General features: G+C 64.1%; 85 protein-coding genes and 5 pseudogenes (1 of these 90 cut by a window edge). 33 read left to right on the forward strand and 57 right to left on the reverse strand.

What is annotated here, in order from left to right:
* The 3 genes and pseudogenes from LRS11_RS21870 to LRS11_RS21880 all read right to left on the reverse strand — a co-directional run.
* Positions 1-533, reverse strand: a pseudogene (locus LRS11_RS21870) (IS3 family transposase) (its annotated part extends 191 nt beyond the left edge of the window); the annotation flags it as partial.
* 690 nt (positions 534-1,223) lie between these two features.
* The gene (locus LRS11_RS21875) at positions 1,224-2,594 is read right to left on the reverse strand and encodes a DUF1329 domain-containing protein (RefSeq protein WP_260494920.1); all 1,371 of its coding nucleotides are present in this window, start codon (positions 2,592-2,594) and stop codon (positions 1,224-1,226) included.
* Between the two features lie 266 nt (positions 2,595-2,860).
* Positions 2,861-3,157 carry a hypothetical protein gene (locus tag LRS11_RS21880; RefSeq protein ID WP_260494921.1) on the reverse strand — a complete coding sequence of 99 codons (297 nt, stop codon included), beginning with the start codon at positions 3,155-3,157 and terminating at the stop codon, positions 2,861-2,863.
* Positions 3,158-3,296: 139 nt separating this feature from the next.
* On the opposite strand from LRS11_RS21880, the gene LRS11_RS21885 reads away from it, so the two are divergent.
* Positions 3,297-3,839, forward strand: coding sequence for a winged helix-turn-helix transcriptional regulator (locus LRS11_RS21885; RefSeq protein ID WP_260494922.1), 543 nt, complete (start codon positions 3,297-3,299; stop codon positions 3,837-3,839).
* 212 nt (positions 3,840-4,051) lie between these two features.
* Here LRS11_RS21885 and LRS11_RS21890 read toward each other — a convergent pair.
* Positions 4,052-4,159: pseudogene (locus LRS11_RS21890) on the reverse strand (inovirus Gp2 family protein); the annotation flags it as partial.
* 397 nt (positions 4,160-4,556) lie between these two features.
* Here LRS11_RS21890 and LRS11_RS21895 point away from each other — a divergent pair.
* Positions 4,557-5,666: a MoxR family ATPase gene (locus LRS11_RS21895; RefSeq protein WP_260494923.1), complete on the forward strand. Its 1,110-nt coding sequence runs from the start codon at positions 4,557-4,559 to the stop codon at positions 5,664-5,666.
* 37 nt (positions 5,667-5,703) lie between these two features.
* The gene (locus LRS11_RS21900) at positions 5,704-7,035 is read left to right on the forward strand and encodes a DUF58 domain-containing protein (protein ID WP_260494924.1); all 1,332 of its coding nucleotides are present in this window, start codon (positions 5,704-5,706) and stop codon (positions 7,033-7,035) included.
* Between the two features lie 178 nt (positions 7,036-7,213).
* On the opposite strand, the gene LRS11_RS21905 is transcribed toward LRS11_RS21900, so the two are convergent.
* Together LRS11_RS21905 and erdR are read right to left on the reverse strand one after the other, a co-directional pair.
* Positions 7,214-7,579 carry a diacylglycerol kinase gene (locus LRS11_RS21905; protein WP_260494925.1) on the reverse strand — a complete coding sequence of 122 codons (366 nt, stop codon included), beginning with the start codon at positions 7,577-7,579 and terminating at the stop codon, positions 7,214-7,216.
* Between the two features lie 215 nt (positions 7,580-7,794).
* Positions 7,795-8,445 (reverse strand): response regulator transcription factor ErdR, encoded by a 651-nt coding sequence (erdR, locus tag LRS11_RS21910; protein ID WP_260494926.1) that lies wholly within the window; start codon positions 8,443-8,445, stop codon positions 7,795-7,797.
* 119 nt (positions 8,446-8,564) lie between these two features.
* Between erdR and LRS11_RS21915 the strand changes: the two genes are divergently transcribed.
* A complete protein-coding gene (locus LRS11_RS21915) occupies positions 8,565-9,455 on the forward strand; it encodes a DMT family transporter (RefSeq protein WP_260494927.1) in 891 nt (296 codons plus the stop codon).
* 140 nt (positions 9,456-9,595) lie between these two features.
* Here LRS11_RS21915 and LRS11_RS21920 read toward each other — a convergent pair whose 3' ends face one another.
* Positions 9,596-10,306: a tRNA-uridine aminocarboxypropyltransferase gene (locus LRS11_RS21920; protein ID WP_260494928.1), complete on the reverse strand. Its 711-nt coding sequence runs from the start codon at positions 10,304-10,306 to the stop codon at positions 9,596-9,598.
* 118 nt (positions 10,307-10,424) lie between these two features.
* Here LRS11_RS21920 and LRS11_RS21925 point away from each other — a divergent pair, with 118 nt between their 5' ends.
* Positions 10,425-10,826 carry a quorum-sensing-regulated virulence factor family protein gene (locus tag LRS11_RS21925; RefSeq protein WP_260494929.1) on the forward strand — a complete coding sequence of 134 codons (402 nt, stop codon included), beginning with the start codon at positions 10,425-10,427 and terminating at the stop codon, positions 10,824-10,826.
* Positions 10,827-10,835: 9 nt separating this feature from the next.
* Here the strand turns inward: LRS11_RS21925 and LRS11_RS21930 are convergent, their stop codons facing one another.
* Both LRS11_RS21930 and LRS11_RS21935 read right to left on the reverse strand, forming a co-directional pair.
* Complete coding sequence (locus LRS11_RS21930) at positions 10,836-11,030, reverse strand: hypothetical protein (protein ID WP_260494930.1); 195 nt, start codon at positions 11,028-11,030, stop codon at positions 10,836-10,838.
* A gap of 55 nt (positions 11,031-11,085) precedes the next feature.
* Complete coding sequence (locus LRS11_RS21935; protein WP_260494931.1) at positions 11,086-13,491, reverse strand: xylulose 5-phosphate 3-epimerase; 2,406 nt, start codon at positions 13,489-13,491, stop codon at positions 11,086-11,088.
* A gap of 123 nt (positions 13,492-13,614) precedes the next feature.
* Between LRS11_RS21935 and LRS11_RS21940 the strand changes: the two genes are divergently transcribed.
* Both LRS11_RS21940 and LRS11_RS21945 read left to right on the forward strand, forming a co-directional pair.
* Positions 13,615-15,018 (forward strand): MBL fold metallo-hydrolase RNA specificity domain-containing protein, encoded by a 1,404-nt coding sequence (locus LRS11_RS21940; protein ID WP_260494932.1) that lies wholly within the window; start codon positions 13,615-13,617, stop codon positions 15,016-15,018.
* A 205-nt stretch (positions 15,019-15,223) separates the two neighbouring features.
* Positions 15,224-16,303 (forward strand): LOG family protein, encoded by a 1,080-nt coding sequence (locus LRS11_RS21945; RefSeq protein WP_260494933.1) that lies wholly within the window; start codon positions 15,224-15,226, stop codon positions 16,301-16,303.
* A gap of 96 nt (positions 16,304-16,399) precedes the next feature.
* On the opposite strand, the gene recX is transcribed toward LRS11_RS21945, so the two are convergent.
* The 3 genes from recX to LRS11_RS21960 all read right to left on the reverse strand — a co-directional run bounded on the left by recX (position 16,400) and on the right by LRS11_RS21960 (position 18,528).
* Complete coding sequence (gene recX / locus LRS11_RS21950) at positions 16,400-16,858, reverse strand: recombination regulator RecX (protein WP_260494934.1); 459 nt, start codon at positions 16,856-16,858, stop codon at positions 16,400-16,402.
* 30 nt (positions 16,859-16,888) lie between these two features.
* On the reverse strand, positions 16,889-17,941 hold the full coding sequence (gene recA / locus LRS11_RS21955) for a recombinase RecA (RefSeq protein ID WP_260494935.1): 1,053 nt from the start codon (positions 17,939-17,941) through the stop codon (positions 16,889-16,891).
* Between the two features lie 95 nt (positions 17,942-18,036).
* Entirely contained in the window at positions 18,037-18,528 is a 492-nt protein-coding gene (locus LRS11_RS21960) for a CinA family protein (protein ID WP_260494936.1), read from the reverse strand.
* 78 nt (positions 18,529-18,606) lie between these two features.
* Between LRS11_RS21960 and mutS the strand changes: the two genes are divergently transcribed.
* Complete coding sequence (gene mutS, locus LRS11_RS21965; RefSeq protein WP_260494937.1) at positions 18,607-21,174, forward strand: DNA mismatch repair protein MutS; 2,568 nt, start codon at positions 18,607-18,609, stop codon at positions 21,172-21,174.
* 140 nt (positions 21,175-21,314) lie between these two features.
* Positions 21,315-21,637: pseudogene (fdxA, locus tag LRS11_RS21970) on the forward strand (ferredoxin FdxA).
* A gap of 457 nt (positions 21,638-22,094) precedes the next feature.
* On the opposite strand, the gene rpoS reads toward fdxA, so the two are convergent.
* The 9 genes from rpoS to LRS11_RS22015 form a co-directional block, all read right to left on the reverse strand.
* Positions 22,095-23,102, reverse strand: coding sequence for an RNA polymerase sigma factor RpoS (rpoS, locus tag LRS11_RS21975; protein WP_260494938.1), 1,008 nt, complete (start codon positions 23,100-23,102; stop codon positions 22,095-22,097).
* A gap of 195 nt (positions 23,103-23,297) precedes the next feature.
* Positions 23,298-24,224, reverse strand: a complete 927-nt coding sequence (locus tag LRS11_RS21980; protein WP_260494939.1) for a peptidoglycan DD-metalloendopeptidase family protein — start codon at positions 24,222-24,224, stop codon at positions 23,298-23,300.
* Positions 24,225-25,163, reverse strand: a complete 939-nt coding sequence (locus LRS11_RS21985) for a DUF368 domain-containing protein (protein ID WP_260494940.1) — start codon at positions 25,161-25,163, stop codon at positions 24,225-24,227.
* Positions 25,164-25,184: 21 nt separating this feature from the next.
* Positions 25,185-25,820, reverse strand: coding sequence for a protein-L-isoaspartate(D-aspartate) O-methyltransferase (locus LRS11_RS21990; RefSeq protein ID WP_260496976.1), 636 nt, complete (start codon positions 25,818-25,820; stop codon positions 25,185-25,187).
* 38 nt (positions 25,821-25,858) lie between these two features.
* Entirely contained in the window at positions 25,859-26,608 is a 750-nt protein-coding gene (surE, locus tag LRS11_RS21995) for a 5'/3'-nucleotidase SurE (protein ID WP_260494941.1), read from the reverse strand.
* The gene (gene truD, locus LRS11_RS22000; RefSeq protein WP_260494942.1) at positions 26,596-27,654 is read right to left on the reverse strand and encodes a tRNA pseudouridine(13) synthase TruD; all 1,059 of its coding nucleotides are present in this window, start codon (positions 27,652-27,654) and stop codon (positions 26,596-26,598) included. Before truD ends, surE begins: the two co-directional genes overlap by 13 nt.
* Entirely contained in the window at positions 27,651-28,124 is a 474-nt protein-coding gene (gene ispF / locus LRS11_RS22005) for a 2-C-methyl-D-erythritol 2,4-cyclodiphosphate synthase (protein ID WP_260494943.1), read from the reverse strand. Before ispF ends, truD begins: the two co-directional genes overlap by 4 nt.
* Positions 28,125-28,224: 100 nt before the next feature.
* Positions 28,225-29,079 carry an S-formylglutathione hydrolase gene (gene fghA / locus LRS11_RS22010; RefSeq protein ID WP_260496977.1) on the reverse strand — a complete coding sequence of 285 codons (855 nt, stop codon included), beginning with the start codon at positions 29,077-29,079 and terminating at the stop codon, positions 28,225-28,227.
* Positions 29,080-29,127: 48 nt separating this feature from the next.
* Positions 29,128-30,240, reverse strand: coding sequence for an S-(hydroxymethyl)glutathione dehydrogenase/class III alcohol dehydrogenase (locus LRS11_RS22015; RefSeq protein ID WP_260494944.1), 1,113 nt, complete (start codon positions 30,238-30,240; stop codon positions 29,128-29,130).
* A gap of 113 nt (positions 30,241-30,353) precedes the next feature.
* Between LRS11_RS22015 and LRS11_RS22020 the strand changes: the two genes are divergently transcribed.
* A complete protein-coding gene (locus LRS11_RS22020; RefSeq protein ID WP_260494945.1) occupies positions 30,354-31,250 on the forward strand; it encodes a LysR family transcriptional regulator in 897 nt (298 codons plus the stop codon).
* Between the two features lie 109 nt (positions 31,251-31,359).
* Here LRS11_RS22020 and LRS11_RS22025 read toward each other — a convergent pair whose 3' ends face one another.
* From LRS11_RS22025 to LRS11_RS22035, 3 genes are all read right to left on the reverse strand, one after another.
* Positions 31,360-31,977 carry an SOS response-associated peptidase gene (locus LRS11_RS22025; protein ID WP_173208908.1) on the reverse strand — a complete coding sequence of 206 codons (618 nt, stop codon included), beginning with the start codon at positions 31,975-31,977 and terminating at the stop codon, positions 31,360-31,362.
* A 70-nt stretch (positions 31,978-32,047) separates the two neighbouring features.
* On the reverse strand, positions 32,048-32,308 hold the full coding sequence (locus LRS11_RS22030; RefSeq protein WP_260494946.1) for a putative signal transducing protein: 261 nt from the start codon (positions 32,306-32,308) through the stop codon (positions 32,048-32,050).
* A complete protein-coding gene (locus LRS11_RS22035; RefSeq protein WP_182834173.1) occupies positions 32,308-32,490 on the reverse strand; it encodes a CPXCG motif-containing cysteine-rich protein in 183 nt (60 codons plus the stop codon). Before LRS11_RS22035 ends, LRS11_RS22030 begins: the two co-directional genes overlap by 1 nt.
* A 92-nt stretch (positions 32,491-32,582) precedes the next feature.
* Between LRS11_RS22035 and LRS11_RS22040 the strand changes: the two genes are divergently transcribed.
* Together LRS11_RS22040 and fabB are read left to right on the forward strand one after the other, a co-directional pair.
* On the forward strand, positions 32,583-33,749 hold the full coding sequence (locus LRS11_RS22040; RefSeq protein WP_260494947.1) for a 1-acyl-sn-glycerol-3-phosphate acyltransferase: 1,167 nt from the start codon (positions 32,583-32,585) through the stop codon (positions 33,747-33,749).
* A 415-nt stretch (positions 33,750-34,164) separates the two neighbouring features.
* Positions 34,165-35,388, forward strand: a complete 1,224-nt coding sequence (fabB, locus tag LRS11_RS22045) for a beta-ketoacyl-ACP synthase I (protein ID WP_260494948.1) — start codon at positions 34,165-34,167, stop codon at positions 35,386-35,388.
* A 51-nt stretch (positions 35,389-35,439) separates the two neighbouring features.
* Here fabB and LRS11_RS22050 read toward each other — a convergent pair whose 3' ends face one another.
* The 17 genes from LRS11_RS22050 to LRS11_RS22130 form a co-directional block, all read right to left on the reverse strand.
* On the reverse strand, positions 35,440-36,201 hold the full coding sequence (locus tag LRS11_RS22050) for an SDR family oxidoreductase (RefSeq protein WP_260494949.1): 762 nt from the start codon (positions 36,199-36,201) through the stop codon (positions 35,440-35,442).
* Between the two features lie 235 nt (positions 36,202-36,436).
* Positions 36,437-37,762 carry an FtsX-like permease family protein gene (locus tag LRS11_RS22055; RefSeq protein WP_260494950.1) on the reverse strand — a complete coding sequence of 442 codons (1,326 nt, stop codon included), beginning with the start codon at positions 37,760-37,762 and terminating at the stop codon, positions 36,437-36,439.
* Positions 37,759-38,478, reverse strand: a complete 720-nt coding sequence (locus LRS11_RS22060) for a hypothetical protein (RefSeq protein WP_260494951.1) — start codon at positions 38,476-38,478, stop codon at positions 37,759-37,761. Before LRS11_RS22060 ends, LRS11_RS22055 begins: the two co-directional genes overlap by 4 nt.
* Entirely contained in the window at positions 38,471-39,169 is a 699-nt protein-coding gene (locus LRS11_RS22065; RefSeq protein ID WP_182834547.1) for an ABC transporter ATP-binding protein, read from the reverse strand. Before LRS11_RS22065 ends, LRS11_RS22060 begins: the two co-directional genes overlap by 8 nt.
* 81 nt (positions 39,170-39,250) lie before the next feature.
* Positions 39,251-40,360 (reverse strand): hypothetical protein, encoded by a 1,110-nt coding sequence (locus LRS11_RS22070; RefSeq protein ID WP_260494952.1) that lies wholly within the window; start codon positions 40,358-40,360, stop codon positions 39,251-39,253.
* Positions 40,361-40,387: 27 nt separating this feature from the next.
* Positions 40,388-41,632: a beta-ketoacyl synthase N-terminal-like domain-containing protein gene (locus LRS11_RS22075; protein WP_260494953.1), complete on the reverse strand. Its 1,245-nt coding sequence runs from the start codon at positions 41,630-41,632 to the stop codon at positions 40,388-40,390.
* Positions 41,625-44,174 (reverse strand): beta-ketoacyl-[acyl-carrier-protein] synthase family protein, encoded by a 2,550-nt coding sequence (locus LRS11_RS22080; protein ID WP_260494954.1) that lies wholly within the window; start codon positions 44,172-44,174, stop codon positions 41,625-41,627. Before LRS11_RS22080 ends, LRS11_RS22075 begins: the two co-directional genes overlap by 8 nt.
* A gap of 104 nt (positions 44,175-44,278) precedes the next feature.
* A complete protein-coding gene (locus LRS11_RS22085) occupies positions 44,279-45,427 on the reverse strand; it encodes an aminomethyltransferase family protein (protein WP_260494955.1) in 1,149 nt (382 codons plus the stop codon).
* 47 nt (positions 45,428-45,474) lie between these two features.
* Complete coding sequence (locus LRS11_RS22090) at positions 45,475-45,768, reverse strand: acyl carrier protein (protein ID WP_260494956.1); 294 nt, start codon at positions 45,766-45,768, stop codon at positions 45,475-45,477.
* Between the two features lie 43 nt (positions 45,769-45,811).
* Positions 45,812-46,393 (reverse strand): 3-hydroxyacyl-ACP dehydratase FabZ family protein, encoded by a 582-nt coding sequence (locus tag LRS11_RS22095; protein ID WP_409519769.1) that lies wholly within the window; start codon positions 46,391-46,393, stop codon positions 45,812-45,814.
* A gap of 9 nt (positions 46,394-46,402) precedes the next feature.
* Complete coding sequence (gene fabG / locus LRS11_RS22100; protein ID WP_260494957.1) at positions 46,403-47,158, reverse strand: 3-oxoacyl-ACP reductase FabG; 756 nt, start codon at positions 47,156-47,158, stop codon at positions 46,403-46,405.
* A gap of 26 nt (positions 47,159-47,184) precedes the next feature.
* Positions 47,185-47,553: a holo-ACP synthase gene (gene acpS / locus LRS11_RS22105; RefSeq protein WP_260494958.1), complete on the reverse strand. Its 369-nt coding sequence runs from the start codon at positions 47,551-47,553 to the stop codon at positions 47,185-47,187.
* A 2-nt stretch (positions 47,554-47,555) separates the two neighbouring features.
* Positions 47,556-48,605: a hypothetical protein gene (locus LRS11_RS22110; RefSeq protein WP_260494959.1), complete on the reverse strand. Its 1,050-nt coding sequence runs from the start codon at positions 48,603-48,605 to the stop codon at positions 47,556-47,558.
* Positions 48,606-48,636: 31 nt separating this feature from the next.
* On the reverse strand, positions 48,637-49,608 hold the full coding sequence (locus LRS11_RS22115) for an ACP S-malonyltransferase (RefSeq protein ID WP_260494960.1): 972 nt from the start codon (positions 49,606-49,608) through the stop codon (positions 48,637-48,639).
* Positions 49,583-50,953 (reverse strand): hypothetical protein, encoded by a 1,371-nt coding sequence (locus LRS11_RS22120; RefSeq protein ID WP_260494961.1) that lies wholly within the window; start codon positions 50,951-50,953, stop codon positions 49,583-49,585. Before LRS11_RS22120 ends, LRS11_RS22115 begins: the two co-directional genes overlap by 26 nt.
* A 17-nt stretch (positions 50,954-50,970) precedes the next feature.
* Positions 50,971-51,798, reverse strand: a complete 828-nt coding sequence (locus tag LRS11_RS22125) for an outer membrane lipoprotein-sorting protein (protein WP_260494962.1) — start codon at positions 51,796-51,798, stop codon at positions 50,971-50,973.
* Between the two features lie 618 nt (positions 51,799-52,416).
* Positions 52,417-52,701 (reverse strand): hypothetical protein, encoded by a 285-nt coding sequence (locus LRS11_RS22130; RefSeq protein WP_260494963.1) that lies wholly within the window; start codon positions 52,699-52,701, stop codon positions 52,417-52,419.
* Positions 52,702-52,968: 267 nt separating this feature from the next.
* Between LRS11_RS22130 and LRS11_RS22135 the strand changes: the two genes are divergently transcribed.
* Positions 52,969-53,181, forward strand: coding sequence for a hypothetical protein (locus LRS11_RS22135; RefSeq protein WP_260494964.1), 213 nt, complete (start codon positions 52,969-52,971; stop codon positions 53,179-53,181).
* Positions 53,182-53,238: 57 nt separating this feature from the next.
* Here the strand turns inward: LRS11_RS22135 and LRS11_RS22140 are convergent, their stop codons facing one another.
* Complete coding sequence (locus tag LRS11_RS22140) at positions 53,239-53,823, reverse strand: YajG family lipoprotein (protein WP_260494965.1); 585 nt, start codon at positions 53,821-53,823, stop codon at positions 53,239-53,241.
* A 167-nt stretch (positions 53,824-53,990) separates the two neighbouring features.
* On the opposite strand from LRS11_RS22140, the gene LRS11_RS22145 reads away from it, so the two are divergent.
* A complete protein-coding gene (locus tag LRS11_RS22145; RefSeq protein ID WP_260494966.1) occupies positions 53,991-54,224 on the forward strand; it encodes a hypothetical protein in 234 nt (77 codons plus the stop codon).
* Positions 54,225-54,269: 45 nt separating this feature from the next.
* Here LRS11_RS22145 and mqo read toward each other — a convergent pair whose 3' ends face one another.
* The gene (gene mqo / locus LRS11_RS22150; RefSeq protein WP_260494967.1) at positions 54,270-55,760 is read right to left on the reverse strand and encodes a malate dehydrogenase (quinone); all 1,491 of its coding nucleotides are present in this window, start codon (positions 55,758-55,760) and stop codon (positions 54,270-54,272) included.
* A gap of 391 nt (positions 55,761-56,151) precedes the next feature.
* Positions 56,152-56,439: a PA4642 family protein gene (locus LRS11_RS22155; protein ID WP_260494968.1), complete on the reverse strand. Its 288-nt coding sequence runs from the start codon at positions 56,437-56,439 to the stop codon at positions 56,152-56,154.
* Positions 56,440-56,585: 146 nt separating this feature from the next.
* Between LRS11_RS22155 and dauA the strand changes: the two genes are divergently transcribed.
* Positions 56,586-58,307 carry a C4-dicarboxylic acid transporter DauA gene (dauA, locus tag LRS11_RS22160; RefSeq protein ID WP_260494969.1) on the forward strand — a complete coding sequence of 574 codons (1,722 nt, stop codon included), beginning with the start codon at positions 56,586-56,588 and terminating at the stop codon, positions 58,305-58,307.
* 62 nt (positions 58,308-58,369) lie between these two features.
* Here the strand turns inward: dauA and LRS11_RS22165 are convergent, their stop codons facing one another.
* Positions 58,370-58,843, reverse strand: a complete 474-nt coding sequence (locus tag LRS11_RS22165) for a WbuC family cupin fold metalloprotein (RefSeq protein WP_260494970.1) — start codon at positions 58,841-58,843, stop codon at positions 58,370-58,372.
* 143 nt (positions 58,844-58,986) lie between these two features.
* Complete coding sequence (locus LRS11_RS22170; RefSeq protein WP_182834195.1) at positions 58,987-59,544, reverse strand: hypoxanthine-guanine phosphoribosyltransferase; 558 nt, start codon at positions 59,542-59,544, stop codon at positions 58,987-58,989.
* A gap of 273 nt (positions 59,545-59,817) precedes the next feature.
* Between LRS11_RS22170 and upp the strand changes: the two genes are divergently transcribed.
* Together upp and LRS11_RS22180 are read left to right on the forward strand one after the other, a co-directional pair.
* A complete protein-coding gene (upp, locus tag LRS11_RS22175; RefSeq protein ID WP_260494971.1) occupies positions 59,818-60,456 on the forward strand; it encodes a uracil phosphoribosyltransferase in 639 nt (212 codons plus the stop codon).
* A gap of 2 nt (positions 60,457-60,458) precedes the next feature.
* Positions 60,459-61,724, forward strand: a complete 1,266-nt coding sequence (locus LRS11_RS22180; RefSeq protein WP_260494972.1) for a uracil-xanthine permease family protein — start codon at positions 60,459-60,461, stop codon at positions 61,722-61,724.
* Positions 61,725-61,860: 136 nt separating this feature from the next.
* On the opposite strand, the gene ppk2 is transcribed toward LRS11_RS22180, so the two are convergent.
* Positions 61,861-62,688 (reverse strand): polyphosphate kinase 2, encoded by an 828-nt coding sequence (gene ppk2 / locus LRS11_RS22185; protein ID WP_260494973.1) that lies wholly within the window; start codon positions 62,686-62,688, stop codon positions 61,861-61,863.
* 164 nt (positions 62,689-62,852) lie between these two features.
* Here ppk2 and LRS11_RS22190 point away from each other — a divergent pair, with 164 nt between their 5' ends.
* A complete protein-coding gene (locus LRS11_RS22190) occupies positions 62,853-64,781 on the forward strand; it encodes an ATP-dependent DNA helicase RecQ (protein WP_260494974.1) in 1,929 nt (642 codons plus the stop codon).
* A 137-nt stretch (positions 64,782-64,918) separates the two neighbouring features.
* Here LRS11_RS22190 and LRS11_RS22195 read toward each other — a convergent pair whose 3' ends face one another.
* The 3 genes from LRS11_RS22195 to pbpC all read right to left on the reverse strand — a co-directional run bounded on the left by LRS11_RS22195 (position 64,919) and on the right by pbpC (position 70,387).
* Positions 64,919-67,270 carry a bifunctional diguanylate cyclase/phosphodiesterase gene (locus tag LRS11_RS22195; RefSeq protein WP_260494975.1) on the reverse strand — a complete coding sequence of 784 codons (2,352 nt, stop codon included), beginning with the start codon at positions 67,268-67,270 and terminating at the stop codon, positions 64,919-64,921.
* Positions 67,267-67,914: a methylamine utilization protein gene (locus tag LRS11_RS22200; protein ID WP_260494976.1), complete on the reverse strand. Its 648-nt coding sequence runs from the start codon at positions 67,912-67,914 to the stop codon at positions 67,267-67,269. The genes LRS11_RS22195 and LRS11_RS22200 overlap by 4 nt, the downstream gene beginning before the upstream one ends.
* A gap of 127 nt (positions 67,915-68,041) precedes the next feature.
* Complete coding sequence (gene pbpC, locus LRS11_RS22205) at positions 68,042-70,387, reverse strand: peptidoglycan glycosyltransferase PbpC (RefSeq protein ID WP_260494977.1); 2,346 nt, start codon at positions 70,385-70,387, stop codon at positions 68,042-68,044.
* A 92-nt stretch (positions 70,388-70,479) separates the two neighbouring features.
* Between pbpC and LRS11_RS22210 the strand changes: the two genes are divergently transcribed.
* A complete protein-coding gene (locus LRS11_RS22210; RefSeq protein WP_173211600.1) occupies positions 70,480-70,773 on the forward strand; it encodes a hypothetical protein in 294 nt (97 codons plus the stop codon).
* Positions 70,774-70,958: 185 nt separating this feature from the next.
* Here the strand turns inward: LRS11_RS22210 and LRS11_RS22215 are convergent, their stop codons facing one another.
* From LRS11_RS22215 to LRS11_RS22225, 3 genes and pseudogenes are all read right to left on the reverse strand, one after another.
* On the reverse strand, positions 70,959-71,342 hold the full coding sequence (locus LRS11_RS22215) for an endonuclease domain-containing protein (RefSeq protein ID WP_260494978.1): 384 nt from the start codon (positions 71,340-71,342) through the stop codon (positions 70,959-70,961).
* Between the two features lie 144 nt (positions 71,343-71,486).
* A pseudogene (locus LRS11_RS22220) lies at positions 71,487-76,387 on the reverse strand (alpha-2-macroglobulin family protein).
* A 166-nt stretch (positions 76,388-76,553) separates the two neighbouring features.
* Positions 76,554-77,018, reverse strand: a complete 465-nt coding sequence (locus LRS11_RS22225; RefSeq protein ID WP_260494979.1) for an aminoacyl-tRNA deacylase — start codon at positions 77,016-77,018, stop codon at positions 76,554-76,556.
* 189 nt (positions 77,019-77,207) lie between these two features.
* Here LRS11_RS22225 and LRS11_RS22230 point away from each other — a divergent pair, with 189 nt between their 5' ends.
* Genes LRS11_RS22230 through LRS11_RS22240 form a run of 3 tightly spaced genes read left to right on the forward strand, consistent with a single transcriptional unit; the run spans position 77,208 to position 80,061 of the window.
* The gene (locus LRS11_RS22230) at positions 77,208-78,554 is read left to right on the forward strand and encodes an MATE family efflux transporter (RefSeq protein WP_260494980.1); all 1,347 of its coding nucleotides are present in this window, start codon (positions 77,208-77,210) and stop codon (positions 78,552-78,554) included.
* A gap of 12 nt (positions 78,555-78,566) precedes the next feature.
* Positions 78,567-79,595 carry a sensor domain-containing diguanylate cyclase gene (locus tag LRS11_RS22235; RefSeq protein WP_260494981.1) on the forward strand — a complete coding sequence of 343 codons (1,029 nt, stop codon included), beginning with the start codon at positions 78,567-78,569 and terminating at the stop codon, positions 79,593-79,595.
* A gap of 19 nt (positions 79,596-79,614) precedes the next feature.
* A complete protein-coding gene (locus tag LRS11_RS22240; protein ID WP_260494982.1) occupies positions 79,615-80,061 on the forward strand; it encodes a DUF2214 family protein in 447 nt (148 codons plus the stop codon).
* Between the two features lie 110 nt (positions 80,062-80,171).
* On the opposite strand, the gene speA is transcribed toward LRS11_RS22240, so the two are convergent.
* The 4 genes from speA to LRS11_RS22260 form a co-directional block, all read right to left on the reverse strand.
* Entirely contained in the window at positions 80,172-82,085 is a 1,914-nt protein-coding gene (speA, locus tag LRS11_RS22245; RefSeq protein ID WP_260494983.1) for an arginine decarboxylase, read from the reverse strand.
* A gap of 119 nt (positions 82,086-82,204) precedes the next feature.
* The gene (locus LRS11_RS22250) at positions 82,205-82,576 is read right to left on the reverse strand and encodes a translation initiation factor Sui1 (RefSeq protein WP_260494984.1); all 372 of its coding nucleotides are present in this window, start codon (positions 82,574-82,576) and stop codon (positions 82,205-82,207) included.
* A 342-nt stretch (positions 82,577-82,918) separates the two neighbouring features.
* Positions 82,919-83,452: an NUDIX hydrolase gene (locus tag LRS11_RS22255; protein ID WP_260494985.1), complete on the reverse strand. Its 534-nt coding sequence runs from the start codon at positions 83,450-83,452 to the stop codon at positions 82,919-82,921.
* A gap of 72 nt (positions 83,453-83,524) precedes the next feature.
* Positions 83,525-84,592, reverse strand: coding sequence for a DUF2333 family protein (locus LRS11_RS22260; protein ID WP_260494986.1), 1,068 nt, complete (start codon positions 84,590-84,592; stop codon positions 83,525-83,527).
* Positions 84,593-84,843: 251 nt separating this feature from the next.
* On the opposite strand from LRS11_RS22260, the gene LRS11_RS22265 reads away from it, so the two are divergent.
* The 11 genes and pseudogenes from LRS11_RS22265 to purH all read left to right on the forward strand — a co-directional run.
* Positions 84,844-86,460: a PleD family two-component system response regulator gene (locus tag LRS11_RS22265; RefSeq protein WP_260494987.1), complete on the forward strand. Its 1,617-nt coding sequence runs from the start codon at positions 84,844-84,846 to the stop codon at positions 86,458-86,460.
* 1,168 nt (positions 86,461-87,628) lie between these two features.
* Positions 87,629-88,522, forward strand: a complete 894-nt coding sequence (locus tag LRS11_RS22635) for a methyl-accepting chemotaxis protein (RefSeq protein WP_409519830.1) — start codon at positions 87,629-87,631, stop codon at positions 88,520-88,522.
* A 339-nt stretch (positions 88,523-88,861) separates the two neighbouring features.
* Positions 88,862-90,670, forward strand: a complete 1,809-nt coding sequence (gene dsbD / locus LRS11_RS22275; RefSeq protein WP_260494989.1) for a protein-disulfide reductase DsbD — start codon at positions 88,862-88,864, stop codon at positions 90,668-90,670.
* 115 nt (positions 90,671-90,785) lie between these two features.
* Positions 90,786-91,229 (forward strand): type II 3-dehydroquinate dehydratase, encoded by a 444-nt coding sequence (aroQ, locus tag LRS11_RS22280; RefSeq protein ID WP_173203788.1) that lies wholly within the window; start codon positions 90,786-90,788, stop codon positions 91,227-91,229.
* A 27-nt stretch (positions 91,230-91,256) separates the two neighbouring features.
* A complete protein-coding gene (gene accB, locus LRS11_RS22285) occupies positions 91,257-91,715 on the forward strand; it encodes an acetyl-CoA carboxylase biotin carboxyl carrier protein (protein WP_260494990.1) in 459 nt (152 codons plus the stop codon).
* 17 nt (positions 91,716-91,732) lie between these two features.
* The gene (gene accC, locus LRS11_RS22290) at positions 91,733-93,088 is read left to right on the forward strand and encodes an acetyl-CoA carboxylase biotin carboxylase subunit (RefSeq protein ID WP_260494991.1); all 1,356 of its coding nucleotides are present in this window, start codon (positions 91,733-91,735) and stop codon (positions 93,086-93,088) included.
* Between the two features lie 317 nt (positions 93,089-93,405).
* Positions 93,406-94,284, forward strand: coding sequence for a 50S ribosomal protein L11 methyltransferase (gene prmA, locus LRS11_RS22295; RefSeq protein WP_260494992.1), 879 nt, complete (start codon positions 93,406-93,408; stop codon positions 94,282-94,284).
* A gap of 54 nt (positions 94,285-94,338) precedes the next feature.
* Positions 94,339-95,670: a DUF3426 domain-containing protein gene (locus LRS11_RS22300; RefSeq protein ID WP_260494993.1), complete on the forward strand. Its 1,332-nt coding sequence runs from the start codon at positions 94,339-94,341 to the stop codon at positions 95,668-95,670.
* A 214-nt stretch (positions 95,671-95,884) separates the two neighbouring features.
* Positions 95,885-96,883: a tRNA dihydrouridine synthase DusB gene (dusB, locus tag LRS11_RS22305; RefSeq protein WP_260494994.1), complete on the forward strand. Its 999-nt coding sequence runs from the start codon at positions 95,885-95,887 to the stop codon at positions 96,881-96,883.
* Positions 96,880-97,215 carry a DNA-binding transcriptional regulator Fis gene (fis, locus tag LRS11_RS22310; RefSeq protein WP_173203763.1) on the forward strand — a complete coding sequence of 112 codons (336 nt, stop codon included), beginning with the start codon at positions 96,880-96,882 and terminating at the stop codon, positions 97,213-97,215. The genes dusB and fis overlap by 4 nt, the downstream gene beginning before the upstream one ends.
* A 90-nt stretch (positions 97,216-97,305) precedes the next feature.
* Positions 97,306-98,241 (forward strand): annotated as a pseudogene (gene purH / locus LRS11_RS22315) (bifunctional phosphoribosylaminoimidazolecarboxamide formyltransferase/IMP cyclohydrolase); the annotation flags it as partial.

A 98,241-nucleotide genomic window follows, 5' to 3' on the forward strand; every position in this document is an offset into this window, starting at 1 on the left:
GGTGAGTTATCCCAGCAGTTGTCCCGGCGGCTCATGTTCTGCTCCATCCGATATCGCCACAACCGCTGCTGAAACAGTCGGCTGGCGTATTGGATGCCCTGATCGGAATGAAACAGCATCTGCTGTGGTTTGCCACACTGTTCCTACGCCAAATCAATGCCTTGATGGCCAGCTCAGCATCCGGCTTGGCAGAAAGCGCCCAGCCGACAATTCGTCGTGTATGCAGATCCAACACCACCGCCCAGTAATGCCAGCAGCCTGCTGCCCAGATGCAGGTGATGTCGCCGCACCACGCCTGGTTGGGGCGTTCGGTGCTGAACTGGCGGCTCAGCCGGTCGGGATATCTGGCCGCTCAATCGTAGCCTACTTGTAAGCGTGCGAGCCTGGTTGCTTGCTGACCAGACCCAACTCGCGCATCAATCGACGCACACGAAAACGGCCAATGCTTACGCCAGCCTCACGCAGCTATCCAGAATGCTGCAGTTGCCAGCAGAGCCACGACTCTGGTTGAACTGCAAATTGACCTGACTGCGGATTTCGGTGAATAGGGCCGGTCATTTTGGTAACAACGTGACCAATATTCCGCCTGCTCCGAAGCAGGCGGTCGCTGTACATTGCACACCGCTTGTGCGTAGACACATGCGCCGTACCTGGCACTGGCAACCTCTTCGCCCTGTCGCTTGAGCTTTCGGCCGGGCAGATTAGCCGTCTCAAGACCGTGAGCAGTTTGGAGCCCTCAGAACCGGCCAAAACACCCGTTCCCTGGGCGGTCGGCGAGTCGCGGCCTGATCTAGTGGTGACACCGCGCAAACATCTGCAGCACAGGGAGGAGAGTCAGCCATCCCTCGATCGCCTCCACCAACTCGGCTGACTCGTCCCGTCGCACAGTCATACCCTCAACTGCTCCACTCAAATCGCCACGAGCAAGGCGCCGAGCGACCGGTAGGGTTTCATGCCAAGGTGCGACGATTAAGTAGCGAATGATCAACGAGGCCAACAGTGTCGAAGTGACGATAATTAAAGCACTCAACGCCTGTAGGAGCATGAGCGGACGACCGCGTTTACTGATCTATACTTGCGTCGCAGCGACAATTTACTCGACCTGCCGAATGCCCCAAAGGCACACCCAGCAGTGCTAAATGTAGAGTTCGCACCGTATTGCACGACGCATTTCTTCCGAAGATGGGGCCCCCGACTGAGGCGCCCCTGACAACCCGTCTATCCTATCGAATCCCTGCCAGGCGCAAAGCTGCCGGCGTATAGTCAGCTGACGAAGCCGGGCGGCCGAAGTCGTAGGATTGCTTCTCTTCGTTCTTCATGCCGAATGCTAGATAACGACCAGACTGCAGATCATACAATGCTTCCAGTGTGTACCACGGCACTTGCTTGTTGTAGTAGTACTGGGCATGCCCCTCCCCCACTCGCCACAGAGTGCCACGACCATCGTAATGGTCGACAACCGCGACCTGCCAGGTGTCCTCGTCGATATAGAAGTCGCGCTTGGCATAGATGTGCCGCGCGCCAGCCTTCAGGGTCGCAGTCACGTGCCAGACGCGGTGCAGCTCATAACGAGTCAGGTCCTGGTTGATATGTCCCGCCTTGATGATGTCGGAGTATTTCAGCTGCGGCGAATCGAGCTTGTAGCTGTTGTAGGCAATATACATTTCCTTCTTGCCGTTCAGCTTCCACTCGTAACGGTCGGGAGCGCCGTTGTACAGATCGTAGTTGTCGGAAGTGCGCAGGCCGTCGGATGCAGTGCCCGGGCTGTCGTAGGCCACCTGCGGGGCGCGGCGCACCCTACGTTGACCGGCGTTGTACTGCCAAGCCATACGCGGCTCCTTGATCTGGTTGATAGTCTCATGCACCAGCAGCACGTTACCGGACAGGCGCGAGGGCGCGGTAACACGCTGCATGAAATAATACGATACGTTGCCTTTCTTACTCGGATCGAAATCGGCGAGGTTGACGAGCCAGGCAAAGTCGTCCTGGAAGTGCACCATGCTATAGGCGCCGTTCGCCTGCGGAGTAGCCTGTGTCAGCAGACGCTTCGCGCTGCCACCGCGATAACGGCTGATGTGGTTCCAGATCACCTCCACACCGTTCTGCGGGATCGGGAAGGGGTTAGCGACCTGGTTGTAGCCCTGCAGACCGTTGCCGTCTTCTACCAGCTTGGTGGCGATGGCATTGGCCTTGGTCCCGGCAAACACATCGGCCGACAGAGTGGCAGTGCGATGAGTCGGATACACCGGCAAACGGTAAGTGTCTGGATAGCGCTTGAACATTGCCTGCTGCCCGGGTGATAGCTTGTCCTTGTATTGCTCCATGTTCTGCGCAGTGATGGTGAACAGCGGCTTTTCATTGGCAAAGGGGTCAGCAAGAAAGCCCTTGGCGTCGACCGCGCCGGCATTCTGAGGCAGACCACCAGTCCATTCGGGAATGCTGCCGTCGGCATTCCCGACCTTCTCGGCGCCGATTGGGGTCAGCGAGGCACCCAACTTGGCTGCCTCGCCTGGAGAGACAGCAGCCATTACGCCGGCAGCCAGCAGGGACAGCGCCAGGACGCCGGTTTGCAGCAGGTATTTAGTTGTTTTCATATACATAGTCTTCCTCAAAAATCCTTTCCATTTAGAAGTTCACTCCAAAGCCGTGTGCAATAAAGTCACAGTTTTCAATGATGCTGTACTTGCTGTCAGAAAACTTGGTGCCGGCTAGGCTGATCGTATACACCACTCACTCCCAGCAAGTGTTTAACCATCTGAATTACCAGACATCTAAGCATCAAGAGGAGAGATTTTCCGCAAGCGCTGAGACACCTTCGGCCATGCCGGAATCACCAAGTTAGATTGGTATTTAATTTATCTTAAGCATCTTTTCGGCCAGCCAATTTGAGCTTTTGCTCAATCTCACCCAACTGTTGCTCCGCAGAAGTAGAACCAAGCCTCCGTGCCTGTAGGAACCAGCTATAAGCATACTCAAGGGCTGGTATACCCTCAGGCCCATCGACGGCACCAGCTAAATGGCATTCCCCGATAGCAAGGGCAAAATCGGTCGTTATTGAAACGCTGTCCAATTCACTCGTAATGCATGAGCCGTTGTACTCAGCCTGCGCTGTACCGGCTACCAAGAGGGCCGTTGCGGCCAGGAGCTGCTTGATCATAGGTAGACCTCTTTAGGATAAGCTCTCATTAGGTTCTATAACAGAACCTCACAGAAGCCAAAATAGGTGCTATGATGGAACCTGTCAACGGATTTTTACTAGGCGCTGGCAAGCGCCCATTTGCTTGGGGGTTCTCGTAATGGAAAGGCTTTCCTTTATGGATCGAAATTGCTCCATCGCGCGTTCAGCGGATGTACTTGGAGATTGGTGGAATATCCTAATCGTGCGTGAGTCGCTATGGGGTACGACAAAGTTCGATGAGTACCAGCGCAATCTAGATATATCAAAGGGGATTTTGTCAAAAAGACTTAAATTACTTCAAGACCATGAAATCTTAGTGAAAACATCCATCGGAACTAGTACCGAATACTCCCTTACAGAAAAAGGACGCGCACTTCAAGTTATAATTGTTGCCATGTTGCAATGGGGAGACAAATGGAACCCACTACCAACAGGAGCACCCGTCATCCCAATAGATAGAAGAACTGGAGCACCAATCCCCCCTGTAAGTTTAATAGACATTAATGGTGAAAAATTGGAAGAAAACCATTTGGGACTACTCCCCGGCCCCGGCGCAGACGATGCGACTAGGAACAAGCTGGAAACTGCATCCAAGAGGCGTAAAGATCGAGCTACAACAGACACTTCAGGACGAGCAAGATCGCCTTCTATTTCTGTTTAGATAGAATCTAAGTCTTCTTGAACCGAAGACATTCCCCCCTTCTGGATATTCCTTAACGAGAGCCCTTTGAGGTACCCGATTTCCAGATAAAAAAGGGGGGTGGGGCGAGCATGCCCTACTATCGAAGTAGCTCACCAACGATTTGAAAGCTGCTTGACCTGAGGACTCACGGCTGCCGATCTCAATCAAGCCGTGCGTCAGTGCGTCAGGATCTATCCCCTGTTGATGTCGAATCCTCGCAGCCTATCCCCATATGACTTAGTAGCCGCCTTGCACAGATAGCTGGCTCGGTGGAGCAGCATTGCCAGCTCATACACCACGCCCAGGACAGGTTCCGCATTCACATGCGGCCGGCCAGCAGCGTCCTGTAACGCAACCAGCCGAGCTCCTACAAGATATCGAGGACGTCAACACCTTGTTCCAGGATATCCGCCGGCGCAGGGGTTAAGTGGCAGCCTGATCCGGAGCTGCCTGGTTGGGCGTTAACCCACTTACCGTTTATAGATTCTTGCCCAAATTCACAGTTGTTCTGCCCGGCCCTAGTTAACGGCACCCTGTCGTGGTTTACACTGGCGCCACCCCCTAGAAAGAAGATCGCTACTGCGGTCTGACCTCTACTGCTGGCGAGTACTGGACTGACTGCCAATCGTGCAGAGCAATAATCACTCGTTGCGCACAAAAAACCCAAAAAAGTTAAACAAGGTAAATGGTTGATTTATGGAAGATAAATCACAAGTAACAGTTAGCAAGGCTCCGGAACCTACGAGCGAACACACGCCGGAACAACCTACGCCCGCTCCTGCCGCTGCACCGACAGCCCCAGCAGCCCCTGTCACGCCGCCGGCCAGCCCGGCCAGCAACCCGGCCAGTCAGCGCCAGCGTGCCAGCCAGATGCTCCAGGCCCTGCGCTTGGAACTGCAGAAGGCCGTGATCGGCCAGACCGCCGTGGTCGACGATGTGCTGACCGCGCTGATCGCCGGCGGCCATGTGCTGGTCGAAGGTGTGCCCGGCCTGGGCAAGACCTTGCTGGTACGTGCCCTGGCCCGCTGCTTCGGCGGTGAGTTCGCGCGCATCCAGTTCACCCCCGACCTGATGCCCAGCGACGTCACCGGCCACGCCGTGTACGACCTGCAGAGCGAGCAGTTCAAGCTGCGCAAGGGCCCGGCCTTCACCAACCTGCTGCTCGCCGACGAAATCAACCGCGCCCCGGCCAAGACCCAGGCAGCCCTGCTGGAAGTCATGCAGGAGCGCCAGATCACCCTCGAAGGTCGGGCCATGGCGGTGCCACAACCCTTCATGGTGCTGGCCACGCAGAACCCCATCGAGCAGGAAGGCACCTACCCGCTGCCGGAAGCCGAGCTCGACCGCTTCATGCTCAAGCTGCGCATGGACTATCCGCAGGCCGATGAAGAAATGACTCTGGTGCGCCAGGTCACCCGCTCGGCCAAGGCCGACATGCTCGAAGTGGCGCCGCTGCGTACCCTGCTGCAAGCCAAGGACGTACTGGCCCTGCAGAAGATCGCCAGCGACCTGGCCATCGACGAGCAGGTGCTCGACTACGCCGTGCGCCTGGCCCGCGCCACCCGCACCTGGCCGGGCCTGGCCATGGGTGCCGGGCCACGTGCCTCGATCGCCCTGGTGCGCGGCGGCCGTGCCCGTGCCCTGCTGCGTGGCGGCGATTTTGTCCTGCCGGACGACGTCAAGGGTTGCGCCCTGGCGGTGCTGCGCCACCGCGTACGTCTGGCCCCGGAGCTGGACATCGAGGGACTGTCGGTCGACCAGGTGCTGCAGCAACTGCTCGACCAAGTGCCGGCGCCGCGCCTGTGATGCAACGCCAACCGCTCGCCCGAGGCGCATACCCGGCATGAAACCTTCGCGCCTCCTGCTCAGCCTGCTCGGTGCGCTGCTGACCCTGGCCATCGTCCTGGGCACGCTGCCGCTGCTCAAGGTCAAGCTGCCGGAAACCCTGCAGCCCCTCTGGTGGGGCCTGCTGCTGGCTCTCTTGCTGCTCGCCGCGGTCGATGCCCTGTGGCTGCGCCGCCAGCCCTCACCGCGCCTGGAGCGCCAGCTGCCGGGCAACCTGCCGCTGGGGCGCTGGAGCGAGGTGCAGCTGACCCTGCATCACGATTACCCCCAGCCGCTGAGCATCGAGCTGTTCGACCACGTGCCCGAGCGCATGGACTTCGAATACCTGCCGCAACGCGTCGAGCTGCGCCCCGGCGAACAGACCCAGTGCGGCTACCGCGTGCGCCCGTTGCTGCGCGGGCACTTCCGCTTTACCCGCTGCGAACTCAACCTGCCCAGCCCGCTGCGCCTGTGGCAAGGCCGGCGCTACCTGGAGCTGCCGGGGGAAACCCGCGTCTACCCGGATTTCGCCCGCCTCTATGGCGCCCAGCTGATGGCCGTGGATGACTGGCTCAGCCAGCTCGGTGTGCGCCAGCGCCCGCGCCGCGGCCTGGGCCTGGAATTCCACCAGCTGCGCGAGTTCCGTGACGGCGACACGCTGCGCCAGATCGACTGGAAAGCCACCGCACGCAAGCGCACGCCGATCGCCCGCGAATACCAGGACGAACGCGACCAGCAGATCGTCTTCCTGCTCGATTGCGGGCGGCGCATGCGCAGCCAGGACGGCGATCTGTCGCACTTCGACCATGCCCTCAATGCCAGCCTGCTGCTCAGCTACGTGGCCCTGCGCCAGGGCGATGCGGTGGGCCTGGCGACCTTCGCCGGCGACCAGGACCAGTACCTGCCGCCGGTCAAGGGCCAGGCGCAGATCAGCACTCTGCTCAACGCCGTGTACGCCCTGGACAGCACCCGGCGCCCGGCCGATTACGCCACGGCGATCAATAACCTGCTGGTACGCCAGCGCCGCCGCGCCCTGGTGGTGCTAGTGACCAACCTGCGCGACGAGGACGATGAAGAGTTGCTCGGCGCGGTGAAGCGCCTCAGCCGCCAGCACCGTGTGCTGATCGCCAGCCTGCGTGAGGAAGTCCTCGACCAGTTGCGCCACACCCCGGTGCAGAGTTACGAACAGGCGCTCGGCTACTGCGGCACGGTGAACTACCTGAATGCCCGCGCCGGCCTGCACGAACGCCTGCTGGCCCATGGCATCCCAGTGCTCGACGCCCGTCCGGGCGAGCTGGGGCCGGAACTGGTCGGGCGCTATCTGGCCTGGAAAAAGGCTGGGGTGCTCTGATCGCGGCCTGGCAAGAGCCGGCCCGGTAGATTCTGCGCCGTAGTCGCAGAGCACATCACTACGTAGGAGCCAGCTTGCTGGCGATCTTGGCAGGTCAAAAGCATCGCCAGCAAGCTGGCTCCTACAGAGTTTGCTGCGCGACAGCACTCCGTCGAAGATGGCGGGCAATCTCCTACATTCAGCCGATCAGGATAATCGACCAGACCAGTGCAATCAGGCTGAGCGAAACGAACTGCGCGGCGCTGCCCATGTCCTTGGCATTCTTCGACAAGGGGTGGCGATCCAGGGAGATGCGATCGATCGCCGCCTCCACCGCCGAGTTGAACAGCTCGACGATCAGCGACAACAGGCCCACCGCCACCATCAGCGCGCGCTCTACCGGGCTGACATCCAGCCAGAAGGCCAGAGGCACCAGCACCACGTTGAGCAGTACCAGCTGACGGAATGCAGCTTCACCGGCGAAGGCGGCGCGCAGGCCGTCCAGCGAGTAGCCGGCGGCATTGAGGATACGTTTCAGACCGGTCTGGCCCTTGAATGGCGACATTGCGTGACTACCTGAGAAAGACTGCGCCAAAGCCTAGGGCCGGGGCCGTCAAAAATACGTGAAGGGCAGCGTTCAGAACCTGTTTACGACCTTCTGAATTAGAGTCAGACAAGGCAAAAATGGCTGAGGAAGCGGAGTTTACGAGTTGTAAATGAGCATTCCGAGGCCATTTTTAACGCAGTATGACCGACAGTCAGGAGATCGTAGACAGGTTCTCACTGCCCCGGAATCGATTCCATCTGCTGCAGCAACAGCGCCGCCTGGGTCCGGGTACGCACCCCGAGCTTGCGGAAGATGGCGGTGACGTGGGCCTTGATGGTTGCCTCGGAAACACTCAGCTCATAGGCGATCTGCTTGTTCAGCAAGCCCTCGCAGACCATGGTCAGCACCCGGAACTGCTGCGGGGTGAGGCTGGCCAGGCCGGCGCTGGCCGCCTTGGCCTCGGCCGACACGCTGGCCGCTTCGGCCGTCAACGCCGGCCACCAGACATCGCCGTCGAGCACCTGGCGCACGGCCTGCTGGATGGTTTCCAGCGAGCTGGACTTGGGAATGAAGCCACTGGCGCCGAACTCGCGCGAACGCACTATCACTGCCGGTTCTTCCTGCGCCGAGACCATCACCACCGGCACCTGCGGGTACTGCCCGCGCAGCAGCACCAGGCCGGAAAAACCGTAGGCACCGGGCATGTTGAGGTCGAGCAGGACCAGGTCCCAGTCGCTCTTCTCACCCAGGCGGGTTTCCAGTTCGGCAATGCTGGCCGCTTCCACCAGCCGCACATCCGGGCCCAGGCCCAGGCTCAACGCCTGTTGCAGGGCGCTGCGGAACAAGGGGTGATCGTCAGCGATAAGGATTTCGTAAACGGCCATGGAATTCCCTGTTGTTGTGGGCCTGGCAGCAAGCGGCGCCAAGCATGCCCAGCCCTGACGGGGTGGTCAAGTCGCGCGCTTTGCGGCAAAGTCGCGGCTTTTTACTGTCGAGACCGACCATGCGAAGCCAAGCCCTGCGCGCCGACCTGCTGATGTTACTGACCGCCATGATCTGGGGCTCGGCCTTCGTGGCGCAACGCCTGGGTATGGATGCCATCGGTCCCTTCCTCTATACCGGCCTGCGCTTCGCCCTGGCCAGCGTGGTGCTGTTGCCGCTGGTTGTGCTGCTGAGCCGCCGTGGCGGCGAAAAAGCGCCAGAACCGATCAACCGCAGCCTGCTGCTCGCCGGTCTGATCATGGGCCTGGCCCTGTCGCTGGGCATCAACCTGCAACAGGTCGGCCTGCTGTTCACCAGCGTCACCAACTCCGGCTTCATCACCGGCCTGTACGTCATCGTGGTGCCGCTGCTTGGCCTGTTCATCGGCCACAAGACCGGCATGGGCACCTGGCTGGGCGCCGGCCTGGCGGTGGCGGGGATGTTCCTGTTGAGCGTAGGCGAAGGTTTTCAGGTCGCCTCCGGTGACTGGCTGCAGCTGGCCGGCGCCTTTGTCTGGGGTGTGCATGTGTTGCTGGTCAGCTTCTTCGCCAGCCGCCATGACCCGCTGCGCCTGGCACTGCTGCAGTTCGCCACCTGCGCAGTGATCAGCCTGGTACTGGCCCTGGTCCTCGAAGAGATCAAGCTCGACGCCATCCTCGCCGCCGGCCCGGCGATTCTCTACGGCGGCCTGTTCGGCGTGGCCGTCGGCTTCACCCTGCAGGTGGTGGCGCAGAAGCATGCCATCGCCTCGCACGCGGCGATCATCCTGTCTCTGGAGGCGGTATTTGCCGCCATCGCCGGCGCGCTGTTCCTCAGCGAGGCCCTGGCGCTGAAGGGCTATTTTGGCTGCGCCCTGATGTTCGCCGGCATGCTGCTGGCCCAGCTATGGCCGAAGAAGGCCCTGACGAACTAGCAGGTTGTTGAAAAACTACCTGCGTTGCCATCGCGGCGTTAAAAACAGGCTCAAAATGCTCATTTACAGCTCGTAAACTGCGCTTTTTCTCCTGTTTTTGCCTTGCGCTGGCTGCCTCGCCAACGCTTTTCAACAGCCCGCTAGAGAAAGGCTTTGACGGCCAGGTGCGCGGGGCTGTTCTCGTCCACCGGCCAGCGGTGCTTGGCTCCCAGGTAGCGCTCGGTGAACAGGTCCAGCCAGGCATCCAGCGCACCCGCCGCCTGGCCGTCGCCGGCCTGTTCCAGGCACAGGGCGGCGACTTCGGCGGTACACAAGTGCTCGTCACGCTTGGAGCGGCGCAGGCGGTAGCGCGACAGCTGCTCCGGCTGCAGGCTGAGCACCGGCAGGTTGTCCAGGTAGGGGCTCTTGCGGAACATCTTGCGCGCCTCGGTCCAGGTCGCATCGAGCAGGATGAACAGCGGGCGCTTGCCGCTGTCTGCCGGCAGTTCGCCGATGACCCGCTGTGGCTCGGCATACTCTCCGGGGAACACCACATAGGGCTGCCACTGCGGATCGGCCAGCAAGGCCAGCAGGGCCGGATCGACCGTCGTACGCTGCCAGCCGAAGGCGAAGGTATCGGCCACCAGATCGGCAATCAGCCAGCCGGTGTTGCTCGGCTTCAGCGCTTCCACGTCGTACATCAGCAGGCACACCCCCGCCCGCGCCTCGACCTGCGGCAGCCAGGCACACAGGCAATGACTGCCCAGTACCCTGCAGCGCGGGCAGCGCGGTGCCCGCGAGCCGCGCGCCACGAAAGGCTTGAGGCTGCGTGCCAGACGTTCGGCGCGCAGCCGGGCAACGGCGTGAGTCATGGAGAAACCTGCGGAGTGAAGAGCAAAGGGCGCGCAAGTCTAGAGTAAGATGGGCAACGACTGAACCCGCCAGCTGCCGGCCGGTCGAAGGATTCCGTCTTATTTAAGGAGATCGTCCATGCTGCGCCCCGCCATCCTGCTCGTCCTCAGCCTTGTCCTGCCCACCGCCCAGGCGGCTTCACTGCAGGAATACGAGCTGGCCCGCATGCTCGGCCAGGTGGCCAAGGACAGCAGCGTCGGTACGCCGCGGGCGATCAACGAGGACATCCTCGACCAGGGCTACACGGTGCAAGGCAACGAACTGATCAACCACCTCAGCGTGCGCAGCGGACACGCGGCGCAAATGCGCGGCAACCCGGACGCGGTGCGCCAGCAACTGGCGAAGAGCGTCTGCAGCAATACCGGCTATCGCCAGCTGTTGGCCCGCGGCGCCGTACTGCGTTACGAGTTCAGCGAGTACCAGAGCAATCGCCCGGTCACTACCGAGCGTTTCGCCAAGGCCGATTGCGGCCTGCAATAGGCCGCGCGCTCAATGGCCTTCGGCGCGTTTCTGCTCGTCGTCGGCGCGCAGTTCGGCAAGCAACGCCTCCATGTAGCGTGAGCGCCGCGCACCGCCCTCCAGGCGTCGGCGGCACTCGTCTTCCAGGCTCAGACCATTGGTGCGCGAGGCCTGCACCAGCAGGCGATACAGCTCCAGATCCAGCTCCAGCGTCAACTTGGGCATACCTGCCACTCCCTATGCCGTCCTCATGTCATCCCTGGGAGCCTGCCAACCTGCCTCAACGCAAGCTCAGGGGATCTCCTTCACCACAGACCGCAGCCCACTCCTCAGCACTGAGCAGCTGCAGCGGGCTCATTTCCAGCAGCTCAGCCGCTGCCTGCAACACATGCGCCCAACTGGCCCGATTGGCAAACAGCATGCCGGCCTCGTCCAGTGTCCCGCCGCGGTTCTGGTAACCCAGCACACGCTGCCAGCGGGCATCGCCCAAAATCGGCCAGAGATGCCCGCGGGCCACTTCGGGGCGCATGTGGGTCAACAGTATCCGGCGACCACAGGCCGCCGGGAACAGCTCCTCGAGCAGCGCTGCCGGGGCCACGCTCATGGCCTCCCAGACATCACGCGGGGCGCGGAAACGCCCCGGTTCCTGCAAGTAAATCAGACGCCAGGCGCAGCCTGCCGCGCTCAGACGAACGGCGGCGCGACGCATCTCGGTCAACTGATAACTGCCGGTAGCAATCAACAGCAGCGGCTCAGCGCCCGGCGCCTGATCCAGCAGGATGGCGCCATCGCGGGCCAGGCGTTCGGCCTGCTGCTGATCGAAGACCGCTGGCCGCTCGCGCTTGGGTGCCACCACACAGGCCAATTGCCCGCGCGCCTGGTAGATCGCCGGCAGCAGGGCCAGCAACGCGTTGTGATCGGCCGGAAACAGCACCCGCAGCATGTCGTTCATCTCGCCGAGCAGGGCCTCGCAGAACGTGGTGTCCTGGTGCGACTGCTGGTTCTTGCCGTTCTCCCAGGTGTGCGAAGTCGCCACCAGCGGCCAGCCCAGCCAGCCCGCCGGGCGCCCCACTTCCTTCTGCTGACGGGCGAAGATCAGGCTCTGGCGCACGGCGCCGAGCATCTTCACGCAGAAGGCTTCGTAACTGGCGACCAGATTCAGCCCGCCCTGATTGGCCAGGCAGGCAGAGACCACGGCCTCCTCATTGAGCGCGGTGATGATCGCGCCGTGCAACGACTCCTGCTCGCTTTCCGGGCTGCTGACCCGGTGCTTGAGCGCCTTGAGCACGCCGCCCAGGCGGTTGCTGGCCAGCTCGTCGGGATTGCCGACCCGTGGCCGCAGGCCCGGATTGGCGCCCACCAGATCGACGAAGAAGCGATCCAGGGCCGCCATAGGCGAACAGGCAGTGGACTGATAGTGCAGCTCGGGTAATTGCGGTGTCGCTGGCTGACGTACTGCCAGAACATGCTCACGCTCGGCCGGGCGCGCGCGGCGTGAAGTGATGAACAGCGCACAGGCCTGCGCCAGTTCGTGCGGCGCCACCCACAAGGGCGCCGCGTGCTGATTGAACAGCGCCCGCACGGCCGCATCGTCATGCGGATTGCCCGGCAGTGGCAGGTTGTGCGCCGCGTTGCTGCCGGCACCATAGAAACCAAAGCCCTTTTGCGTTTCGGCAATGCCGTAGGGCATCGGCAGCGGATAGTGCAAAATCTGGTTGTGCAGCTCCTGCACACGGTGTTCCAGGCGCTGCTCCATTTCCCAGAGGGCGCAGGCAAACGCCGCCGGGTCGCGGCCATCGAAACTCAGCGGGTCGAAGCCGCAGCCACCCAGGTGCTGGCGAAAGCCGTCCAGTCCTGCATGGGTGCCCAGCTCGGTACGCTGCTCGATGCGCCGGCCATTGGCGATCATAACCGGCAGCGCCACCCCGCAATCCTCGGCGCGCCACCAGCGCGGCATCCAGTCGCTGCCACGCTGCTCTTCGGCCGCACCATCGGAAAGGAAGGCCACCAGCTTCTCCCCCGGCAGCGGCATGTGCGCATACTGCAACTCGGCAAAGCCCAGGTAACCGCCCTCGGCAATACCGCCGCCGGTGTGCGGATTGACGTGGCTGCCCAGCGGCACGCCCGGGCCGCCATCCGGAGCCTGCGCATAGCTGTAGAAATCCGCCACCAGGCGACTCATCCCGGCTTCGTCGCGCGTGTAGCGCTGCGCCTGCTGCGGATACTGGTTGGCCGTAAGCAGGTTGAGCGCTTCGATGGCCGCCACGCAGTGCCCCTGACCCATCAGCCAGCCGCGGGTTTCACCTGTCAGCGCGTTGAGCGCCAGATAGCCGGCATAGGCCGGCACCATATTCAGCGCGCCACCGGTATGCCCTTCCGGCTGCACCTTGAAGTCCTCGGTCTGCAAGGCCGTACCGTCCAGAGGCACGTGCCGGGCATAGGTCATGTGCACCACCAGCCACAGGCCGGCAGCATTCAGGCGATCCAGAGCCCAGAAGAATCGATAGACGCTGGCCAGATCCGGCTGCCGACCGCTTTGCACCAGTTGATGGGCCAGGCGGAACACGGCCGCCTGGGTCTCTGGACTATGCTGCACAGGACCGTAACCGCACCGCCATTCGGCAAAACGGCTCTCGGCAGCGGCATGGGCGTCCAGCTCAGCGGCACTCGGGAAGATCTGCGACATGGCTCTGCTCCTGGGGTTTAGCGCAGTCTAGGTCAGCTAATCCATGCCTCTGCTGACCTGTATCAAGACCCGTGGCCAGCGCTCGCGGCAACCTGCAGTCATTCAACCTGCAAGGACACCTCCATGGCTCTGCTCAGCTTTCTCGGCGCTATCCAGCAAGTCACCGGCTCCTGCTACCTGATCGAAAGCCGCGATGGCGCCCGGGTACTGCTGGAGTGCGGCCTGCGCCAGGGCCACCGGGAAGAGGAAGGCGGCAATCGCGCGCCCTTCCCCTTCGATCCGCTCAGCCTGGATGCGGTGGTGATTTCCCATGCCCACCTCGACCACACCGGCCTGCTGCCCAAGCTGAGCGCCGCCGGTTACCGTGGGCCGATCTTCGCCACCGAGGCCACTTGTGAGCTGATGGAGCTGATGCTGCTGGATGCCGCACATATCCAGGAACACGACGCCGAGTGGGAGAACAAGTGGCGCGCGCGCCTGGGCAAGGCACCGATCAGCCCGCTGTATACCAGCCTCGATGCGGAACAGGTACTGCGCCAACGGCGGCCACTGGCCTATGGAGCCGCACACGAGGTGGCCAAGGGCGTGCAGGTGACCTTCCATGAGGCCGGGCATATTCTCGGTTCGGCCATCGTCGAGATGGTTGTGCAGGACCATCACCTGAGCCGCCGCCTGGTGTTCTCCGGCGACCTGGGCAATACCTGCTCACCACTGATGCGCGACCCCACTACCCTCGACCGCGCCGACCTGGTGCTGCTCGAATCCACCTACGGCGACCGCGACCACCGCTGCAGCAGCGACACCCTCGACGAGCTCGCCGCCATTCTGCAGCAGGCCCATCGTGATGGCGGCAATGTGCTGATCCCCTCCTTCGCCGTCGGCCGCACCCAGGACCTGATCTACTACCTCGGACGCTTCTATCAGGAAGGCCGTCTGCCGCAGCAGGCGGTGTTCCTCGACAGCCCCATGGCCATTCGCGCCAACGCCATCTACTCGCGCTACCAAGACCAGTTCGACCCGGCGGATCGTGCCGCCCTGAAGAGCAAAAACAGCAAGCGCATCGAGGACTGGCTGCCGATCCTGCGCTGCACCCCGCAGCCGGAAGACTCCATGGCGATCAACCGGATCCGCAGCGGCGCCATCATCATCGCCGGCAGCGGCATGTGCACCGGCGGGCGCATCGTCCACCACTTCAAGCACAACCTCTGGCGCAGCGAGTGCCACCTGGTATTTCCCGGTTTCCAGGCCAAGGGCACCCTGGGCCGTGCCATCGTCGATGGCGCCAGCACGGTCAAGGTGCTGCACCAGCGCCTGGCGGTGAAAGCCAAGGTCCACACCCTCGGCGGCTTCTCTGCCCACGCCGGGCAATCGCAGCTGATCGACTGGGTCAGTCACTTCGACCATCGCCCGGAGTTGTACCTGGTGCATGGCGAGCTGGAGAAGATGCAAGCCTTGCAGCAAGCCCTGCACGACCAGCTCAACTGGATCGCCAATATCCCCGAACCGGGCGAGCAGATCGCTCTCTGAGGGGCTCCCGACTTCCGCCGAGGTCAGCCAACAGGCTGGCCTGCCGGCCCCGGCCGATCAATCCGGTTACAAAAGCCTGGCTGCCGCGCTGCAACCCGCCTCTCGTTTGCCTCTCAAAGCGCCATGGCCCAGCCATACTCTCTACAGGGTCGGGCGTTTCAAGGATGTGGAATGACCCGGTCCGTATCAGAAAAGGAGAAGTTGTATGCCTTATGAACCGGACGACTATCTGTCTCGGCACTTTCAGACCAGCGGGATCGACCTGAGCAGCAAGGTGGCCGAACTCGCCAGCCTGGTGGTACCGCCCGCCAGCCCCAATCTGCCGCTGTACCAGGAAATGCTCACCACGGTAGTGCGCATGGCCCAGGCCGACCGCAATCGCTGGGACGCCAAGATCATGCTGCAAACCCTGCGGGAAATGGAGCACGCCTTCAGCTCTCTCGAACAGTTCAAACGCCGGCGCAAGGTCACCGTGTTCGGCTCCGCGCGCACTCCAGCCGACCATCCGACCTACCGCCTGGCCCGCGAACTGGGCCAGACCCTGGCCCGCCTGGATCTGATGGTGATCACCGGTGCCGGCGGCGGCATCATGGCCGCCGCCCATGAAGGTGCCGGCCTGGAAAACAGCCTCGGCTTCAATATCACCCTGCCCTTCGAACAGGGTGCCAATGCCACCGTGCAAGGCAGCGGCAACCTGCTGTCCTTCCACTTTTTCTTCCTGCGCAAACTGTTCTTCGTCAAAGAAGCCGATGCCCTGGTGCTCTGCCCGGGCGGCTTCGGCACACTGGACGAAGCACTGGAAGTCCTGACCCTGGTGCAGACCGGCAAGAGCCCACTGGTGCCCATCGTGCTGCTGGATGAACCGGGCAGCAACTACTGGGAAGAAGCCCTGCGCTATATCCGCGAACAGTTGCTGGAGCGCCACTACATCCTGCCCAGCGACATGCACCTGATGCGCGTGGCGCACAGCGCCGAGGAAGCCGGCCAGGAGATCGCCCGCTTCTACCGCAACTTCCACTCGACGCGCTGGCTCAAGGGCAGCTTCCTGATTCGTATGAACCACCCGCTCAATGCCGCAGCCCTGAAGACCCTGGACAAGGAGTTCGCCGATCTGTGCCTGAGCGGTGGCTATCTGCAACAGGAACACTGCGAGGCGGAAAGTGACGAACCGGAGTTCTGCGAGCTGACCCGCCTGGCCTTCCACTTCAACGCCCGCGACCACGGCCGCCTGCGCGAACTGGTGGACTTCATCAACCTGCCACAGAACTGGGCGCAGAACGGCTGAGACACACGGCACTAACCACAGGCACAGCGCTGCAACAGATGCAAAGCACAGATAAAAGAAAGCCCGGAAGTGAGGACTCCGGGCTTAAAGGGGAATTCAGTCCAGGTCGGCGCCGCGTAGCAGGCGACCGATCTGTTCCTGGGAAAAACCGCGGTAGGCGAGGAAACGTCCTTGCTTGGCCCGCTCACGCACATCCGTGGGTAGACCAGCGGAAAACTTGCGCTGCCAGAGTTCACGCAACTGCGCCGACCAGTCGATATCCGCGGCGGCCAGTGCCTGCTCAATCGCTGCACGCGGCAAACCGCGCTGGGCCAGTTCCTCGCGGATACGCAGCGGCCCATAACCGGAACGCGCCTTGCTGCTGACGAAGCTGTCGAGATAACGCGACTCCGACAGCAGCCCCTCTTCCGCCAGGCGGTCGAGGGCGCTGTCAATCAGCTCCGCCGGGGCGCCGCGCTGACGCAGCTTGCGCGTCAGCTCCACGCGTCCATGCTCACGGCGCGCCAGCAGATCCATCGCGGTACGCCGCACCGCAACCAGGGTATCGAGCATCATGGACGACTACCGGCGATCAGGCGGTGGCGATCAGGCGTCGATATCGGCCAGGTCGTCAGCATCGGCCGTCGACTCCGCACGAGCGGCCGGGCCGGAGGCCACCAGCAGCTTCTCGCGGATGATTTTCTCGATGGCGCCGCCTACTTCCGGGTTGTCTTCCAGGTACTTGGCCGAGTTGGCTTTGCCCTGGCCGATCTTGTTGCCCTGGTAGCTGTACCAGGCGCCCGACTTCTCGATCAGACCGAGCTGCACGCCGAGGTCGATGACTTCGCCGGTGCGGTAGATGCCCTTGCCGTAGAGAATCTGGAATTCGGCCTGACGGAACGGCGGGGCTACCTTGTTCTTCACCACCTTGACCCGGGTTTCGCTGCCGACCACTTCGTCGCCTTCCTTGACCGCGCCGGTACGGCGGATGTCCAGGCGCACCGAGGCGTAGAACTTGAGGGCGTTACCACCAGTGGTGGTTTCCGGGCTGCCGAACATCACGCCGATCTTCATGCGGATCTGGTTGATGAAGATCACCAGGCAGTTGGCGTTCTTGATGTTGCCGGTGATCTTGCGCAGGGCCTGGCTCATCAGGCGGGCCTGCAGGCCGACGTGCATGTCGCCCATCTCGCCTTCGATTTCGGCCTTGGGTACCAGGGCGGCCACGGAGTCGACGATGATCACGTCGACGGCGTTGGAGCGCACCAGCATGTCGGTGATTTCCAGGGCCTGCTCGCCGGTATCCGGCTGCGACACCAGCAGGTCGTCGACATTCACGCCGAGCTTGCCGGCGTAGTCCGGGTCGAGGGCGTGTTCGGCGTCGACGAAGGCGCAGGTGGCGCCCATCTTCTGCGCTTCGGCGATCACCGACAGGGTCAGGGTGGTTTTACCCGAGGACTCCGGGCCGTAGATCTCGACGATCCGGCCTTTCGGCAGGCCGCCAATGCCGAGGGCGATGTCGAGACCCAGGGAGCCGGTGGAAATGGCCGGAATGGCTTGGCGCTCATGGTCGCCCATGCGCATCACTGCGCCTTTGCCGAATTGCTTTTCGATCTGGCCCAGGGCCGCCGCCAAAGCACGCTTCTTGTTGTCGTCCATTTCCATCCTCACGTATTCAAGAGGGCCAATCGCCCACTAACAACTGTATAAGTAGACAGTAGTATTCCATAAGGCAAGTCGCTCGCCTACCCCCGTCAGGGTTTTTCTCCTGCCGTCAGTCGGAGCAGCCCCTGCAGTGCGCGCTCGACCGTCTGCCGGCGTACTTCGCTGCGGTCGCCGGCAAACTGACAGCGCTGGCTGTACAGCTGTTCGGCGTCCCCCCAGGCCAGCCAGACCGTACCCACCGGCTTCTCCGGCGAACCACCACCCGGGCCGGCCACGCCGCTGACCGCCACGGCGAAGCGTGCCCCACTGCGCTGCCGGGCACCGTGCACCATGGCCTCGACCACCTCCTGGCTGACCGCACCGACGCGCTCGAACAGTTCGGCCGGCACCCCCAGCTGGGCGGTCTTCTGTGCATTGGAATAGGTGATATAGCCGGCCTCGAACCAGGCCGAGCTGCCGGCAATGCGGGTGATTGCCTCAGCAATCCCGCCGCCGGTACAGGACTCGGCGGTACTGATCTGGGCGTGCGCGGCTTGCAGGCCTTGCCCCAGGCGGGCAGCCAAAGCTGTAAGGGAATCCATATGCGCTCCGGGGTTAAGCGGGTTCGGCGGATACCGTACACTACGCGACTTTGTGAATTAAGCCGGACAGCCAGAACCATGAGTGATCTCTCCGCCCACACGCCAATGATGCAGCAGTACTGGAAGCTGAAGAACCAGCATCCGGACCAGCTGATGTTCTACCGCATGGGCGACTTCTACGAGATTTTCTACGAAGACGCGAAGAAAGCCGCAGCGCTGCTGGATATCACCCTGACCGCGCGCGGCTCGTCAGCCGGCCAGGCAATCCCGATGTGCGGCATTCCGCACCACTCGGCCGAGGGCTACCTGGCCAAGCTGGTCAAGCTCGGCGAGTCGGTGGTGATCTGCGAGCAGATCGGCGACCCGGCCACCAGCAAGGGCCCGGTCGAACGCCAGGTGGTGCGCATCATCACCCCCGGCACCATCAGCGACGAAGCCCTGCTCGACGAGCGCCGCGACAACCTGCTGGCCGCCGTACTCGGCGACGAGCGCCTGTTCGGCCTGGCCACCCTGGACATCACCAGCGGCCGCTTCACCGTGCAGGAACTCAAGGGCTGGGAAAATCTGCTGGCCGAGCTGGAGCGCCTGAGCCCGGCCGAGCTACTGATCCCGGACGACTGGCCGCAGGGCCTGCCGGTGGACAAGCGCCGCGGCACCCGCCGCCGCGCGCCCTGGGACTTCGATCGCGACACGGCGCGCAAGAGCCTGTGCCAACAGTTCGCCACCCAGGATCTGAAAGGCTTCGGCTGCGAGAACCTGAGCCTGGCCATCGGCGCCGCCGGCTGCCTGCTCGGCTATGCCAAGGAGACCCAGCGCACCGCCCTGCCGCACCTGCGCAGCCTGCGCCACGAGCGCCTGGACGACACGGTGATCCTCGATGGCGCCAGCCGGCGTAACCTGGAGCTGGACACCAACCTCGCCGGAGGGCGCGACAACACCCTGCAATCGGTGGTCGACCGTTGCCAGACCGCCATGGGTTCGCGCCTGCTGACCCGCTGGCTGAACCGTCCGCTGCGCGATCGTGCCGTGCTGGAAGGCCGCCAGGACTCCATCGCCTGCCTGCTGGACCGCTACCAGTTCGAACTGATCCAGCCGCAGCTCAAGGACATCGGCGACCTCGAGCGCATCCTCGCCCGCATCGGCCTGCGCAACGCCCGCCCACGCGACCTGGCGCGCCTGCGCGACGCCCTGGCCGCCCTGCCGCAGCTGCAAAACGGCATGGCTCAGCTGGATACTCCGCACCTAACCGAGCTGGCGACCAGCATTCGCACCTACCCGGAACTGGCCGACCTGCTGGCCCGCGCCATCATCGACAACCCGCCGGCGGTGATCCGCGACGGCGGCGTGCTGAAGACCGGCTACGACGCCGAGCTGGATGAACTGCAGTCGCTGAGCGAGAACGCCGGCCAGTACCTGATGGATCTGGAAGTGCGCGAGAAGGCCCGTACCGGCCTGGCCAACCTCAAGGTCGGCTACAACCGCGTGCACGGCTACTTCATCGAGCTGCCGAGCAAACAGGCCGAATCGGCGCCCGCCGACTACATCCGCCGGCAGACCCTGAAAGGCGCCGAGCGCTTCATCACCCCGGAGCTCAAGGAGTTCGAGGACAAGGCCCTGTCGGCCAAGAGCCGCGCCCTGGCTCGCGAGAAACTGCTGTACGACGAACTGCTGGAGCACCTGATCGGCCACCTGGCGCCGCTGCAGGACACCGCGGCAGCCCTCGCCGAACTGGACGTGCTGAGCAACCTGGCCGAACGCGCGCTGAACCTCGACCTCAATCGCCCGCGCTTCGTCGAAGAACCCTGCATGCGCATCAGCCAGGGCCGCCATCCGGTAGTCGAGCAGGTGCTGGATACGCCGTTCGTAGCCAACGACCTGGGTCTGGACGACAACACCCGCATGCTGATCATCACCGGCCCGAACATGGGCGGTAAGTCGACCTACATGCGCCAGACCGCGCTGATCGTGCTGCTCGCCCATATCGGCAGCTTTGTCCCGGCAGCCAGCTGCGAGCTGTCGCTGGTCGATCGCATCTTCACCCGCATCGGCTCCAGCGACGACCTGGCCGGCGGCCGTTCGACCTTCATGGTCGAGATGAGCGAAACCGCCAACATCCTGCACAACGCCAGCGAGCGCAGCCTGGTGCTGATGGACGAAGTCGGCCGCGGCACCAGCACCTTCGACGGTCTGTCGCTGGCCTGGTCGGCCGCCGAACAGCTGGCCAGCCTGCGCGCCTGGACGCTGTTCGCCACCCACTACTTCGAGCTGACCGTGCTGCCGGAAAGTGAGCCAGTGGTCGCCAACGTGCACCTCAACGCCACCGAGCACAACGAGCGCATCGTCTTCCTGCACCACGTGCTGCCCGGTCCGGCCAGCCAGAGCTATGGCCTGGCCGTGGCGCAGCTGGCCGGCGTGCCGGCGCCGGTGATCGCCCGCGCCCGCGAGCACCTGGCGCGCCTGGAAACCACCAGCCTGCCCCACGAAACACCGCACAGTGCACCTGGCCAACCGGCAGCACCACTGCAGAACGACCTGTTTGCCAGCCTGCCGCACCCCGTGCTGGAGGAATTGGCCAAGATCAATCCCGATGATCTGACACCGCGTCGTGCCCTGGAGCTGTTATATACATGGAAGACGCGCATCTAACGCCCAGCGCCGCAAGCTGATAGAATCGCGCGCAATTTTACGACTGCCCGGTTTACAGCCTGAGCCGCGGCCAATTACAGAGCACCTGCAAGCCCTACGCAGAAAGGGATCAGGCCGCCGCCCGAGGAGAGAATCGAACCATGACCTTCGTCGTTACCGACAATTGCATCAAGTGCAAATACACCGACTGCGTGGAAGTCTGCCCGGTTGACTGCTTCTATGAGGGCCCGAACTTCCTGGTGATCCACCCGGACGAGTGCATCGACTGCGCCCTGTGCGAGCCGGAATGCCCGGCCCAGGCGATCTTCTCCGAAGACGAGGTGCCGGAAGACCAGCAGGAGTTCATCGAGCTGAACGCCGACCTGGCCGAAGTCTGGCCGAACATCACCGAGAAAAAGAAGCCCTGGCGGACGCCGAAGAGTGGGATGGCGTGAAGGACAAGCTGCAGCACCTGGAGCGCTAAGCACTAAGCGCTTTCGCTGCAACGCAAAAGGCCCGCACGACGCGGGCCTTTTGCTGTGTGCAGCTTTTCTACGGGCAAAAAAAGGGGCGGTGATTAACCGCCCGCTCTTTTTTCCCTACTCCCTCTGTCTCCTGCTCATCATCCTGATGAACCGCATCCTGCGGTGGTTCCTGACCTTCTTCCCTGAGGGCCTGTGCTTTTCCCTTTGCACGGGGTTCATATTAGCGTTTTGCCCCGACTGAACAAGGCCACCACTCAGCGCAAAAGAAGCCAATGACGGCCATAACCTAAGAAGAAGTCTTTATTTTTCAATTGGTTAAATTTTATCGACGTAGGAGAAAGGCCCATCACCCGCGCTAGCCACCTGCAATTTCCTACAGCCTCTGTAAGCAATCACTTACAACGCCAACAATAAAAAACCCGGCCGAAGCCGGGTTTCTCATGCACCCAGAAGTGCTTACTGGAACAACGCGTCACTCGACAAGCCATTCTTCTCGAGAATCTCGCGCAGACGCTTGAGCGCTTCGACCTGGATCTGCCGAACCCGCTCGCGGGTCAGGCCGATTTCCTGGCCAACTTCCTCCAGCGTGCAGCTCTCGTGACCACGCAGACCGAAGCGGCGGATCACCACCTCACGCTGCTTGTCGGTGAGTTCCGACAGCCACTGGTCGATGCTCTGCGAAAGGTCGTCATCCTGCAGCAGCTCGCAGGGGTCGGTCGGCTTTTCGTCGGTCAGGGTATCGAGCAGGGTCTTGTCCGAATCCGGCCCCAAAGACACATCCACCGAAGTCACCCGCTCGTTGAGGCCAAGCATGCGCTTGACCTCGCCCACGGGTTTTTCCAGCAGGTTGGCGATCTCCTCGGCCGACGGTTCGTGATCGAGTTTCTGCGTCAGCTCGCGCGCGGCGCGCAGGTAGACGTTGAGCTCCTTGACCACATGGATCGGCAAACGAATCGTGCGGGTCTGATTCATGATCGCCCGTTCGATGGTCTGACGAATCCACCAGGTGGCATAGGTCGAAAAGCGAAAGCCACGTTCCGGGTCGAATTTTTCCACTGCGCGGATCAGCCCGAGGTTGCCCTCTTCGATCAGATCCAACAGGGAAAGACCCCGATTGACGTAGCGCCGGGCGATTTTCACCACCAGTCGCAGGTTGCTTTCGATCATGCGTTTGCGACCCGCAGGATCACCCTTCTGCGCCAGACGCGCGAAGTGCACTTCTTCCTGAGGAGTCAGTAGAGGGGAAAAGCCGATTTCATTGAGATAGAGCTGAGTGGCGTCGAGCGCCCGGGTGTAATCGATGTATTTGTGCTGCTTGAGACTAGTGGTCGAGTTTCTGGATTTGGCGCTGGAAAGCGGTAGCTCGGAATCCTCGCTTAACACATCTTCCAGGACGATGCCGGGCTCCATGAGCAGCACTTCATCGTCGACGTCAAACTCCGGCGCTTCTTTATTGAGTGCCATTGTTGTTGTCCTTTGCTGAGTTCGACAACAAGCCCTGGCGGCGCCCATTCCAGTTTCACTTCAGGGAGAACCGGCCCCCCACGCCTGCCGAAACAGACCTGCTGCCGTTCACTTCGCACCTGAAATAAAGCTGAATTCACTCCCTGGCAACACCCGAGCCCGTTCCTCCTACTCTGGAACAGACTGGTAGCAAGGTCAGCGACGTGGCAGATATTGCAGCGGATCCACAGGTTTGCCCTGACGGCGAATCTCGAAGTGGAGTTTCACCCGGTCGGTTCCCGTGGAACCCATCTCGGCGATATTCTGTCCGGCTTTGACCTGCTGCCCCTCCCGCACCAGTAGTCTACGGTTATGTCCGTAAGCACTTACGTAGGTATCGCTGTGCTTGATGATCACCAGTTCGCCGTAGCCCCGTAACCCACTTCCGGCGTACACAACGGAACCATCAGACGCAGCCAAAACAGGCTGGCCCAATTCACCGGCGATATCAATTCCTTTATTCAAACTGCCGTTTGACGAGAATTTTCCGATCAGCACGCCATTCGCCGGCCAGGCCCAGCCTTTCGCCGAGCGGGTTACCGGCTGCACTTTGCCGGGTACAACCGGGGCCGTTACCGGCGGCTTGCTGGCCTGAACCGGGGGCGGCGCAGCCTGTACCGGCGGTTGCTGTGGCGCACGCGTAACCGGCTGCTGAGCCACAACCACAGGGGCGCTAGTCGACTTGCTGACCTGGGCCACGGCCGGTGCGCTGCCCTGGGGGGAGTCGAAACGGATGATCTGCCCTGGGCGAATTACATAGGGCGCTGGGATATTGTTGCGCGCTGCCAGCCCCTTCCAGTCCCAGCCAAAACGGAACGCAATCGAATACAGGGTATCGCCGCGCTGCACGATGTACTGGCCACCGCTGGCCTGGGGGCGCGGCTGCTGGCCGCCGGCATGATTGCGATCAACCACCTGCACCGGCGTAGTCGGAGAGCTGCCACAACCGCTGAGCAAGGCGGCGAAAAGCAATGCACCAAGGCCGGCTCGACCGGCAAGGCCATTTCGCTGCTGTTTGGTTGTGACTGTCACCCCGAGCTCCCTATGCAGGTGTTTCTTGTAAGAGCGGCTATTGTGCCGCATTTATTCGGAGGAGCCAGCCGTTTGCTGTTTGCGCCCAGCCAGCCACTCCAGACCCAGAATCAGGATCACACCCGCAATGGCCAGAAGAATAGCCAGCCAGAGCTGGGCATCCTGGCCATTGAGCTGAGCGAACTGCGCCGGCAGCAGGTTGTCCTGCAGCAGGGGTGTCTGCTGACCATGGCTGTCGGTGCGCCAGGTCAGGGTCTGTTTCCACGGCCAGACCTTGTTCAGCGAACCAAGCATCAGGCCAACCAGGAACGCCAGGGTCAGATCACGCCAGCGCGCCAGCAGCCAGCTGAGCAGACGGGCAAAGCTCAGAATGCCGACCAGGCAGCCGGCAGCGAAGACCGCCAGCACGGCGATATCCAGGGTTTTCACCGCGCCCAGCACGACCGCATACAAGCCCATCAGCACCAGCAGGAAACTGCCGGAAATGCCCGGCAGGATCATCGCGCAGATGGCAATGGCGCCGGCCATAAACAGGCTCAAAGGATCGCTGCCCCACTGCACCGGCGAGGCCACGGTGATCCACCAGGCGAAAGCAATGCCCAGCACGAAGCTGGCGAAACGTGTCCAGTTCCAGCGCGTGATCTCACGTGCCACCAGGTGGCTGGACACCAGGATCAGACCGAAGAAGAACGACCAGACCGGTATAGGATGTTCGTCCAGCAGCCAGGTGATCAGCCGCGCCAGGCTGAAAATGCTGGTCAGAATGCCGCTCAGCAGCACCAGCAGGAAAGTGGCATTGGCCGTTTGCCAGGCCTTGACGATGCGCCCGCGCAGCAGCTGCAACAGGGCTTCCGGCACGCTGGCTATCGAGCGCAGCAGCTCATCGTAAATGCCGCTGATAAAGGCCACGGTGCCACCGGAAACGCCCGGCACCACATCAGCCGCACCCATCGCAATGCCCTTGGCGAAGAGCAGCAGATAATTCTTCATGCAGCTTCCTTGGCAGATCGGTCAGGCCACTGGCCCGTTGAGCAGCGGCACGAAACGCACCGCATCCAGCACATGCCGGGAGTAACCGTCTTCTTCGCGGACGATCAGCAGCAGTTCCTGCACATCGCCGGCGCCGACCGGAATCACCAGGCGGCCACCCAGAGCCAGCTGCTCGAGCAGCGCCTGCGGTACTTCGGCGGCGGCCGCAGTGACGATGATGCCGTTGTAGGGCCCCAGCGCATTCCAGCCTTCCCAGCCATCGCCCCAGCGAAACACCACATTGCGTAGCTTGAGCTCGGCCAGACGCTCCTTGGCGCGATCCTGCAGACTCTGGATGCGCTCGACCGAGAACACCCGCTCGACCAGTTGCGCCAGCACAGCGGTCTGGTAGCCGGAACCGGTGCCGATCTCCAGCACTTTGTCCAGCGGCCCGGCGGACAGCAGCAGCTCGGTCATCCGTCCGACCATGTACGGCTGGGAGATGGTCTGGTTGTGCCCGATCGGCAGCGCGGTGTCTTCGTAGGCGCGATGCGCCAATGCCTCATCGACGAACAAGTGGCGCGGCGTACGGCGGATGACTTCCAGCACGTGCGGATTGGACAGGCCTTCTTCGTACAGGCGCTCGATCAGGCGCTCGCGGGTACGCTGCGAAGTCATGCCGACGCCCTGGCGCTGCAGATGATCCTGGCCACGCATCAGAGCAAGCCCTCCAGCCAGCCTTCGAGGCTGGCGAAGGCATCGTTGAAGGTACGATCGAGCTGCAGCGGGGTGATCGACACGTAGCCCTGCATCACCGCATGGAAGTCGGTACCCGGGCCACCATCCTCAGCATCGCCGGAGATCGAGATCCAGTAGCCTTCCTTGCCGCGCGGGTTGACCACCTTAACCGGCGCCGCCGCACGGGCGCGATGACCGAGACGGGTCAACTGGATGCCACGGATGCGCTCCAGCGGCAGGTTGGGCACGTTGACGTTGAGCACGCTGCGCGGCGGCAGATCGAGCTGCTCGTGAGCCTCGACCAGTTTGCGGGCGAAATAGGCGGCGGTCGGCAGGTTTTCGGTCTGCCGCGACAACAGCGAGAAGGCGAATGCCGGGTGATTGAGGAAACGCCCTTCCAGCGCGGCCGCCACGGTGCCGGAATACAGCACATCGTCGCCCAGGTTGGCGCCCAGGTTGATCCCTGACACCACCATGTCCGGCACCTGCTCGAACAGGCCATTAAGGCCCAGGTGCACGCAGTCAGTCGGCGTACCGTTGAGGCTGATATAGCCGTTGGGCAAACGCGTCGGGTGCAGCGGACGGTCGAGGGTCAGCGAGCTGCTGGCGCCGCTCTTGTCCTCGGCCGGGGCAACGATGACGCAGTCGGCGTAGTCGGCCAGCGCGCCATGCAGCGCGGCGATACCGGGCGCCATCACCCCATCGTCGTTGGAAATCAGAATTCGCATGGATTATCCGTCTGCCCTGCCGGCAGTAGATCGACCAGTTCGCGCACCACCACGGTGGCGAAGCATCCGGCCGGCAGGACGAAGTGCAGTTGCAGAATGTCAGGCTCAGGATAATGCCACGACAAGCCGCCGATGGGGAGGCGCAGGATACGCCGTTCGTGCGCCATGCCCGCTTCGACCAGCCAGTCCGCCAATGCCTGCTCGCTCGTCGCCACGCCTTGCTCCAGCGCGTGCGCCGCACCGGCTGCCGGTGACGGCCCACTGCCCCACAGCGGGCCGGTGGGATGCAGGTCGAGAATGGCCAGGCGCGGATCGCTACACTCGGCTTCGCCGGCCATGAAGAAGCTGCGACTGTCGGTGAACGCCAGCAGATCGCCGACCGCCACCTGGCTCCAGCTGCCCGCCGCCACCCGTTCGGCCAGCAGACGATTGAACAGGTAGCTACGCGCCGCCGAGAGCAGGCGCGAGCGCAGGTTGCGCTGCTCCGGCAGCTCGTGGCGTTCGGCAAACTGGCGCGCTTCGAATACGTTGCCGCCCTGGAAGCCGAAGCGCTGCAGGCCGTAATAGTTGGGCACGCCCTGGGCCTGGATCTGCTGCAGGCGTTGTTCCAGGACTTCCCTGTCACCGTCGAGCTGGGTCAGGCGCAGGGTGAAGCCGTTGGCCGAATGGGCGCCACGCTGCAGCTTGCGCGAATGCCGTGCGCTCTTGAGGATACTCAGGCTATGGCCTTCGGCCCCACTCAGGTCCGGATCGGCCTTGCCCGGCAGGTGCAGGCTGAACCACTGGCGGGTCAGCGCCTGGCGGTCCTTCAGCCCGGCGTAGCTGATATTCCGTTGCGATACACCAGCGGCCCGGGCCAGGCGGCGCGCCGCTTCCTCGGTATTCAGCCCACGCTTCTCCACCCACAGCCAGAGGTGTTCACCCTGACCGGATAGCGGGATATCGAGCACTTCATCGACCTGGAAGTCTTCCGCCGTGGCCTTGAGCACGGCGCGCCCACAGGCTTCGCCATGGGCGCGCGGGCCGAGCAGTTGCGCCTCGTTCATGCTTTCACCAGCAAAGCCACGGCGTGCACGGCGATGCCTTCCTCGCGACCGGTGAAGCCGAGCTTCTCGGTGGTGGTGGCCTTGACGTTGACCTGATCCAGCTCGACCTGCAGGTCGGTGGCGATCAGCCCGCGCATGGTCTCGATATGCGGCGCCATCTTCGGCGCCTGGGCGACGATGGTGGCGTCGACGTTGCCGACCAGCCAGCCCTTGGCATGGATCAGGCCGAGCACATGGCGCAGCAACGCACGGCTGTCGGCGCCCTTGAAGGTCGGGTCGGTATCGGGGAAGTGCTTGCCAATATCGCCCAACGCCGCGGCGCCGAGCAGCGCATCGCTAAGCGCATGCAGCAGCACGTCGCCGTCGGAATGAGCAACAAGACCGAATTTGTGCGGGATACGCACGCCGCCCAGGGTGATGAAATCGCCCTCGCCGAAGCGGTGTACGTCGTAGCCGTGGCCGATACGCATAGGAAAGAGAACGCCCTGAATATGTCAGGGCGTGATTCTAACCGGATTGCCCCGTAGCCCGGATGAAATCCGGGGGTCAATTTCCCGGATTGCATCCGGGCTACGCGTTGCGCAAGGCCGCCGCATGATGACGCAGATGGTCATCGATAAAGCTGGCGATGAAGTAGTAGCTGTGGTCATAGCCCGGCTGCAGACGCAAGTTCAGCGGATGGCCGGCGGCCTTGGCCGCCGCTTGCAGCGCCTCGGGCTTGAGCTGGTTGGCCAGGAAGTCGTCGCGATCACCCTGATCGACCAGGATCGGCAGCTTCTCCGGCGCATCGGCCAGCAAGGCGCAGGCATCCCACTCGCGCCAGCGGCTGCGATCTTCACCCAGGTAACGGCCCAGGGCCTTCTCGCCCCAGGGGCAATTGCTTGGGTTGCTGATCGGCGCGAAGGCCGAGAGCGACTGGTAACGCCCCGGATTGCGCAAGGCGCAGACCAGCGCACCGTGGCCGCCCATGGAGTGACCGCTGATACCGCGTTTATCCGACACTGGGAAGTTGGCCTCGATCAGCGCTGGCAGCTCGTGCACCACGTAGTCGTGCATACGGTAATGCCGCGCCCAGGGCTCCTGGGTGGCGTTGACATAGAAACCGGCACCGAGGCCGAAGTCCCAGGCGCCCTCCGGATCGCCCGGCACCTCGGCACCGCGCGGGCTGGTATCCGGGGCGACTATGACCAGGCCCAGCTCGGCGGCGAGTTTCTGCGCGCCGGCCTTCTGCATGAAGTTCTCGTCGGTGCAGGTCAGGCCGCTCAGCCAGTACAGCACCGGCAGCTTGGCGCCCTGTTCGGCCTGCGGCGGCAGGTAGACGGCAAACTGCATGTCGCAGCTCAGCGTGCTGGAGCGATGGCGATAGCGCTTGTGCCAGCCGCCACAACTCTTGTTGCTGGAGACGATTTCCAGGCTCATGGGCAGTCCTCAAATGCACGGGCGCCCGGGTGGTAACCCAGGCGCCGTTCGCGCTTAGAAGTGGATAACGGTGCGGATGCTCTTACCTTCGTGCATCAGGTCGAAGGCTTCGTTGATCCGTTCCAAGCCCATGGTGTGGGTGATGAAGGTATCCAGCGGGATCTCGCCCGTCTGCGCCTTCTCCACATAGCTCGGCAGCTCGGTGCGGCCGCGCACGCCACCGAAGGCCGAACCGCGCCAGACCCGCCCGGTCACCAGCTGGAACGGCCGGGTGCTGATTTCCTCGCCGGCACCGGCCACGCCGATGATCACCGACTCGCCCCAGCCCTTGTGCGCGCACTCCAGCGCGGCGCGCATCAGCTTGACGTTGCCGACGCACTCAAAGCTGTAGTCGACTCCGCCATCGGTCATCTCGATGATCACATCCTGAATCGGCTTGTCATGATCTTTGGGATTGACGAAGTCGGTGGCGCCCAGCTCGCGGGCCACCTCGAACTTGGCAGGGTTGATGTCGACGGCGATGATGCGGCTGGCCTTGGCCATCTTGGCGCCGATGATCGCCGCCAGGCCGATGCCGCCGAGACCGAAGATCGCCACGGTGGCGCCCTCCTCCACCTTGGCGGTGTTCAGCACCGCGCCGATGCCGGTGGTGACGCCACAGCCGAGCAGGCAGACCTTCTCCAGCGGCGCGTCCTTGGGAATCTTGGCCAGGGAGATTTCCGGCAGCACGGTGTACTCGGAGAAAGTCGAGCAGCCCATGTAGTGGTAGATCGGCTGCCCCTGGTAGCTGAAGCGGCTGGTGCCGTCCGGCATCAGGCCCTTGCCCTGGGTGGCGCGGACTTTCTGGCACAGGTTGGTCTTGCCGGATTTGCAGAACTTGCACTCGCGGCACTCAGCCGTGTACAGCGGGATCACGTGGTCGCCGACCGCCAGAGAGGTCACACCCTCGCCCACCGCCTCGACGATGCCACCGCCTTCATGGCCGAGAATCGACGGGAACACACCCTCGGAGTCGGCACCGGACAGGGTGTAGGCATCGGTGTGGCAGACGCCGGTGGCGATGATGCGCACCAGCACCTCGCCAGCCTTGGGCGGCGCCACATCCACTTCGACGATTTGCAGCGGCTGGTTCGGGGCAAAAGCCACGGCGGCGCGGGACTTGATCATGGGGGTTCTCCAACAGGCTGGTAGAAAGTGGCGCAGAGTGTAGATCAGTGCGTTTTGCTGGATAATCAGCCGCCAAGCAAAACATTATTGCCAACCAGGGATAATCTAATCATATGAACCGCTGGGAAGGCCTGGATGAATTCGTCGCGGTCGCCGAATGCGGCCAGTTCAGCGCCGCCGCCGAGCGCCTGGGACTGTCGTCGTCGCAGGTCAGCCGCCAGGTGGCCAAACTGGAAGAGCGCCTGCAGACCCGCCTGTTCTACCGCAGCACGCGCAAGGTCGCGCTGACCGAGGCCGGACAGACCTTTCTGCAGCACTGCCAGCGCCTGCAGGATGCCCGCGAGGAAGCCCTGCGCGCAGTCGGCGACCTGGCCGGCGAGCCCAAGGGCCTGCTGCGCATGACCTGCGCGGTGGCCTATGGCGAGCGCTTTATCGTGCCGCTGGTGAATGACTTCATGCAGCGTCACCCTCAACTGCGGGTGGAGATCGAACTGAGCAACCAGACCCTCGACCTGCTGCATGGCGGCCTGGACCTGGCCATCCGCCTCGGCCGCCTGCAGGACTCGCGCATGCTCGCAACGCGCCTGGCGCCGCGGGTCATGCACCTGTGCGCGGCGCCGGCCTACCTGGAGCGCTACGGCCGCCCGCACTCGCTGTCCGAACTGGCGCGGCACAACTGCCTGATCGGCAGCAGCGACAGCTGGAGTTTCCAGCAGGACGGCCGCGAGCTGGCCCAGCGGGTGCAGGGCAACTGGCGCTGCAACAGCGGCGAGGCGGTGCTGGACGCGGCACTGCGCGGCTTCGGCCTGTGCCAGCTACCCGACTACTACGTGCAGGCGCACCTGCGCAGCGGCGAGCTGGTCGAACTGCTGGCCCAGCACAAACCGCCGCATACCGCGGTGTGGGCGCTGTACCCGCAGCAACGGCATCTGTCGCCGAAGGTGCGGCAGCTGGTCGAGCTATTGAAGGAAGGCTTGGCGCAGCGACCGGAGTATCAGCAACTCGGCTGATATATCAGCACGCCAGACGCAGCGGACTTGTAGGAGCGAGCTCTGCTCGCGAAGCAGGCCAACACAGAGCTTCGCGAGCAGAGCTCGCTCTTACAGGGATAGGGCAGCCTCACGCCGGCGTCAGGCACTCCGGCGCATCGAACTTGGGATCGTTGACCAGGTTGGCCAACACCCGCTCACGCAGCGGCGGTGTCGGGATCAGCAACAGCGCCTGCAACTCCGCTAGCGGGGTGTCTTCGGCCAGCCAGGCGCGCTGCTGTTCGGCATCCAGCAGCAAGGGTCGGCGCAGGTGCGCGGCAGCCTGAGTGACCATGGCCACGCTCAGGTACAGCTGATCGCCCGCCGGATAGGCCTCCCACAGCGCAGCGAAGTGCAGCAGGGGTTCTTCGCCGGTCAGCCAGAATGGCCGCTTGCGCAGCTCGCCGCGCCATTCGTAGAAGCCATTGGCTGGCAACAGGCAACGGCGCTGGCGGAACGCCTCACGGAACATCGGCTGCTCGCTGAGGGTTTCCGCGCGGGCATGCGATGGCGCCTTACTCAGGTCATTCAGCCAGGCCGGGGTCAGCCCCCAACGGCCGCTGGCGGCGTGCAGTTCACCGTCGACATGGCGCAGGAACAGCACCTGATTGCCCGGCGCGAGGTTCCAGTGCGGTGCCTGCCCGGCAGGAAAACCCGGCAGCGTGGCCAGGCTCTGCGACCAACGAAACAGGCCGTAACGTCCACTCATAAGGCAACGGGCTCAACATCAACAGGGCGGAAAGACCGCGACGCGCCGATTGCCTGGCGGGCCGCGAAAACTAGCAGAGCAGGATGCCGGGACTGGCATCGGGCTCCTCACCCGGCAGGGGCGCGGCGGCATTGTACGCATCGATCAGGTGGCGTGCGTGCTCGGCATCATCGTCCTGCACCAGCAGGCCGAGCAGCCCCAGCGCCGGCAGCTCGCCGATCGCCCCGAGCAGGTGACGCCCGGCGAGGTGGGCATCCACCCCTTCGCTGGCCAGCATGCCCAGCAGCAGCTCACCTTCCAGCAGGTCCTGCGGTTCGTAGATACGCTGCATCAGTCGTTCTCCGTGCGCACATCCAGTGACCAGTCATCGCCGTCGGTACGCAGGTCGAAGATGATCGGCCGGCAGCACACCGGGCAATCCTCGACGTACTCCTGGTCACCGGCGGAAAGGTCGAGCAGCGCCTCCGCCGGCTCGCCGCAATAGGGACATTGATACGCCTGTGATTCCAGCATCACGACCTCCACTGTGACTTGCGGTTACAATCGCCGGTCTATTGCAGGCTCGCGGGAGTCCCCCTGAGCCTAGGCACCTGAACAACGAGAGCATGATGGGCGAATTCGATTCCATCCGACCCTACGCCGACCACGAAGTCCCCGCCGTCCTGGCCCGCCTGCTGGCCGACCCGATCTTCCTCGGCACCCTGACGCGTTTCCGCTTCCCGCGTCTGGCCGGGCCATTCGGCTGGCTGCTTAAACCTCTTATAGCCCATCGGCTGCGTCAGCAACTGGCCGATGTGAGTTCGGTGGGTGCGCTGCAGGAGCGCATCGAGCCCTATATCGACCATACCGTCGAGCGCGCCACCGATGGCGTGACCTACTCCGGGGTCGAACAGCTCAAGTCGGGCAGCGCCTACCTGCTCCTGGCCAACCACCGCGACATCGTCATGGACCCGGCCTTCGTCAACTACGCCGTGTTCCACGCCGGCCTGCCGACGCCGCGCATCGCCATCGGCGATAACCTGCTGCAGCGGCCCTTCGTCAGCGACTTGATGCGCCTGAACAAGAGTTTCATCGTGCACCGCTCGTTGACCGGCCGGCGTGAGAAGCTGGCCGCCTTCCAGCTGCTGTCGGCCTATATCAACCACTCGATCCGCGTCGACGGCCAGTCGATCTGGATCGCCCAGGCCGAAGGTCGCGCCAAGGACGGTGACGACCGCACCGACTCGGCGATCCTCAAGATGTTCCACATGAGTCGCAAGGACGAGGCCTTCGCCGAGGTGCTCGGCTCGCTCAACCTGATCCCGGTATCGATCAGCTACGAGTACGACCCCTGCGACCAGGCCAAGGCCCGCGAGCTGTCGATCCGCGCCACTACCGGTAGCTACGAGAAGGCGCCCGGCGAGGATGACGCCAGCATCGCCCTGGGCATCACCGGCTACAAAGGCCGCGTGCATATCCACTTCGGTGCGCCAGTCACCGCTGGCTTCGAGGATGCCAAGCAGCTGGCCAGCCTGATGGACCAGCACATCCTCGGCGGCTACCGGCTGTTCCCCGTGCATTATCTGGCCTACAGCCAGTGGGACGAGCGCGACAACGCACTGCAGGTGCCGACTGCTGAGCAGCTGTTCGCCGCCGACGAACTGGCCAAGGCTCGTGGCGAATGGCAGCGACGCCTGGATGCCTGCCCGGTCGAGCAACGCCCCTGGCTGATCCGCCAGTACGCCACGCCGGTGCGCAACCAGTACCGGATCAAGGCTGGCCTGCCGTTGTAATCCCCCTCACCCGCTGCGGCCACGCGGCAGCGGGTCACCCCCACCACCTCGCCAAGCTTTACTTGCTGCCGATAACTTTCTTGCTCTATTTCAGGGCAACTAAGTGCTCTCGAATATGCCACTAATTGTTCATCGCGATCACATTAATCGTAGCAACAGCCCAACGTATAAAATCTTTAACAATCGGACAACTTTCGAGCTCCAGCCTTCGTCAACCATCGAAACTATTTTCGCTATTTCAGCGCAACTTCGACAAAAGCAACTGGCAATTTAAGGCAAACTTTGTTTATTTATCCTCACAGGAAAAACCGGCACTACTGACTGCTCAGGCATGCCTGCTCAGCCAGCAGAATCTGCGCGGCCTATGACCGTCACTTGCACCGGCTCCACCGCCAGTTTCTAAAGGGATTTGCACATGCGCCGCGTCGTGATCACCGGGATGGGACTGGTCTCCAGTCTGGGCAATGACCTGCAAAGCGTCAGCACCAGCCTGCGTGAAGGTCGCTCGGGTATCCGCTTCAACCCGACCTACGCCGAAGTCGGTATGCGCAGCCAGGTGTGTGGCGCCGTGCCGCTGGACATGGACAGCCTGAACATCGACCGCAAGGTCAAACGCTTCATGGGTGACGCCGCCGCCTATGCCTACCTGGCCATGCAGCAGGCGGTGAAGGATGCCGGCCTGAGCAACGCCCAGGTCTCCAACCCGCGCACCGGGCTGATCGCCGGCTCCGGCGGGGCGTCCTCCTTCAACCAGATGGAGGCCATGGACATCCTGCGCGAAAAAGGCATCGCCCGGGTCGGCCCGTTCCGCGTACCGCGGACCATGAGCAACACCGTCTCGGCCTGCCTGGCCACACCCTTTCGCATCAAGGGCCTGAGCTACTCCATCGCCTCGGCCTGCGCCAGCAGCGCGCATTGCATCGGCCACGCCATGGAACAGATTCGCATGGGCAAGCAGGACATCGTTTTCGCCGGCGGTGGCGAGGAAGAGCACTGGAGCCAGAGCTACCTGTTCGATGCCATGGGCGCCCTCTCCAGCCAGTACAACGACGCGCCCCAGCAGGCCTCGCGCCCCTACGACACGCGCCGCGATGGCTTCGTCATTGCCGCCGGTGGCGGTATCGTGGTGGTCGAAGCGCTGGAGCATGCCCTGGCCCGCAACGCGCAGATCCATGCGGAAATCATCGGTTACGGCGCCACGTCGGACGGCTACGACATGGTCGCACCCAGCGGCGAAGGCGGCATGCGCTGCATGCAGGACGCCCTGGTCGGGGTCACCGAGCCGATCGACTACCTGAATACCCACGGCACCTCCACGCCGGTCGGTGACCTGGCGGAGATGCGCGCCGTGCGCAAGGTGTTCGGCCGCGACATGCCGCTGATCAGCTCGACCAAGAGCCTGTCTGGCCATGCCCTGGGGGCGGCCGGCGTGCACGAGGTGATCTACTGCCTGTTGATGATGCGCGAGAACTTCATCGCCGCATCGGCCAATATCGACAACCTCGACCCCGAACTGACCGACATGCCGGTACTGCGCGAAACCCGCGAGAACGTCACCCTGAATACCATCATGAGCAACAGCTTCGGCTTCGGCGGCACCAATGCCACCCTGGTGCTGAAGCGCTGGCAAGGCGCATAAGCGACTGAGCTTGCCACCAGCCCGCTTGCAGGCTGGCGGCAAGGTCGAGAGTCAGGCGGCCAGACCGGTGCCGCCCGTAGCCATGACGATATGCCCGCGAATCGCGGTAGAGCGATCAGAGGCAAGAAAGGCGACGATATTGGCGATTTCCATCGGCTCCAGCGCCCAGCGCCGCCCCACCGACTCCAGACGCCCGATCATCCCCGGCCACATCTCCGACAGGTACGGCAGCATCTCGCTCTTGACCACGCCGCCGCAGACGCCGTTGACGCGGATGCCCTTGTCGTACAGGTCCACCTCCATATAGCGCACCAGGTTTTCCAGCGCGGCCTTCATCAGGCCCAGCGGGTAGTTCGGCAATACCGCATGGGAGCCAACACCGGAGATGGCGCAGATGGTGCCTCCGGCCGGCATCAATGGCACTACGTGGTTGATACAGGCGACGTTGCCGATCAGGCTGGTGCCGAACAGCTCCTTCCAGTCGTGCTTGGTCAGCTCGCGAATCGACTTGAATGGCGCGCTGGCGGCGTTGAGCACCAGATGATCGATGCGCTCGACGCCCTCGGCCTGCAGGTTCTTGACCATCTGCTCGATGTCGCGCGTCTCGGAGATATCCGCCTGTGCCTTGTAGGCCCGCACACCACGAGCCTCGGCGTGCGCCACCAGTTTGTCGACGCTGGCCGCGCCCTTGCCCTGGGCCCGGCGGAAATTGAGGATGACGTCGTAACCGTCTTCGATAAAGCGTTCGGCGATAGCCGCGCCGATGCCGCGCGCGGCCCCGGTGATCAGAACAGTTTCCCGCTGTGCACTCATAACTTTCTTTCCCCAGATGATGAAGCGCCTAGTCCGTCAGTCATTCACCGCGGCTGCGCATTTCTTATTAACCACGGAACAACTTTCGCTGTTTCACTGACAACTTTATGAGCATTACCCAAACACTCTTCGAGTAACTTTCATCGCCCCACTCATCACAGGTCTATAACTGCACAACGACTTGCACAACTTCACGAGTACCGCCAAGGGCATTGCTAATTACTTGTTACGCTTATCAGGTAAAGCGGAAGGCCTCCGCGATCAGCAACTTCGACGCGCGTTTGGCCGGAATGATCGAGGCCAGTACAGCGGTCACTATGGCCAGGGCGCAGGTGAACCAGAACAGGTTGAAGTTCTCGTCCCACAGGATGAACGCCAGGTAACCCTTGGTGTATCCGGGTGACGGCGGCATCGGCAGGCCGTTGATGTTGATCAGCTCGGCCAGGCCGATACCTACCGCCACGCTCAGCGCCGCGCCGAGCAGGCCGATGAAGATGCCCTCGAGGATGAACAGCCGCCCCACCTCACGCTGGGTCAGGCCCAGGGCGCGCAGGGTAGCGACCTCACGGGTGCGCTCGACCACGTTCATCATCAGGGTGTTACCGATCATGAACACCACGATCACGCTGACGATCGATTTGATGAAGAAGAAGATGCCGTCGAACAGGCTGACCACCTGGTGGTAGTACACCGCCAGTTCCGACCAGGGGCGTACCTCGAGCTTGAGGCCCTGTTGCTTGATCAGGGTTTGTACACGCTGCAGCGCCGCGTCGGTCTGCTCGGTGTCGTTGAGCAGGATGATGATGCGACTGACCTCGTCGGTCTCCAGCAAGTCCTGGGCGGTCTTCAGCGGCAGCTTGAGGGCACGGTCGTCGTACTCCTTGATGCCGGACTGCATGACCCCGCGCACCGTCACCGACATGGCGTTCTGCCCGCCGGTGGGGTTGACCACCAGCAGGTCGAGGTCCGCGTCATAGCCCGCCGACAGGCCCTTGGCCACGCCGGTGCCGATGGTCGCGCCGAGCCCGTCGATGCGCGACAGATCGCTGCCGAGGACGATGCGATCCAGCGCACCGAGGGTCAGCGAGCTGGCCGGCTCGATACCGACTCCGGAGATGAAGGTCGAGGTCTCCGACTCATAGTGCGAGGCGATCCCGGAAAACTCGATCTGCCCGGTCACGGTCTTGAGCATCGGGCCGAGTTCGGCATCTTCTGCCAGGACCCGCTTGATCTGTTCGTAGCCGGGAATGCCGTAACGCAGCGGGTTGGTCGCGCCGCTGGCCAGGTAGCCCTCGCGATACAGCTGCAGGTGGCCGAGGTTGGTGCGGATGGTCTGCTCGCGCAGCGACGAGAAGGAGTGCTGGACGAAGCCGCCGAAGATGAACACCGCCCCACCGCCCATGATGATCGCCAGCAGGGTGATGCCGGAGCGGCGCCGCTGGCGGAACAGGTTGGCGAAGGCGTAACGGATCGAGGTCGGTCGTTTCAGGGCCGTCCACAGCACCAGCAGCAGGGCGTAGGCGATGATGGCGTTGGCCAGGTAATACAGCAGCTCGCTCATTGTTCGCCCTCCACAATCGGCGCCAGCACGTAGTGGATTTCTTCCGCGGTGAGAAACAGCCGACTCGGCGCAGGCTGCTGCAGCAGTTCGGCCCACAGCGGCGAACGGCGCAATTGTTCACGCAGTTGCTCGGCCTGGGCCTGTTGCCCGTCTGCGTCGAGGGCACGGATCTGCAGAAAATCGATCAGCGCAGCCAGGGACGCGGGCAACTCGCCCTGGCGCTGGCGCAGGTAGTCGAGGTCCTTCAGGGCCACCACATGGCGGCCGAACTCGGCGGGCACGTAGACATCCAGGCGGGCGCGCAGGAAGCGCAGGCGCCAGTCGTCCGGCTGCTGGTCAACGGCCTCGTCGATCAGGAAGAAGCCGCGCTTGGCCAGTTCGGCGGCGCGAAAGTAGTTCTGCTTCTTGACGTATTCCCCGGCGGTGAACAGCCAGCCGTAACCCTCGTACATCTTGGCGTAGAGGTCATCCGGGTGCTGCTCGCGGTAGGCCGCCAGGGCCTCGATGGTCTGCTCGGCGACCCCATCGCTAGGCGCCTGGACCACGGCCAGAATGGCGCGATCACGGGCCGCGCTCAGCGAGCCGTCAGCCAGCAGGGCGTCCAGGCTGGCCCGGCTTTGCGCCCGATAGGCGTCGAGCGTGGCAGGTGGCTGAACGCTGGCCTGTACGCCGCCGGCCAGTACCAGGGTGAGCAACAGAGGCAGGCGCTTAAGCATGTTGCAGCTTCCCGTCGGCGATGCGGATAACCCGGCTGGCGACATCGCGCACCGAGTCGGCATGGGTGGAAATGATGAAGGTGGTGCCGTTCTCGCGATTGATTTCCTGCATCAGCTCCAGCACCGAGCGGCCGGTTTCCGAGTCCAGGTTGCCGGTCGGTTCATCGGCGATCACCAGGGCCGGTTTCTTCACCAGCGCCCGGGCAATCGCCACGCGCTGCTGCTGGCCGCCGGACAGCTCGGTCGGCGGGCGCATGGCGTGCTTCTCCAGGCCGACCCGTTCCAGCGCCTGCATCACCTGGCGACGTGCCTGCTCCTTCTTGTAGCCGTTGAGCATCAGCGGGTAATAAACGTTGTCGAACACGCTGAGCACCGGCAACAGGTTGAAGAACTGGAAGATGAAACCGATTTCCTGGGCGCGCAGCTGGGCCAGTTCGCGGTCATTCAGCTCGGCCAGGTCCTGGCCGAGGAAATGCACGCGCCCGCCACTCGGCTTGTCGATGCCGCCAATCAGGTTGAGCAGCGTGCTCTTGCCGCTGCCGGACTGACCGACCAGGGCGGCGAACTCGCCTCGCTCGACCACCAGGTCGATGGCCTGCAGCGCGTGCACGCTGCCCTCGCCCTTGCCGTAACGCTTTTCCACCTGCCCCAGACGCACGATCGGCAGCTGCGTGGCATTGACGATCTGCATCCGCTTTCCTTCAGCGCCGGCGATTGCCGGCGCGCCGTTATCAGCCTGCATGGCCTCGCCCCCTTGGCACGAAATCCGTTATCACTGGCACCGCAACATCCAGGTGCCGCCGTGGCTGTCGCTCAGCGACAGGACTGCCGGTACGCCATCGTGGCCGGCGGCCTTGCGCTCGGCATAACGCTGCAGCGCCAGCAGTGGGTTGATGCCGCCGCTGTCGCCGAAGCGCCGACAGAGGTTTTCGTAGACCAGTTGATCGCCCATGGCCGCAGCCGCGCTGCCCTCCACCGCCGCCAGCAGACTGGAGGGGTAGTGGCCGCCATAGATGATCGCCCGTGGCTCCGGCAGCAGCGCCGACCAGGCCTGGCGCAGCGCCGCAGCGGCGGCCTCACGCCGGGCCGGCACGGCCAGGTACTGCGGCGCACCGAGCAGCACCGGCGCGGTCTTGGCCTTCAGTGCGGCCTCGGCACGCTTGAGCACGATGAAACCGGCGCGTTCGATGATCGGCGCATTGTGCTGACCGCCCTTGCCCAGCCAGCGCCGCTCCTGCTCGGCATTGCCGATCGCCTCGGAGAAACCCAGGGCCGGGTAGAAGCGGAACACCCCGCCGAGCAGCACGCTGTCGATATCGCCGCCATTGAGCAGTTCGCCCGCTACGCGCAGGCTCTGCACGAAACCGGAGCGCCCCGCCTGCACCTTGCAGGAGTAGCCATCCACCGCATGCTCGCGCAGGAGGAATTTGGGAATCACGTCCAGATCGAAACCATCACGCCAGTTGAAGGCGTGTTCGAGGTGCGAGCACTGCCCCCAAAAATCCGAATAGACCAGAGCCAGGCGCTCCCGCGAACTGCGCCGACCACAACTGGCCTCGGCCGCAGCCAGCGCCTGCTTGGCGGCCTGACCGACGGCCGCGAGGGTTTCCCGGTAACCGGCCTTGTTCGCCTCAGGGCCGCCATCGACGCTGAAGCGACTGAGATCCCACTGCCGCCGCCCGGTCTTGCGCACCGCGCGGCGATACAACTCGCCCTCCCAGGCGCGAAACCAGCGCTGCGTATAGGGCAGCGGCGCGCGCTCCGGCTGCACCACGGACAACCCGACCAGGGCCAGCGCCGTGCTGTTGGCGCCCTCCTCGCCGAGCAACTCGGCGCTGCTGGCGGCGCGGCTCGGGGTCAACTGCTTTTCTTCGACGGACATGCACTCTTCCCTATCAACTGTCCTGGCTCACGCCAGGCGCGCCAACGTGCAGGCCGCGACGGAACCCTCGATGCCGAGGGCGAGCTTGACCACCTTGTCCGACACCAGCGGCAGCGGTTCGCGGTCGGCGTGCAACTGCACCCCGGCGGCGTTGTCCAGCGGCGCCTGGGCACGGAATGCCAGTAGGCGTTGTTGCTGCATGGCGTCGGCGAGAATGGCCAGATCGGTGAGGCCGCTGGCCGCCACCTGATAACCGAACTGCGCCTTGTACGAGACCGCCGGAATGCCGTTATCGCCCCACACCTTGCGCACCGCCATCAGCTCGGCCTGGTCACTGCCACGGATGCCGTTACCGTGCATGAAGATGCAGCCAACCTGCTCGGCGCTGACTTCTGCCTGCGCCAGCGAATCGTCGATGGTGCGCGAGATGGAGCGAAAATCCGGCGAGAAGGATTGCCCGCCGCGCGACGAACCGCCGCTCTGGCACATGGCAAAGCCATCGATCCGCAGGCGCCCCTGGCCACCGCGGGCTGCCAGGTGTTCGGGGCTTTCCAGCACCGTGGCGGCCAAGCCGCCGCCGAGCATCACCCCTTCGGTCGCCGCCGAGAACGGCTGCGTCACCGCACGCGCCAGGGCATTCAGGCCGCCCATGAACATCAGGTTGTACAGGGTCACCTGCTGCCAGGACGCGACCACGGCGATATCCGCGCGACCGGATTCGATCGCCTTGCTGGCCAGGTACAACGCCGACATGCTCGAACAGCTGGCGGTGGACAGCGCCAGCGGCGGCATGGCCAGTTGGTAATGCTGCATGAGCAGACGGCCGAGGCGCTCCTCGGCGTAGTTGTCGCTGTGCATCTGCTTGAGCGTCGGGTTGAGCTGCAGATCCTCCTGATCGTTGCGCTGCAGGTAGGCGGTGAATTCCATCACCTCCGGCTGCACGCCCTGCCCCCCGATATACAGCTGCACCCGCGGCCCGGCCAGGGCCTCAGGCCCCAGGCCGGCATGCTGGAGCGCTTCGTCGATCACTCGCTGGAGCAGTGCCAGGGCGGTCGGCGCATCGCTGCGGCGGCCCTTGACCAGCGCCGGCATGGCCACCTGCAGCGGGTTGAACGGCATGCCCAAACGGGCCGCCTCGCGCTCGTCCGGGAAGTACGGCCGGTAGTCGGCCTGGCGCTGTTCAGCCAGTGCCGCGACCAATGCCGGTGCGTCCAGGCCCAGGCCGTTGCAGGCGCCGACCCCGGAAATCACCGCCGCGCGGGGCTTAGGCATGCAGAGCACCCTTGCGCAGAACCACGGCGTAGTTGTTGCCGCCGTCGGAAGCACCGATCAGCAGGGCATGCCGCACTTCACGCTGGATCGGCTCACGCACGAAGGCGATATCGTCGGCACAGAACTCGCGGGTGAAGGCGATCGGCATGATCTCGCCGGTCTTCATGGCTTCCAGCACCAGCGACAGGTTGAGCAGCGCGGCAGCCGATTCGACGAAACCGAAATAGCCGTTGTAGTTGACCAGCGGAATCTCGGCGCTGGCGTTGCCGAACACTTCACGCACGGCCCCCAGTTCCTTGTCCGCACTCTCCGCCACGCCCCAGCTGGTGCCGCAGATCAGGTCGACCTGATCAAAACGCAGACCGGCATCATCCAGCGCCTGGCGGATCGCCGCCGTCATGGCATTGCCGCGCGCCAGCGCCGGCTCACCCGGGTAGACGGCATCGCAGGAGCGACCATAACCGACCACTTCGGCGAGAATCTGCGCACCGCGGGCCTGCGCACTGTCGACATCCTCGAGCATGGCCACTGCTGCGCCTTCGCCGAGGACGAAACCACTGGGCTGGGCGCCGTAGACCTGAAAGGAGTCCGCCTCGGTGGTCCAGCTGACGCGGGTACTGCCAGCCTGTGACATCAGCGCCGAGGAATAGGCATTCTCGTCGGCACCGCCGACCAGCGCCTGCGGCTGCAGGCCCTGACGCACCAGCTCGTAACCGTAAAACAGCGCACCAAACGAGGCGTTGTAGCCGGTCGACAGGGTGGTGTTGTAGCCCTTCATGCCCTTGGAGATGGCACAGAAGGTGGCAATCGAGTTCATCAGCGCCGAGGGGAACTCGAAAGTGCGCGCGCGGCGCGGGTCCGGGTACAGGCTCTGGGCATATTTGGCCACCGTCGACTGCGGGCCTTTGGACATGCCCATGATCAAGGCGGTGTCGGTATCGCCGTGACGCACCTTCTTGCCGCCACTCTGCAGCGCCTGCTCCAGCGCCAGCAGACCGTAGGTGGCGATCTTGCTGGCCTTGCGCGAGTCGAAGTTCTTCAGGTGCTTGCGCGGCTCGATATTGCGCACTTCATGGGCACGGAATTGCAGGGCACGGATATCACCCTCACCGAGGCCGGCGAGCATCTCGCTGAGACGCGGGTTGGCCGCCAGCAGCTTCTCGTACTCCTGGCTGTTCTCGTCGCCATCCAGCCAGTCGCTCACGGCAACCAGCGCCGAGCCCAGTTCACCGTCACGAATGCGCTGGCTGATCTGCTCCTGGCCATAGCCCAGGGAACTCAATGCGCCCATACCGGTAATCGCCACGCGGCGCGGGCGGTACTCGGTCTGCGGCACCTGCTCGGGCTTGACTGAGGAGACGATGCTGCAGTTGTTGCCGCCGAAGGCATAGTTGTTCTTCATGAACAGCTTGACGTCGTGCTGCTGGAACTCGTTGGGCACGTAGTTGAGGTCACAGCCGGTGCGCGGCACGCTGAAATTGAGGGTCGGCAGCACCTTGCCTTCGGGCAGGGTGACCAGACAGGCGATCAGTTCGATGATCCCGGCCGAGCCGATGTTATGGCCGAAGTAGGACTTGCTCGAACTGACCGGGATGTCGGCGATGTTGGGGAACACCTTCTTCATCGCCAGGGTTTCCGCGCGGTCGTTGGCTTCGGTGCCAGTGCCGTGGGCATTGATGTACTGGATCGCCTCCGGGCCGACCCCGGCATTCGCCAGGGCCGCGCGCATCACCAGCGTGGCGCCCTCGGCACGCGGGTCCGGTGCGGTTTCATGGTGGGCATCGGACGAGGTGGCGTAGGAAATGATCTCGCCATAAATGGTCGCGCCGCGCGCCTTGGCGTGCTCGTACTCTTCCAGGACGATGGCGCCCGCGCCTTCGCCAATCGACAGCCCCGGCGTGCCGGAGAACGGGCAGCAGGACTCCTCGCGCATCGCCTTGAGCGCATGAAAACCGGCAAAGGTCGGCAGGTAGACCGGGTCGGAACCGACGATCACCGCCACCGGATTCTTGTCGTTCTGGATCAGGTCGAAACCGATGCCGATGGCATTGGTACTGGCGGTACAGGCAGTCGCCACCAGTTCGAAACCGCCCTGCAGCCCCAGCAACGAGGTGACCACAGGACAGATGGAGGAAAAGTTGCCGGAGACTTCCATCTTGCGAACGGAAAACTCCTGCGGACGGTTTTCGATCAGCGGCATGATGGCTTCGGCGCCCGCGGAGGACACCCCGACCACCAGGCTGGTCTGTTGCAACAGCGGGTCGTTGAGCAGGCCGGCTTGCACCAGCGCATCGCGCCCGACCTTGTAACCCCAGAGTACGGTGCGATCCAGCTCAGGCAGCAGTTCCTCGGCGATGCCTTCGTAGTCGACAGGCTGCAATACCTCGGAGGCCAGGGCATGGTCGAAATACTTGAGGAAATGCTCACTCGGACGGATCGACGCCTTGGCGGCGAACAAGCCCTCGCGGAACTCGTCCACGGTATTGCCCAGTGCCGTCAGCACGCCCATCCCTGTGACTACTATTCGCTTGCGCTTGACCATATCCGTACTCCTCTGCGGTGCTACTCGAACGAGCGACCTCAAGCCACCCCAAGGTGTGGCCGCCGTCCCCGGCGGTCACCCTCGCTGTTGTTGTTTGCGACGTATCAGGCCTTGGCCTGCTGCTCGATCAGGCTCTTCGGTCGCGAGGCATCGACATAGCTGTGCTCCGCCGGGTTGACCATGAAGCTGAAGTTCTGCAGGAACGGAATCGCTGAAGTGTTGATGGCCACACGCCCACCGTTGCCGGCGATCTGGTACTGGTCGATACCGGCATAGGCATACTCGCTGTCGAGCAGGGCCTGGCCGATATAGCCGTCGACGCCCACCGAATGACCGAGGGTGATGACCTTGCCGATCTGCTGTTCGCCACTGAACACCGCATCGCCCAGACCCAGCGTCGCGCCGTCACCCTTGACCACGAAGCCGACCACGCGCTGCTTGACGCCTTCTTCCAGCTTGGCCAGCAGCGCCTCGCGACCGATGAACTCGTCCTTGTCGTAGCGCACCGCCCACTGCAGTTGCAGCTCGATCGGGCAGGTGCTGAACTCACCGACCAGGGCCGGATCCCAGCAGGGGTTTTCCAGGCGCGACTTGCCCTGGAAGTCGATACCGCCGGCTTTCATGTCGAACTTGGCACCGACCTCGCTGGCACGCTGCCACAGGTCGGCGGCGCCTTCCTTGGAGGTCAGGACCTTGAAGGCGAACTCGCCGTGCTTGCCGGAGCGGAACAGGATCGCGTCGTCGACATGCATGAACTCGAGGAACGGCAGGCCGAGCACATCGAAGCCGTACAGTTCGGCCATCAGTTCCCAGCTGTAGGGACCTTCGAACAGGGTGGTGGTGAGGTTGTCGTTCTGTGCGCTGATCTGCACTTCTTCTTCGCCGACCAGGGCCTGCAGGCTGGCAGCCAGCTTGTCGCCGCGCAGCCACTCGGAGATCAGCAGGAAGCGCTCGTCATCGCAGAGCACATAGAGGTCGGTGACGATCTGACCCTGATCATTCAGCAGCAGGGTGTACAGCGCCTGCTCGTCGCGGATCACCGAGAGGTCACCGCCAACCACGCGATTGAGGAAGTCGTAGCCATCGTCGCCCTGCACTTCGACGATGCCGAAGTGCGAGTAGTCGACCATCAGAATGTTCTTGCGCGAGGCCAGATGCTCTTCGGCCGGATGGCCATAGTGCAGCGGGATCTTCACGCCATTGCGTTCAACCAGAGTGGCGCCGGCGGCTTGATGAATGGATTCCAGACTCATGAAAGTGCTCCTTGAAAAGTGGGCGGCGGATTGCGTGCGGCGGCCAATCAGGCGGCGGCAGCGGCCTGGCGCTGGATGATGAAAGAGGCCAGGGAATTGACGTTGCGCATGTAGGACGGATCGTCGCCCTCGCTGATGCGCACGCCGAACTCTTCGTCGAGCATCACCACCAGTTCGGTGGCGTCCACGGAGTCGAGCTTGAGGCCGCTACCGAACAGCGGGGTGTCGTCGTCGATCTGCTCTTTGCTTTGGTACAGGTTCAGCCGGTCGATCAGGCTTTCCTTGAGTTTGTTCAGCACGCTCTGGCGTTGCTCGATCACTGCTTGCAGTTGCTTGTCCATGTTTTCTTCCTCGCTGAATGGCGGTTGTAGCCTGGCCTGGGGTTTAGCCTGGGTAGTTGAACGGCTTCGACATGTCGAACCAGAAGTTGGCGAGCTTGCCGGTGGTGGTCACCCGCCGACCGATGCGCGCCTCGACCTTGAAATGGCTGAAGCCGGCCGGGTCCTTCATGATCAGTTCGCTGCGCATGAACAGGGTGTCGCCAGGCAGCACGACACTTTTGAACTTGAGGTCCTGGGAGGCCAGCACGCCGCCCCACTTCTTGCGGATGCCGGCAATAATCGCCATGCCTTCCTCGGAGTGCAGAGCCTTCTGCAGGTCGCGGCGAGCGGAGAGATCACACTCGAAACGCTGCTCGTACTCTTCACAGAAGGCGGTGAGCAGGGTCAGGTAGTCGCTGGTCTGGCCCATCGCCTCGGCGATCAGCACGCCCGGCATGATCGGGCTGTCCGGGAAGTGCCCGGTGAACTGCGGCTCGTTGAACGAGATGTTCTTCACCGCCGTGATGTAGCCACGCGAACCGCGCTTGAACTCGCAGATCTTGTCGACCAGGAAGAACGGGTAACGCCAGGGGCCCATCTTCATGAGCATCGAAGGTGCAACGAGACTTTCTTCGGAATCGGCCATGGAGCCTCCTTAACGCATGATCAGGCCGCCATCGACCACCAGCGTCTGGCCGACGATGTAGCTCGATGAACTGGAGCAGAGAAAGGCAATCGCCTCGGCCACTTCACGGGTCTCCCCCATGCGCTGCAGAGGAATCACCGAGAGGGTCTGGCGGATCACGTTGCGCGGTACGCGCTTGGTCATCACCGACTCGATCAGGCCCGGCGCCACGGCATTTACCCGCACGCCCTTGGAGCCCAGTTCGGCGGCCAGGGTGCGGGTGAAACCGATCATCCCGGCCTTGGCCGAGCTGTAGTTGGTCTGCCCGAAGCTGTTGGTCATGCCGGCGATCGAGGAGACGTTGACCACGGTCGCCAGCTTGGCCTTGCGCAGCATGCGCAGTGCCGCCTTGGTGGCCATGAAGGTGCCGTAGAGGTTGGTCTTGATGACGTCGTCGAATTCCTCGTACTCCATCAGCGAGAACAGGTTGTCGCGGTACTTGCCGGCATTGTTGACCAGCACATCGAGCTTGCCGTCGGCTTCTTCGATGACGGTCATGGCCGCTTCCAGTTCATCCTTTTTGGTGATGTCGCACTTCAGCGCGATCACGCGTCCGGCGTACTCCTGACGGTCCGCCAGTTCGCCGAGGCGTGCCGGATTGCTGTTGTAGGTGGCGTACACCTTGCAACCGTCCTCCAGCAATTTCTCGCACACCGCCAGGCCGATATCGCCACTTGCCCCGGTCACTAACGCGACCTTCCCCTGCAAATCCGAAAACGTTGCCATTGTCTGACCTATCGTCTTTTTGGTTATTAACCGAGCACAACTGCCGCCACTGCGTGCGTGCCGCAGTGGGATATGCTCAAACTCGCCGCACTCAAACCTGACTGCTGCATGACTTCACGAAAACGGCCGGCCAATACCAGGTACGGCCGCCCCCTCTCCTCGTGTTCTATTTGCATGTCGTGAAACAGGATGCCGTCGCCAAAGCCGGTACCCAGGGCTTTCACCGCTGCTTCCTTGGCCGCCCAGATACCGGCCGCGCGCTCCGGGTTCTCCTCGGGGTTGCCGATGTAAGCCAGTTCGCGTTCGGTGTAGACCCGCGTCATGAAACCTTCGCCGCTGCGCTGGCTGGCGGTGCGGATACGCTCGATCTGCACGATGTCGATGCCGATATGCATGCTCAGTTGAACTCCGCCATGCGCCGCGGCACCGCCACTGGCTGCACGGCCTGCTCATCGATGAACTGCGTGGCCTGTTCGGCATCACGCTGCAGGGTCAAGCCGCGCTCCTGCCAGAACACCCAACCGAGGGCCGGCAGCAGCAACAGACAGAACAGTGGGAATGGCAGGACCAGCGGCAACAGGCTGAGCACCAGGCAGCAACCCAGGGTCCACAGCGCCAATACGCCGTAGTAGGCAAGCAGGCGCTGCAGCAATGGCCGCACCGGCCGCGCCGAGACAGCAGCGGCGCTGAACAGGCTGGAAAGGCCCTCGCCGACCCGCGAGAACAACCGCGAGCGGCGCGCGCCGAGCAAGGTGAAGAACCCGGCGATCCAGATCAGTAGCAGCGCCGCGACCATGAATTCGGGCGTGCCGTAGCCCGCCGCCAGACTGAATTCCGGCTTGTCCTGCAGGGGCCAGATCAGTACCCAGTTGATGGCCAGGGTGATAATCAGGTCCTCCCGCCGGAAGCTCGCCGCCTGACGCGGGCGGCTCAGCCCCTGGCGCAGGGTGTTTTCACCTTCCGGGCTGGCCAGCACCAGGAAGTAGCGGGCACTGCCCAGCAACAGCCAGCACAGCAACAGCGGAAACAGCCCACCCATCACCACCAGGGCAACCACGCCACGCTGCTCAGGAAACAGGCTGTGGCCCGCGACCAACAGCAGCAGTACCGACAACGTCAGCAAGGCCGGCATGCCCAGCGGGCTCTGCAGCGGATTGAGCCAGCGCAGCACTGGCGTAATTTTCAGGTTACGCACTGCACTCAGCTCGTCCCTGGACATCATGAATTTCGGTGCCAGGGTGCTGTAGATCCAGTATCCCGGCGCATCGCGAAAGGCGCCAAAGCTCACCCCGGCGGCAATCGCGCCACCGGCCAGCAGCAACTGCAGCAGCCCCAGTTCGGCACTGTTGCGCACCAGGGCAAAGGCCAGCAGCAGGCACAGCAGGGTGAGGCCGAACCACAGAGCCACGGCGTAACGGCCACGATGTCGCTGAAAAGTCGGAAGCATGGTTCAGGAATCTCCGGGCAGTCGCCGCTGCTTACTCGGTCACGGCCGAAGCCGGTTTCGCGGTGATCAGCTCGGCGACATGCCGGGTGCTGAGCTGCTCTTGCAGTGCCGGGAAATCCAGCAGCAGGCGACTGAGCACCTTCTTCGGCCCAACTTCGAGACACAGGCGCACACCGCTGGCAGCCAGGCTGTGCATGGTTTCGCGCCAGCGCACGGTGGAGTACAGGTTGGTCACCAGGTCGGCACGCAGCTGCTCGGTGCTGCTCAGGCGCTCGGCCGCCTGATTGCCGAATACCGGCACCCGCGGCGCGGCGAAACTGAGGCTGTCGATTACCGCCTGGAAGTCTTCGGCGCCCGGACGCATCAGGCTGCTGTGCCAAGCGCCGTTGACCGGCAGGCGAACCTGCTCGAAGCCTTCGCGCAGCAGCACCGGCAGCAGCTCCTTGAGCGCCAGCTTGCAACCGGAAATCACCTGCTGGCGGGGCGAGTTGTCGTTGGCCACGGTGATACGGTCGGCCAGCTCGTGCAGGGCGATCAGCTCGGCGATGCCATCGCGGTCAATGCCCTTGATCGCATACATCGCGCCTTCGGTCTGTTCGGCCAGGGCCTGCATGATCCGGCCACGGGCGGCAACACCACGGAACACGTCTTCCAGGCTCAGCACGCCGGCGGCATACAGCGCCGAGAACTCACCGACGCTGTGACCCGCCACGCAAGACTCGCCCACCGGCCCTTTGGCGCGCAGCGCTTCGAGGCAGGCGATGTTCACCGTGGTCACGGCCACCTGCTGGTACTGGGTCTTGTCCAGCTTGGGCAGCGGCCCTTTCAGGCACAGTCGGCGTACATCGAAGCCGGCGATATCACTGGCACAGTCCCAGACACGCGCGGTAAGCGGCGACTGATCGCAGACATCGCTACCCATGCCGATGTGCTGAGTACCCTGCCCAGGAAACAGCAGGGCACAGCCGTGCGTGTCGTTACCAGATTGCTCGTACGCCTGCATATCCCACCCCACTGGTTCCCAATCGACCAAATTCACTGCGCTCCCGCCCACCCAGATAACCGCCGCCGACATACACTTCAAAGTGCCGGCTAAGTTGCGAAGACAGGTGCAGATTCAACGCATAACTTTGATCTTCAAGGTTGTAGATAGTCGAAGTTTCCCACGACAGCCGTTGCAACTCCGCCTGATCGCGCTGGACATGCGCCATCAAATATTGACGGCCCAGCATCAGATCACGACGTACCGTGTTATCGGTTTCTTGGGCAAACAACAATTGATAATCCCGAAACACCTCGGCACCACTGAAGCGATAGGCCTGTTCCGTCACGTCGAGGAAGTCGAAGTAATCATCCCAGTTGCTGTCATCCAGCCCCTGATCCTGAAACAGATACTCCACGGAAATGGCCAGGTTATTCTCCGTGGCATAGCGCAAACCCGCAGCAAACTGGGTAAACACATCACGTTGCTGCTCAACGAAAACCTCATCGGCACTCGGCAATTGCCAAGACTGCAACTTGGCTAGGGCCGCGGAACTAGTTTCGCGAATATCACTGCGATCACGCGCCGCCAGTTCCACATTCAGAATCCAGTCATCCGTCAAGAAACCGCTGGTGCCGAGACCGGCAGCGAAACTTTCACCACCTAACAGCACAAACCGCGGATTGAAATCCTCAAATAACGACGAGGTATAGGCCGCGTAATAACGCTCTTCGCCATTGGTGCGCTGCAGCGTCGTCCACTCGGCAACCCGCGCTTTACTCGACTCATTCGCCAACTGCGGAATGGCGGCCAATTCGACCGTGCCATATTGATTGAACCATGATGCCTGTAGCGCTACCGAACCTTCGCGATAGCTATCACGCCAGGAAACGCCCATGGCATTGATTACACCCCGCGATGAGTAATTTCCCGGGCTCTGCAAAAAATCCAACGGACTAACAAAGAAGAACTGGCCGTTGCGAATATCTTTTTTCCCAACATCCACAAACAGTGATTCATGCGGACTTAATGACCAATAGGCTTCACGGATAAAACCGTGATTGTCATAGCCATCATTGTCTTGCGCGCTACCGCTTTCACCATCATTCTGCATGCGCTCGCCATAGACATTCACATGTAACTTCGTGGTATCCACCGCACAGTCGACGTTCAGCTCGCTGTACAACGCGGAGTGGCGCTGATCCTTACTGAAATCGCCCTGCGGATTGAGCTTGGCATCACGCACCTGCGCCTGCCCCGCCTCTACCCCGGAATACCCACCCGCACTGCAATCCACGGCCTGCGCAGGCCAGACCTGCATTCCAACGCCCGCACCGAGCGCCAGCAAAATCCATTTGCGCATCATCAGGACACCAACTTCAATTAGCGCAAGCGCAGCAAGTATTCTTTCTGGAAGTAGGCTTCTGGAACTTCTTCGAGGCGCACATCGGAATACAGCATGCGCGTGTACTGCTCTTTCTTCAGGCTGTCCTCGATGTATATCTCGTGCGGCCGATACTCACCAAGGGCCAATTTGTAATCCTTGTACCAGGCCCGTTTCAGCACCTTATCGCCGGTCGAGAGAAACTCCGCCTTGAACGGCCGGGAAGTTTCCACATCAACCCAGTAACTGATCTTCGGATAGGTCACATGCGGCCAACGGCGCTGCAACTCCAGGCGGTAGCACGGGCGCCCGTCACAGTCTTCCGTAGCGGCGACTGTCGCAATATAGGAAAGATCGAAGTCAGTGGCGACCACATCGCCATTTGAAACCTGCCCAACCAGACGCTGCTGACGGGAAATAGGAATCGGCCGGCGCAACTTAGGTTCGTAATACCAAAGTTTATCGAAGATCGATAACAACGACTTGCCACGCTCAGTTGGCGGATCAACAAAGCGCACCAAGGCGCGCGCATCACCGGCTTGCTCGGCAGTGGGCTTATAAAAGCGCATGGCGACGTCGAGACTTTGCCGGGAAACTTCTTGCTCGCCTTTCATTTCGACCAGGGTCAACGCATAACGAAAGGGTTCGGCAGGCGCTCGAATACGGTCGGCGCGACGAATAATCGCGACAGCCGGAGAGGATTCTTCGGTGGCTACAGAGGAAACAACGGAGTTATCTACGGGTACGGCTTCAGAAACCGCCGCACTATTCGGCGAAATAGCAAACAGCCCAAGTGCCAATAGAATAGAAATAACAGACGCTTGCATCCCTTTCCCCTGCACTACCAATTAGAACGGCAGCCTAAATATTGCAGAAATTATTATTTTTATTAACGACTCACTACTTCCATGGAGTCGTTTTATTAAGCGGAAAACGCTGGCGCATCCTATTTTTATATTTGCGCCGCTGTCAACACGGCGCCTTTCCCGAGGACTCGCCGAGTACGAACCAGCGCACATTAAAGCGGTCACCAAATGAACTGAAAACTCAATTTAAATCGATCAAAAGAACAGCGACCATTTTCATGCAAATGTCACAGCTATTAAATTTAGGGCACTTAAATAGCCGACATTCTTGTGACCAGACAGTCACGAATAAGAGCCGATTTAACCACCACAGCAGCTGTTCTAGAGGGGGCCAGGCCAGGCGCATTGAGCCATGCTGCAAGCATGATTAGTGCACTTTATCTCGCGAGCGATTTCGCCACCCAGCAGCTGACCAGCCAGGTGGAGCGGAAAAATGTCGGATAACCCGGGACTGAGTGGGCGGCATGAAAAAAGGATGAGTGGCCGTTTCTGCGGCATGAGTTACCACAGGCAACTCAGCAGAAACCGGGCCAAAGAGCAGCTGCCCGCACAGAACGGGCACTTGCTGCGCTGCAGCGATCAGAGCCCGGTGCTGAACCAGGACAACAGCAAGGCTGCCAGCAGCGTGATGCCGGCAAAGGCATAGAAGAAGCGATTCAGGCGCCGAGTTGGCTCGTGCAGCAGCGAAGCCTCATCACTCAGTTCAACCTGGCTACCGGCAACCAGGCCCGCCACCGCACGCTGCTCGCGAAAGCGCGTGGCCAGTAGCAGCCAGGCCCCCGCAACGGCGAAAAACAGGGCCAGGCTGTTGACCACTTGGGCCGGGTGATTGAACAACAGCGACCAGAAAACCTGCAGCGACATCAGCAACCTCTGCTTCAGGCGACCTCGGCACACAGCGCCGGGGCAACGAAAGGAATGGCAGCCAGGCAAATAAGCTGGCGGGCAAAATACGGGGGCGGATTCTACCGAAGCCCTGCACGCATGGCTGTCGTTTCCGACGAAGTAGCGTCTAGCACTTGGCCCATTACCAATCGATCTGATGAGCGTCATGTTGGTCAACTATGTTTGCGCCTTGCCTGGCTGACTCGCAGCCATATTGGCAACAACCAGACTAGGGAGACTCGCAGCATGTTCACGGCGCAACCGCAGGATCGTGATTACTTGATCGATTCGCTGGACGATATCGAAACCATCCGACTGGTCGATGAGCTGTCTATCAACGTGCAGGATCACCATTGGCTGGCCTATTGCGCCTTGGGCGGCCACGAGCACTACGATCTGCCGGATATCGATGAGCAGACCGGCATCAGCCTGCCCGAGCTGTACCACGAAGCGGCCTGATGCGGGCCCGATATGAAAAAACCCGGCCTGAGCCGGGTTTTTTCATACTGCAAAGACTTACTGAGCCAGCAACTGACCGATGGTCGGGTCCTTGAAGGCGCGAGTCAGCGCATCGCTGAGCACATCGCCAACCAGCTTGGTGTTGGTTTCCTGGTTCGGCGCCATGCCGAAGCGCTGGTTCAGCGAGGCGCCGTAGCGGCCGCTGTAGCGACGGCTGCTGTTCTGCACATCGACACGGAAGGTGGCGCTGATATCGGCCTCGGTGACGTACAGACCTTCTTTCGGCGACTGGTACTTGAGGTCGGCCAGGGTCAGGGTCAGCTGCGGTGCGTTGTAGGCATTGGCGCTCGGAGTGAAGCCAAGCAGGCGCACGGCGGCCTCGGCCTCGGCCTGCAGGCGCGGCAGGATGTCCGGGCCCTGCACACTGATCGCGCTGGTTTCCGGATACAGGCCGCCACGGGTGCCGAGGTTCGGCGAGGCACGTCCATCGGCAACCCGCACCACCACCGGCTGCCCCTGGCCCACGGCGACCAGGGCCGCGTTGAGGCGCGGTTGCGGTTTGAGTTGCTGCGGGCTGTGGGCACAGCCGACCAGGGCCAGGCTGAACAGGGCGATCAGGCCGAGCAGCGCACGGTTCATCATGCTTGATCTCTCCAGAAGGGGGTTGCGGAAAATGGCCGGCAGTATACCCAGCAGGATTCTGGGCTGACAGCTGGTTTTTCTGACCACGCCAGCGTCACGCGGGTTCCTGTCATGCCCCTGTCACCCGACCATGGGATAAGGAGCGGGCCAACCAAGAGGACAGCCTGATGATGAGTTTGTGGAGCCTGCTCAGCCCGCGCCGCAAGATGCACTGCTATGCCCTGCTGGATAGCGACGGTCGCTGCCGGGCCTTGCGCGAGAGCACTGTGATGCCCAGCGCGCCAGGCTGGGTACAAATCAAGGAAGTGCGCATCTGCTGGTTGGGCCAGGAGCTGCCAGTCGGGGAGATTGTTCTGCCCCGACAACAATTCAGCCGCCCGAGAGCGATGGTAGCTGCATAAAAAAACCGCCCCGAGAGGCGGTTTTTTTATCGTGCATCAGACTCTTTAAGCATTCAGCTGCAGGCGATCTGCCGTCTGCGCACTGACTTCGCGGTACAGCTCGGCATTCTCCTCCAGCACCGCTTCGCGGGCCGGGAAGATTTCCTTGAGCTTGCTCGCCCAGGCGTCGCTCTTGGCCTGTTCGGCGAAGCAACGCTCGATCAGGTTGAGCATGATCGACACGGTCACCGAAGCGCCCGGCGAAGCGCCCAGCAGGGCGGCGATGGTGCCATCCTCGGCCGATACCAGCTCGGTACCGAACTGCAGGATGCCGCCCTTCTTCGGGTCTTTCTTGATGATCTGCACGCGCTGACCGGCCACTTCCAGGCTCCAGTCCTCGGCTTTGACCTGTGGATAGAACTTGCGCAGGGCATCCAGGCGCTGGTCCTGGGACTGCAACACTTCCTTGATCAGGTAGCGGGTCAGGTCCATGTTGTCGCGGGCCACGGCCAGCATCGGGCCGATGTTGCTCGGGCGTACCGACAGCGGCAGGTCGAGGAACGAACCGTACTTGAGGAACTTGGTGGTGAAGCCGGCATAGGGGCCGAACAGCAGCGAAGTTTTGCCATCCACCACACGGGTGTCGAGGTGCGGCACCGACATCGGCGGCGCGCCGACTTCGGCCTGGCTGTAGACCTTGGCCTGGTGCAGCTTGACCACTTCCGGGTTGTCGCAACGCAGCCACTGGCCACTCACCGGGAAGCCGCCGAAGCCCTTGCCTTCCGGAATGCCGGACAGTTGCAGGAGCGGCAGCGCGCCGCCACCGGCGCCGAGGAAGACGAACTTGGTCGTTACTTCACGCTGCTCGCCGGTCTTGCTGTTCTTGATCTCGACCGACCAGCCCTGGCTAGTGCGCTTGAGACCGGTAACTTTCTGGTTGTAGCTGACGTTGACGTCGACCTGGCTGGCCAGGTGCTGCAGCAGCTGATTGGTCAGCGCACCGAAGTTGACGTCGGTACCGTTCAGCGAACGGGTCGCAGCGATGCACTCGCTGGCATCGCGGCCCTGCATCATCAGCGGCATCCACTCGGCCATGGCGGCCTTGTCTTCGCTGTATTCCATGCCTTCGAAGGCATGGTGCTGGCTCAGTGCGGCGTGCCGGGTCTTGAGGAAGCCGACGTCCTTCTCGCCACGCACGAAGCTCAGGTGCGGTACCGGGTTGATGAAGTTGCGCGGCGAGCCGAAGCTGCTCTTGCCACACAGATAGGACCAGAACTGCTTGGAGACTTCGAACTGGGTGTTGATCTGCACGGCCTTCTTGATATCGACCGAACCATCCGCCGCCTGCGGGGTATAGTTCAGCTCACAGAGGCCGGCGTGACCGGTACCGGCGTTGTTCCACGGGTTGGAACTCTCGATCGCACCAGAAGAGCGCAGCTCGGCGATTTCCAGCTTGAGGCCGGGGTCGAGCTCCTTGAGCAACACCGCCAGGGTGGCGCTCATGATGCCGGCGCCAACCAGCAGCACATCCACAGTTTCGTGATTGACTTGCGTCATTAACGCTTCTCCAAGATCTGCAGTACCAAATTGATGGCATCGGCCTTTTGAGCCGCGCATCAACCACTAATCACTGACAGCCAGACAGGTGCCTGGAATATCGTAGCGGCGATCATCAGGGGCCGTTGACTCGGCCTGACCCGATTCCTCACCACCTCTCATTGGCATGCGCCACCTGTGGGCAGCCCATGCGCTCAAACTCCGCAACACCACCGCTTTCGCCCGCCGAGCCTGCAAGCGCTCAAGGCTGGACTGCAGCGCGCGCCTGCCGAACAGGCGCAAGCCGACCTTTGCCGGGCGGATTTTACGGCGCGCACAATACCATTAATGACGCATTTTCAGACGCAAAAATTGCGCCGATAACATCCGTCGATCCTGTTTATTGGCCGAATCAGCCGCGTGCGGCCTTGATCGCCTCGATATAAGGCTCGGCCAGGCGCTGATCCTGGATCAGGGCGACGAAGTCATGGCCCTGGGCATCCTGGGCATTCAGGTCGTAACCGGCGTCCTTGAAAAAGCCGAGGAAACGCTCGAAATCGTCGATACGCAGGCCACGGTAGGCCTTGACCAGCTTGTGCAGGGACGGCGGCGTGGCATCGGCCGGTTCAACCGCGAGGAACAGCTTGATCGAGTCTTCGCTGATTTCTTCGCCAATCACCTGTTTCTTGTCTTTACGCATCACGCACTCCAGCTCGGCGACCATCACGGGGCCGGCAGTTTACCCTTGCCCGCCAGTGCGCTCAACGCGACTAAATGATCCAGCGCAGAGCAAACCCACACGAAGCGCAAGCCTTTATACTGCCGCCAGTCGACATGGAGCCTGCGATGCCTCTCCCCCAGCTGTTTGCCGCCTGGCGTCAGGCCTGGCGTGCCGGTTACTCGCTACAGGCCCTGCGCGGCGACCTCAGCGCCGGCCTGACCGTCGGCATCATCGCCATTCCCCTGGCCATGGCCCTGGCGATTGCCGTCGGCGTACCGCCGCAACATGGCCTGTACACCGTCCTGATCTCCGCTCCGCTGATCGCCCTGACCGGCGGCTCGCGTTTCAATATCTCCGGACCAACCGCGGCCTTCGTGGTGATTCTGCTGCCCATCACCCAGCAATACGGCCTCGGCGGCCTGTTGCTGTGCACCCTGCTGGCCGGGCTGATCCTGATTGCCCTGGGGCTGGGACGCGCCGGCAAGCTGATCGAGTTCGTGCCCTACCCGGTGACGCTCGGCTTCACCGCCGGCATCGGCATCGTGATTGCCGTGCTGCAGATCAAGGACCTGCTCGGCCTGCGCCTGGCCGGTGCGCCACAGCATGTGGTCGAGCACCTGCAGCTGATCGGCCAGGCCCTGCCGGACTTCCACCCCGGTGACGTACTGATCGCCAGCGCCAGCCTGGCCACCCTGCTGCTGTGGCCGAAACTGCTGCCCAAGGTGCCGGGCCACCTGGTCGCCCTGGCTGTCGGCGCCCTGCTCGCGCTGCTGCTGGAATCGCTCGGCCTGCCGGTGGCGACCCTCGGCGAGCGCTTCAGCTATACCGTGGACGGCGTCAGTCATCCCGGCATCCCACCCTTCCTGCCTGAATTCGCCTGGCCCTGGCAATTACCGGGGGCAGATGGCAAACCCTTGCTGCTGTCCTTCGAGCTGATCCGCCAGTTGTTGGCCCCGGCCTTCGCCATCGCCATGCTCGGCGCCATCGAGTCATTGCTGTGCGCGGTGGTCGCCGATGGCATGACCGGCAGCAAGCACGATCCGAATGCCGAGCTGATCGGCCAGGGCCTGGGCAATCTGCTCGCCCCGCTGTTCGGCGGCATCACCGCCACCGCCGCCATCGCCCGCAGTGCCGCCAACGTGCGCGCCGGCGCCTTTTCGCCGCTAGCGGCGATCATCCATGCCGGCGTGGTGCTGCTGGCCATGCTGTTCCTGGCGCCCCTGTTCAGCTACCTGCCGATGTCCGCACTGGCCGCCCTGCTGCTGGTGGTGGCGTGGAACATGAGCGAGCCAGGCCATGTGCTGCACACCCTGCGTATCGCCCCGCGCAGCGACGTACTGGTGCTGCTCACCTGCCTGTTGCTCACCGTGCTGTTCGACATGGTCCTGGCGGTCGGGGTCGGCCTGCTGCTGGCCACCGGCATCTTCATCAAGCGCATGAGCGAGCTGACCGATACCGCCGTGCTGCCGGGGCACCAGCTGCAGAGTCTCGGCGAGCTGCCGCCCCAGGTGCTGGCCTACAGCATCCGCGGCCCGCTGTTCTTCGGCGCGGCGGAGAAGGCCCTGAGCGTGCTGCGCCGCTTCAATCCGGAAGTGCGGGTGGTGATCGTCGACATGAGCGCGGTGCCGCTGCTGGACATGACCGCCCTGGCCGCCCTGGACAACGTGCTGCGCGACTACCGCAAACAGGATATCGGCCTGGTACTGGTCGGCGTGGCGCCACGCCTGCGCCTGAAACTGCGGCGGGCCGGGGTGCAGCGTGAGAATGGCCGGCTGGCCTATATGCGTGACCTGCCCCAGGCACGGGCCAAGGCGCTGAGCTGGCTGGAGCAAGCGGGTAATCCGTAGCCCGGATGCAATCCGGGAGCGGAGTTGCCGGCTTCCCGGATTGCATCCGGGCTACGGAAGGGTCAGACGAACTGCGTGCGCATCCAGGCCAGGTACTCGGCCACGCCGGCCTCGCCTTCGCGCGGCGCCCAGGCCGCCTGCTCGTCTTCAACCAGCGGGCGGTAGGGGCCGGCCTTGCATTCGAACAACACGCTATCTGCCGCCAGCACCACCAGGGCATGAAATTGCCCCGGCGGCAGATCAACCCCCAGGCAGTCGCCGCCCGCTTCAAGCAATCGGGTTTCCTGCAACTCGCCGCTCTCGCCAAATAGCAGCAGGCCGAGTCGCCCCTGCAGCACCAGCAGGGTCTCGGCCTTGTCGGCCGCCAGATGGCGATGGGGCGGGATATAGGTATCCGGCTGCAGCCCAACCGCCAGGCGGTGGCAAGGCTCGGCCATCTCATGCAGGTTGTGGTGGCTGCGCTGGCGCGGGCTCTGCGCCGCCCTGGCGGTCAGCGCGGCGAACAGGTCACGGTCGAGAAAAGTCGTCTTACTCATAACTTGATCCTGCTTAGGATCTCGCGAGCTAGAGCCAGGCAAGGCAGAAGTGCGCGAGGACGCGGAGTTTACTGAGTGTAAATGAGCAGTCCGAGCGCGCTTCTAACGCAGCATGGCCGACGCGCAGCAGATCCTATGCGGGATCAGAGGCCTTTGACCGCGTAGATACCGGCGGCATTGCGCCAGTAACCCTTGTAGTCCATGCCGTAGCCGAAGATGAAGCGGTCTTCGCAGGGCAGTCCGACGTAATCGGCCTTGAGGTCCGGGCGCGCCTTGCGGTCGTGGATCTTGTCGATCAGCACCGCGGTGTGCACCTGGCTCGCGCCGGCATGCTTGCAGAAGTCGATGATCGCCGAGAGGGTGTGCCCCTCGTCGAGGATGTCGTCGATGATCAGCACTTCGCGGTCAATAAAGGAGATTTCCGGCTTGGCCTTCCAGAACAGCTCGCCGCCAGTGGTTTCGCTGCGGTAGCGGGTGGCGTGCAGGTACGACAGCTCCAGCGGGAAGCCCAGCTTGGGCAGCAGCTTGCCGGCGAAGATCAGGCCGCCATTCATCACGCAGAACACCACCGGATTACTCTCGGCCAGCTCACCATTGATCACCGCAGCGACTTTATCGATGGCCGCTTCCACTTGCGCATCGGTGTACAGGCAATCGGCTTCGGCCATGATTTGGCGGATGTGGGCGAGGTCGGCAGACATGGTCTTCTCCGGAAGCGAGGAAATAGGCTGGTTAAACAATTGCCGGGAGCAATTGTTAACGTCGCGTAGCGACGGCCCGAAGGGGGCCCGCCAGGGATGGTAGGTCATAAAAAATGGTCGGCAAAGGTACTCAGACTGAAGCAGCAGGGCAAGTCTGGGCGGATATTTTCTGACCACTTACTCAAGTCACTCAGTAAACTGCGCATCGTCCAGCTGGCATGACCAGTGCTTTACTCTAGACAGTATTTCAGCCGCCCTTCCCGGAGACCCTGCATGCCCATCCGCGAGATCCGCCACCCACTGATCCGCCACAAGCTCGGCCTGATGCGCCGCGCCGATATCAGCACGAAGAACTTTCGCGAACTGGCCCAGGAAGTGGGCGCCCTGCTCACCTACGAGGCGACCAACGACCTGCCCCTGGAAGACTGCGAGATCCAGGGTTGGGCCGGCACCGTGCAGGTGGAGAAGATTGCCGGCAAGAAGATCACCGTGGTGCCGATCCTGCGCGCCGGTATCGGCATGCTCGAAGGGGTGCTCAGCCTGATCCCCGGGGCCAAGGTCAGCGCCGTCGGCGTGGCGCGCAACGAGGAAACCCTGCAAGCGCACACCTACCTGGAAAAACTCGCCCCGGAGATAGACGAGCGCCTGGCGCTGATCATCGACCCGATGCTGGCCACCGGCGGCTCCCTGGTCGCCACCATCGACCTGCTGAAAAAAGCCGGCTGCAAGGAAATCCGCGCCATGGTCCTGGTCGCCGCGCCGGAAGGGATCAAGGTGGTCAACGACGCCCATCCGGACGTGATGATCTTCACCGCCTCGATCGACCAGTGCCTCAACGAGCACGGCTACATCATTCCCGGCCTCGGCGATGCCGGCGACAAGATCTTCGGCACCAAGCAGAAGGACGCCTGAATATGCAGGATGAATTCAACGATCCACTCTGGCGCCAGGTGATTTCCGGCGCACAGATGCTCTTCGTCGCCTTCGGCGCCCTGGTGCTGATGCCGCTGATCACCGGCATGGACCCCAACGTGGCGCTGTTCACCGCCGGCATCGGCACCCTGCTGTTCCAACTGGTTACCGGGCGCCAGGTGCCGGTGTTCCTGGCCTCCAGCTTCGCCTTCATCGCGCCGATTCTCGCCGCCAAGGGTGAGTTCGGCCTGCCTGCCGTGCTCGGTGGCGTGGTCGCCTCCGGCCTGGTCTACATCCTGCTCAGCGCTTTGGTGCGGGTCAAAGGCGCTGGTTTCATTGACCGCCTGCTACCGCCGGTGGTGATCGCCCCGGTGATCATCTCCATCGGCCTGGCCCTGTCGCCGGTAGCGGTGAACATGGCCATGGGCAAGGCCGGTGACGGCAGCGCGCAACTGGTGCCGTACGAAACCGCCATGCTGATTTCCATGCCGGCACTGATCACCACCCTGCTGGTGGCCGTGCTCGGCCGTGGCCTGCTGCGCCTGGTGCCGATCATCGCCGGCATCGTCGTCGGCTGTGTACTGGCCGCCTTCTTCGGCGTGATCGACAGCAGCGGTATCGCCGCCGCGCCCTGGCTGGCACTTCCGGCCTTCGTCACGCCCGAGCTGCACTGGGGTGCCATCCTCTACATGGTGCCGGTGGCCCTGGCACCCGCCATCGAACACATCGGCGGGGTCGTGGCGATTGGCAGCGTGACCGGCAAGAACTTTATCAAGCAGCCCGGCCTGCACCGCACCCTGCTCGGCGACGGCCTGGCCACCTCGGCGGCCGGCGTGTTCGGCGGCCCGCCCAACACCACCTATGCCGAAGTCACCGGCGCGGTGATGCTGACCAAGAGCTTCAACCCGAAGATCATGACCTGGGCAGCCGTGTTCGCCATCGCCCTGGCCTTCATCGGCAAGTTCGGCGCGGCGCTGCAGAGCATTCCGGTACCGGTGATGGGCGGCATTCTCTGCCTGCTGTTCGGCTCGATCGCCGTGGTCGGCCTGAACACCCTGATCCGTCACCAGGTCGACCTGTCCGAGGCGCGCAACCTGATCATCGTCTCGGTGACCCTGGTGTTCGGCATCGGCGGCATGGTCATCGGCAACGGCGACTTCGCCCTGTCCGGCATTTCCCTGTGCGCCATCAGCGCCTTGCTGCTGAACCTGGTACTGCCGGGCGGCAGCGCCTGGCACAAGCACCCGCCGCTGGACCCGGAAATCTGAGCCGCCCGCTAAAACAATCAGCCCCGCATCTGCGGGGCTTTTTTTCATGCGGTTCGCCGAAGGCGGGAGCAACGTGCAAAGCCGGCAACGCGGGTTGCACGCGCCCTACGTTTCACTGCGGCAACCGGGCCCTGTCTCAGAACGGCTCGGCGATGTACTTGAAGGGGTAATTGGCCGCCTTGTAAGAGCCGATCTTGCGCTTGGGCAGCTTGACCTTGGGCTGCGGGATTTCCTCGTAGGGAATCTGCTGCAGCAGGTGGCTGATCAGGTTCAGGCGCACGCGCTTCTTGTCCTCGGAACGGGCGACGAACCAGGGTGCCCAAGGCGTATCGGTGGTCTCGAACATCTTGTCGCGGGCCTCGGTATAGGCGTCCCAGCGATTGTAGGACTTGATGTCCATCGCGGTCAGCTTCCAAGTCTTGCGCCCGTCCTCGATGCGCGCGCGCAAGCGCCGTTCCTGCTCCTCGGGGCTGACCTCCAGCCAGTACTTGAGCAGGATGATCCCCGAGTCGACCATGTTGCGTTCGAACATCGGTGCACCTTCGAGAAACTTTTCTAGCTGCACCTCGGTGCAGAAGCCCATCACCCGCTCGACGCCGGCGCGGTTGTACCAGCTGCGGTCGAAGATCACCACTTCACCGGCCGCCGGCATGTGCTGGACGTAACGCTGCACATACATCTGGCTCTTTTCCCGCTCGGTCGGCGCCGGCAGTGCCACCACGCGGAAGATGCGCGGACTGACCCGCTCGGTCAGCGCCTTGATGGTGCCGCCCTTGCCCGCGCCATCGCGGCCCTCGAACACCACCGCGACCTTGGCGCCGGTGGCCACCACCCATTGCTGCAACTTCACCAGTTCGACATGCAAGTCATGCAACTGCTGCTCGTACTCCTTGCGCGACAGCTTTGCGCCTGCAGTATCGGCAGCGGCTTCGGCTTTTCCTTGCTTGCTCTTGTGCTTGCTCATGTCTGATTCCGTCATTATTGATAACCCAGCACCAGCCTAGATCGTCTGGCACCAGCCTTCCATGTGCTGGATCAATAACATAGCAGTGTGCCCCCGCGCTGCTGGCGCCACATGGCAGCGCGCGCTATGGTCAGCCCCCCACTGCTGCCAGCGGACGACAGCCCATGCTCGACACCCTTTCCCGCGTCTTCGGTTTTTCCCAGCTGCGCCCTGGCCAGGATCGCGTGGTCAACGCCGTGCTGGCCGGTCGCTCGGCGGCGGCGATCTTCCCCACCGGCTCGGGCAAGTCGCTGTGCTACCAGTTGCCGGCCCTGCACCTGCCGCACCTGACCCTGGTGGTGTCGCCGCTGCTGGCACTGATGCAGGACCAGTTGGCCTTCCTGCATGCCCGCGGCATCAGCGCCGCCAGCATCGATTCGGCGCAAAGCCGCGAGCAGACGGCCGCGACCATGGCTCGCGCCAAATCCGGCGAGCTGAAGATCCTGATGATCTCGGTCGAGCGCCTGAAGAACGAGCGCTTTCGCCACTTCATCGGCCAGGTGCCGATCTCCCTGCTGGTGGTCGACGAGGCGCACTGCATCTCCGAGTGGGGACACAACTTCCGCCCCGACTACCTCAAACTGCCCGACTACCAGCGCCAGTTCGGCATTCCCCAGGTACTACTGCTCACCGCCACGGCCACACCGCCGGTGATCGCCGACATGCAGAAGAAGTTTGCGATTGCCGCAGACGATGTGGTCACCACCGGATTCTACCGGGCCAACCTCAACCTGCTGGTGGAGCCGGTGGCCGGGCGCGACAAGCCGCTTCGCCTGGTCGAATGGCTGGGCGCCAAGGCCGGCCAGCCGAGTATCGTCTACGTCACCCAGCAGAAGACCGCCGAACAGGTGGCCGAGCAACTCAGCCAGCGCGGCTTTCCCGCCAGCGCCTACCACGCCGGCATGCCGCACGAGACCCGCGAAGCGATCCAGCGGCAGTTCATGGATGGGCGGATCAACTGCATCGTCGCCACCATCGCCTTCGGCATGGGCATCGACAAGGCCGACATCCGCAACGTGGTGCATTTCGACCTGCCGAAATCCACCGAGAACTACAGCCAGGAGATCGGCCGCGCCGGGCGCGACGGCCAGCCGTCCGACTGCCTGGTACTGGCCAACCGCGACAGCCTCAACGTGCTGGAGAACTTCGTCTACGGCGACACGCCAGAGCTGGCCGGCATCCGCTGCGTGCTCGACGAACTGCTCGGCAGCAGCCAGAACGGCGAATGGGAGCTGATGCTCAACCAGCTCTCCGAGCAGAGCAATATCCGCCAGCTGCCGCTGAAGACCCTGCTGGTGCAGCTGGAGCTGCGCGGCATCATCGCCCCGCGTTATGCCTATTTTGCCGAGTACCGCTTCAAGTACCTGGTCGAACCAGAGGCACTGCTGGGCAAGTTCGAAGGCGAGCGGCGGCAGTTCGTCGAGGCGATCATCGCCACGTCCAGCCGCGCACGCACCTGGTGCACGGTGGACTTCGACACCCTGTACAACCAGCACCAGGCCGAGCGCGGGCGGGTGGTCAAGGCCCTGGACTTCTTCCAGGAAAAAGGCTGGATCGAGCTGGAAAGCAAGCAGATGACCGAGGTCTACGCTCTGCTCGATTCGCGCTTCGACCCGCAACAGCTGAGTGAGGAGCTGCACGCCTACTTCCGCCAACAGGAAGCCAGCGAGATCGCCCGTATCCAGGCCATGCTCGAGCTGTTCGCCAGCGACCAGTGCCTGAGCCAGCGCCTGGCCGCCTACTTCGGCGACGCCCAGGCGCCGCAACGCTGCGGCCACTGCTCGGTGTGCCACGGCCAGGTCGCCCAGCTGCCGCCGCCACCGGCGCTACGCCCGCTGGCCGGGCAGGACTTCCAGGCCCTGGGCGGCGCCTTCAGCCAGCGCCATCGGGAAGCCAAAGGCTGCGAGCCCAGCGCCGAATGCCTGACGCGCTTTCTCTGCGGTATCAGCGTGCCGCTCTTCACCAAGCTCAAGGCCCGGCAGATTCCCGGCTTTGCCGCGCTGGAAGACTACCCCTATGCCGAGGTGCGCAGCTGGGCCGAACAGCAGGCCTAGGCTCTGCTTTGCCCTGTAGGAGCCAGCTTGCTGGCGATCGAGTTGCCCCTATTCGCGCTGATCGCCAGCAAGCTGGCTCCTACAGGAATTTCCGGTGCGGCTCTGCGCTCCCGCGCTCAGGCGTTGCGGGCCAGTCACTAGCAGCGCGGCAGCCCCCAATGGGTCTGCACCAGCCACTCGGCAAAGGCCGCCGGCGCCAGCGGTTTGCTCAGCAGGTAGCCCTGGGCGATATCGCAGCCGAGCTGGTCGAGGCGCTGCAGCACGGCGTCGGTTTCCACCCCTTCGGCCACCACCTTGAGGCCCATGTTGTGGCCCAGCTCGACGGTGGAACGGACGATGATGTCGTCGTCCGGGTTGCTCAACAGGTCCTGGACGAAGGATTTGTCGATCTTCAGCTCGTGCACCGGCAGGCGCTTGAGCTGGGCCATGCTCGAGTAGCCGGTGCCGTAGTCGTCGATCGACAGGCGCACGCCCAGTTCGCACAGCTGCTGCAACTGGCCCAGCGCCTGCTCGGGGTCGGCCATCACCGCGCTTTCGGTGATTTCCACCACCAGACTGCCCGGCGGCACGCCCTGCGCAGCCAACTCGCTGGCGATAAAGCCGGCGAAACCAGGGTCGGCCAGGTCGAGGGCGGAGACGTTGACCGCGGTTTTCAGCGCCAGGCCCTGCTCCTGCCAGGCACGGCTCTGCGCCAGAGCCGTGCGCACCACCCAGCGGGTCAGCGCGCAGACGTTGCCGGTCTGCTCGGCCAGGGGAATGAACTCGTCCGGCGGAACAAAGCCATGCACCGGATGAATCCAGCGCACCAGGCACTCCACGCCCATCAGGCAGCGCTGGCGGATATTCAGCTTGGGCTGGAAATACAGGCTCAGCTGGCCCTGCTCCACGGCGCCTTTCAGCTCGCTCATCAGAGCCAGGCGCACCAGGCTGTGGCGGTCCAGCTCCGGGCGGTAGAGGGCGTAAGGCGAGCGCTGCGCCTTGCCCAGGTACATGGCCACCTCGGCGTGCTGCAGCAGGCTGCCGGCGCTCTCGCCGTGGTCCGGGTGCAGGGCGATGCCGAGGGTGGCATTCAGGGTCATGCTGATGCCGCGCACAGCAAACGGCTGCTGCAGGGCGCTGCGGTAGTGCTCGGCGGCGGGGATCACGCTGCCGGGGTGGCAGTGCGGGATCAGCAGGGCGAATTCGTCACCGCCCAGGCGCGCCAGTTGCTCGCCAGCGCGCAGCAGCTCCTGCAGGCGCCGGGCGAGCAGGCACAGTAACTGGTCGCCGGCCTCGTGGCCGAGGGTGTCGTTGAGATCCTTGAAGTTGTCCAGGTCCATCAGCAGCACGGCCACGCCCTCGCCTGCCGGGCAGTCGGCCAGGGCCAGCTGCAGCTCGGCGACGAAACGGTTGCGGTTGGCCAGCTGGGTCAGCGGATCGCGGTAGGCGAGGAAGCTGATGGTCTGCTCGCGCTCGGCGATGCCCTGCTGCATGGCGACGAACTCACGGGCCAGCAGGCCGACCTCGCCGCTGGCACGGGTAGCCACGCTGGCCTGGTAATCGCCACCGGCGATGCGCCGCACGTTCTCCACCATCTGCGCCAGCGGCCGGCTGACGGTATTGGCGATCCACAGCGCGCCGAGGCCAGCGAACAGCAGGGCAATGGCAAAGATGGCCGCCAGTTGCCACTGCAGCGGCTGGTAGTGGGCCAGTTCGGCAGACAGCGAACGCATCAGCAGCACCTGCAACGGCCCACCGGTTTCGGTCAGGGGCGCGCGCAGAGCCACCTGTTCGCGCTGCTGCAACTGGAAGTGGAACACCCCCGCTGTATCCGGCACCTGCAGGCTCGCCAATTCGGCGCGCGACAGCCCGTCGAGGTTGCTGGCCAGCACCCGGTAGGCGCCGGGCGCGCCGTCCAGCAGGGCCACGTCGGCCCCGCTGAGTTCGGCCAGGTGCGCGGCCGCCGCGTCGTCCAGCTCGAAGGCCATCAGCAGCCAGCCCATCAAGTTGGGCCGCGGGGCGAAAATAGGTGTCAAGTTGACGTGCAGCACGCGGCCATCCAGCACCACCAGGCGCTCGGCACTGTCGGGCTCGTCCAGGGCCAGCAGGTCGTTCCAGGGCAGACGCGCACCGGGCACCAGTTCGGCGCTGGTGCCGGCCAACACCTGGCCCTCGGGTGCCAGCACCAGGGCGAAGCTGGCCTGGCTGCGCGAGGCGAATGATTCCAGCGCGGCGGACAGCGACTGCGCCTCCTGCTGCGGGCTGGCGACCAGATCGGCGATCTCGCCGAGCAAGGTGAAGTCCTTGGCAATCAGCTCGGCCAGCGCGCTCTGCGCCTGGCGCCGGCTCTGCAGTTCATTGGCCAGCACGCCATGCGCCGAGCCCAGCTGCGCCTGCACCTGCTGCAGGCTGTGGCTGTAGGTGGAGCGATAGACCAGCGCCAGCAGTAGCACCATCACCGCCAGCAGCAGGAGCAGGAAGAAGCCGAGGATCTTGCCGCGCAGGCTCATGGCGCGTAACCACCCTTGCCCTGCGGTCGCTTGCTCGGTTCCTTGGGCCGTGGGTCCGGTTTGAGTTCACCGCTCAGGCGCCAGAGCAACGGGCCGTCAGCCGCCAGTGTGCGCACCTGCTGCTCGGCCGGGTCGGCGATGCGCGGATGCCAGACATGCACGCGCTGCCCGGCGGCCGGCTGGTAATCGATGCGCGCCTGGCCCTGGGCATCGGTCTGGGCGAACCAGGGGCTGTCCAGCACCAGGATGAAACCGAGCATCCAGTCGTGGATATTGCAACCGAGGGTGACCAGGCCGGGCTTGTCGAATAGCACGTCCTGGGGCAGGTCCTGCTGCTTCTGCAGGCGCAACTCGAAGCGCTTGGCCGGGGAGAAGGAATAGACGTGGTGGTTGATCGGGTCGGCGTTGGGGAAGCTCACCGTGGTGCCCGCCTGCACGGCCAGGATATAGGGCACGAACTGGCGTTTTTCCTGGTTGACCTTGAGGCCGGCTGCCGGCGCCTGCCCCGCCCCCGGCTCGATCCACAACACGGCGTCGGCCAGCGGCCCGCCGTGCTTGTCCGTCACCTGGATATCGAGGCTCGCCGCCGCCAGCCAGCCACTCCACAACAGTCCAGCCAGCAGCCCAACACCCAGCTTGCCCATGCCCACCTCCAACGGTCGATGGGCTGAGTATAGGAAGGCAGCGCCAGGCTGTAGCCATTCGCCAGCAACGGGCGATGCTGTTTAACGCCGGCGGGCCGAGCGGTAGTCCAGCGCCGGTAGGTTGTGCCTACTCGCTGACACTGAACTGCAGCTGGGCGGTCTGCCCGCCCTGGTCCAGCACGCTCAGCTGATACTGCCCCGTCTCGCGCAGCACCTGGGCGAATGCCTCGCCTGGCTGGCTTTCGGCCAGCGGCGCGCCATTGAGGAACCACCAGCGCGTGCCACTGCCGCCCAGGGCCGATAGCTGCAGGCGCAGTGGGTCGGCACTGCTGGCCGGGCGACGCAGGCGGTCGTGGTCGCGAATGCCGACGATCGACAGCGGCGCCGCCGGCGGTGCCATGGCCGGCGGACAGCTGGTGTCAGCCGCCGGCAAACGTGCCGCGCGGCGTTCACGACGCGGCAACCAGGGCTCCAGTGGTGCCGGCCAGAGCGCCACCTGACGCGCCTCGCCAGCTGTACAGGTGGCGGCCACCTGGCGCCCCTGCGGATTGACCCAGATGTTCTGCAACAGCCCCAGGCCCAGCGGCTGATCGGCCGCCTGCAGGGTCGGCGGCGTAGTGCCGTCGAGGGTCCAGGCAAAGCGCTGGCGCCGGCAATTGTCATCCTCACGGGCCAGCGGTTGCCCCAGCGGCCAACAAATCGCGGCCACGCCGATACTCTCCGGCACTTCTTGCACAGGAGGCGCCAGGCCACGCTGGCTGTCGCGGTTGACCAGCAGATCATGCACCTGCAGCAACAGCGGCGCGGCCGAGGCCAGGCCGAACTGACCGGGCACCGGGGTGCCGTCCGGACGGCCAATCCAGATACCGATCAGGTGCCGTGGACCGACGCCCACCGCCCAGGCATCGCGAAAGCCGTAGCTGGTGCCGGTCTTCCAGGCCAGCACGGGGCGCTGCAGCAACTCGGCACGCGGGTCGCGATCGGGTCGTGCCTGGCCGGCCAGAATACGCCGGATGATCCACGCCGCGCCGGGCGAGAGCAGGCGGCGCTCGTGCAGGGCGTCCTGCGGCTGCAGGCGCGGGCGCGCGGCGAGGCCGTCGCGGGCAAAAGCGCTGTAGCCGCCGACCAACTCCTCCAGACGGCTGCCGGCGCCACCGAGAATCAGCGCCAGGTTGGGCTCGGCAGCGGCCGGCAAGGTCAGCGGCACCCCGGCATTGCGCAGCTCACCGGCAAAGCGCTTCGGCCCGTAGGCCTCCAGCAGTTGCACCGCGGGCAGGTTGAGCGAGGTGGCCAGGGCCTCGCTGGCCGACACCGGGCCGATAAACCCGGCCGCGAAGTTACCGGGGCGATAGTCGCCATAGCGCCGCGGCACATCCTGCAGCAGCGACTCGGAATGGATCAGCCCGGCGTCGAGGGCCAGGCCATAGAGAAAGGGTTTCAGCGTGGAACCCGGCGAGCGCAGGGCGCGCACCATGTCGACATGGCCGAAGCGGCGCTTGTCGGCGATATCCACCGAACCGAGGTAGGCGCGCACCGCCATGCTCTCGTGCTCGACCACCAGGATCGCCGCCGAGGTGTGCTCCGGCAGGCGCGCGCGCCAACCCAGCAGCAAGTCCTCCAGGCGCCGCTGCAGGCTGGCATCGAGGGTGGTGCGGATCAGCGGCGGGCTGCCCGGCACATTCAGCCGCCGCGCCAGCAGCGGCGCCAGGTTGGGCTCTTGGCGCGGCGCCAGCAGCACCGGCTCCTGCAACGCTTCGTCGACCAGGCCCTGCGGCCACACCTGGAACTGCGCCAGGCGCCGCAGCACCTTGTCTCTCGCCGCCTGGGCGCGCTCGGGGTGACGATCCGGACGCAGCCGGCTGGGCGCCTGCGGCAACACCGCGAGCAACGCCGCCTCGGCGCGGGTCAGCTGTGCCGGTGACTTGCCCAGGTAGGCCCAGCTGGCCGCCGCCACGCCCTGCAAGGTGCCGCCGAAGGGTGCGCGGTTAAGGTAGAGGGCGAGGATCTCGTCCTTGGACAGGTGCCACTCCAGTTGCAGGGTGCGCCCGAGCTGACGCAACTTGCCGGCAAAGGTGCGCGAATGCGGATCGAGCAGGCGCGCCACCTGCATCGACAGGGTGCTGCCACCGGACAGCACGCGCCCCCCCGTGAGGTTCTGCCAGGCCGCACGACCGAGAGCCAGCGGGTTGACCCCGGGATGCCGGTAGAACCAGCGATCCTCGTAGGTCAGCAGCGCCTGCAGGTAATAGGGCGAGACCTGCTCCGGCGTCACCGGGTAACGCCACACCCCCTCGGCATCGGCGAAGCGCCACAGTGGCGTGCCGTCCTCGGCCAGCACCACACGGGCCAGGTCGTCCTGCGGCAAGGGTAGCGGGAACAGCCGATCGACCACCAGCAGCAGCAGCGCCACCAGCAGCACGGGCAGCGCCAACCAGGGGCGACGCAAGCGAATGAGTAAGCGGCTCAGCTCCATGGGCCTGCTACCCTTCGCCACAGCAGGTGCCTGTGGCATGCTGCCTCGCATTGCGCGCAACAGCCGAGGAGCGGCCCCGAGCGGCCGGACATATTTTCGTGAGTGATTTCTTTCAATGGCTGGGTCACGCACTCGGCACTCTGATCCGTTTCATCGTCGAAGCCCTCAGCGGCTTCTTCGGCCTGTTCGCCGACGCCGGCCGCAGCTTCCTGCAGGGCCTGGCCAACGCCCTGGGCACCGACATCGGCCTGCTCAGCCTGGTGGCCATGGTCTGCGGCCTGTTGCTGCTCTACGCCGCGGTCCGTGCCGGCATGCGCAAGGCTTTCGTGCGCATGGTGATCTATGGGTTGCTGGGGTTGTGGTTGTTGAGTTTGATTGTGAGTTGAGACAACTGCCCTCTCCCCCGGCCCCTCGGCTTTGGCTTCCTGCGTCGCTCTAACTCCTGCATCCCTGCAGTCGTCTCCCATAAATGGGCGAGGGGTGACTAACGCCAGACGCCGTAGTTTATCCCGATGCCTGCTCTTCACCTGCAAAGCCTTCGGCAGCACCTATCAGTCACCCTGGGCACGGCCTACCCCCCCTCTCCCGCTCTTTGTTTATCAAGAGGGGGGAGAGGGCTGGGGAGAGGGTCGATGGCCAGACGAATCCGCTCCAGCACCGCCGCCATCTCCCCCAGCACCTGATGACTCCAGAAGCGCAGCACACGATAACCACGCTCCTGTAGATAGCCATCGCGCACCTCATCCAGCTGCCGCTGCTCGACATGCTGGCCGCCATCCAGTTCGATGATCAGGAAACACTCCAGACAGACAAAGTCGACGATATAGCGGGCAATCGGTTTCTGTCGCTTGAACTTCAACCCCATGAAGCGGTGACCACGCAAGTGATACCAAAGCCGGGCTTCGGCATCCGTCATGTGGGTACGCAGGTGCTTGGCGTTTTCACGCAGTCCCATGTGAGCCTCCTTGCTCCCTTTGCCCTCTCCCCAGCCCTCTCCCCCTCTTCATAAACAAAGAGTGGGAGAGGGGGTAGTCCGCGCATGGCCGACCTGCTGAAGTCACCCCTCGCCCACTTATGGGAGAGGGGCCGGGGGAGAGGGTTAGCGCCCCCTCACCACCAGTTTCTCCGGCGTCTCGCCCTGGGCCTTCCACGCCGGGCGGTACATCGATTCCACTTGAGGCGGCGGAACCCGGTAGGTGCCGGGCGTCACGGCTCGGGCCAGGTAGAGCAGGTGGGTGGTGTCGTAGCCATTCACATCCAGCGCCGCCACGTAGCGGTCGTCGCGGAACTCCTGGTGTTTGATCGCGGCGTTCTGCATCGATTTCTGCCAGTCCTTCACCGCGCTGCTGGCGTCGTCCAGGCTGGCGGCGCTCTGCGCCAGGTTCTGGTTTTCCAGCTCCAGGCCCGCCGGTAGCAGGTCGACCAGCAGGGCATCCGGCACCCGCTCATCGGCGCGCACCGCCAGGTGCACCAGCACCAGCTGGCCGCTTTGCAGATTGTTCAGGTCCAGCGCGTTGCCGCCCAGGTCGTAGTACTCGCGCTCGATGCTCAGGTTGTTGCCCCCGCCTGCGGCGCCTGGGCCGGGTAACCGGACAGTGTCAGCTGCTGGTACAGGCTCTGCTCGCCCGGATTGCTCAGGCTCAGCGGCTCGCCCAGGCCAGCCCCCTGCAGCAGCACGGCCGGCTGGCTGTTGCTCAGCTCGCGCAGTTGGCCGGCGACTTCCAGCACGGCGTTCCAGTCCTGCTCCGGCTTCTTCACCAGGCTACGGCCGGCGAGGAACAGCGAATTGCGCTCCTGGGTCGACAGGTAGTCCTGCAGCGCACGCTCCTCGGCCAGTTCGAACAGCAGTTGCTCGCGCGTGCCGGCGGCCAGGTCGTTCTCCTCCAGCAGGGCGTAGATCAGCGCCTGGTCGCGCAGCGGGCTGCCGTAGTCGGCCAGCCAGTCCTCGCGGTTGCGACCCTGGGCCATACCCACGGCCAGCGCCTCGTCGGCACGCGGCTTGTCGCCCATCTTCTGCAGGGCCACGGCCAGGTGCACCAACGGCAGGCCGGACTGCGACTCGCTGCGCCGCTCGTACAGCGCGCGCAGGGCGCCCAGCGGCGCCTGCTGACTGCGCGCCAGCACGTAGCCGGCGTAGGCCTGCACGGCAAAGCGGGTGTGGTCGAGGTTTTCGCTGTAGCCGACTTCGATCAGGTTGCGTTCCTGCAGGTAGCGCAACAGGCGCTCGCTGGCCTTCTTCAGCGGCTCGGCGGGCACGGCGAAGCCCTGCTCGCGGGCGCGCAGGAGGAAGTCGGTGACATAGGCGGTCAGCCAGTATTCCTCGTCGCTGTCACTGCCCCACAGGCCGAAGCTGCCGTTGTAGCGCTGCATACCGAGCAGACGCTCGATGCCGATCTCGATGGAGCGGCGGCGCTGCTGTTCCGGTTCGCCTTCCAGGCCGAGGCGCTTGAGGGTGGCGGCATCCGCGTACAGCGAGGGGTACAGGCCGCTGGTGGTCTGCTCCAGGCAGCCGTAGGGATAGGCCTTGAGGGCACGGATCTGCTCGGCCAGATTGAGCGGCGGACGACTGGACACGCTGAGCAGCGCCTCCAGCCCGGCCGGTTCGAAGGCCGCCAGGGTGCCGGCAGGCAGGCTCCAGCGCTCGCCCTTGAGCACGCTGCGGAACATCTGCTGCTGCGCCGGCCAGGCCGGACGCACACCGATGCGCCAGGTGCGACTGAACGGCGGCAGGTTCTCGCCCGGCAAGCTCAGGCCCTGCACGCTGATGCGCAGCACGCCGGCGCCGAAGCCGCCGGCGGCGCGCACCGGGATACGCAGGGTGGTGCGCTGGCCCTGGTCGAGCTGAATCGGCGCGGTATGCCCGCCGGGGGTTTCGCTCAAGGCCAGCTGCCCCTCGGCGTTGAGCTGCACATCAAGCTTTTGCATGGCGCCGGACAGGTTGGTCAGGTCCAGGGCCACGGTGGTTTCATCGCCGCCGGCGAGGAAGCGCGGCGCCGACAATTCGGCCACCAGCGGCGCGGCCACCACCGTCTTGCCCTCGGCCATGCCGTAGCGCTCGTCGGTCCAGGCCTGGGCCATCAGGCGCAGCTCGCCATTGAAGTCGGGAATATCCAGGCTCACTTCACCCCGGCCCTGGGCATCCAGCTGCACCGGCAGGCTCTGCTGAGCGACGATAGTGATGCTGGTGTCCGGGCGTTTGCCGCCCTTGGCCAGCGCGGCGTCACCGCCGAAAGCCAGGCTGGCCAGGCGACCCTGACCGGCCTCGATCAGTTGGCCGTAGACATCCAGCTGATCGGCGCCGTAGGCCTTGCGCCCGAAGAACTGGGCGAAGGGGTCCGGCGTCGGGTATTCGGTGATATTGAGGATGCCGACATCCACCGCTGCCACCAGCACCCGCACCTCGCTCGGCACGCTGCCGTCGGCGTTCTTCGCCTGGATCTGCACCTTCAGCGGCTGCTGCGGACGCATCTTCTCCGGCGCGCTCAGGCTCAGCTGCAGCTTGCGCGAGCCGCGTTCGAACGGCAGATGCAGCAGGCCCACGGCGCGCTTGGGCGTGGCGCCCGCCTTGCGCTCGCCGGGGCGGATCACCAGCGCGCTGATGTACAGGTCATGCCGTGCCCAGTCGTCGTCCAGGGCAATCTCGAAGGCCTTGCCTTCGGCCGGCACCTCGATTTCCTGCCACCACAGCGGGCCGTCGCTGGATTCCACCAGCAGGTAGCCACTGCCGGCCACCGGCGGGGTAACGGTGACCGTGGCGGTGTCGCCGGCACTGTAGGCCGGCTTGTCGAGAGCCAGTTTGACCTGGTCCGGACGCACCGCGCCGCCGTCGGTATTGTCCTGCCAGGAGTAACCGGCCCACAGCCGCAGGCTGCTCATGATGCCGGTCTCGGCATCGGTGACTTCGATACGGTACGGGCCCCACTCCACCGGGAAACTGACCTTGGCCGTGCCGCCGGCGGCGACACTGATGTTTTCCTCGGCCAGGTTGAGGAACTTCTCGTTGTAGTGGTAATTCCAGCCCTCGCCTTCGGAGAAGCTCCAGTAGTAGTCGCGACGCTCGCGGATAAAGCGCACGTTGAGCTGTTCGGCGGCCAGCTTGTTGCCGGCCGGGTCGGCGACCAGCAGTTCGAACTCGGCCAGGCTGTCGCCATCCACCTCCTCGCCCTCGAACAGGCCGCGCACCCCGGGCAGTCGCTCGGCTGGCCACACCGGTTGCACCAGGCGCCGGGTGATCGGCCGGCCCCCGGACTCCTGCAGGCTGGCCTGGACGATCAGCTGCAGCGGTGACTTGGCCTCGGCCCAGCGGTTTTCCACCTGGATAACAGTCTTGCCCTCGGCATCCAGGCTGGTTTCCTCCAGCTCGAGATCCTGGCTTAGCTCCTCCTCGGTGAGCGAGCCGAACTGGTAGCCGGGCAGCGCCTTCACGGCCTCGCGCAGCGGCCGCACGTAGACCTGGCCGGTCAGGCGGTTGCCGGACGCCGGCGCGCCGTACAGGTAACGGCCCTCGACCTGGAATTGCGCCTCGTCGCTCGGGGCGATCGGCGTCTCGCTGCCCTTGAGTTCCAGGGCCAGGCGTTCGGGCAGGAAGTCCTCGACGAGGAATTCGTAGATCTGGCTGTGGCCGCTGCCGACATCCAGCAGCAGTTGCCAGCGCCCGGTCGGTGCCTCGCCGGCCAGCTGCAGCTGGTACTGGTAGAGGCCATCCTCGCCCGGCTGCCAGACGAACTTGCGGCTGACCTGCTCATCCGGCCGGCGCACTTCCACATTCACCGGCTGCGGCTTGACCGCGCGGCCATCGGCATCGCGCAGCAGGGCATTGAGCAGCACGGTCTCGCCCGGGCGATACAGATCACGCGGACCGAACACGAACAGCTGCAGCGGGTTGGGCATCTCGCCGCCGATATCGAACTCGGCCAGGTCGAGGGCCGGGCCGCTGAGGTTGAGCAGGCTGGTCTGCTCGCCCTGGCGGGCAAGCAGCAGGGCGGCATTGTCGGGCAGGCTCAGCTCGGCATGGCCACTGCTGTCGGTGCTGCCTTCGCCGATCACCTGGCCCTTGTCGCTGAGCAGTTCCAGGGTCACATCGGCCTGCGCCGCGCCGCCTTCCAGGGCCTGGGTGAAGACATCCAGACGGCCACGGTAACGGTGTACCGACAGGCCGATATCACTGAGGGTGAACAGGGTCGCCGGCTGCGTGTAGTTGTAGGTGCCGGCCTCGCGCATCACCGCCAGGTACACGCCCGGCTGCTTGAACGGCTCCAGGCCGGCAATCGGCAGCAGCAGGGTTTCGCGGGTATTGCGCGCCGGGTTGAGGTCGAAGCGCCCGCCATACACCAGCTCGGCCATCGGCAGCAGCTCGCGGGCTTCCCAGGTGCTGATATTCGAGCTGCGCCCCCACTGGGCGAGAAAACTCGGCAGCGCTTCCTGGCGGATGCGGAAGAATTCGACGTTGACCTTGTCGACGTTCAGCGCGATCACCGGCAGGCCTTCGGCCAGGCGGGTCGGCAGCAACGAGCCACGGCTGGCGAAGCCAACCGTGGGCTGCATGTCGCGGGTATCGATCTGGCTGCTGTATTCCGCGCCCAGTTCGCTGGCATTCACTCCGCGCAGGCCGGCATCGATGGTCAGCAGCAGGCTGCGTTGCGGTTCGAGATGGCGCAGGCGCAGTTCCATCAGGTTGTCGGACAGTTCCCAGGCGCCGTCGACCTTGCCGCTTTTCTTGTCGACCAGATGCAGCTTGGCGGCGAAGTCCTGTTCGGGATCGAGCGGCACGCTGAAGGTCACCGACAGCGCACTGGCGCCCTCGAGCTGCACTTCCGAGGCATCGGCCACGCTCAGCTGGCGCCCGGCATAGCGCTTGGCCAGCGCCTCGACATCCGCCGCCGGCCTGGCCGCGTCCTGCGGTGCGACGGGGCGGTCGGCGCTGGGCGCCTCGGGAGTGGAAGAATCGCAGGCACTGAGCAGCGTCAGTGCGAGGGCCAGAAGCAGTCCTTTGTTCGGCATAGCAGGCTCCCAGAGCGGGCAAGGCAGAGGAGCGCAACTATAGCCGAAGCCTGCTCACTCAGACGTGATGCAGGGCGGGGTCATGGCGCATAACCCGTCTTCGTAGAGACCGCGCGAACCACCGGCAATTTGCGGGTTACCGATATCCAGCACCCGTCGCGCCCGCTCAGGCACTCAACTCGCACAGCTGGGCATTGGGCGCCAGCTTGAAGAACTCGTCGATGGACAGATGCACCAGGCTTTCGTGGTCGCCGGCCTCCAGGTAGATATCGGCCTGCCGCGCCAGCGCCGGGTCGATCAGCATGCCCATGCCATAGGCCTCGCCAAGTGCCGGCACGGCGCCACGCTCGCAGTCACGGAACAGGCCGCCGAGGCTCTGTTCGCTGGTCAGCTGCCAGCGCCAGGGGCCCTTGTGCACCTTGCCCAGGTCCAGCTGCCGGTTGGCCGGCACCACGGCCATCAGGTAGTGCCCACGGCGGTCGTCGAGGATGATCGGCTTGGCCATGCGCGAGGCGGGAACGCCGGCCTTGCGCGCCGACTCCAGGCTGGTCGCCGAATGATCATGCTCGACCAGATCGTACTGACATTCGGCCCGTTGCAGACTACGGGCCAGGGTTTCGGCCACATGCATGTTGCACCTCCTCGGCCGCCACGGCTGCGCGGCACTCGCCAACTGCTGATACAGACAAGTCTAGCCAGCCGCCCGCATGGCCGACCGGGCCTGGCTACAACACTTGCTGCTATCGGCTGGCGGCGCTAGTCGCAAATGCGCTATGACCGACCGGCCCTGCCTATAATCGGCCTTTTGCCGGTACTGCCCATGTCCGCCCTGCTCGATGCCTGGCGCCACGCCCCGACCCATCGGCGGGTCTGGGCGCTGGCCCTGCCGATGATCCTGTCCAACCTCTCGGTACCGCTGGTGGCGCTGGTCGACACCGCCGTGATCGGCCACCTGCCGCATGCCCATCAGCTTGGCGCGGTGGTGGTCGGCGCCAGCCTGTACGCCATGCTAGTCGGCGTGTTCGGCATCCTGCGCATGAGCGCCACCGGCTTCGCCGCCCAGGCCTGTGGCCGTGGCGATGGTACGGCGCTGCGCCAGGTGCTGCTGCAGAGCCTGCTGCTGGTGGGAGGCCTATCGCTGCTGCTGGCGCTGTTGGCCGTGCCGCTGAGCGGCCTGGCCCTGAACCTGATGCAGCCCTCGGTGGAGTTGGCCAGCCTGGCCCGCGAGTTCTTCCACGCGCGCCTGTTCGGCTTGCCGGCCACCCTGGCCAGTTCCGCCCTGATCGGCTGGCTGCTGGGCACGCAGCGTGCGCGTGGCGCGCTGGCCATCATGCTCAGCACCAACCTGCTGAACATCGTGCTCAACCTGTGGTTCGTCCTCGGCCTGGAGTGGGGCGTGGTCGGTTCCGCGCGCGCCTCGGTGCTGGCCGAATGGAGCGGCGCCCTGCTCGGTCTGTTGCTGGCCGCTCGCGCCCTGCGCCATCACCCCGGACGGCTCGACGGGTCGGCCCTCAAACAGTGGCGCAGCTGGCACGCGTTGCTGGCGGTCAACCGCGACATCCTGATCCGCACCCTGGCCCTGCATCTGGTGTTCTTCCTGGTCACCGTGCAGGGCACCCGCCTCGGTGACGCCACGGTGGCGGCCAATGCCCTGCTGCTCAACGGCCTGCTGCTCGCCGCCTTTGCCCTGGACGGCCTGGCCCATGCGGTGGAGGCGCTGTGCGGGCACGCCATCGGTGCCGCTGACCGCCTGGCCCTGCGCCGCTCGCTGGTGGTCGCCAGCGGTTGGGCGCTGCTGGCCAGCCTGGGCTTCGCGTTGCTGTTTCTCGCTGGCGGTGAACTGTTCGTCAACCTGCAGAGCGACATTCCCGCGGTACGCGCGGTGGCCTACCTGTACCTACCCTACCTGGCCGTGCTGCCGCTGCTGGGAGTGTGGAGCTACCTGCTCGACGGCCTGTTCATCGGCGCCACCCGCGCCCGCGAAATGCGCAATGCGATGCTCGCCAGCGTAGCCCTGGCCCTGCCGCTGGGCTGGCTGCTGCAAGGGCTGGGCAATCACGGCCTGTGGCTGGCTTTGCTATGTTTTATGCTGATGCGCGGCCTGAGCCTGGCCATCCTCGCGTGGCGCCTGCAGCGCCAGGATGCCTGGCTGGCTCCCCAGCACTGATCGGAGACAAGCATGCTGCCCGCCCCCTGCCCACCCGATGAAGCCCTTCGCCAACAGGCGCTGGATGACCTCGATCTGCTCGACACCCCCGCCGAGCTGTATCTCGACACCCTGGTACGCCTGACCCGCGAGCTGTTCGGTGTCGATACCGTGCTGATCAGCCTGATCGACCGCGACCGCCAGTGGTTCAAGGCACGCGTGGGCTTTGACACCGCCGAAACCCCGCGCGACATTTCCTTCTGTGGCCATGCGGTGGCGGCGCGCAACCCGCTGGTCGTCGAGGATGCCCACCAGGACCCGCGTTTCAGCGACAACCCGGTGGTGGTCGGCGCGCCCTTTATCCGTTTCTACGCCGGCCATCCGCTCTACAGCCGCGACAACCAACCGATCGGTACCCTCTGCCTGCTGCATCCGCAGCCACGCGGCCTCGACCCGACGGAGCGGCTGCGCCTGCGTGACCTGGCCACGCTGGTCGAGGGTTACCTGCATCTACGCAATGTCAGCCAGCATGCTCACAAGTTGCGCCAGGCGGTCAGCCGCGAACAACGCAAGGCGCTGATCGACCCGCTGACCCAGCTGTGGAACCGCGCCGGCTTCAATGAGTTCTACCCGCGCGAGCTGGCCAGCGCGACGGGCCTGGGCTTGCAACTCGCCGCGATCTATTGCGACCTCGACCACTTCAAGCAGGTCAACGACCAGTTCGGCCATGGCGGTGGCGACCAGGTGCTGTGGGAAAGCGCGCGGCGTATGAGCGCCGCCCTGCGCCCGGATGATCTGCTGGTGCGCCTGGGTGGCGAGGAGTTCGTCGCCCTGGTCAGCGTGCACGACGCCAGCGAGCTGCAGCACATCGCCGAGCGCGTACGCCAGGCCATTGCCGCCACGCCAATCAGCATCGGCACGCTCAACCATACGGTGACCAGCAGCATCGGTACCGCCATTGCGGCGCCCGGAGAGAACCCGGCTTCGCTACTGGAACGCGCCGACAGCGCGCTGTACCTTGCCAAGCACCAGGGCCGTAACCGAACGGTCCACGCTACCTGACCCTGCACGAGGAATAGCCATGGCCGACGCGATTGCCGCCAGCCTGCACTACCTGTCGATCTTCGTCCTGTTCGCCCTGCTGACCGCCGAGCACCTGCTGTTCAAGCCGCAGATGGACGTCGCCAGCGCTCAGCGCCTGCTGCGCATCGACATCGCCTACGGCGTCAGCGCCGGCCTGGTACTGGTCACCGGCGTTGCGCGTGTGCTGTGGTTCGGCAAGGGCCTGGACTACTACCTGCACAACGGTCTGTTCCACGCCAAGGTCGGCCTGTTCCTGCTGATCGGCCTGCTCTCGGCGCTGCCGACCCTGACCTTCTTCAACTGGCGCAACGACCTGCTGGCCGGCAAGGCGCCGCAGATCAGCCCGGCAGTGGCCAAACGCACGATCTGGGTGATCCGCCTGGAGCTGCTGTTGCTGGTCTGTCTGCCCTTCCTCGCCAGCCTGATGGCGCGGGGCTTCGGCTAGCCAGGTAGCCCGGATGCAATCCGGGGAACCCCCGTCCCGGATTGCATCCGGGCTACGCAGACAAAAAAGCCCGGCATGCGCCGGGCTTTTTCATCTCAAGAGCCTTCGGCTCAAGTCGCCAGATAAGACGAACGAGTCAGTCCCAGACGCAGGGCATCGAGGAACTGGGTGCGTTCACGCGGGCTGAGCTTGGCGCTGGCCACCTTGTCGCGGTAGTGGCTCATCAGTTCCTCGGGCGACAGGTGCACGTAGCGCAGCATGTCCTCGATGGTGTCGTGGGTCTCGATCCCGGCGTGGTAGGACGTGCCGTCGGCGTTCTGGTAGATGTTCACCGAGTCGGTGTCACCGAACAGGTTGTGCATGTCGCCGAGAATTTCCTGGTAGGCGCCGACCAGGAAGATCCCCAACACATAGTCCTCGCCATCGCGCAGTTCGTGCACCGGCAGGCTGGTCTCGATGCTCTGCTCGTCGACGTACTGGTTGATCTTGCCGTCGGAGTCGCAGGTCAGATCCTGCAGCACGGCACGGCGCAGCGGCTCTTCGTCCAGGCGGTGCAGCGGCAGGATCGGCAGGATCTGGCCGATGGCCCAGGTGTCCGGCAGGCTCTGGAACACCGAGAAGTTGCAGATGTACTTGTCCGCCAGCTTGTCGTTGAGCTCGTCGAGCACCTGGCGGTGCGAGCGCTGGCGGGCCTTGAGCTGGTTGTACAGGCGCCGGCAGATGGCGAAGTAGCACTGTTCGGCCAGGGCCTTCTGCGGCAGGTCGAGCTTGCCGGCGGAGTACTGCGCCGCCACCTCGCTGACGTAGTGGGTGGCACGCCAGTAGGTCTCGGCGACCATTTCCGGATCGCTGTCGCCGAGCAGGTCGATCAGCACCTGCAGCACTTCCGGCTGCTCGATGCTGCTGTCGATGCGCGGCACTTCGTCGTGGTGTTTTTCCACGTCGGTCACCTGCACCAGCAGTACCGCGTGGTGCGCGGTCATCGCCCGGCCGCTCTCGGAGAAGATGTGCGGATGGGGGATGTCCTGGCGGTCGCAGAACTCCTTGAGCATGTCGACCACGGCATCGGCGTAGTCTTCCATGTCGTAGTTGATCGAGCTGGCGTTGCGCGAATGGGTGCCGTCGTAGTCGACGCCCAGGCCGCCGCCGACGTCGATATGATCGACCGGCAGGCCGAGGGCGCGCAGCTCACCGTAGTAGCGGATGGCCTCGCGGAAACCCTTGCGGTAGTCGGCGATGTTGGCGATCTGCGAGCCCATGTGGAAGTGCAGCAGGCGGACGCCCTGGTCCAGGCCAGCTTGCTTGAAGCGCTCGACCACCGATAGCAGCTGCGCGGCGGACAGACCGAACTTGGACTTCTCGCCGCCGGTATCGGCCCACTTGCTCGACGCCAGGGACGACAGGCGCACGCGCAGGCCGATCTGCGGGGCGACCTTGAGTTCGGCCGCCTCGTCGATGACGAACTGCACCTCGGACTCTTTCTCGATGACGATGAACACGTTGTGGCCGAGCTTCTGCCCCATCAGGGCCAGGCGGATGAACTCGCGGTCCTTGTAGCCGTTGCAGACGATGGTGCCGCCCTTGGGAGCCAGGGCCAGTACGGCCATCAGCTCGGGCTTGGAACCGGCTTCCAGGCCGATGGACACGTCCTGGGTGGCGATGATGTTCTCCACCACCGCTTCCTGCTGGTTGACCTTGATCGGGTACAGCGCGGTGTAGCGGTTCTGGTATTCCAGGCGCGCGATGCTGGCGTCGAAGGCGCCGGTCAGCTGGCGCACGCGGTACTGCAGGATGTCCGGGAAGCGCACCAGCAACGGCAGCGACAGGCCGCTTTCGCGCAGGCCATCGAGCTGGGCATAGAGGTCGATCGGCGCGCTCTGCGGGCCATTCGGGCGAACTTCCACGCGGCCTTCGTCATTGATCGCGAAGAAGCCGGCGCCCCAATGGCGGATGCCATATACGCTGCGGCTGTCCGCGACTGTCCATTGGCTACCGTCATCTTTGCGTGTGCGTCTTGCGGCCATCGGGGTCTCCTGCAATAGAAAGGAACAGCTGCCTGATCAAGCAACAGGTTAGAAGCGAATCATGACGAATGACGGAGAGTGGACCCACTGCCCCATCGAGAAGTTTAGGAGGCGCCGGCTCAGCCGCCGGATTTCTTGGCCTTGAAGCCACGCTTGGTGAGCTCTTCGAGGAGCAGGTCGACCATGTCGCCCTGGATCTCGATGACCCCATCCTTGAGTCCGCCGCCGCAGCCGCAGCGTTTCTTCAGCGCGCTGGCCAGTTCTTTCAGCGGCTCTTCGGCTAGCGGCACACCGCTGATGGTGGTGACCGTCTTGCCACCCCGGCCCTTGGTTTCCCGGCGCACACGGGCGATACCATCCCCTTCGGGAATCCGGCTCTGCTTGCAGATACAGGCATCCACCGGCTGGCTGCAGTCGGGGCAGTGCCGACCGCTGTCGGTGGAATAGACGAGACCGCTCAAGGCGGAGAATGACGAAGCTTTCTTGACCACCGGCTTTTCCTCTTGGGTTGGTCAGGATAGCGACTGGTCGACAAGTGCCTGAGGCATCGACCGCGAAGCCCCACTCTGGCAGGGGCAGCGCAACCGGGCTGGGAACCCGGCTTCAAAGGTCGCGCAGTGTAACGGCAAAGATTGGCCTTGCTAAGTATGTAATTGCGCCAATGATCGATGGATTGGCGACCTTTGCCCGCCCTCGTTCGGCATCTCGCACAAGCACGCCCAGAAAACTGCACAAAGCCAGGCAAGACTAGGCCTGCATGCTTTATGTAGGAGCGAGCTCTGCTCGCGAAGCTCTGCGCCCAGCCATTTCGCGAGCAGAGCTCGCTCCTACCATCAGGTATTGGCCAGGTAACTGCGCAGCGCCTGCAGCGAGTCGGGGCAGAAGGGCTTGCTCTCGGCCTCACGCAGCACCTCCGGCAGCGGCAGGAAAACCGCCTCCAGCACTTCCTCCGGCTGCAGCACCAGCGGTGCATCGGAGACCGCCGAGAACACCGCACACCACAGTCGATTGTCCGGCTGATCGAAGAAGAAGCGCCCATGCTCGCGCAGTTCGACACCGGCAATGCCCAGCTCCTCCTGCAGCTCGCGCGCGGCCGATTCGGCATAGCTCTCGCCCTCGCCCACCATGCCGCCGGCCGCCACATCCCAGTAGCCGGGATAGATGGCCTTGCTCAGGGTGCGCCGGTGCACGCACAGCTCGCCGGCAGCATTGAACAGCAGGATGAAGGTGCCGCGACCGATCAGCCCGCGCTCACGCAGCTCGGCGCGCGGCAGGCTGCCGAGCAGGCAATCCTGCGCGTCGACCCAGGCAATGCGTTCAGCATCGGAAGCGGCACGGTGCGCCGCTTCCTCGGCGGAGATCGGCATGCCTCAGCCCTCGGTCAGGCTGCAGGATGGACTGCGCACGACACGATCCGACAGCGCGTAGGCAAACATGCCTTAGCCTTGGGTCAGCAGGGTGCGCAAGTCGATGATCGCCGCATTGGCGCGCGAGATGTAGTTGGCCATCACCAGCGAGTGGTTGGCCAGCACGCCGTAGCCGCTGCCATTGAGCACCATCGGGCTCCACAGCGGCTCCTGTGCCGCCTCCAGCTCGCGGATGATCTGCCGCACGCTGACGGTGGCATTCTTCTTCGCCAGCACGTCGGCGAAGTCCACCTCGATGGCGCGCAGGATGTGCGACAGCGCCCAGGCCTGGCCACGGGCTTCGTAGAACACGTTGTCGATCTGCAGCCAGGGGGTCTTCACCTCCTCCTCGCTGAGCGGCACGGCCTCACCGTCGACCGGCGCCTTGTCCGACAGATCGGTGTTCAGGCGCACTCGACCGACACTGGCGGACAGGCGCTGGGACAGCGAACCGAGGCGGGTAGCGACATCGCCCAGCCAGCTGTTGAGGTTGTCGGCGCGAGCGTAGAACTGTGCGTTCTGCTGGCTCGGGTCGGCCAAGGCCGCCAGGTAGCGATCCAGCGATTTGAGGCCCTCGGCGTATTCAGCTTCCGAGGCCGGCAGGGCCCAGCTCTTGTTGTCGAAGTTAAAACGCTGCTCGGCCCTGACCAGAAGCGTGCTCTCGGTGGATTGCGACTGCGAGCGGGCAAAATCCTTGCGCAGCGCGCGGGACAGGTCACGCACCTGGACCAGCACGCCGTACTCCCAGGCTGGCATGTTGTCCAGCCACAGGCCGGGCGGCGCGATGTCGTTGGACAGGTAGCCACCCGGCTTGTTGAGCAGCGTGCTGGATACCTGCTTGAGGGTTTCCACCGTGGTGTAGCCCGCCACCAGCTTGCGCTGCGCCTTCTCGGCCGCCGTCTGGGCATGTTGCTGCACCGGGAACAGCGCGGGCTCCTGGCTCCAGTACCAGCCGACGCCCAGCGCCGCCAGCAGATAAATAGCCAGCAGGCTGCCCAGGGTGCGGCTCAGCCACAGGCCACCGAAATAGCTGCGAACATCATCCACCGAGTCGTCGACGCTGCCGCGCAGGTCTTCTGTGCGTTTCTTCCAATCCAGCATGGCCATATCCTTAAATCGTCTTTCTCGAATTACCAACCACACCCCAGACATGGAGCTGGCGGCCCTGCACTATAAGTGAAGCCTAGGCGCAAACGCAGCGCTGCGGAGCGCTACCGTACCCGCAAAGCGGGCAAAAGCGCCAAAAGATGGAAGGTTGACGCCAAATGATCGGCGGTTGTAGCACCACAGTTCCCCAGTGGTAGCATGGGGCCATCATCCCGCCCTACCAGGGCACGAGAAGACTGCAGGCCATGATCGAGCAAGAAGACCCAAGCCGCGACCGTCTCAAGCAGCACTTTGCCAAACGCGTCATCCACCAGGCCCGTCAGGTTCTGGAAGTCTGGCAACGCCTGCAACAGGCCGAGTGGAATGCCGTCGACATGGCCGAACTGGTCGAGGCCAACCTGGGCCTGCTGCGCTACGCCGAACGTTTCGAGCAGGCCGTGCATGTGCAACTGGCGGCCAGCATCGGCAACTGCCTGAGCGCCGTGGAGGCCAATCGCGGGCGCCTCAACAGCCAACTGATCACCGAGCTCAACCAACTGATGCAGCGCCTGTCACGCACCGGCCTGCGCCATGGCGACCAGTTCGAGCAGACGTTCCTGCCGCCGCTGCGCAAACCGGTGTACCTGGCCCTGCAGGATCACGAGCGTGCCGAGCGCCTGGCCCAGCAACTGGAGTTCTTCGGCCTCACCGCCCAGGCCCTGGACAGCGCCAATGCGTTTCGTGCCGCCATGACCGAGCGCCATCCGGCGGCCATCCTCATGGAAGTCGACTTCGCTGGCCCCGGCCTCGGCCTGCAACTGGCCAGCGAAGCCCAGCAGGGCCTGGAACAGAAGCTGCCGCTGCTGTTCTTCAGCCACGCCGATACCGACACGCCGACGCGCCTGGCCGCCGTACGCGCCGGCGGCCAGGAATTCTTCACTGGCAGCCTCGATGCCTCCAGCCTGATCGAGCGCATCGAGGTGCTCACCCACGTTTCCCAGTACGACCCGTACAAGGTGCTGATCATCGATGACTCACGGGCCCAGGCGACCCACACCGAGCGCGTGCTGAACAGCGCCGGGATCGTCACCCGCACCCTCACCGAGCCGATCCAGGCGATGGCCGAGCTGGCCGACTTCCAGCCGGACCTGATCATCCTCGACATGTACATGCCTGACTGCAACGGCCCGGAACTGGCCAAGGTGATCCGCCACAATGACCGCTATGTCAGCGTGCCGATCATCTACCTGTCCGCCGAGGACGACCTGGACAAGCAGCTCGACGCCATGAGCGAGGGCGGCGACGATTTCCTCACCAAGCCGATCAAGCCGCGTCACCTGATCGCCACCGTGCGCAACCGCGCCAGCCGCGCGCGCAATCTCAGGTCGCGCATGGTGCGTGACAGCCTCACCGGGCTGTACAACCACACCCACACCCTGCAGCTGCTGGAGGATGCGCGTTTCCGCGCCCGTCGCGACGGCCAGCCGCTGAGCTTCGCCATGCTCGACATCGACCACTTCAAACGGGTCAACGACACCTACGGCCACCCCATGGGCGACCGGGTGATCAAGAGCCTGGCGTTGTTCCTCAAGCAGCGCCTGCGCAAGACCGACCATATCGGTCGCTACGGCGGCGAGGAATTCGCCGTGGTCCTGCCGGACACCGACGCGGTCACCGCCGCCAAGGTGCTCGACGAGATCCGCAAGCGCTTCGCCGAGATCGTCTACCCGGCGCAACCCCAGGACCTGTCCTGCACCTTCAGCTGCGGCATCGCCGAACTGCGCGGCGAACTGGACAGCAACCTGCTGTCCAAACAGGCCGACGAAGCCCTGTACGTGGCCAAGCATGGCGGGCGCAACCGGGTGGAAATCCATCTCGCCTAAGCGGCACGGAGCGTGACGAACGTCACGCTGTCACAAAGTCGCAATCAAACCGCAATAACCTCGACGGCACCGTTTCAGACTTCCGGTTGCCGCCACCATGCGCCTCAAGCTGCTCACCAATCTGTCCACCGCCCTGCTGGTTACCGCCTGCCTGGCTCTTGCCGCCACGCTCTGGTGGTCGGAGCGGGCGCTGGAGCGCCCTTACCTGCTAATGCAGCGCTACCTCAACCTGTCGCAGCAGTTCCAGCACCAGGTCGCCGACAACATCCAGCGTTACCTGGGCAGCGGTGATGCCCTGCGCCACAGCGCCGCCAGCCTGGCCATCAGCGAGCTGGAACAGAACCTCGACGCCCTGCCCACGCAACTGGCCGATGAACTGCGCCCGAGCCTGGCCGAACTCAGCCAGTTCACCGCCAACGACCTGCTCGCCGCCGGCAAGCTCGCTGGCGACCCGCAAGGCCTGCTGCTGCAGGCCGAGCGCGAAATCAGCGGCGCCCTCGAGCAGCTCGAAAAGTATTCCCGCGAGAGCACCAGCAGCACTGCCGCCAGTTATCAGGCGCCGTTGTTCAAGGCCGCCCAGCACCTCAGCCGTCTGAGCCACGCCCGTGGCAAGCTGGTCAGCAGCGGGCGCAGCGAGCTGATCGCCGATGTCGAGCGCGAACTGGCCGTCCTCAGCCAGCAGGCCAGCACCCTCGACAGCCTGCCGCTGCTGGGTGTGACGGACAGCAGTGAAGCCAGCGGCAACAGTTTTGGCGCCCTGCTCGGCCTGGCCGACAGTGACGAGCAGGAGCAGGCCGAAGACCGCGGCATCGCCCTCAAACGCGACTTTGCCAGCCTGCTCAAGCGCTACCCGGCCGAACTGGGCCGCACCCGCGAGTTGATAGAGAAGCGCAACCAGCTGGCACTCGACAGCACGGCCAAGATCGAAGGCCTGCAGCAGGCATTGGCCGCCCTGGAGCCGGCGGTGCGCGCCGAGCACGGGCGCATCCAGGGCGAAGTACGCCTGATCCAGGGCCTGATGATCGGCCTGATCCTGCTGATTGCCCTGACCATCGACCGCATCCAGCGCCGCCTGAGCAATGTTCTCGGACGCCTGGCCCCGGCTCTGGGCACCTGGGCCGCCGGCGACTTCGCCAGCGACATCGCGCTCAACTCACAGACCCGCGAAATGCGCGATATCGAGGACTCGCTGAACCGCCTGCGCCGCTATCTGGTCGAGCTGGTCGGCACCATCCACCACAACGCCGCCCAAGTCGCCGGCAGCAGCCGCACCCTGGCCGACATCAGCCAGGGCCTGCACGGTGGCGCCGAACGCCAGTTGGCCGATACCGCACAAATCCGCGATGCCCTCGGCGAGTTGGAAGGCACTATCGCCCAGGTCGCCGACGATGCCAGCCAGGCCGCCGATGCCAGCCGCGCCGCCAGCCGCGCGGCAGAACAGGGCCAGCGGGTGATCGAGCAGAGCCTCACCGGCCTGCATGCCTTGGTCGGCAAGGTGCAGGGCAATGCCCAGTCCATCGAACAGCTAGCCAGCGAGACCGCCACCATCGGCCAGGTGCTCACGGTGATCCGCGGCGTGGCCGAGCAGACCAACCTGCTGGCGCTGAACGCCGCCATCGAAGCCGCCCGTGCCGGCGAGATGGGCCGCGGCTTCGCCGTGGTTGCCGACGAGGTACGCTCGCTGGCCCAGCGCACCAGTGGCGCCACCGACGAGATCCAGCAACTGATCGCGCGCCTGCAGCAGGCGGCGCAACAGTCGGTAGCGGCCATGCGCGCCCAGGTCGAGCATGCCGAGGCCACCGCGGGCCAGGCGGCCCAGGCCGATGGCGCGCTGGACGAAGTGGTCGGGGCGATCCGCACTATCGCCAGCATGGCCGAGCGCATCGCCGAGGCCACGGCCCAGCAAGGCGGCGCCGCCAGCGAAATCCGCGGCCACAGTGAACGCATCCACCGCCTCGGCGGCGACAACCTGGCGCGCATCGGCGAAGGCCGCCAGCAGGGTGAACAGCTGTTGCAACTAGGCGGACAATTGAACACCGCGGTGCAGGCCTTTCGCGTCTGAGCGGCGAGACGTAGGGCGGGTGCAACCCGCGGTGAGCCCAGCGCGGGTTGCACCCGCCCTACCAATAGACCTGCCCGCACGAAGCCGCCGTCCATCAGCCGGCAACATCCACTAGCAGGCTGTTGAAAAACGTTGGCGAGGCAGCCAGCGCAAGGCAAAAAAAGGCGAAAAAGCGCAGTTTACGAGCTGTAAATGAGCATTTTGAGCCTGTTTTTAACGCCGTGATGGCAACGCAGGTAGTTTTTCAACAGCCTGCTAACCCTATGCGCCAACCAGCCGCCTGGGGTCGGCTCGCCGACTTGGGTATGATGCCCGCCAAGTCCGTCGTGCGAGCCCGCCATGCGCCGTTTGTTGCCTCTCGTTCTGTTCCTGCTGTTCAGCCTGCCGGCCAGCGCCGGCCTGTTCGACAAGCTGCCCGACGCGCCCCTGGGTGCGCCGCTGAACAACAGCGCCGACTTCCTGCCGGTAGGCGAAGCCTTCCGCCTGAGCTTGGTAGAGAACTCGCCGACGGCGCTGAAACTGCGCTTCGTGGGCGCCGAGGGTTACTACCTCTATCGGCACGCCTTCAAGTTCCGCATCGAGCCGAGCGACCTGGCCAAGGGCGAGGCCGTGATCCCGGGCGGTCAGCCCAAGCACGACGAATACTTCGGCGATGTCGAGGTGTACTACGGCATCACCGATATCGAGCTGCCGCTGGACAACCCCATCGACCTGCCCTTCAGCGTCCACGTTACCTACCAGGGCTGCGCCGACAAGGGCCTGTGCTATCCGCCGGAGACCGCGCGCCTGGAAGTCGGCGCAGCCGCCAGCCCAGCACCGACCAGCGCTACCAGCGAAGCCTCCAGCACCGCCACCGCAGCCCCGGCCAGCGCGACCGGCTGGAGCTGGAAGGAGCTGGCGCTGTTCTTCCTTGGTGGCCTGGGCCTGGCATTCACCCCCTGCGTACTGCCGATGCTGCCGATCCTCACCGGCGTGGTCCTGCGCGGCCAGCCAGGCGGCATGCGTGGCCTGGTGCTGTCGCTGGCCTACGTGCTGCCGATGGCGCTCAGCTTCGCCATTCTCGGCGCGCTGATGGGCCTGTTCGGTGCCGAGCTCAACCTGCAGGCGCGCCTGCAGTCGCCCTGGGTGCTGGTGCCATTCGCGATCTTCTTCGCCCTGTTCGCCGCCGCCAGCCTGGGTTTCCTCGAATTGCGCCTGCCGCAGGCGGTCGACGGCCCGCTGCAGCGCCTGAGCCAGCGCCTGCATGGCGGCACCCTGCTCAGCGCCGCCGCGCTCGGCGTGCTCTCCAGCCTGCTGGTCTCACCCTGCGTATCCGCGCCGCTGGCCGGTGCCCTGCTGTATATCAGCGCCAGCGGCGACGCCCTCGGTGGTGGCCTCAAGTTGCTGGCCCTGGGCCTGGGCATGGGCACCCCGCTGGTGCTGTTCGCTGTCGGCGGTGGCGCCCTGCTGCCGAAATCCGGCGCCTGGATGCTCGGCGTGCGCAACCTGTTCGGCGCCCTGTTGCTGGCGGTATCGATATGGCTGCTGGAGCGTGTCGTGCCCGGCCCGGTCAGCCTGGCCCTGTGGGGCCTGCTGGCAGCCGGCGTGGCCCTGTGGCTCGGCGCACTGGAGCTGACGCCGAAAACCCACCACCAGAAAGTCGCACAAGTGCTCGGCCTGCCCCTGCTGGTGTATGCCATCGTCGCCTGGGTTGGCGCCCTGCAGGGCCACAGCGACCCGCTGCGCCCGCTCGGCAGCGCCGGCGTCGTGGCTGCCGAAACACAAGCTCCGGCCAGCAGCAGCTGGCAGACCATCAGCAGCCCGGCCGAACTAGATGCCGCCCTGGCCGCAGCGAAAAGTGCCGGCCAGCCGCTGCTGCTGGACTGGTACGCGGACTGGTGCATCAGCTGCAAGGTGATCGAGCGCGAAGTACTGACCGCCCCCGAGGTGACCCGTCAACTCGGCGCCTATCGGCTGATCCGCTTCGATATCACGGAAAGTCGCGCCGATCAGCGCGCCCTGCTCGATCGCTACCAGCTGTTCGGCCCGCCGGCGATCCTGTTCTTTGCCGGCAACGGTGACGAATGGGCCGATCTGCGTGTCGTAGGAGAGATCAGCGCCGCCGACTTCGCCGAACGCCTAAACCGCGCAGGCAGCCGCCAACAGTAAGTACGTCATTTATCTGCCGCAAAAATCGGCCATCGTGATGGCTACTGCAGGCAACTGGACAGCCTGCAGCGCTTTCGGCATAGTCCCGGCCATTGGACAGAATAAGGACGCATTCATGGCCACCCTTCTGGTGCTGCACGGCCCCAATCTCAATCTGCTGGGCACTCGCGAGCCCGGCGTCTACGGCGCCACCACCCTGGCCCAGATCAATCAGGATCTCGAGCAGCGCGCCCGCGCCGCCGGCCACCACCTGCTGTACCTGCAGAGCAACGCCGAATACGAGCTGATCGAGCGCATTCACGCCGCAAAAGGCGAAGGTGTCGACTTTATTCTGATAAATCCGGCGGCTTTCACCCATACCAGTGTCGCATTACGTGACGCGCTGCTGGCGGTAAGCATCCCATTCATCGAAGTGCACCTGTCCAACGTGCACAAACGTGAAGCCTTCCGCCATCACTCCTACTTTTCTGACGTAGCCGTTGGAGTGATCTGCGGCCTTGGCGCCAGCGGTTATCGGCTGGCCCTGGAGGCTGCCCTGGAACAATTAGAACGCCCCTGAAGACCTGACCTTGGGAGTTGCAAAGCTATGGATATCCGTAAAGTCAAAAAACTGATCGAGCTGCTGGAAGAGTCCGGTATCGACGAGCTGGAAATCCGCGAGGGCGAAGAGTCCGTGCGCATCAGCCGTCACAGCAAGCAGCCGGCCTATGCCCAGCCGATGTACGCCCCGGCTCCTGCGCCGGTTGCCGCTCCGGTTGCCGCCGCTGCTCCGGTCGCCGCCGAAGCCGCTCCGGTGGCCGCCAAGCTGAATGGCACCGTGGCCCGCTCGCCGATGGTCGGCACCTTCTACCGCGCCGCCTCGCCGACCTCCGGCAACTTCGTTGAAGTCGGCCAGAGCGTGAAGAAAGGCGACATCCTGTGCATCGTCGAAGCGATGAAGATGATGAACCACATCGAGGCCGAAGCCAGCGGCGTGATCGAATCCATCCTGGTCGATAACAACCAGCCGGTGGAATACGACCAACCCCTGTTCACCATCGTTTGATGCGCGGGGAGCCTGTGATGCAGAAGCTGGAAAAAGTCCTGATCGCCAACCGTGGCGAAATTGCCCTGCGCATCCTGCGCGCCTGCAAGGAGCTGGGCATCAAGACGGTGGCCGTGCACTCCACCGCCGACCGTGAGCTGATGCACCTGGGCCTGGCCGACGAGTCCGTCTGCATTGGCCCGGCATCGGGCGCACTGTCCTACCTGAACATTCCGGCGATCATCAGCGCCGCCGAAGTCACCGGCGCCACGGCGATTCACCCGGGCTACGGCTTCCTCGCGGAAAACGCCGACTTCGCCGAACAGGTGGAGAACTCCGGCTTCGCCTTTATCGGCCCGAAAGCCGACACCATTCGCCTGATGGGCGACAAGGTGTGCGCCAAGGCCGCCATGATCAAATCCGGCGTCCCCGTGGTCCCCGGTTCCGACGGCCCGCTGCCGGAGGACGAGGAAACCGCCCTGCGCATTGCCCGCGAAGTCGGCTACCCGGTGATCATCAAGGCCGCTGGCGGCGGCGGTGGTCGCGGCATGCGCGTGGTGCACAAGGAAGAAGACCTGATCAAATCGGCCAAGCTGACCCGCACCGAAGCCGGTGCCGCGTTCGGCAACCCGATGGTCTATCTGGAGAAGTTCCTCGGCAACCCGCGTCATGTGGAAGTCCAGGTGCTCTCCGACGGCCAGGGCAACGCCGTGCATCTGGGCGACCGCGACTGCTCGCTGCAGCGCCGTCACCAGAAGGTGCTGGAAGAAGCGCCAGCCCCGGGCATCGACGAGAAGGCTCGTACCGAAGTGCTGAAACGCTGCGTCGATGCCTGCATCGAGATCGGCTACCGCGGTGCCGGCACCTTCGAGTTCCTCTATGAAGACGGCCGTTTCTACTTCATCGAGATGAACACCCGCGTGCAGGTCGAACATCCGGTCACCGAGATGGTCACAGGCATCGACATCGTCAAGGAGATGCTCAGCATCGCCGCCGGCAACAAGCTGTCGATCAAGCAGAGCGACGTGGTTATCCGCGGTCACGCCCTGGAGTGCCGGATCAACGCCGAAGACCCGGACAACTTCATGCCCTGCCCGGGCAAGGTCAAGCACTACCACGCCCCGGGTGGCAACGGTGTACGCGTCGATTCGCACCTGTACAGCGGCTACGCGGTACCGCCGAACTACGACTCGCTGATCGGCAAGCTGATCACCTACGGCAAGGATCGCGCCGAGGCCATGGCGCGCATGCGCAATGCCCTGGACGAGATTGTGGTCGACGGGATCAAGACCAATATCCCGCTGCACCGTGACCTGGTGGTCGACAAGGGCTTCAATAAAGGCTGCGTGAATATCCACTACCTGGAAAAGAAACTGGGTATGGATAAGCACTAAGCCCACGACCTGCTGCGCGTCGGCGATACGGCGTTAAAAACAGCCTCGGCAAGCCGCTTGCGGCTAACGCGCTTCAGCGCGACCCGAAGGGCGAGTGCAACGAGTCATGCTCATTTACAGCAGTAAACTGCGCTTCCTCGGTTGTTTTTGCCTAGTCTCGCTCTAGCTCGCAAGGTCGTGACTAAATGCAACGACAAGGGCTGCCCACGGGCGGCCCTTGTCGTTTCCGCCCGGCACCTGCGCTGGCCGCATGCCCATGCGTTCAAGTAAGCTGCGCGCCCTATTGCACCTAGCGCCCCACGTTCACGAGGTTTCCCATGCCCTGGTTACAAGTCCGTCTCGCCATCACCCCGGATCAGGCGGAAACCTACGAAGACGCCCTGCTCGGTGTCGGTGCCGTCTCGGTGACCTTCATGGATGCCGAAGACCAGCCGATCTTCGAGCCAGACCTGGGCACCACCCCACTGTGGTCGCACACCCACCTGCTGGCGCTGTTCGAAGCCGATACCGACCCGGTCAACCTGATCGCCCACCTGGAGCTGCTGACTGGCGCCGCATTGCCCGAGCACCAGATCGAGCACATTGCCGACCAGGACTGGGAGCGCAGCTGGATGGACAACTTCCAGCCGATGCGCTTCGGCCAGCGCCTGTGGATCGTGCCGAGCTGGCACGCCGCACCGGAGCCGGAGGCAGTCAACCTGCTGCTCGACCCCGGCCTGGCCTTCGGTACCGGCACCCACCCGACCACCGCCCTGTGCCTGGAATGGCTGGACGGCCAGGATCTCAGCGGCTGCGACGTACTGGATTTCGGTTGCGGCTCCGGCATCCTCGCCATCGCCGCCCTGCTGCTCGGCGCGCCCCAGGCGGTCGGCACCGATATCGACATCCAGGCCCTGGAAGCCTCGCGCGACAACGCCTCGCGCAATGGCATCGACCCGGCCCGTTTCCCGGTCTACCTGCCCGCCGACCTGCCGCAGCAACCGGCCGATGTGGTGGTGGCCAATATTCTCGCCGGCCCGCTGGTGTCGCTGGCGCCGCAGATCAGCAGCCTGGTCAAGGCAGGCGGGCGCCTGGCGCTGTCCGGCATTCTTGCCGAGCAGGCCGACGAAGTGCGCGCCGCCTATCAGGACGCCTTCATCCTCGATCCAACCGCGATCAAGGATGGCTGGGTACGGATTAGCGGGGTCAAGCGCTAGTAGCGCCTGTACGAGCTTGAGTAAACTAGCGCCTCGCTTTGCACGGATCGCCGCATGACCGACAGTTTTGTCACTCAGTGCCCCCATTGCCGCACCAGTTTCCGCATCAACCGCGCCCAGTTGGGTGCGGCACATGGTGCGGTGCGGTGTGGCGCCTGCATGCACGTGTTCAATGCGGCCCAGCAACTGCTGGTCGACCAGACGCGCGCCAGCAAGCCCGTAGCACCGCAACCCAGTGCACCGGCACGCCCGCAAGCCGCAGCCCCGAGCCCAGCCGCTGCACCCAGCATGCCACCAGCGAGCAAGCCCGTTCCCGAGCGCGCTCCAGCGCCAGCGCCGACGGCCAGCCTGAATAAGCCGGCCACAGCGGACAAGCAGCCGGTCGACACCCTGTGGATCCACGACGACCTCGATCTCGACAGCCTCGACCTCGACGAGGAGCTGGCCAAGCTCGAAGAGCAGGAAATGCAGCTGTCCCAGGCCTTCGTCGCCCTCAAGCCGGCCGCTGGTAACAGCGCCGAGCTGCTCAAGGCGCCGAGCGAGACCCGCGACCCGCATGACGAAGACTGGGCCGAGTCCCTGCTGCGCGAGGACAAGCCCGCCAAGCCGCAGCCGGTATTTCGCCCGCCAGCCGCCGCCGAGCCACAGCCGTCAGTCGAGCCGACACCAGCGCCGGCCGTTCCAGAAGAGCGCCAGGAGCCCAGCCTGCATGCCCTGCGCGACGAACCAGACGACAGCGTTGATGCCGACGAAGAGCGCATCGAAGAAGTCGCCGACGCCGACTACGCTCCGCCCGCCAACCTGCCCGGCAAACCCGAGCGCAGTGAGCCGGCCCTGCGCGATGACAGCCTGCTGAGCCTGGAAGACGAACCCCTGCAACTCGACTGGCAGCAGGCCAGGAAGCCCTGGGGCCGCTGGATCGCCTGGGGCCTGCTGAACCTGCTGGCCGCCGGCGCCCTGACGACCCAGTACGTGACCTATCACTTCGAGGAACTGGCGCGCCAGGACCAGTACCGTCCCTGGTTCGAGCAGCTGTGCCCGGAACTCGGCTGCGTGCTGCCATCCAAGGTCGATATCGAGCAGATCAAGAGCAGCAACCTGGTGGTGCGCAGCCATCCGGAATTCCGCGATTCGCTGGTGGTCGACGCGATCATCTACAACCGCGCACCCTTCGCCCAGCCCTTCCCGCTGCTGGAACTGCGCTTCGCCGACCTCAACGGTCAGCTGCTGGCCAGTCGTCGCTTCAAGCCGGGTGAATACCTCGGCGGCGAGCTCGCCGGCCAGGCGGAAATGCCGCCGCAGACGCCGATCCACGTGTCCCTGGAAATCCTCGACCCAGGTGCCAAGGCGGTCAACTACAGCCTCAGCTTCCACTCCCCGGAATAAGCCTGCAGGCGCCGGATTTCCGGCACTTGCAGGGTGTCCAAGACCCAGCGGCGATAACCCGACAGCTGCTCATAATTTGTTCAAAACAGCCTTTATCCGGTCACCGAGAGCGGGTATCATGCCCTCCTTTTTCGCACTCCCATGAAGCCGTTTTCCAGTTCAGGCGGGCCTAGCCATTGCCTGAACGGCTTCAAAAACAACAGGGATGACCTCCATGTCGGTGGTACGCATCGGCCCTTACACACTGCCCAATCAGCTGATCCTCGCCCCCATGGCGGGCGTCACCGATCAGCCGTTCCGGCAGCTGTGCCGGCGCCTGGGCGCCGGGCTGGTGGTATCGGAAATGGTCAGCAGCGACGTGCGCCTGTGGAACACCCGCAAATCGAGCCTACGCATGATCCACAGCGGCGATCCCGAGCCACGCTCGGTACAGATCGCCGGTGGTGATCCCGAGATGCTCGCCGAGGCGGCCCGGCGCAACGTGAAAATGGGCGCGCAGATCATCGACATCAACATGGGCTGCCCGGCCAAGAAGGTCTGCAACAAGGCCGCCGGCTCGGCGCTGATGAAGGATGAAGAGCTGGTCAGCGCGATCCTCGACGCGGTGGTCAAGGCGGTCGACGTACCGGTGACCCTGAAGATCCGCACCGGCTGGGATCGCTCGAACAAGAACGGCTTGAACGTGGCGAAAATCGCCGAACAGGCCGGCATCAGCGCCCTGGCCGTGCATGGCCGAACCCGCGCCGACCTGTACACCGGCGAGGCCGAGTACGACACCATCGCCGCGATCAAGCAGGCGGTCACGATTCCGGTGTTCGCCAATGGCGACATCGATTCGCCGCACAAGGCCAAGGCCGTGCTCGCCGCCACTGGCGCCGACGCCCTGCTGATCGGTCGTGCGGCGCAGGGGCGGCCGTGGATCTTCCGCGAGATCGCCCATTACCTGGCGACCGGCAAGGAACTGGCGGCGCCAACGCTGTACGAAATAGAACGGATTCTGTTGGAACACCTGAGCGCCCTGCACGCCTTCTACGGCGATGTGATGGGCGTGCGCATCGCCCGCAAGCATGTCGGCTGGTACCTGGCCACCCTGCCCGGCGCCAGGGAGTTCCGCACCGACTTCAATCGTCTGGACAGTACGGACGCGCAGTACACCCACGTTCGGCAGTTTTTTGCCGAACGCCATAACAAGGACAACGAGGTGGCCGCATGACGAGGATGACCGAGCCTTTTTTTGATCAATCAGTTTTTGATGGGGCAGTACCCGTGAGCGACAACACCAACCTGAAGCAGCACCTGACCACGCCGAGCGAAGAGGGCCAGACCCTGCGCGGCAGTGTCGAAAAGGCGCTGCACAACTACTTTGCTCACCTGGAAGGCGCTGACGTTACCGACGTCTACAACCTGGTTCTCAACGAGGTCGAGGCGCCGCTGCTGGAAACCGTGATGAACTACGTCAAAGGCAACCAGACCAAGGCCTCCGAGCTGCTCGGCCTGAATCGCGGCACCCTGCGCAAGAAGCTCAAGCAGTACGACCTGCTGTAAACACCCGAATACATGGAAAAGGGCGGCCCGCAACATTAAACAGAGGGCCGCCCTTTTTTACTGATTTCCCAAGCTCTGATGGACTCTGCAATGACCGACCAGACCACCCGCCTCCCCGTTCGCCGCGCCCTGATCAGTGTTTCCGACAAGACCGGCATCCTCGAGTTCGCCCGCGAACTGGTTGCCCTGGGCGTGGAAATCCTCTCCACCGGCGGCACCTACAAGCTGCTCAAGGACAACGGTGTGGCTGCCGTGGAAGTCGCCGACTACACCGGCTTCCCGGAAATGATGGACGGTCGCGTGAAGACCCTGCACCCGAAAATCCACGGCGGCATCCTCGGCCGTCGCGCCCTCGACGGCGCGGTGATGGAGCAGCACGGCATCAAGCCGATCGACCTGGTCGCGGTCAACCTCTACCCTTCGCCGCCACCGTAGCCAAGCCTGGCTGTGACCTGGCCGACGCCATCGAGAACATCGACATCGGCGGCCCGACCATGGTCCGCAGCGCGGCGAAGAACCACAAAGACGTGGCCATCGTGGTCAACGCCGGCGACTACGCCGGCATCGTCGAGTCGCTGAAAGCCGGTGGCCTGAGCTACGCCCAGCGCTTCGACCTGGCGCTGAAAGCCTTCGAGCACACTGCCGCCTACGACGGCATGATCGCCAACTACCTGGGCACCATCGAGCAGAGCCGCGACACCCTGAGCACTGAAAATCGCGGCGCCTTCCCGCGCACCTTCAACAGCCAGTTCATCAAGGCCCAGGAAATGCGCTACGGCGAGAACCCGCACCAGAGCGCGGCGTTCTATGTGGAAGCGCAGAAGGGCGAGGCCAGCGTGGCCACCGCCGTGCAACTGCAGGGCAAGGAACTGTCGTTCAACAACGTGGCCGACACCGACGCCGCGCTGGAATGCGTGAAGAGCTTCGTCAAGCCGGCCTGCGTCATCGTCAAACATGCCAACCCGTGCGGCGTGGCCGTGGCCCTGGACAGCGAAGGCGGCATCCGCCGTGGCCTATGAGCTGGCC

Origin of the sequence: Pseudomonas sp. J452 (genome assembly GCF_024666525.1) — a bacterium.
Classification (GTDB): domain Bacteria; phylum Pseudomonadota; class Gammaproteobacteria; order Pseudomonadales; family Pseudomonadaceae; genus Aquipseudomonas.

Coding starts and splice junctions, on each gene's coding strand:
- LRS11_RS22190 (WP_260494974.1), top strand. CDS start 62,853: ATGCTCGACACCCTTTCCCGCGTCTTCGGTTTTTCCCAGCTGCGCCCT.
- LRS11_RS22115 (WP_260494960.1), bottom strand. CDS start 49,608: ATGCAGGCGTACGAGCAATCTGGTAACGACACGCACGGCTGTGCCCTG.
- mqo (WP_260494967.1), bottom strand. CDS start 55,760: ATGACGCAAGTCAATCACGAAACTGTGGATGTGCTGCTGGTTGGCGCC.
- LRS11_RS22095 (WP_409519769.1), bottom strand. CDS start 46,393: ATGGCCGATTCCGAAGAAAGTCTCGTTGCACCTTCGATGCTCATGAAG.
- LRS11_RS22015 (WP_260494944.1), bottom strand. CDS start 30,240: ATGATCAAGTCCCGCGCCGCCGTGGCTTTTGCCCCGAACCAGCCGCTG.
- LRS11_RS22110 (WP_260494959.1), bottom strand. CDS start 48,605: ATGCTTCCGACTTTTCAGCGACATCGTGGCCGTTACGCCGTGGCTCTG.
- LRS11_RS22070 (WP_260494952.1), bottom strand. CDS start 40,360: ATGTCCGTCGAAGAAAAGCAGTTGACCCCGAGCCGCGCCGCCAGCAGC.
- LRS11_RS22170 (WP_182834195.1), bottom strand. CDS start 59,544: ATGTCTGCCGACCTCGCCCACATCCGCCAAATCATGGCCGAAGCCGAT.
- LRS11_RS21880 (WP_260494921.1), bottom strand. CDS start 3,157: ATGATCAAGCAGCTCCTGGCCGCAACGGCCCTCTTGGTAGCCGGTACA.
- recA (WP_260494935.1), bottom strand. CDS start 17,941: ATGGACGACAACAAGAAGCGTGCTTTGGCGGCGGCCCTGGGCCAGATC.
- LRS11_RS22040 (WP_260494947.1), top strand. CDS start 32,583: ATGATGGGCGAATTCGATTCCATCCGACCCTACGCCGACCACGAAGTC.
- surE (WP_260494941.1), bottom strand. CDS start 26,608: ATGCGAATTCTGATTTCCAACGACGATGGGGTGATGGCGCCCGGTATC.
- LRS11_RS22200 (WP_260494976.1), bottom strand. CDS start 67,914: ATGGGCAAGCTGGGTGTTGGGCTGCTGGCTGGACTGTTGTGGAGTGGC.
- LRS11_RS21875 (WP_260494920.1), bottom strand. CDS start 2,594: ATGAAAACAACTAAATACCTGCTGCAAACCGGCGTCCTGGCGCTGTCC.
- LRS11_RS22075 (WP_260494953.1), bottom strand. CDS start 41,632: ATGCCTAAGCCCCGCGCGGCGGTGATTTCCGGGGTCGGCGCCTGCAAC.
- accB (WP_260494990.1), top strand. CDS start 91,257: ATGGATATCCGTAAAGTCAAAAAACTGATCGAGCTGCTGGAAGAGTCC.
- recX (WP_260494934.1), bottom strand. CDS start 16,858: ATGATGCTCGATACCCTGGTTGCGGTGCGGCGTACCGCGATGGATCTG.
- ppk2 (WP_260494973.1), bottom strand. CDS start 62,688: ATGAGCAAGCACAAGAGCAAGCAAGGAAAAGCCGAAGCCGCTGCCGAT.
- LRS11_RS22235 (WP_260494981.1), top strand. CDS start 78,567: ATGCTGCCCGCCCCCTGCCCACCCGATGAAGCCCTTCGCCAACAGGCG.
- aroQ (WP_173203788.1), top strand. CDS start 90,786: ATGGCCACCCTTCTGGTGCTGCACGGCCCCAATCTCAATCTGCTGGGC.
- LRS11_RS21900 (WP_260494924.1), top strand. CDS start 5,704: ATGAAACCTTCGCGCCTCCTGCTCAGCCTGCTCGGTGCGCTGCTGACC.
- LRS11_RS21940 (WP_260494932.1), top strand. CDS start 13,615: ATGGCTCTGCTCAGCTTTCTCGGCGCTATCCAGCAAGTCACCGGCTCC.
- LRS11_RS22635 (WP_409519830.1), top strand. CDS start 87,629: ATGCGCGATATCGAGGACTCGCTGAACCGCCTGCGCCGCTATCTGGTC.
- LRS11_RS22090 (WP_260494956.1), bottom strand. CDS start 45,768: ATGGACAAGCAACTGCAAGCAGTGATCGAGCAACGCCAGAGCGTGCTG.
- LRS11_RS22030 (WP_260494946.1), bottom strand. CDS start 32,308: ATGCAGCGTATCTACGAACCGCAGGACCTGCTGGAAGGTGAGCTGCTG.
- LRS11_RS21885 (WP_260494922.1), top strand. CDS start 3,297: ATGGAAAGGCTTTCCTTTATGGATCGAAATTGCTCCATCGCGCGTTCA.
- pbpC (WP_260494977.1), bottom strand. CDS start 70,387: ATGGAGCTGAGCCGCTTACTCATTCGCTTGCGTCGCCCCTGGTTGGCG.
- LRS11_RS22300 (WP_260494993.1), top strand. CDS start 94,339: ATGACCGACAGTTTTGTCACTCAGTGCCCCCATTGCCGCACCAGTTTC.
- dauA (WP_260494969.1), top strand. CDS start 56,586: ATGCCTCTCCCCCAGCTGTTTGCCGCCTGGCGTCAGGCCTGGCGTGCC.
- LRS11_RS22215 (WP_260494978.1), bottom strand. CDS start 71,342: ATGGGACTGCGTGAAAACGCCAAGCACCTGCGTACCCACATGACGGAT.
- fabB (WP_260494948.1), top strand. CDS start 34,165: ATGCGCCGCGTCGTGATCACCGGGATGGGACTGGTCTCCAGTCTGGGC.
- LRS11_RS21895 (WP_260494923.1), top strand. CDS start 4,557: ATGGAAGATAAATCACAAGTAACAGTTAGCAAGGCTCCGGAACCTACG.
- acpS (WP_260494958.1), bottom strand. CDS start 47,553: ATGCATATCGGCATCGACATCGTGCAGATCGAGCGTATCCGCACCGCC.
- dusB (WP_260494994.1), top strand. CDS start 95,885: ATGTCGGTGGTACGCATCGGCCCTTACACACTGCCCAATCAGCTGATC.
- LRS11_RS22060 (WP_260494951.1), bottom strand. CDS start 38,478: ATGCTTAAGCGCCTGCCTCTGTTGCTCACCCTGGTACTGGCCGGCGGC.
- LRS11_RS21920 (WP_260494928.1), bottom strand. CDS start 10,306: ATGACTCACGCCGTTGCCCGGCTGCGCGCCGAACGTCTGGCACGCAGC.
- LRS11_RS21990 (WP_260496976.1), bottom strand. CDS start 25,820: ATGACTTCGCAGCGTACCCGCGAGCGCCTGATCGAGCGCCTGTACGAA.
- LRS11_RS22080 (WP_260494954.1), bottom strand. CDS start 44,174: ATGGTCAAGCGCAAGCGAATAGTAGTCACAGGGATGGGCGTGCTGACG.
- LRS11_RS22135 (WP_260494964.1), top strand. CDS start 52,969: ATGTTCACGGCGCAACCGCAGGATCGTGATTACTTGATCGATTCGCTG.
- LRS11_RS22260 (WP_260494986.1), bottom strand. CDS start 84,592: ATGCTGGATTGGAAGAAACGCACAGAAGACCTGCGCGGCAGCGTCGAC.
- LRS11_RS22065 (WP_182834547.1), bottom strand. CDS start 39,169: ATGCAGATCGTCAATGCCACGCAGCTGCCGATCGTGCGTCTGGGGCAG.
- accC (WP_260494991.1), top strand. CDS start 91,733: ATGCAGAAGCTGGAAAAAGTCCTGATCGCCAACCGTGGCGAAATTGCC.
- LRS11_RS22055 (WP_260494950.1), bottom strand. CDS start 37,762: ATGAGCGAGCTGCTGTATTACCTGGCCAACGCCATCATCGCCTACGCC.
- LRS11_RS22155 (WP_260494968.1), bottom strand. CDS start 56,439: ATGCGTAAAGACAAGAAACAGGTGATTGGCGAAGAAATCAGCGAAGAC.
- LRS11_RS22230 (WP_260494980.1), top strand. CDS start 77,208: ATGTCCGCCCTGCTCGATGCCTGGCGCCACGCCCCGACCCATCGGCGG.
- LRS11_RS22165 (WP_260494970.1), bottom strand. CDS start 58,843: ATGAGTAAGACGACTTTTCTCGACCGTGACCTGTTCGCCGCGCTGACC.
- LRS11_RS22145 (WP_260494966.1), top strand. CDS start 53,991: ATGATGAGTTTGTGGAGCCTGCTCAGCCCGCGCCGCAAGATGCACTGC.
- dsbD (WP_260494989.1), top strand. CDS start 88,862: ATGCGCCGTTTGTTGCCTCTCGTTCTGTTCCTGCTGTTCAGCCTGCCG.
- LRS11_RS22035 (WP_182834173.1), bottom strand. CDS start 32,490: ATGCTGGAATCACAGGCGTATCAATGTCCCTATTGCGGCGAGCCGGCG.
- LRS11_RS21980 (WP_260494939.1), bottom strand. CDS start 24,224: ATGCGGCACAATAGCCGCTCTTACAAGAAACACCTGCATAGGGAGCTC.
- rpoS (WP_260494938.1), bottom strand. CDS start 23,102: ATGGCACTCAATAAAGAAGCGCCGGAGTTTGACGTCGACGATGAAGTG.
- LRS11_RS21945 (WP_260494933.1), top strand. CDS start 15,224: ATGCCTTATGAACCGGACGACTATCTGTCTCGGCACTTTCAGACCAGC.
- erdR (WP_260494926.1), bottom strand. CDS start 8,445: ATGGCCGTTTACGAAATCCTTATCGCTGACGATCACCCCTTGTTCCGC.
- LRS11_RS22120 (WP_260494961.1), bottom strand. CDS start 50,953: ATGATGCGCAAATGGATTTTGCTGGCGCTCGGTGCGGGCGTTGGAATG.
- LRS11_RS22025 (WP_173208908.1), bottom strand. CDS start 31,977: ATGAGTGGACGTTACGGCCTGTTTCGTTGGTCGCAGAGCCTGGCCACG.
- fabG (WP_260494957.1), bottom strand. CDS start 47,158: ATGGCAACGTTTTCGGATTTGCAGGGGAAGGTCGCGTTAGTGACCGGG.
- LRS11_RS21960 (WP_260494936.1), bottom strand. CDS start 18,528: ATGGATTCCCTTACAGCTTTGGCTGCCCGCCTGGGGCAAGGCCTGCAA.
- LRS11_RS21985 (WP_260494940.1), bottom strand. CDS start 25,163: ATGAAGAATTATCTGCTGCTCTTCGCCAAGGGCATTGCGATGGGTGCG.
- LRS11_RS22265 (WP_260494987.1), top strand. CDS start 84,844: ATGATCGAGCAAGAAGACCCAAGCCGCGACCGTCTCAAGCAGCACTTT.
- LRS11_RS21925 (WP_260494929.1), top strand. CDS start 10,425: ATGCTGCGCCCCGCCATCCTGCTCGTCCTCAGCCTTGTCCTGCCCACC.
- speA (WP_260494983.1), bottom strand. CDS start 82,085: ATGGCCGCAAGACGCACACGCAAAGATGACGGTAGCCAATGGACAGTC.
- LRS11_RS22140 (WP_260494965.1), bottom strand. CDS start 53,823: ATGATGAACCGTGCGCTGCTCGGCCTGATCGCCCTGTTCAGCCTGGCC.
- LRS11_RS22125 (WP_260494962.1), bottom strand. CDS start 51,798: ATGCAAGCGTCTGTTATTTCTATTCTATTGGCACTTGGGCTGTTTGCT.
- LRS11_RS22130 (WP_260494963.1), bottom strand. CDS start 52,701: ATGTCGCTGCAGGTTTTCTGGTCGCTGTTGTTCAATCACCCGGCCCAA.
- LRS11_RS22225 (WP_260494979.1), bottom strand. CDS start 77,018: ATGCATGTGGCCGAAACCCTGGCCCGTAGTCTGCAACGGGCCGAATGT.
- LRS11_RS22195 (WP_260494975.1), bottom strand. CDS start 67,270: ATGAGCCTGCGCGGCAAGATCCTCGGCTTCTTCCTGCTCCTGCTGCTG.
- LRS11_RS22085 (WP_260494955.1), bottom strand. CDS start 45,427: ATGAGTCTGGAATCCATTCATCAAGCCGCCGGCGCCACTCTGGTTGAA.
- LRS11_RS22050 (WP_260494949.1), bottom strand. CDS start 36,201: ATGAGTGCACAGCGGGAAACTGTTCTGATCACCGGGGCCGCGCGCGGC.
- LRS11_RS22255 (WP_260494985.1), bottom strand. CDS start 83,452: ATGCCGATCTCCGCCGAGGAAGCGGCGCACCGTGCCGCTTCCGATGCT.
- LRS11_RS21915 (WP_260494927.1), top strand. CDS start 8,565: ATGCGAAGCCAAGCCCTGCGCGCCGACCTGCTGATGTTACTGACCGCC.
- truD (WP_260494942.1), bottom strand. CDS start 27,654: ATGAACGAGGCGCAACTGCTCGGCCCGCGCGCCCATGGCGAAGCCTGT.
- prmA (WP_260494992.1), top strand. CDS start 93,406: ATGCCCTGGTTACAAGTCCGTCTCGCCATCACCCCGGATCAGGCGGAA.
- LRS11_RS22020 (WP_260494945.1), top strand. CDS start 30,354: ATGAACCGCTGGGAAGGCCTGGATGAATTCGTCGCGGTCGCCGAATGC.
- LRS11_RS22180 (WP_260494972.1), top strand. CDS start 60,459: ATGCAGGATGAATTCAACGATCCACTCTGGCGCCAGGTGATTTCCGGC.
- ispF (WP_260494943.1), bottom strand. CDS start 28,124: ATGCGTATCGGCCACGGCTACGACGTACACCGCTTCGGCGAGGGCGAT.
- upp (WP_260494971.1), top strand. CDS start 59,818: ATGCCCATCCGCGAGATCCGCCACCCACTGATCCGCCACAAGCTCGGC.
- fis (WP_173203763.1), top strand. CDS start 96,880: ATGACGAGGATGACCGAGCCTTTTTTTGATCAATCAGTTTTTGATGGG.
- LRS11_RS21935 (WP_260494931.1), bottom strand. CDS start 13,491: ATGTCGCAGATCTTCCCGAGTGCCGCTGAGCTGGACGCCCATGCCGCT.
- LRS11_RS21905 (WP_260494925.1), bottom strand. CDS start 7,579: ATGTCGCCATTCAAGGGCCAGACCGGTCTGAAACGTATCCTCAATGCC.
- LRS11_RS22240 (WP_260494982.1), top strand. CDS start 79,615: ATGGCCGACGCGATTGCCGCCAGCCTGCACTACCTGTCGATCTTCGTC.
- mutS (WP_260494937.1), top strand. CDS start 18,607: ATGAGTGATCTCTCCGCCCACACGCCAATGATGCAGCAGTACTGGAAG.
- LRS11_RS21930 (WP_260494930.1), bottom strand. CDS start 11,030: ATGCCCAAGTTGACGCTGGAGCTGGATCTGGAGCTGTATCGCCTGCTG.